This window comes from Pseudomonas sp. UBA6310, assembly GCF_002438225.1.
GTDB classification, from domain to species: domain Bacteria; phylum Pseudomonadota; class Gammaproteobacteria; order Pseudomonadales; family Pseudomonadaceae; genus Pseudomonas_O; species Pseudomonas_O kuykendallii.
The window spans coordinates 1-106,479 of the sequence record NZ_DJTK01000081.1 but is presented as its reverse complement, the minus strand read 5'-3'; the positions used below and the strand labels follow the sequence as shown (position 1 = coordinate 106,479).

The 106,479-nt window shown below is 65.0% G+C and carries 100 protein-coding genes and 2 pseudogenes; 42 read left to right on the top strand and 60 right to left on the bottom strand.

From position 1 onward, the window contains the following. Nucleotides 1-1,964 (bottom strand): DNA polymerase (locus B3E91_RS19920; protein WP_287031122.1); only part of this gene is annotated, 1,964 nt, incomplete at its 3' end. A 73-nt stretch (nt 1,965-2,037) separates the two neighbouring features. Between B3E91_RS19920 and B3E91_RS19915 the strand changes: the two genes are divergently transcribed. Together B3E91_RS19915 and B3E91_RS19910 are read left to right on the top strand one after the other, a co-directional pair. Next, nucleotides 2,038-2,319 (top strand): DUF2782 domain-containing protein, encoded by a 282-nt coding sequence (locus B3E91_RS19915; protein WP_090224468.1) that lies wholly within the window; start codon nt 2,038-2,040, stop codon nt 2,317-2,319. Between the two features lie 7 nt (nt 2,320-2,326). Continuing rightward, nucleotides 2,327-3,277: a homoserine kinase gene (locus B3E91_RS19910; protein ID WP_287031121.1), complete on the top strand. Its 951-nt coding sequence runs from the start codon at nt 2,327-2,329 to the stop codon at nt 3,275-3,277. Nucleotides 3,278-3,735: 458 nt separating this feature from the next. Here B3E91_RS19910 and B3E91_RS19905 read toward each other — a convergent pair whose 3' ends face one another. After that, nucleotides 3,736-4,635 (bottom strand): zinc ABC transporter substrate-binding protein, encoded by a 900-nt coding sequence (locus B3E91_RS19905; RefSeq protein WP_287031120.1) that lies wholly within the window; start codon nt 4,633-4,635, stop codon nt 3,736-3,738. Nucleotides 4,636-4,698: 63 nt separating this feature from the next. Here B3E91_RS19905 and zur point away from each other — a divergent pair, with 63 nt between their 5' ends. Genes zur through znuB form a run of 3 tightly spaced genes read left to right on the top strand, consistent with a single transcriptional unit; the run spans nt 4,699 to nt 6,729 of the window. Then, nucleotides 4,699-5,181 carry a zinc uptake transcriptional repressor Zur gene (gene zur, locus B3E91_RS19900; protein ID WP_273231028.1) on the top strand — a complete coding sequence of 161 codons (483 nt, stop codon included), beginning with the start codon at nt 4,699-4,701 and terminating at the stop codon, nt 5,179-5,181. Beyond that, a complete protein-coding gene (gene znuC, locus B3E91_RS19895) occupies nt 5,178-5,951 on the top strand; it encodes a zinc ABC transporter ATP-binding protein ZnuC (RefSeq protein ID WP_286785805.1) in 774 nt (257 codons plus the stop codon). The genes zur and znuC overlap by 4 nt, the downstream gene beginning before the upstream one ends. Continuing rightward, a complete protein-coding gene (znuB, locus tag B3E91_RS19890; RefSeq protein ID WP_090224476.1) occupies nt 5,944-6,729 on the top strand; it encodes a zinc ABC transporter permease subunit ZnuB in 786 nt (261 codons plus the stop codon). The genes znuC and znuB overlap by 8 nt, the downstream gene beginning before the upstream one ends. A gap of 149 nt (nt 6,730-6,878) precedes the next feature. Here znuB and B3E91_RS19885 read toward each other — a convergent pair whose 3' ends face one another. After that, complete coding sequence (locus B3E91_RS19885; protein WP_273231019.1) at nt 6,879-8,366, bottom strand: DASS family sodium-coupled anion symporter; 1,488 nt, start codon at nt 8,364-8,366, stop codon at nt 6,879-6,881. Between the two features lie 176 nt (nt 8,367-8,542). Here B3E91_RS19885 and B3E91_RS19880 point away from each other — a divergent pair, with 176 nt between their 5' ends. Next, on the top strand, nt 8,543-9,370 hold the full coding sequence (locus B3E91_RS19880) for an aldo/keto reductase (protein WP_287031119.1): 828 nt from the start codon (nt 8,543-8,545) through the stop codon (nt 9,368-9,370). Nucleotides 9,371-9,840: 470 nt separating this feature from the next. Here the strand turns inward: B3E91_RS19880 and katE are convergent, their stop codons facing one another. After that, nucleotides 9,841-11,985: a catalase HPII gene (katE, locus tag B3E91_RS19875; RefSeq protein ID WP_287031118.1), complete on the bottom strand. Its 2,145-nt coding sequence runs from the start codon at nt 11,983-11,985 to the stop codon at nt 9,841-9,843. 270 nt (nt 11,986-12,255) lie between these two features. Between katE and B3E91_RS19870 the strand changes: the two genes are divergently transcribed. The 3 genes from B3E91_RS19870 (at nt 12,256) to B3E91_RS19860 (ending at nt 14,804) form a co-directional block, all read left to right on the top strand. Next, nucleotides 12,256-13,275: a methionine ABC transporter ATP-binding protein gene (locus B3E91_RS19870; RefSeq protein ID WP_287031117.1), complete on the top strand. Its 1,020-nt coding sequence runs from the start codon at nt 12,256-12,258 to the stop codon at nt 13,273-13,275. Continuing rightward, complete coding sequence (locus B3E91_RS19865) at nt 13,275-13,949, top strand: methionine ABC transporter permease (RefSeq protein ID WP_287031116.1); 675 nt, start codon at nt 13,275-13,277, stop codon at nt 13,947-13,949. The genes B3E91_RS19870 and B3E91_RS19865 overlap by 1 nt, the downstream gene beginning before the upstream one ends. Before the next feature lie 81 nt (nt 13,950-14,030). Next, nucleotides 14,031-14,804: a MetQ/NlpA family ABC transporter substrate-binding protein gene (locus tag B3E91_RS19860; RefSeq protein WP_090224486.1), complete on the top strand. Its 774-nt coding sequence runs from the start codon at nt 14,031-14,033 to the stop codon at nt 14,802-14,804. 107 nt (nt 14,805-14,911) lie between these two features. Here B3E91_RS19860 and B3E91_RS19855 read toward each other — a convergent pair whose 3' ends face one another. The 7 genes from B3E91_RS19855 to B3E91_RS19825 form a co-directional block, all read right to left on the bottom strand. Beyond that, nucleotides 14,912-15,304, bottom strand: coding sequence for a YbaN family protein (locus B3E91_RS19855; RefSeq protein WP_287031115.1), 393 nt, complete (start codon nt 15,302-15,304; stop codon nt 14,912-14,914). Then, complete coding sequence (locus B3E91_RS19850) at nt 15,297-15,890, bottom strand: biliverdin-producing heme oxygenase (protein WP_287031114.1); 594 nt, start codon at nt 15,888-15,890, stop codon at nt 15,297-15,299. Before B3E91_RS19850 ends, B3E91_RS19855 begins: the two co-directional genes overlap by 8 nt. Nucleotides 15,891-15,978: 88 nt before the next feature. Further along, complete coding sequence (locus B3E91_RS19845) at nt 15,979-17,307, bottom strand: TolC family outer membrane protein (RefSeq protein ID WP_287031113.1); 1,329 nt, start codon at nt 17,305-17,307, stop codon at nt 15,979-15,981. Continuing rightward, nucleotides 17,304-18,635 carry an HlyD family type I secretion periplasmic adaptor subunit gene (locus B3E91_RS19840; RefSeq protein ID WP_287031112.1) on the bottom strand — a complete coding sequence of 444 codons (1,332 nt, stop codon included), beginning with the start codon at nt 18,633-18,635 and terminating at the stop codon, nt 17,304-17,306. The genes B3E91_RS19845 and B3E91_RS19840 overlap by 4 nt, the downstream gene beginning before the upstream one ends. 27 nt (nt 18,636-18,662) lie before the next feature. Continuing rightward, on the bottom strand, nt 18,663-20,423 hold the full coding sequence (locus B3E91_RS19835; RefSeq protein ID WP_287031111.1) for a type I secretion system permease/ATPase: 1,761 nt from the start codon (nt 20,421-20,423) through the stop codon (nt 18,663-18,665). A 209-nt stretch (nt 20,424-20,632) separates the two neighbouring features. Beyond that, nucleotides 20,633-21,217, bottom strand: a complete 585-nt coding sequence (locus tag B3E91_RS19830) for a heme acquisition protein HasA (RefSeq protein ID WP_090224498.1) — start codon at nt 21,215-21,217, stop codon at nt 20,633-20,635. A 115-nt stretch (nt 21,218-21,332) separates the two neighbouring features. Then, nucleotides 21,333-24,113: a TonB-dependent receptor gene (locus B3E91_RS19825; RefSeq protein ID WP_287031110.1), complete on the bottom strand. Its 2,781-nt coding sequence runs from the start codon at nt 24,111-24,113 to the stop codon at nt 21,333-21,335. Between B3E91_RS19825 and B3E91_RS19820 the strand changes: the two genes are divergently transcribed. Continuing rightward, nucleotides 24,103-24,405: a hypothetical protein gene (locus B3E91_RS19820; protein WP_287031109.1), complete on the top strand. Its 303-nt coding sequence runs from the start codon at nt 24,103-24,105 to the stop codon at nt 24,403-24,405. The two genes, B3E91_RS19825 and B3E91_RS19820, sit on opposite strands and share 11 nt — an antisense overlap. Here the strand turns inward: B3E91_RS19820 and B3E91_RS19815 are convergent. The 7 genes from B3E91_RS19815 to B3E91_RS19785 form a co-directional block, all read right to left on the bottom strand. Continuing rightward, the gene (locus B3E91_RS19815) at nt 24,399-25,367 is read right to left on the bottom strand and encodes a FecR family protein (RefSeq protein ID WP_414708313.1); all 969 of its coding nucleotides are present in this window, start codon (nt 25,365-25,367) and stop codon (nt 24,399-24,401) included. The genes B3E91_RS19820 and B3E91_RS19815 overlap by 7 nt on opposite strands. 85 nt (nt 25,368-25,452) lie before the next feature. Further along, on the bottom strand, nt 25,453-25,953 hold the full coding sequence (locus B3E91_RS19810) for an RNA polymerase sigma factor (protein ID WP_287031107.1): 501 nt from the start codon (nt 25,951-25,953) through the stop codon (nt 25,453-25,455). Between the two features lie 147 nt (nt 25,954-26,100). Further along, complete coding sequence (locus B3E91_RS19805) at nt 26,101-26,736, bottom strand: SCO family protein (RefSeq protein WP_287031106.1); 636 nt, start codon at nt 26,734-26,736, stop codon at nt 26,101-26,103. Then, entirely contained in the window at nt 26,733-27,632 is a 900-nt protein-coding gene (gene cyoE / locus B3E91_RS19800; protein WP_287031105.1) for a heme o synthase, read from the bottom strand. Before cyoE ends, B3E91_RS19805 begins: the two co-directional genes overlap by 4 nt. 109 nt (nt 27,633-27,741) lie before the next feature. Continuing rightward, nucleotides 27,742-28,797 (bottom strand): COX15/CtaA family protein, encoded by a 1,056-nt coding sequence (locus B3E91_RS19795; RefSeq protein ID WP_287031104.1) that lies wholly within the window; start codon nt 28,795-28,797, stop codon nt 27,742-27,744. A gap of 140 nt (nt 28,798-28,937) precedes the next feature. Beyond that, the gene (locus B3E91_RS19790; RefSeq protein ID WP_287031103.1) at nt 28,938-29,507 is read right to left on the bottom strand and encodes a hypothetical protein; all 570 of its coding nucleotides are present in this window, start codon (nt 29,505-29,507) and stop codon (nt 28,938-28,940) included. Continuing rightward, the gene (locus B3E91_RS19785; RefSeq protein WP_287031102.1) at nt 29,482-30,252 is read right to left on the bottom strand and encodes an SURF1 family protein; all 771 of its coding nucleotides are present in this window, start codon (nt 30,250-30,252) and stop codon (nt 29,482-29,484) included. The genes B3E91_RS19790 and B3E91_RS19785 overlap by 26 nt, the downstream gene beginning before the upstream one ends. Nucleotides 30,253-30,278: 26 nt before the next feature. Here B3E91_RS19785 and B3E91_RS19780 point away from each other — a divergent pair, with 26 nt between their 5' ends. Then, nucleotides 30,279-30,482 carry a DUF2909 domain-containing protein gene (locus B3E91_RS19780; RefSeq protein ID WP_090224513.1) on the top strand — a complete coding sequence of 68 codons (204 nt, stop codon included), beginning with the start codon at nt 30,279-30,281 and terminating at the stop codon, nt 30,480-30,482. Between the two features lie 239 nt (nt 30,483-30,721). On the opposite strand, the gene B3E91_RS19775 is transcribed toward B3E91_RS19780, so the two are convergent. The 4 genes from B3E91_RS19775 to coxB all read right to left on the bottom strand — a co-directional run bounded on the left by B3E91_RS19775 (nt 30,722) and on the right by coxB (nt 35,050). Continuing rightward, nucleotides 30,722-31,612, bottom strand: a complete 891-nt coding sequence (locus B3E91_RS19775; RefSeq protein ID WP_273230989.1) for a cytochrome c oxidase subunit 3 — start codon at nt 31,610-31,612, stop codon at nt 30,722-30,724. A 22-nt stretch (nt 31,613-31,634) separates the two neighbouring features. Then, the gene (locus B3E91_RS19770; protein WP_287031101.1) at nt 31,635-32,186 is read right to left on the bottom strand and encodes a cytochrome c oxidase assembly protein; all 552 of its coding nucleotides are present in this window, start codon (nt 32,184-32,186) and stop codon (nt 31,635-31,637) included. A gap of 76 nt (nt 32,187-32,262) precedes the next feature. Further along, the gene (gene ctaD / locus B3E91_RS19765) at nt 32,263-33,921 is read right to left on the bottom strand and encodes a cytochrome c oxidase subunit I (protein ID WP_286786647.1); all 1,659 of its coding nucleotides are present in this window, start codon (nt 33,919-33,921) and stop codon (nt 32,263-32,265) included. A 4-nt stretch (nt 33,922-33,925) separates the two neighbouring features. Continuing rightward, nucleotides 33,926-35,050 (bottom strand): cytochrome c oxidase subunit II, encoded by a 1,125-nt coding sequence (gene coxB, locus B3E91_RS19760; protein ID WP_090224519.1) that lies wholly within the window; start codon nt 35,048-35,050, stop codon nt 33,926-33,928. Nucleotides 35,051-35,726: 676 nt separating this feature from the next. On the opposite strand from coxB, the gene B3E91_RS19755 reads away from it, so the two are divergent. The 7 genes from B3E91_RS19755 (at nt 35,727) to B3E91_RS19725 (ending at nt 42,506) form a co-directional block, all read left to right on the top strand. Next, nucleotides 35,727-36,338, top strand: coding sequence for a CDP-alcohol phosphatidyltransferase family protein (locus B3E91_RS19755; protein ID WP_287031100.1), 612 nt, complete (start codon nt 35,727-35,729; stop codon nt 36,336-36,338). A 24-nt stretch (nt 36,339-36,362) separates the two neighbouring features. Continuing rightward, nucleotides 36,363-38,132, top strand: coding sequence for a bifunctional alpha/beta hydrolase/class I SAM-dependent methyltransferase (locus B3E91_RS19750; protein ID WP_287031099.1), 1,770 nt, complete (start codon nt 36,363-36,365; stop codon nt 38,130-38,132). Then, the gene (locus B3E91_RS19745) at nt 38,129-39,460 is read left to right on the top strand and encodes a phosphatase PAP2/dual specificity phosphatase family protein (protein WP_287031098.1); all 1,332 of its coding nucleotides are present in this window, start codon (nt 38,129-38,131) and stop codon (nt 39,458-39,460) included. The genes B3E91_RS19750 and B3E91_RS19745 overlap by 4 nt, the downstream gene beginning before the upstream one ends. Next, complete coding sequence (locus B3E91_RS19740) at nt 39,457-39,891, top strand: hypothetical protein (RefSeq protein WP_287031097.1); 435 nt, start codon at nt 39,457-39,459, stop codon at nt 39,889-39,891. The genes B3E91_RS19745 and B3E91_RS19740 overlap by 4 nt, the downstream gene beginning before the upstream one ends. Before the next feature lie 10 nt (nt 39,892-39,901). After that, nucleotides 39,902-40,546 (top strand): lysophospholipid acyltransferase family protein, encoded by a 645-nt coding sequence (locus B3E91_RS19735; RefSeq protein ID WP_287031096.1) that lies wholly within the window; start codon nt 39,902-39,904, stop codon nt 40,544-40,546. Between the two features lies 1 nt (nt 40,547). Beyond that, nucleotides 40,548-41,474, top strand: coding sequence for a phosphatidate cytidylyltransferase (locus B3E91_RS19730; protein ID WP_287031095.1), 927 nt, complete (start codon nt 40,548-40,550; stop codon nt 41,472-41,474). A gap of 324 nt (nt 41,475-41,798) precedes the next feature. Continuing rightward, nucleotides 41,799-42,506 (top strand): hypothetical protein, encoded by a 708-nt coding sequence (locus B3E91_RS19725; protein WP_287031094.1) that lies wholly within the window; start codon nt 41,799-41,801, stop codon nt 42,504-42,506. On the opposite strand, the pseudogene B3E91_RS19720 reads toward B3E91_RS19725, so the two are convergent. Further along, nucleotides 42,472-43,311, bottom strand: a pseudogene (locus B3E91_RS19720) (PA0069 family radical SAM protein); the annotation flags it as partial. The gene B3E91_RS19725 and the pseudogene B3E91_RS19720 sit on opposite strands and share 35 nt — an antisense overlap. A 38-nt stretch (nt 43,312-43,349) precedes the next feature. Here B3E91_RS19720 and B3E91_RS19715 point away from each other — a divergent pair. The 3 genes from B3E91_RS19715 (at nt 43,350) to B3E91_RS19705 (ending at nt 47,552) form a co-directional block, all read left to right on the top strand. Continuing rightward, nucleotides 43,350-44,951 (top strand): recombinase family protein, encoded by a 1,602-nt coding sequence (locus B3E91_RS19715; RefSeq protein ID WP_287031093.1) that lies wholly within the window; start codon nt 43,350-43,352, stop codon nt 44,949-44,951. Nucleotides 44,952-45,241: 290 nt separating this feature from the next. After that, nucleotides 45,242-45,655 (top strand): hypothetical protein, encoded by a 414-nt coding sequence (locus B3E91_RS19710; RefSeq protein ID WP_287031092.1) that lies wholly within the window; start codon nt 45,242-45,244, stop codon nt 45,653-45,655. 1 nt (nt 45,656) lies between these two features. After that, nucleotides 45,657-47,552: a relaxase/mobilization nuclease domain-containing protein gene (locus B3E91_RS19705; RefSeq protein ID WP_287031091.1), complete on the top strand. Its 1,896-nt coding sequence runs from the start codon at nt 45,657-45,659 to the stop codon at nt 47,550-47,552. A gap of 24 nt (nt 47,553-47,576) precedes the next feature. Here the strand turns inward: B3E91_RS19705 and B3E91_RS19700 are convergent, their stop codons facing one another. Together B3E91_RS19700 and B3E91_RS19695 are read right to left on the bottom strand one after the other, a co-directional pair. Continuing rightward, a complete protein-coding gene (locus B3E91_RS19700; protein WP_287031090.1) occupies nt 47,577-48,131 on the bottom strand; it encodes a hypothetical protein in 555 nt (184 codons plus the stop codon). 19 nt (nt 48,132-48,150) lie between these two features. Then, nucleotides 48,151-49,026, bottom strand: a complete 876-nt coding sequence (locus tag B3E91_RS19695) for a hypothetical protein (protein WP_133213480.1) — start codon at nt 49,024-49,026, stop codon at nt 48,151-48,153. A gap of 571 nt (nt 49,027-49,597) precedes the next feature. On the opposite strand from B3E91_RS19695, the gene B3E91_RS19690 reads away from it, so the two are divergent. Further along, nucleotides 49,598-50,221, top strand: a complete 624-nt coding sequence (locus tag B3E91_RS19690; protein ID WP_287031089.1) for a hypothetical protein — start codon at nt 49,598-49,600, stop codon at nt 50,219-50,221. Nucleotides 50,222-50,292: 71 nt separating this feature from the next. On the opposite strand, the pseudogene B3E91_RS19685 reads toward B3E91_RS19690, so the two are convergent. After that, nucleotides 50,293-50,526 (bottom strand): annotated as a pseudogene (locus B3E91_RS19685) (radical SAM protein); the annotation flags it as partial. 177 nt (nt 50,527-50,703) lie between these two features. On the opposite strand from B3E91_RS19685, the gene B3E91_RS19680 reads away from it, so the two are divergent. From B3E91_RS19680 to B3E91_RS19660, 5 genes are all read left to right on the top strand, one after another. After that, complete coding sequence (locus tag B3E91_RS19680) at nt 50,704-51,792, top strand: efflux RND transporter periplasmic adaptor subunit (RefSeq protein WP_287031088.1); 1,089 nt, start codon at nt 50,704-50,706, stop codon at nt 51,790-51,792. Then, nucleotides 51,789-52,862, top strand: a complete 1,074-nt coding sequence (locus B3E91_RS19675; protein ID WP_090224525.1) for an efflux RND transporter periplasmic adaptor subunit — start codon at nt 51,789-51,791, stop codon at nt 52,860-52,862. Before B3E91_RS19680 ends, B3E91_RS19675 begins: the two co-directional genes overlap by 4 nt. Further along, nucleotides 52,859-55,960, top strand: coding sequence for an efflux RND transporter permease subunit (locus B3E91_RS19670; RefSeq protein WP_287031087.1), 3,102 nt, complete (start codon nt 52,859-52,861; stop codon nt 55,958-55,960). The genes B3E91_RS19675 and B3E91_RS19670 overlap by 4 nt, the downstream gene beginning before the upstream one ends. 198 nt (nt 55,961-56,158) lie before the next feature. Further along, nucleotides 56,159-57,280: a mechanosensitive ion channel family protein gene (locus tag B3E91_RS19665; RefSeq protein ID WP_287031135.1), complete on the top strand. Its 1,122-nt coding sequence runs from the start codon at nt 56,159-56,161 to the stop codon at nt 57,278-57,280. Nucleotides 57,281-57,350: 70 nt separating this feature from the next. Beyond that, on the top strand, nt 57,351-57,887 hold the full coding sequence (locus B3E91_RS19660) for a DUF4946 domain-containing protein (protein WP_273230972.1): 537 nt from the start codon (nt 57,351-57,353) through the stop codon (nt 57,885-57,887). Nucleotides 57,888-58,259: 372 nt separating this feature from the next. On the opposite strand, the gene B3E91_RS19655 is transcribed toward B3E91_RS19660, so the two are convergent. Genes B3E91_RS19655 through prlC form a run of 3 tightly spaced genes read right to left on the bottom strand, consistent with a single transcriptional unit; the run spans nt 58,260 to nt 61,356 of the window. Continuing rightward, on the bottom strand, nt 58,260-59,033 hold the full coding sequence (locus B3E91_RS19655; protein WP_287031134.1) for a DUF1835 domain-containing protein: 774 nt from the start codon (nt 59,031-59,033) through the stop codon (nt 58,260-58,262). Nucleotides 59,034-59,041: 8 nt separating this feature from the next. Further along, nucleotides 59,042-59,314 carry a YheV family putative zinc ribbon protein gene (locus tag B3E91_RS19650; protein WP_287031086.1) on the bottom strand — a complete coding sequence of 91 codons (273 nt, stop codon included), beginning with the start codon at nt 59,312-59,314 and terminating at the stop codon, nt 59,042-59,044. Continuing rightward, the gene (prlC, locus tag B3E91_RS19645) at nt 59,311-61,356 is read right to left on the bottom strand and encodes an oligopeptidase A (RefSeq protein WP_287031085.1); all 2,046 of its coding nucleotides are present in this window, start codon (nt 61,354-61,356) and stop codon (nt 59,311-59,313) included. The genes B3E91_RS19650 and prlC overlap by 4 nt, the downstream gene beginning before the upstream one ends. A gap of 333 nt (nt 61,357-61,689) precedes the next feature. Here prlC and B3E91_RS19640 point away from each other — a divergent pair, with 333 nt between their 5' ends. From B3E91_RS19640 to B3E91_RS19630, 3 genes are all read left to right on the top strand, one after another. Beyond that, entirely contained in the window at nt 61,690-62,232 is a 543-nt protein-coding gene (locus B3E91_RS19640; protein WP_273230966.1) for a gamma carbonic anhydrase family protein, read from the top strand. 63 nt (nt 62,233-62,295) lie between these two features. Beyond that, complete coding sequence (locus tag B3E91_RS19635; protein WP_287031084.1) at nt 62,296-63,240, top strand: cation diffusion facilitator family transporter; 945 nt, start codon at nt 62,296-62,298, stop codon at nt 63,238-63,240. A gap of 401 nt (nt 63,241-63,641) precedes the next feature. Further along, a complete protein-coding gene (locus B3E91_RS19630) occupies nt 63,642-64,292 on the top strand; it encodes an HAD family hydrolase (RefSeq protein ID WP_287031083.1) in 651 nt (216 codons plus the stop codon). Here the strand turns inward: B3E91_RS19630 and B3E91_RS19625 are convergent. From B3E91_RS19625 to B3E91_RS19575, 11 genes are all read right to left on the bottom strand, one after another. Beyond that, entirely contained in the window at nt 64,279-65,649 is a 1,371-nt protein-coding gene (locus B3E91_RS19625) for an efflux transporter outer membrane subunit (RefSeq protein WP_287031082.1), read from the bottom strand. The two genes, B3E91_RS19630 and B3E91_RS19625, sit on opposite strands and share 14 nt — an antisense overlap. 11 nt (nt 65,650-65,660) lie before the next feature. After that, nucleotides 65,661-67,619, bottom strand: coding sequence for an ABC transporter permease (locus B3E91_RS19620; RefSeq protein WP_287031081.1), 1,959 nt, complete (start codon nt 67,617-67,619; stop codon nt 65,661-65,663). Then, a complete protein-coding gene (locus B3E91_RS19615; RefSeq protein WP_287031080.1) occupies nt 67,616-68,782 on the bottom strand; it encodes an efflux RND transporter periplasmic adaptor subunit in 1,167 nt (388 codons plus the stop codon). The genes B3E91_RS19620 and B3E91_RS19615 overlap by 4 nt, the downstream gene beginning before the upstream one ends. A 29-nt stretch (nt 68,783-68,811) precedes the next feature. After that, a complete protein-coding gene (locus tag B3E91_RS19610) occupies nt 68,812-69,138 on the bottom strand; it encodes a DUF3325 domain-containing protein (RefSeq protein WP_287031133.1) in 327 nt (108 codons plus the stop codon). Between the two features lie 14 nt (nt 69,139-69,152). Continuing rightward, nucleotides 69,153-70,796 carry a PepSY-associated TM helix domain-containing protein gene (locus B3E91_RS19605; protein ID WP_287031079.1) on the bottom strand — a complete coding sequence of 548 codons (1,644 nt, stop codon included), beginning with the start codon at nt 70,794-70,796 and terminating at the stop codon, nt 69,153-69,155. Beyond that, on the bottom strand, nt 70,793-71,077 hold the full coding sequence (locus B3E91_RS19600) for a hypothetical protein (RefSeq protein WP_273230954.1): 285 nt from the start codon (nt 71,075-71,077) through the stop codon (nt 70,793-70,795). Before B3E91_RS19600 ends, B3E91_RS19605 begins: the two co-directional genes overlap by 4 nt. 176 nt (nt 71,078-71,253) lie before the next feature. Further along, the gene (locus tag B3E91_RS19595; RefSeq protein ID WP_287031078.1) at nt 71,254-73,761 is read right to left on the bottom strand and encodes a TonB-dependent siderophore receptor; all 2,508 of its coding nucleotides are present in this window, start codon (nt 73,759-73,761) and stop codon (nt 71,254-71,256) included. Nucleotides 73,762-73,871: 110 nt separating this feature from the next. Beyond that, nucleotides 73,872-74,825 (bottom strand): FecR domain-containing protein, encoded by a 954-nt coding sequence (locus tag B3E91_RS19590; RefSeq protein ID WP_287031077.1) that lies wholly within the window; start codon nt 74,823-74,825, stop codon nt 73,872-73,874. 2 nt (nt 74,826-74,827) lie between these two features. After that, nucleotides 74,828-75,349 carry a sigma-70 family RNA polymerase sigma factor gene (locus B3E91_RS19585; protein ID WP_287031076.1) on the bottom strand — a complete coding sequence of 174 codons (522 nt, stop codon included), beginning with the start codon at nt 75,347-75,349 and terminating at the stop codon, nt 74,828-74,830. Nucleotides 75,350-75,425: 76 nt separating this feature from the next. Continuing rightward, complete coding sequence (locus B3E91_RS19580; RefSeq protein WP_090224553.1) at nt 75,426-75,656, bottom strand: DUF1161 domain-containing protein; 231 nt, start codon at nt 75,654-75,656, stop codon at nt 75,426-75,428. A gap of 40 nt (nt 75,657-75,696) precedes the next feature. Continuing rightward, entirely contained in the window at nt 75,697-76,755 is a 1,059-nt protein-coding gene (locus B3E91_RS19575) for an aminopeptidase (protein WP_287031075.1), read from the bottom strand. Nucleotides 76,756-76,829: 74 nt separating this feature from the next. Here B3E91_RS19575 and B3E91_RS19570 point away from each other — a divergent pair, with 74 nt between their 5' ends. The 4 genes from B3E91_RS19570 to B3E91_RS19555 all read left to right on the top strand — a co-directional run bounded on the left by B3E91_RS19570 (nt 76,830) and on the right by B3E91_RS19555 (nt 80,255). Further along, nucleotides 76,830-77,240, top strand: coding sequence for a hypothetical protein (locus B3E91_RS19570; protein ID WP_273230943.1), 411 nt, complete (start codon nt 76,830-76,832; stop codon nt 77,238-77,240). A 35-nt stretch (nt 77,241-77,275) separates the two neighbouring features. Further along, nucleotides 77,276-77,692 (top strand): hypothetical protein, encoded by a 417-nt coding sequence (locus tag B3E91_RS19565; RefSeq protein ID WP_287031074.1) that lies wholly within the window; start codon nt 77,276-77,278, stop codon nt 77,690-77,692. Between the two features lie 84 nt (nt 77,693-77,776). Beyond that, entirely contained in the window at nt 77,777-79,147 is a 1,371-nt protein-coding gene (locus B3E91_RS19560) for a cation:proton antiporter (protein ID WP_287031073.1), read from the top strand. A 106-nt stretch (nt 79,148-79,253) separates the two neighbouring features. After that, nucleotides 79,254-80,255 carry an LLM class flavin-dependent oxidoreductase gene (locus B3E91_RS19555; protein ID WP_287031072.1) on the top strand — a complete coding sequence of 334 codons (1,002 nt, stop codon included), beginning with the start codon at nt 79,254-79,256 and terminating at the stop codon, nt 80,253-80,255. Between the two features lie 630 nt (nt 80,256-80,885). On the opposite strand, the gene B3E91_RS19550 is transcribed toward B3E91_RS19555, so the two are convergent. From B3E91_RS19550 to B3E91_RS19530, 5 genes are all read right to left on the bottom strand, one after another. Continuing rightward, nucleotides 80,886-81,110 (bottom strand): DUF1161 domain-containing protein, encoded by a 225-nt coding sequence (locus B3E91_RS19550; RefSeq protein WP_287031071.1) that lies wholly within the window; start codon nt 81,108-81,110, stop codon nt 80,886-80,888. 49 nt (nt 81,111-81,159) lie between these two features. Beyond that, on the bottom strand, nt 81,160-81,375 hold the full coding sequence (locus B3E91_RS19545) for a dodecin (protein WP_090224565.1): 216 nt from the start codon (nt 81,373-81,375) through the stop codon (nt 81,160-81,162). Between the two features lie 123 nt (nt 81,376-81,498). Further along, nucleotides 81,499-81,717: a KTSC domain-containing protein gene (locus tag B3E91_RS19540; RefSeq protein WP_090224566.1), complete on the bottom strand. Its 219-nt coding sequence runs from the start codon at nt 81,715-81,717 to the stop codon at nt 81,499-81,501. A 3-nt stretch (nt 81,718-81,720) separates the two neighbouring features. After that, nucleotides 81,721-83,508, bottom strand: coding sequence for an ABC transporter ATP-binding protein (locus B3E91_RS19535; protein WP_287031070.1), 1,788 nt, complete (start codon nt 83,506-83,508; stop codon nt 81,721-81,723). Between the two features lie 209 nt (nt 83,509-83,717). Continuing rightward, nucleotides 83,718-84,611: a LysR family transcriptional regulator gene (locus B3E91_RS19530; protein ID WP_287031069.1), complete on the bottom strand. Its 894-nt coding sequence runs from the start codon at nt 84,609-84,611 to the stop codon at nt 83,718-83,720. 133 nt (nt 84,612-84,744) lie between these two features. On the opposite strand from B3E91_RS19530, the gene trpB reads away from it, so the two are divergent. Genes trpB through B3E91_RS19515 form a run of 3 tightly spaced genes read left to right on the top strand, consistent with a single transcriptional unit; the run spans nt 84,745 to nt 87,330 of the window. Continuing rightward, entirely contained in the window at nt 84,745-85,956 is a 1,212-nt protein-coding gene (gene trpB / locus B3E91_RS19525; protein WP_287031068.1) for a tryptophan synthase subunit beta, read from the top strand. Continuing rightward, the gene (gene trpA, locus B3E91_RS19520; RefSeq protein ID WP_287031067.1) at nt 85,953-86,762 is read left to right on the top strand and encodes a tryptophan synthase subunit alpha; all 810 of its coding nucleotides are present in this window, start codon (nt 85,953-85,955) and stop codon (nt 86,760-86,762) included. Before trpB ends, trpA begins: the two co-directional genes overlap by 4 nt. 40 nt (nt 86,763-86,802) lie before the next feature. After that, complete coding sequence (locus tag B3E91_RS19515) at nt 86,803-87,330, top strand: REP-associated tyrosine transposase (RefSeq protein WP_287031066.1); 528 nt, start codon at nt 86,803-86,805, stop codon at nt 87,328-87,330. 127 nt (nt 87,331-87,457) lie between these two features. Here B3E91_RS19515 and B3E91_RS19510 read toward each other — a convergent pair whose 3' ends face one another. From B3E91_RS19510 to glnT, 3 genes are all read right to left on the bottom strand, one after another. After that, on the bottom strand, nt 87,458-88,072 hold the full coding sequence (locus B3E91_RS19510; RefSeq protein WP_287031065.1) for a TetR family transcriptional regulator: 615 nt from the start codon (nt 88,070-88,072) through the stop codon (nt 87,458-87,460). A gap of 155 nt (nt 88,073-88,227) precedes the next feature. Beyond that, nucleotides 88,228-89,298 (bottom strand): putative urea ABC transporter substrate-binding protein, encoded by a 1,071-nt coding sequence (locus B3E91_RS19505; protein ID WP_287031064.1) that lies wholly within the window; start codon nt 89,296-89,298, stop codon nt 88,228-88,230. 29 nt (nt 89,299-89,327) lie between these two features. Further along, on the bottom strand, nt 89,328-90,686 hold the full coding sequence (gene glnT / locus B3E91_RS19500) for a type III glutamate--ammonia ligase (RefSeq protein ID WP_287031063.1): 1,359 nt from the start codon (nt 90,684-90,686) through the stop codon (nt 89,328-89,330). A 154-nt stretch (nt 90,687-90,840) separates the two neighbouring features. Between glnT and B3E91_RS19495 the strand changes: the two genes are divergently transcribed. Continuing rightward, entirely contained in the window at nt 90,841-91,836 is a 996-nt protein-coding gene (locus B3E91_RS19495) for an alpha/beta fold hydrolase (RefSeq protein ID WP_287031062.1), read from the top strand. A 36-nt stretch (nt 91,837-91,872) separates the two neighbouring features. Here the strand turns inward: B3E91_RS19495 and pbpG are convergent, their stop codons facing one another. Then, nucleotides 91,873-92,826, bottom strand: a complete 954-nt coding sequence (gene pbpG / locus B3E91_RS19490; RefSeq protein ID WP_287031061.1) for a D-alanyl-D-alanine endopeptidase — start codon at nt 92,824-92,826, stop codon at nt 91,873-91,875. Between the two features lie 195 nt (nt 92,827-93,021). Between pbpG and B3E91_RS19485 the strand changes: the two genes are divergently transcribed. Both B3E91_RS19485 and B3E91_RS19480 read left to right on the top strand, forming a co-directional pair. Next, complete coding sequence (locus B3E91_RS19485) at nt 93,022-93,339, top strand: DUF883 family protein (RefSeq protein WP_090224591.1); 318 nt, start codon at nt 93,022-93,024, stop codon at nt 93,337-93,339. Between the two features lie 4 nt (nt 93,340-93,343). Then, nucleotides 93,344-93,940 (top strand): NAD(P)-dependent oxidoreductase, encoded by a 597-nt coding sequence (locus B3E91_RS19480; protein ID WP_287031060.1) that lies wholly within the window; start codon nt 93,344-93,346, stop codon nt 93,938-93,940. Nucleotides 93,941-94,034: 94 nt separating this feature from the next. On the opposite strand, the gene B3E91_RS19475 is transcribed toward B3E91_RS19480, so the two are convergent. The 8 genes from B3E91_RS19475 to B3E91_RS19440 form a co-directional block, all read right to left on the bottom strand. Further along, nucleotides 94,035-94,490: an OsmC family protein gene (locus B3E91_RS19475; protein WP_414708308.1), complete on the bottom strand. Its 456-nt coding sequence runs from the start codon at nt 94,488-94,490 to the stop codon at nt 94,035-94,037. Between the two features lie 200 nt (nt 94,491-94,690). Then, the gene (locus tag B3E91_RS19470) at nt 94,691-96,640 is read right to left on the bottom strand and encodes a DUF4105 domain-containing protein (protein ID WP_287031058.1); all 1,950 of its coding nucleotides are present in this window, start codon (nt 96,638-96,640) and stop codon (nt 94,691-94,693) included. Between the two features lie 27 nt (nt 96,641-96,667). Next, nucleotides 96,668-96,988, bottom strand: coding sequence for a DUF2388 domain-containing protein (locus B3E91_RS19465; RefSeq protein ID WP_286786449.1), 321 nt, complete (start codon nt 96,986-96,988; stop codon nt 96,668-96,670). A gap of 173 nt (nt 96,989-97,161) precedes the next feature. Continuing rightward, nucleotides 97,162-97,467 (bottom strand): DUF2388 domain-containing protein, encoded by a 306-nt coding sequence (locus B3E91_RS19460; RefSeq protein WP_287031057.1) that lies wholly within the window; start codon nt 97,465-97,467, stop codon nt 97,162-97,164. Between the two features lie 223 nt (nt 97,468-97,690). Then, nucleotides 97,691-97,900, bottom strand: a complete 210-nt coding sequence (locus B3E91_RS19455; RefSeq protein ID WP_090224601.1) for a DUF1127 domain-containing protein — start codon at nt 97,898-97,900, stop codon at nt 97,691-97,693. Between the two features lie 507 nt (nt 97,901-98,407). After that, the gene (locus B3E91_RS19450) at nt 98,408-99,844 is read right to left on the bottom strand and encodes an NAD(P)(+) transhydrogenase (Re/Si-specific) subunit beta (RefSeq protein ID WP_273230894.1); all 1,437 of its coding nucleotides are present in this window, start codon (nt 99,842-99,844) and stop codon (nt 98,408-98,410) included. Nucleotides 99,845-99,847: 3 nt separating this feature from the next. Further along, the gene (locus B3E91_RS19445; protein WP_090224605.1) at nt 99,848-100,162 is read right to left on the bottom strand and encodes an NAD(P) transhydrogenase subunit alpha; all 315 of its coding nucleotides are present in this window, start codon (nt 100,160-100,162) and stop codon (nt 99,848-99,850) included. Nucleotides 100,163-100,281: 119 nt separating this feature from the next. Further along, nucleotides 100,282-101,403, bottom strand: coding sequence for a Re/Si-specific NAD(P)(+) transhydrogenase subunit alpha (locus tag B3E91_RS19440; RefSeq protein ID WP_287031056.1), 1,122 nt, complete (start codon nt 101,401-101,403; stop codon nt 100,282-100,284). 462 nt (nt 101,404-101,865) lie between these two features. On the opposite strand from B3E91_RS19440, the gene B3E91_RS19435 reads away from it, so the two are divergent. After that, nucleotides 101,866-103,497, top strand: a complete 1,632-nt coding sequence (locus B3E91_RS19435) for a hybrid sensor histidine kinase/response regulator (RefSeq protein ID WP_287031055.1) — start codon at nt 101,866-101,868, stop codon at nt 103,495-103,497. Here B3E91_RS19435 and B3E91_RS19430 read toward each other — a convergent pair whose 3' ends face one another. The 3 genes from B3E91_RS19430 to B3E91_RS19420 all read right to left on the bottom strand — a co-directional run bounded on the left by B3E91_RS19430 (nt 103,498) and on the right by B3E91_RS19420 (nt 105,754). Beyond that, nucleotides 103,498-104,124, bottom strand: a complete 627-nt coding sequence (locus tag B3E91_RS19430) for a response regulator (protein ID WP_287031054.1) — start codon at nt 104,122-104,124, stop codon at nt 103,498-103,500. A gap of 103 nt (nt 104,125-104,227) precedes the next feature. Next, a complete protein-coding gene (locus tag B3E91_RS19425; protein ID WP_287031053.1) occupies nt 104,228-104,701 on the bottom strand; it encodes a hypothetical protein in 474 nt (157 codons plus the stop codon). A 147-nt stretch (nt 104,702-104,848) separates the two neighbouring features. Beyond that, nucleotides 104,849-105,754, bottom strand: coding sequence for a LysR family transcriptional regulator (locus tag B3E91_RS19420; protein WP_287031052.1), 906 nt, complete (start codon nt 105,752-105,754; stop codon nt 104,849-104,851). 200 nt (nt 105,755-105,954) lie between these two features. Here B3E91_RS19420 and B3E91_RS19415 point away from each other — a divergent pair. Then, nucleotides 105,955-106,479, top strand: a 525-nt coding sequence (locus tag B3E91_RS19415; protein ID WP_287031051.1) for an acyl-CoA dehydrogenase family protein, incomplete at its 3' end; no start/stop codon positions are given.

Here is a 106,479-nt window from a genome sequence, read left to right as displayed (position 1 = left end):
CGCCCGGTACGCGGATTGATCTGTTCCGGCAGGCGGTCGGTGTAGGTGCTCTTGAGCTTGCTCAGGGTGCGGTACTGCATGATCACCTTGGGCAGCGGGTAATCCTGCTCGGCCAGTTCGGCGAGCACCGCTTCGGCGGTCGACGGCTGGCCGGTGGCGGTCTTGCTGATCACCGGCAGGCCGAGCTTTTCATAGAGGATGGTGCCGAGCTGCTTGGGCGAGCCGAGGTTGAACTCCTCGCCGGCCAGCTCGAAGGCTTCGCGTTGCAGCGCGACCATCTTCTCGCCCAGTTCCAGGCTGTGGCGGCCCAACAGGTTGGCGTCGACCAGCGCACCGTTGCGCTCGATGCGCGCCAGCACCGGCACCAGCGGCATCTCGATGTCGCGCAGCACGCCCGCCAGCGACGGCGTGGCCTGCAGCTTTCCCCAGAGTGTCTGGTGCAGGCGCAGGGCGACGTCGGCGTCCTCGGCCGCGTAGGGGCCGGCCTGCTCGAGGGAAATCTGGTCGAAGGTCAGTTGCTTGGCGCCCTTGCCGGCGATGTCCTCGAAACGGATGGTTTCGTGCTCGAGGTAGCGCTGCGCCAGGCTGTCCATGTCGTGACGGGTCGCCGTGGCGTCCAGCGCGTAGGACTCGAGCATGGTGTCGAAGGCCACGCCGCGCACCTCGATCGGCACCGTGGCGTTGGCCAGCACGTTGATGTCGTACTTGGCGTGCTGGCCGACCTTGGCCTTGTTCGGGTCTTCGAGCAGCGGTTTGAGCGCGCGCAGCACGGCGTCGCGGTCGAGCTGTGCCGGCACGCCCATGTAGGAATGCGCCAGGGGCACGTAGGCGGCCTCGAACGGCGTCACCGCGAAGGACACCCCGACCAGCTCGGCGACCTGCGCATTGATGCTGGTGGTCTCGGTGTCGAAGGCGAACAGCTCGGCGGCCTCCAGCTTCTTCAGCCAGGCGTCGAACCGCGCCTGGTCGAGAATGGTTTCGTACTGCTGCGACACTTCCGCCTGCAGGTGATCGCTGCCTGGCGGCGGCACGTCCGGCGCGTCGAACAGACCACCGCTGGCGGGCTGCTCGAGCTTCCGGGCCTTCGCTTCGCGCTGCAGGTCTTCCAGCCAGCTCTTGAATTCCAGCGCCCCGTAGAGCGCGGCGAGCGCCTCGCGATCGGGCTCGCCGGGGTGCAGCGAGTCGATCTCGATGTTCAGCGGCACGTCCAGCTTGATGGTCGCCAGCTCGTAGGAGAGGTAGGCCATCTCCTTGTGCTCTTCGAGCTTGGCGGCCAGCGACTTGGCTCCGCGCAGCGGCAGCTCGGCGACCTTTCCGAGGTTGGCGTAGATCACATCCAGCCCGCCACCGATGCCGGCCAGCAGGCCCACCGCGGTTTTTTCGCCAACGCCGGGCACGCCGGGGATGTTGTCGATCTTGTCGCCCATCAGCGCCAGGTAGTCGATGATCAGCTCGGGGCCGATACCGAACTTCTCGACCACGCCGGCCGGGTCCATCACCAGCCCGGTCATGGTGTTGACCAGGGTGACGTGCGGGCAGACCAGTTGCGCCATGTCCTTGTCGCCGGTGGAAATCACCACGTCGCGTTTTTCGCCGGCGGCCTGGCGCGCCAGCGTGCCGATCACGTCGTCGGCTTCGACGCCTTCGACGCACAGCAGCGGGAAGCCCAGCGCGCGAACGCTGGCGTGCAGCGGCTCGACCTGGTCGCGCAGGTCATCGGGCATCGGCGGCCGGTTGGCCTTGTAGTCGGCAAAGATGGCGTCGCGGAAGGTGCCGCCCTTGGCATCGAAAACCACCGCGAAGGGGCTGTCCGGATACTGTTTGCGCAGGCTCTTGAGCATGTTCAGCACGCCCTTCACCGCGCCGGTCTGCATGCCTTTGGAGGTGGCCAGCGGCGGCAGGGCGTGGAAGGCGCGGTACAGGTAGGACGAGCCGTCCACCAGGACGAGGGGGGCTTGGGACATGCGTGGGACCAACCTTTTGCATAGGGCCGGGTTAGAATGACCGGACCGTTGACGTTAAAGAAGGAAGGTTAACATGCGCGCACCCACCTACCTGCTGACTGGCCTGCTGGCTTGTCTGCCCCTGGCGGCGATCGCCCAGGAACGGCCCGATGCCGACCCCGAGGTGACCATTCGCCAGGACGGCGACAAGACCGTGCAGGAATACCGCCAGAACGGCTTTCTCTACGCGATCAAGATCACCCCCAAGCATGGCAAGCCGTACTTCCTGGTGCGCGCCGACGGCAGCGACGGCAACTTCATCCGCTCGGACCAGCCCGACATGCTGATTCCGGCCTGGGAAATCTTCAAATGGTAGGACGCTGATGTCGGTATTCACGCCGCTCGAACAGCCGCAGCTGGAAACCTTCCTCGCGCCCTACGGACTCGGGCGCCTGAAAAGTTTCCAGGGAATCGCCGCGGGTAGCGAGAACAGCAATTTCTTTGTCAGCCTGGAGCACGGCGAGTTCGTCCTCACGCTGATCGAGCGCGGTCCGTCGCAGGATCTGCCGTTCTTCATCGAACTGCTCGACGTGCTGCACGGCGCCGAGCTGCCGGTGCCCTACGCGCTGCGCAGCGCCAACGGCGACGCCCTGCGCAGCCTGGCCGGCAAGCCGGCGCTGCTGCAGCCGCGGCTGCCGGGCAAGCACGTCGCCCAGCCGAACGCGCACCACTGCGTGGAGGTCGGCACCCTGCTGGGCAAGCTGCACAAGGCGACCTGCGAGAAGCCGCTGCAGCGGCGCAGCGACCGCGGCCTGGACTGGATGCTCGGTGAGGGGCGGCGTCTCGGTACGCAACTGCCCGCCGCTGCCGCCAACCTGCTGCAGCCGGTGCTGGACGAGATCGAGGCGCAGCGCGCGGCGATCCTCGCCCTGCCGCAGGCCAACCTGCATGCCGACCTGTTTCGCGACAACGTCCTGTTCGACGGCCCGCACCTGTCCGGGGTGATCGACTTCTACAACGCCTGCAGCGGGCCGATGCTCTACGACGTGGCGATCACCCTGAACGACTGGTGCTCCAGCGCCGACGGCGCCCTCGACCTGCCCCGCGCCCGCGCGCTGCTCGGCGCCTACGCCAGCCAGCGGCGCTTCGGCCCGGCCGAGGCAGAACTCTGGCCGGTGCTGTTGCGCGTCGCCTGCGTGCGCTTCTGGCTGTCCCGGCTGATCGCCGCCGATGCCAACGCCGGGCAGGAAGTGCTGATCCACGACCCCGCCGAATTCGAGCACCGCCTGGCGCAACGCCAGCGGATCGACCTGGCCCTGCCGATCGCGCTGTAGGGCATCGGGCCGGCGCACCGCGACCGGGCCTCGCCGGTAGGCTTCCGTTCAAGGGATACGGCGAGGCGTTGGTGGGCAATCGCGGGCAATGGTGGGCTGAAGCCCACCCTACTACTGAGCTCGTTGTAGGGCGGATTAAACCCGCGATCGAGGCACATTCGAGATAGGGACACGCGCCTACGTGAAGGCGCGGCTTCGTAGGGTGGGCTTCAGCCCACGCGATACTGCACGGCCCGGTGGGCTGAAGCCCACCCTACGGGAACTTCGCGATCTGCCGGCTCAGAGCCCTTCCAGGCAGCCGGCCAGGTTGTTCGCCAGGTCGTCCAGCAGCCGCTCGTAGCCGTTCGCGTCGGCATTCGGCGTAGCGCCAGCTTCGTAGGGTGGGCTTCAGCCCACGCGATACTGCACGGCCCCGGTGGGCTGAAGCCCACCCTACGGGAACTTCGCGATCTGCCGGCTCAGAGCCCTTCCAGGCAGCCGGCCAGGTTGTTCGCCAGGTCGTCCAGCAGCCGCTCGTAGCCGTTCGCGTCGGCATTCAGCGTGGCGCCCAGCGCGTCGAGTTCGGCCATTTTCACCGGCAGCCCTTCGGCCAGGGTTTCGGTGAGCTTCGGCCGCCACGGCGGCTCGCTGAACACGCAGGCGGGGCCGGCCTGCTGCAGCTTCTCGCGCATCTCGGCGACGTGTCGCGCGCCCGGCTGCACCTCGGTCGCGGCGCTGAACACGCCGCTGTGCCGCAGGCCGTACGCCGCCTCGAAGTAGTCGAACCCCTCATGGAACACGAAGTAGGGCTTGCCGGCGACGCCGGCGACGCGCTGGCGCAGGCGCTGGTCGAGCGCACCCAGGCGGCGCTCGAAAGCTCGCAGGTTGGCCTGGTAGCGCGACGCGTTGTCCGGATCGGCCGCGCTCAGGTCGGCGGCCATGCGTGCGGCGATCACCCGCGCGTTGTCCGGCAGCAGCCAGAGGTGCGCGTCCAGCGTGCCGGGGCGATGTTCATGATCGTGCTCGCCGTCGTCGCCATGCGCTTCGCCCTCGCCGAAATGGCGCAGGTGCAGGCCGGGAAGCGTCTGCACCGTCACCGTGGGCGCACTGCGGCCCTGCAATACGCGGGGGAGGAAGGTCTCCAGATCCGGGCCGATCCAGTAGAACAGCTCGACTTCGCGCAGCTTGCGAACGTCCGACGGGCGCAGCGCATAGTTGTGCGGCGAGGCGCCCGGCGGCAGCAGCACGTCGGGCGTTCCGACGCCGTCCTGCACGGCGGCGGCGATCAGTTGCAGGGGTTTGATGCTGGTCAGCAGACGCACGTCGGCGTGTGCGGAGCCAGCCAGGAGCAGCAGCGGGAGCAGAAGAAAACGAAACACGGAAGGACACCTGGGCTTTCGAAAGTTATAGAATAACGTCTCTCCAGCCGAACGTCGCCGCCCATGAAAACGCCCCTGGCCTGCCTGCCCCACGATCACAGTCACTGCGTGCATACCGCACTGGCCGACGCCGAAGCGCTGTGCGAGCGCCAGGGCGCGCGGCTCACCGCCCTGCGCAAACGCGTGCTGGAGCTGGTCTGGCAGAGCCATAAGCCGCTCGGCGCCTACGACATCCTCGGCGTTCTGAGCGAGACCGACGGTCGCCGCGCGGCGCCGCCGACGGTCTACCGGGCGCTGGATTTCCTCCTGGAAAACGGCCTGGTGCACCGCATCGCCTCGCTCAACGCCTTCGTCGGCTGCAACCATCCCGGCGACGTGCACCAGGGCCAGTTCCTCATCTGCCGCCGTTGCCATACCGCCATCGAGCTGCAGCAACCGGCGATCGGCGCGGCGATTTCCGCCGCCGCCGAGGGCGTCGGGTTCAGCGCCGAGGGGCAGACCGTCGAGGTGGTCGGGCTCTGCGCCAGCTGCCGGGAGGCGGCATGAGCGATGAACTGATCCGCCTGAGCGGCGTGGGCGTCGAGTTCAACGCCAAGGCGGTGCTGCAGGACGTGCAACTGACCGTGAAGCCGGGCGAGATCGTCACCCTGATCGGCCCCAACGGCGCCGGCAAGACCACCCTGGTACGAATAGCCCTGGGCCTGCTCAAACCCGCGCGGGGCGAGGTCTGGCGCCTACCGAAGCTGCGCATCGGCTACATGCCGCAGAAGCTGCAGATCGAGGCGACGCTGCCGCTCAGCGTGCTGCGCTTCCTGCGCCTTGTGCCGGGGGTGACGCGTTACTCGGCGCTGGCGGCGCTGGCCGAGGTCGGCGCCGAGCAGGTCATCGACAGCCCGCTGCGGAGCATCTCCGGCGGCGAGCTGCAACGCGTGCTGCTGGCGCGCGCGCTGCTGCGCAAGCCGCAGCTGCTGGTGCTCGACGAGCCGGTGCAGGGCGTCGACGTCGCCGGCCAGGCCGAGCTGTACCGGTTGATCACCCGCCTGCGCGACCGCTACGGCTGCGGCGTGCTGATGGTCTCCCACGACCTGCACCTGGTGATGAGCACCACCGACCAGGTGGTCTGTCTGAACCATCACGTGTGCTGCTCCGGCCACCCCGAGCAGGTCAGCGGCGACCCGGCGTTCATCGAGCTTTTCGGCCAGGACGCCAAGAGCCTGGCGATCTATCACCACCGCCACGATCACGACCACGCCCTGCATGGCGGCGTGGTCAAGGCGCACGTACACGGACCGGACTGCAACCACGACCATGCCTGACTTCCTGCTCAACGCCCTGCTCTCCGGCCTCGCCCTGGCGCTGGTCGCCGGCCCGCTGGGCTCCTTCGTGGTCTGGCGGCGCATGGCCTATTTCGGCGACACCCTGTCCCACGCCGCGCTGCTCGGCGTCGCCCTGGGCTTTCTTCTCGACGTCAGCCCGACGCTGGCGGTGACCGTCGGCTGCGTGCTGCTCGCCGTGCTGTTGGTCACGCTGCAACAGCGCCAGCCGCTGGCCTCGGACACCCTGCTCGGCATCCTCGCCCACAGCACCCTGTCGCTCGGCCTGGTGGTGCTGAGTTTCATGCACGACGTGCGCATCGACCTGATGGGCTACCTGTTCGGCGACCTGCTGGCGGTCGGCCCGGCGGACCTGGCGTGGATTCTCGGCGGCAGTGCGCTGGTCCTGGCGGTGCTGGTGCCACTGTGGCGACCGCTGCTGGCGATCACCGTGCACGAGGAGCTGGCCAAGGTCGAAGGCCTGCCGGTGGCGGCGATCCGCCTGGCGCTGATGCTGCTGATCGCCATCGTCATCGCGGTGGCGATGAAGATCGTCGGCGTGCTGCTGATCACCTCGCTGCTGATCATTCCCGCGGCCGCCGCGCAACGCCACGCGCGCACCCCGGAGCAGATGGCCGGTGGCGCCAGCGCGCTGGGGCTGGTGGCGGTGTGCGCCGGGCTCAGCCTGTCCTGGTTCAAGGACACCCCGGCCGGGCCGTCCATCGTGGTCAGCGCCGCGTTGCTGTTCCTGCTCAGCTTCGCCTGGCCGAAGCGCGCCTGACGGCGCCCGCGCCCTGCGCTGCGCCGCGGGCTGCAGCGTGGCATCTGCTCGAATCCCGATGGGGGCCTCGGTGCGCATGGCGCACCCTACGAGGCCTGCGGGAACCTGGGGCGCCGGCCGTAGGGTGCGCCGCGCCCACCGTTGGGGGCTCAGATCCAGCCGAGCCAGTGCCACCAGGTGGCGGCGAACAGCAGCATGCTGAGGTAGCCGAGCACCGTCACCAGCAGGCCGACCTTGGCGAACTGGCGCGCATTGAAGGTCTCGGTGCCCAGGCAGACCATGTTCTGCGGCGCGTTGATCGGCAGGATGAAGCCGTAGCTGACGACGAAACCGAGCAGCATGCTCAGCCCCAGCCGGTTGAATTCGCCGGGCAGGTTGAGCAGCACCGCGATGAGGATCGGCAGCAGCGCCGCGGTCAGCGCGGTGGCGCTGGCGAAGCCCAGGTGAACGACGATCAGGAAGGCCCCGAGCACGGCGAAGATGGCCAGCGGGCCGAGTCCGTCGAGGCCGGTGTAGGCGACCACCTGCACCGCCAGCCACTGCCCGGCCTGGGTGGTCAGCAGCACGCTGCCGAGGCTGATGCCGACGCCGAAGACGATCACCGTGCCCCAGGGAATCCGTGCCTGCACGTCCTTCCAGGTCATCACCCCGAAGCGCGGCAACATCAGCAGCACCAGCCCGGCGTAAGTCGTGGTGGTGGTGTCGAAGGGGTGCAACTTGCCCTCGGTGGCCCAGCACAGCAGCAAAAGAACCGAGACCATCAGCAGGCGCTTCTGCGCGCCGGTCATCGGACCCAGCTCACGCAGCTCGCGGGCGACCGCCTCCTTGCCGCCGGCCACCGAATCGGTTTCCGGCGGTAGCAGCTTGATTACGATGAACAGCAGCACGACGGACATCAGCATCGCCCAGGGCGCGCCGGCGACCAGCCATTCGATCCAGCTGACCCGCGCCCCGAGCAGCTTGTCCATGAAGCCGACCAGCAGCAGGTTCTGCGCGGCGGCGGTCTGGATGCCGATGTTCCAGATGCTGGTGCCCTGGGCGACGATGATCATCATCCCGGCGGCGAAGTTGGAGCGCTTGTCGACGCCGAACGCGGCGATGATGCCCATCATGATCGGCACCACGCAGGCGCTGCGCGCCGTGGCGCTGGGCACCACCAGGCTGAGCAGGATGGTCACCAGGATGGTTCCGGCGAGGATGTGCCGGGTGCTGGTGCCGACCTTCGACAGGGTGACCAGGGCGATGCGGCGGTCGAGTCCGGTGTGGGTCATCGCGGCGGCGATGAACAGCGCACCGGCGACCAGCGCCAGCGCCGGGTTGGAAAAGCCGGCCAGGGCCATGCCGATCGCCGCCGTGCTGCCGTAAACCACCCCAGGGTTGGCCAGGGTCGGCGCGGTGCCGACCAGCACCGCCAGCAGCGCGGTGATCATGATCGCGCTGGCCTCGTAGGACACCGCCTCGGTGATCCACACGATCACCGCGAAGACCAGGATCGCCAGCACCCGGTGACCGGCCACGGGAAGGTCGGCGGAAAGGGGCAGCAGGAGCACCACGACCATCGCCAGGATGCCGGCCAGCAGGCCGATGGGCAGGGGAAAACGCGCGCGTGATTCGGGTGTCGCGGCCGGGACGTTCATGGCAGTGCTCCGCCAGTGGGTATGCCATGAGTATGCGAAATTGTCGCACCCGGGTCACTGATCTGCGTCTAGCATGGGCCTTGGCGCCCGATTGCGACGATCAGGGGAATGCCTCGGCGTCCGCCGTGGTCAGATGCCCACACCCGTTGAAACGCTCCGATGGAGGACCCTACCCCGTGAGCAGCATTCCCGATATCACCCTGAACGACGGTACGCAGATTCCCCAGTTCGGCCTCGGCACCTGGCAGATCCCCGACAACGAGGCCGCCGACGCCGTGCGCCATGCACTGGAACTGGGCTACCGCCACATCGACACCGCGGCGATCTACAAGAACGAGCGCGGCGTCGGCGCCGGCATCGCCGCTGCCGGGCTGCCGCGCGAGCAGCTCTACGTGACCACCAAGCTGTGGAACCAGGACCAGGGCTACGACTCGGCGCTGCGCGCCTGCGAGGAGAGCCTGAAGCGCCTCGGCCTGGATCACGTCAACCTCTACCTGATCCACTGGCCGTGCCCGGACCAGGGCAAGTTCCTCGACGCCTGGAAAGCCATGATCCGCCTGCGCGAGGAAGGCTTGGTGACCTCCATCGGCGTCTCCAACTTCCGCCCGGACGACGCCGAAGTGCTGATCATGGAGACCGGCGTGGTGCCGGCGGTGAACCAGATCGAGGTGCACCCGTTCTTCCAGCAGAAGGAAATGCGCGACTTCAACCGCTACAAGGGCATCGCCACCCAGGCCTGGAGCCCGCTGGCGCGCGGCGGCGACCTGCTGCCCCACCCGACGATCCAGGCGCTGGCGCAGAAGCACGGCAAGACGCCGGCCCAGGTGGTGCTGCGCTGGCACATCGAGCTGGGCATGATCGTGTTCCCGAAATCGGTGCACCCCGAACGCATCCGCGAGAACCTCGATGTGTTCGACTTCCGCCTCGACGCCGACGACCTGTTGCGCATCGCCGAACTGGAAGAAGGCCGCCGCACCGGGCCTGATCCGTCTACCTTCAGCTGAGCCTCCGAAGCACATGAAAAAGCCCGGCATTTGCCGGGCTTCTGGTTTACGTCGGCAGATCGACGGTGCGCACGGCGCACCCTACGGACGAGCCTCACGCCATCGAATCACCGTAGGGTGCGCCGCGCGCACCGAGCCACCCCGTATTCCTTCAGTCGAGTTCCGAAGCACATGAAAAAACCCGGCACTTGCCGGGCTTGCGGAACGTCGGAGGATCGACGGTGCGCACGGCGCACCCTACGGACGGGCCTCACGCCATCGAATCACCGTAGGGTGCGCCGCGCGCACCGAGCCACCCCGTATTCCTTCAGTCGAGTTCCGAAGCACATGAAAAAACCCGGCATTTGCCGGGCTTGCGGAACGTCGGAGGATCGATGGTGCGCACGGCGCACCCTACCGGCGAGCCTCGCGCCCATAGCAGCACCGTAGGGTGCGCCGCGCGCACCGGGCAGCGCGGCGTCACCCACGCATCAGGCGGGAACGGCCTTCGCCTTCGGCTCGCGTGCCCACACCCGGTGCTTGGCGATGGCGGCGATGAAGTCCTTCTGCACCGCGCCGGCATCGGCGCCGGTGAGCAGGCCTTCGTCCTCCTCGAGGTTGACGACCTTGAGCAGGTCCTTCGCTTCGCCGGCCAGGGCGATCGCCTTGAGGTGCTTGTAGGCCTCCATTAGGTAGTGCTTGGCGACGCCATCGGCCGACAACGCCTCGACGCTCTTCGCCCCGCCCGGCACGAACACCGCATCCAGCGCCACCGACGGCATGCCCTCGGCGGAACCGTCCACCGGCAGCGCGGAACCGTCCGCCGCGGTGACCGGCGCCGCGTTCGGGCCAAGCACCTTCACATGCGCGCCCTCGGCCAGCAGAGCGCTCTTGATCGCCTTGACGTCGTCGCCATTCACGCCGTCGGCCACCAGCACGGCGATCTTGGTGCCCTTGATGTTGCCGGACAGCAGGTTGAGCTGGCTGAGCGCCGGGGATTTCTCCAGCGATAGCTTCTTCGGCTTCACCGTGGGCGCACTGGGCGGCGCGACGCCGATGTTCTTCGCCACCTTCTGCGCCAGGCCCAGGTCGATGTTGGCGAGGATCTCGTTCACCTGGCGCTCGCGAATCCACTGCCGCTCGACCTTGCCCAGCTCGAAGCTGTACGCCGCGATGACGTGCTCCTGCTCGGGTGCCGAGAGGCTGTTGAAGAACAGCGTGGCCTGGGAGAAGTGATCGCCGAACGACTCGCTACGCTCGCGCACCTTGTGTGCGTCGACGCGCTCGTAATAGCTCTCGAAGCCGCCGTCCACCGGGCCGGCGGGGGTTTCCTTCGGCCAGCCGCCGTCGATGGAGTTCGGCTCGTAGGACGCACGGCCCTTGTCGATGGTGGTGCGATGCTGGGCATCGCGCTGGCCGTTGTGGTTCGGCGCCACAGGACGGTTGATCGGGATTTCATGGAAGTTGGGCCCGCCGAGGCGGCTGATCTGCGTGTCGGTGTAGGAGAACAGCCGGCCCTGCAGCAACGGGTCGTTGGAGAAGTCGATGCCCGGCACGACGTGGGACGGGCAGAAGGCGACCTGCTCGGTCTCGGCGAAGAAGTTGTCCGGGTTGCGGTTGAGCACCATCTTGCCCAGCGGCGTCACCGGCACCAGTTCCTCGGGGATGATCTTGGTCGGGTCCAGCAGGTCGAAGTCGAACTTGTGCTCGTCTTCTTCCTCGACGATCTGCACGCCCAGCTCCCACTCCGGATAGTCACCCGACTCGATGGCTTCCCAGAGGTCGCGGCGATGCGCGTCGGTGTCCTTGCCCGCCAGCTTCTGCGCCTCGTCCCAGAGCAGCGAACGCACGCCCTGGGCCGGCTTCCAGTGGAACTTGACGAAGCGCGACTTACCCTCGACGTCGATCATGCGGAAGGTATGCACGCCGAAGCCCTGAATGCTGCGCAGGTTCACCGGGATCGCCCGGTCGGTCATGGTCCAGAGCACCATGTGGGCGGACTCGGGCACCAGCGAGACGAAGTCCCAGAAGGTGTCATGGGCGCTGCCGCCGGTGGGAATCTCGTTGTGCGGCTCGGGCTTCACCGCGTGGACGAAGTCGGGAAACTTGATCGCGTCCTGGATGAAGAACACCGGCATGTTGTTGCCGACCAGGTCGAAGTTGCCCTCGTCGGTGTAAAACTTCACGGCGAAACCGCGCACGTCGCGCACCGTGTCGCCGGAGCCGCGCGGGCCCTGCACGGTGGAAAAGCGCACGAACACCGGGGTTTTCTTCGCCGGGTCCTGCAGGAAGCCGGCCTTCGACAGCTTCTTGCCCTGGGCTTCGTACACCTGGAAATAGCCGTGGGCGGCGGTGCCGCGGGCGTGCACGATGCGCTCGGGGATGCGCTCGTGGTCGAAGTGCGTGATCTTCTCACGCATGATGAAGTCTTCCAGCAGCGACGGCCCGCGCGCGCCGGCCTTCAGGGTGTTCTGGTTATCCGCGATCTTCACGCCCTGGTTGGTGCGCAGGGCGGCACCGGTAGCGTCGGAGCGGAAGTCTTCCAGTTGCTCCAGCTTGGCGTTGCTGTTGGCGCGGTCGAGGGTGTCGGTACCGGCGGCTTCGCTGGTATTCGCGGCAGGCTTTTTGGTGGCCATCGGCGGTTTATCTCCTTATCGGGTCGGTTCGGGTTGCCGCCGGTCTGCGAGTGCCGGCTCAAGGGCTTCTAGTTAGTGACCGGAACCGTGGCGCGCCCGTTCCCTCCAACCGACAAGCAGCCGCCGCGGCCCCGGGAGCCCTCCTGCTTATGCCTTTGCATGCGCTACGCTCGACAAGAAATGCTAAGCGGGCCTAAGCAAACCCGCTAAAATGCGCGCCCCCTGGCCACCCCAGGCCGATCAGGCCCACGCCCAAAAGGTTCGTTTCCCGTGATCGAGTTTCACCAGGTCCACAAGACATACCGCGTCACCGGCAGGGGCGCAGGCCGCGAAATCCCGGCTCTGCAGCCCACCGACCTGCGCATCGAGAGCGGCCAGATCTTCGGTCTGATCGGCCACTCCGGCGCCGGCAAGAGCACTCTGCTGCGCCTGATCAACCGCCTCGAAGAGCCCAGCGGCGGACGCATCCTGGTCGACGGCGAAGATGTCACCGCGCTAGACGCCGACGGCCTGCGGCAATTCCGCCAGCGCGTCGGGATGATCTTCCAGCACTTCAACCTGCTCGCCTCGAAAACCGTCGCCGACAACGTCGCGCTGCCGCTGAAACTGGCCGGCGTGCGTTCGCGTGCGCAGATCGATGCCCGCGTCGCCGAACTGCTGGCCCGCGTCGGCCTCGGCGACCACGCGAAGAAATACCCGGCGCAACTTTCCGGCGGGCAGAAACAGCGCGTCGGCATCGCCCGCGCGCTGGCCACCGGGCCGACCATCCTGCTCTGCGACGAGGCCACCAGCGCGCTCGATCCGCAGACCACCGCCTCGGTGCTGCAACTGCTGGCCCAGATCAACCGCGAGTTGCGCCTGACCATCGTCCTGATCACCCACGAGATGGACGTCATCCGCCGCGTCTGCGACCGCGTCGCGGTGATGGACGCCGGAGCGATCGTCGAACAGGGCGCGGTGGCGGACGTCTTCCTTCACCCGCAGCACCCGACCACCCGGCGCTTCGTGCTGGAGGCCGAGCAGGTCGACGAGGACGAACGCCGCGACGATTTCGCCCAGGTGCCGGGGCGCATCCTGCGCCTGACCTTCCACGGCGAGTCGACCTACGCGCCGCTGCTGGGCAAGGTCGCGCGCGAGACCGGCGTGGACTACAGCATCCTCGCCGGCCGCATCGACCGCATTCGCGAAACACCCTACGGCCAGCTCACCCTGTCGCTGGTGGGCGGCGACATCGACGCCGCGCTGGCGCAGTTCCGCGCCGCCGACGTGCACCTGGAGGTACTGCGCTGATGGAGACTATCGCCGCGCTGTTCGTCAACGTCGATTGGTACGAGATCTGGCAGGCCACCCTCGACACCCTGCTGATGCTCGGCGGTTCGCTGCTGTTCACCGTGCTGCTGGGCCTGCCGCTGGGCGTGCTGCTGTTCCTCAGCGGTCCGCGCCAGCTGTTCGATAACCGCCCGCTCTACGCGCTGCTGTCGCTGGTGGTGAACGTGCTGCGCTCGCTGCCGTTCATCATCCTGCTGATCGTGATGATTCCCTTCACCGTGCTGCTCACCGGCACTTCGCTGGGGGTCGCCGGGGCGATTCCGCCGCTGGTGGTGGGCGCCACGCCGTTCTTCGCGCGCCTGGTGGAAACCGCGCTGCGCGAGGTGGACCGCGGGATCATCGAGGCGACTCAGGCGATGGGCGCGACGACCCGCCAGATCATCCTCGACGCGCTGCTGCCGGAGGCGCGGCCGGGCATCTTCGCTGCGATCACCGTCACCGCGATCACCCTGGTGTCCTACACCGCGATGGCCGGCGTGGTCGGCGCCGGCGGTCTCGGCGACCTGGCGATCCGCTTCGGCTACCAGCGCTTCCAGACCGACGTGATGGTGGTCACCGTGATTCTCCTGCTGGTGCTGGTGCAGGTGCTGCAAAGCATCGGCGACCGTCTGGTGGTGCATTTCTCGCGCAAGTGACGCAACGCCCCGAATAACCGAAAAGCGGCGACCCGCCTGAAGCGGGACCCGCGGAAAAACCCTCCCACAAGGAACCTTACGATGAAAAAACTGCTCACTGCCCTCGCCGTCTTCGCGGCCTTCTCCGCCCAGGCCGCGGACAAGATCACCGTCGCGGCAACCGCCGTACCGCACGCGGAAATCCTCGAATTCGTCAAACCGGCGCTGGCCAAGGAAGGCGTCGAGCTGAACGTCAAGGTCTTCACCGACTACGTGCAGCCGAACGTGCAGGTCGCCGAGAAGCGTTTGGACGCCAACTTCTTCCAGCACCAGCCGTACCTGGATGAGTTCAACAAGGGCAAGGGCACCGACCTGGTGAGCGTCGCCGGCGTGCACGTCGAACCCTTCGGCGCCTACTCCAGCAAGATCAAGAACATCGACGCGCTGCCCGAAGGCGCCAACGTGGTCATCCCCAACGACGCCACCAACGGCGGCCGCGCGCTCCTGCTGCTGGCCAAGGCCGGCGTGATCACCCTGAAAGACGGCAGCGGCATCCTCGCCACGCCGAAGGACATCGCCAGCAACCCCAAGCACATCAAGGTGCGTGAGCTGGAAGCCGCGACCCTGCCGCGTGTGCTCAACCAGGTCGACCTGGCGCTGATCAACACCAACTACGCGCTGGAAGCCGGCCTCAACCCGACCAAGGACGCGCTGATCATCGAAGGCAGCGACTCGCCCTACGTGAACATCCTCGTCGCCCGCCAGGACAACAAGGACAGCCCGGCCATCCAGAAGCTGGCCAAGGCGCTGAACAGCCCCGAGGTGAAGCAGTTCATCCAGAGCAAGTACAACGGCGCCGTGGTGCCGGCGTTCTGATCACGCACTTAGCTCCCCTCTCCCATTCATGGGAGAGGGGCCGGGGGAGAGGGAACGCAACGCCGCGGCCCCTGGCGAACGAAAAAGCCCGCTCGATGCGGGCTTTTTCATGGGCGGCGTTCCGGCCGCGACCAGATCCAGATCGCGCCGCCGAGCATGCCCAGGCCAATGCCCAACAGCGACGGCCAATGCCGCAGCGTGCTCGCCGCCACGGCGAAGGCCAGCGCCATGCTCAGGCTGGCCAGCCACTTGCGCCGCCGCGCGATCACCCCGCCGTCACGCCAGTCGCGCAGCGGCGGGCCGAGCAGGCGGTGATGCTCCAGCCACTGGCTCAGACGCGGCGAGCTGCGCGAGGCGGCCCAGGCGGCGAGCAGGACGAATTCGGTGGTCGGCAGGCCGGGCAGGAACACGCCGAGCAGCGCCAGGCCGAGGGAAAGGTGCGCCAGCGCCAGCCATAGCCAGCGCAGGCGACCGGGCGCGACCAGCGCCGCTTCAGGCAAAGCAGCGTTCCAGGTGCACGGCGAAACGCTCGAACGCCTCGATCGCCGCGGCTTCCGCCTCGCGCTCCTGCTCGGCATCCAGCTCGATGCCATCGAGCACCTTGACGAAGCGCTTCCAGCCCTGCGCCCGACCGCCGGCCGGCTCGGCCAGGTGACGCGCGCCGAAGGCTTCGTCGAGCTGCAGCGCGGCGGCCTTCTTGAACAGGAACTCGGCGCCCAGCTTGGAGCCCTCGGAAACGAAGATCCAGGCCAGCGCCGCGCCGACGCCCAGGGTGCGTCCGCGAATGCTTTCATCGCCCACGGGCAGCGGCACACCGAAATCGGCCAGGTCCAGGCGCGCCGCGTCGACCCGGCAACGCGCCGGCAGGTCGTCGACCAGCTGCGCCAGGCGCGGGTCGTTGTAGAGGTTCTGCAGGTCGTACTGGAACAGGTACTGGGCGGTGACGAAACGCGCGAAGTTCTCGCGGCTGGCGAACGGCTCGTGGCTCTTGACCAGCGCCTCCAGCCGGTCGTGCGGCTGGTGGGTCAGCTGGTTGAGGCGCTGCGAGCGCAGCGGGTGGGACAGTTGGGCGTGCGATGCGGTCATTGCGGATGTCCTCGGGGTGAAGGTCGATGGCGGGCAGCCGCCCGTTGAGAATAAAGACGAGCCAGCGGCGCGGGTTCAGTAAAAAACCTCAGCCCTCGACGAAGAAACCCAGCAACGTCCGCAGATCGCCCTCATCCAGCGTGCCGGCGAGGAACCGCAGCTGCAGCCAGGCGCGCAGGTAGCCGTGGCGCGCTTCGGCGAGATCGCGGCGCGCCTGGTGGTACTGCTGCTCGGCATTGAGCACGTCGAGGTTGACCCGCTCGCCGCCGCCGACGCTCTTGCGCGTGGCCTCGATCAGCAAGCGGGCGGAATTCACCGCCAGTTCATAGGCACGCACCTTGGCCTGGCTGCTGGCGCACAGATTGAATTGGCGGCGCAGCTCGTTGAGCACGCCGTCGCGCTGCGCATCCAGCTCGAACTGCGCCTGCGCGTAGGACGCGCTGGCCTGGCGCCGCGCTGCCGAGGTCCGCCCGCCGGAGAACAGCGGCAGGCTGAACTGGATGCCGACGCTGTCGGTGTCGTAACGCTGGTCGTAGGTGCTTTCCGACTCCGACTCGGTCCGGCGCGTGGTGGCGTAGAGGCCCAGGGTCGGCAGGTGGCCGGCGCGCTGGCGTTCGATTTCCTGCTCGGCCACGTCCAGGCCGTGGCGCTGACTGGCGAGCTCGGCGTTGTTGGCCACGGCTAGGTCGCGCCAGGCCTCGAAGCGCTCGGGCACCTGCGACGCTACGCGAAATGAGTCGGTCAACGGCGCCAGCTGCGGCAATTCCACGGGCTCGCCGATGATCGCCTGCAACTCGCGCAAGGCCGCATCCAGCGCGTCGCGCGCCTCGATCTCCTGGACCACCGACAGGTCGCGCCGGGCCTGGGTTTCCAGCAGGTCGGTGCGGGTCCCTTCGCCAGCCTCGAAGCTGTGCCGGTTGAGCGCCAGCTGTTCGCGATAGGCCGTCAGCTGGGCGCGCGCCAGGTCGATCTCCTCGCCCGCCAGCAAGGCTTGGCTGTAGGCCCCGAACAGGCGCACCGCCAGTTCCTGGCTGCGTCCGCGCAGGCGCTCGTCGGCCAGTGCCGCCTTGGCCACGCCCTGCCGGTAGGCGGCCCAGGCCGCGTAGTCGAACAACGGCTGCTGCAGCGTCAGGCCGGAGCTGTAGCTGGCGTAATCGCGGTCGACCGAGGTGTCGGCGGAGCTGACCGTCGAGGTGTTCCGGGACTTGCGGTAGCTGTACGCCAGCGTGGGCAGCAGGCCCGCGCGCCCGATGGCGAGGTTCTCGCGGCCTGCCTCGTGTTCGCGGGTCGCCGCCTGGAAGGTCGGGTCGTTGCGCAGGGCCAGCGCGTAGGCGTCCATCAGGCCCAGCGCCAGCGCCGGGCCTGGCAGGCCGCAGAGCGCGGCGGCACACCCCAGCCAGAAGAGCGCGCGCCTCATTCTTCCACCAGCGCCATGTGGGTACGGTCGGCCAGGGGTTTGAACAGGTAGTTGAGCAACGAGCGCTCCCCCGTGCGCACGAAGGCTTCCACCGGCATGCCGGGACGGATGACCTGGCCCTGCAACTGCCGCAGGCCCTGATCGTCCACCTGCACGCGCAGGTTGTAGTACGGCTCGCCGGTCTTGGGGTCGAGCAACCGGTCGGCGGAAACCAGGGTCACCTTGCCGTTCACCCGTGGCGTGCGGCTCTGGCTGAACGCGGAGAACATCAGCTCCACGTCCAGCCCCGGATGCAGCTTGTCCACCAGCTCCACCGGCGCCCTGGCATCGACCAGCAGCGGTGCGTCCAGCGGGACGATTTCCATCAGCGTCTGCCCCGGGCTGACCACCCCGCCCTCGGTGAACACGTTGAGGCCGACCACGGTGCCGGTGGCCGGCGCGCGCAGCAGGGCATTGCTCAGCTCGAATTCCGCACCCTTCAGGCGAGCCGCCAGTTCCTGGGCGCTCAGGCGGCTGTCGCTGAGTTGTTCCCGGACTTCCTTGCGGTACTCCTCGCGGCGTTGCTCGCCGCGCAGCCGGAGTTCGAGGATCTGCCGCCGGGTGCGCCCGATATCGCCCAGGTCGCGGGAGATCTCGCCATTCACCTGGGCGTACAAGCGCTCGTTTTCCAGCAGCCGATTGCGCGCCACGTACCCTTCGCGCACCAGCTCGCGCAGCCCATCCAACTGCTCGCGCATCGACGCGCGCTGCTCTTCCTTGTGCTGCATCGACGCGCGCAAGCCCTGCAGCGTGGCTTCGGTTCCGGCGATGGTTTCGCCCAGGCCGGCCAGCTCCGACTCCAGGGACTGGCGGCGACTGCGCAGCAACTGCCGCTGCAGCTCCAGGGCGGTGTCGACCCAGGGATCGTTCTGCGCCTGCAGCAGGTCGGGTGCGAAGCTGATTCGCTCCAGGCCGTCGCGCTCGGCCAGCCAGCGCGCTTCGCTGGCGCGGGCGTCGATGTACTGCACGCGCAGGGCGTCACGCAGGGCGCGGGCGTCGGTTTCGTCCAGTTGCAGGAGCACCTGCCCAGCCTGCACCTGATCGCCCTCGCGAACCATCAACCGCCGGACCAGGCCGCCGGAGACGGGCTGCACCGCCTGGCGATTGCCGGCCACCACCACGCTGCCGGACACACCGACGCCCCGGTCCAGTGGCGCCAGTGCCGCCCAGAGTAGGAAGCCGCCGAAGCCGACCAGCACCAGCCAGCGGCCGAGACGCGCGTGCCCGCGCTCATCGATGTGCAACACCTGCGCGGTGGCGGGGCCGGGCGGCGTGGCGCTGTCGTGCATGGCGTATTCCGATTCGTCGTCGAAGGCTCAAGTCGTCGGCTGGGTGCCGTAACTCATGCTGATGCCGGGCGCCACTTTCAGCGCCGCCGTGGCCTGCGGGCGGGCTGCGGCGTGCAGGTCCTGCATGACCCGCGCGGCGGGGCCGAACGCCTGCATCTGGCCGGCGCGCAGGAGCAGCAGCTTGTCCGCCCCGGCGAGCAGGGCCGGTTTGTGGGTGATCAGTACCAGCGTTCGCTTGTGCTGCCTGAGCTGGTCGATGGCCGCGAGCAGCGCCTTCTCGCCCGCTTCATCGAGGTTGGCGTTGGGCTCGTCGAGCACGATCAGCGCCGGCAGCCGATACAGCGCGCGGGCCAGGCCGACACGCTGCTTCTGTCCACCGGAAAGGCCGCTGCCGTTCTCGCCGAGCAGGGTGTCGTAGCCCTGCGGCAGCGCCAGGAGCAACTCGTGCACACCGGCCATCCGCGCGGCCGCGACCACCTGTTCGGCATCCGTTTCGCCGAAGCGGGCGATGTTCTCCGCAATGCTGCCGGCGAACAGCTGCACGTCCTGCGGCAGGTAGCCGAGATGCGGGCCGAGGGCCTGCCTGTCCCACTGGTGCAGATCGGCGCCGTCCATGCGCACCTTGCCGGCCAGCAGCGGCTGCGCGGCCACCAGCACGCGCGCCAGGCTGGACTTTCCGGAACCGGAAGGGCCGAGCACGCCGAGCACCTCTCCGGGCTCGAGGGCGAAGCAGATGTTGCTCAGCACCGGCTGGCGCGTTCCCGGCGCGCAGGCGCTGACCCGCTCGAGCTGCACGGCGCCGAGCGGCGCGGGCAGCGCCATGACGGTGGGTCGGGGCGGGTTGTTGCGCAGCAATTGGGCGAGGCGCTGGTAAGCCAGGCGCGCGGATACCCATTGGCGCCACACGCCGATCAACTGGTCCAGCGGGCTGAGTACCCGCCCAACCAGAATCGAGCCGGCGATCATCATCCCCGGTGTGATTGCACCGGACACCGCCAGCCAGGCGCCCAGGCCAAGCATCAGCGACTGCAGGGCCAGGCGGGTGGTCTTCGACCAGGCGCCGATCAGCGCGCTCTTCTCGCTGGCGAGGTTCTGCTGATAGAGGAACGCCTGGTGCTCGCCGAGCCAGCGCTGGCGCAGGCTGCCCAGCATGCCCATGGCCTCGATGGTCTCGGCGTTGCGCAGGTTGGCGCTGGCCCGCTGGCTGGCGCGGATGGAAATGCGCCCGGCCTCGGCCAGCGGCGCACCGGACAGATGCTGGTTCAGCCAGGCCAGCAGCGTAAGCACGACCGCGCCCAGCGCCGCCAGCGCACCCAGCCAGGGATGGAAGAGGAAGATCACCAGCAGGTAGACCGGGAACCAGGGCGCATCGAAGAAGGCGAACAGCGAATTGCCGGTGGCGAACTGGCGCAGGCTGGTGAGATCGGCCAGCGCCTGCCCGGCCGACAGGTTGGCGCTTTTCAGGTTGGCCTCGAACGCCGCCTCATAGACCCGCTGGTTCAGGCGCATGTCCATCTGCGTGCCGAGCCGGATCACCACCTGGCTGCGCACCCATTCGAGCACGCCCATGAAGGCGAACAGGCCGAGCATCATCAGCGTCAGCATGGCCAGGGTCATTCGGTTGCCCGAGGCGAGGACGCGGTCGTAGACCTGCAGCATGTACAGCGACGGGGCGAGCATCAGCAGATTGATCACCGCGGAAAACAGGCCGACGCTCCACAGCGCGCCCTTGAACGCACGCAGCACGTCGATGATCTCATCGCCCGCCTGGCGATCCGCGCGGGTCATCGGCGCGGCTCCGGCAGGCATGCGCGGCGGGCGACTGCCGCGCACGGCGCGCGCGCAGGGATCGGGGTCATTGCGCTCATGATTGACTCGCTATCGCAGCGGGCTGGAAAATTCGCGGGCCACGCAACCGCTCTCGGCAAAAGCTCGGTTGCGTGGTTTTCCGGGCGGGTAAAAGAGCGATCTTTTATCCGCTTTTTACTGCGTGGCGATCAGGCGGCCAGCAGGTAGTCGTCGGCGGCGGATACGCCCACCAGCGACGCACTGCCGAGATCGGCCAGGGTGTCGCCGATGTCCACGCCGTAATCGGTCTCGAGCACGCTGAGGAGCTGGTCCACCGAGGCGCCCATCAGGTCGTTGATGAGCGTATGCACGTCGCCGGCGTGCCCTTCCAGCAGGGCGCTGGTGATCGGATCGTCGAAGCTGATGGTGAGGAACGGAGAGTCGACGCTGCCATCGGCATTCAGCCCACCGCCGAAGGAGATGCTTTCCAGGGTGCCGTAGAGGGTGTGCGGCGTGGCGCCCGGCACGGTCGAGCCGCTGATCGGCGGGAAGTAGTAGCTCAACTCGCCGCTGATGCTGAAGGCGTAACCGCTGCCCGTGGTGAACGCATAGGTATCGCCGCTGAAACCGGAGGCCACGCCGCCGGTGTAGAACCCGCCCGTGTTGCTCGGATGGGTCCCCGGAATACCGTCGGCGCTCCAGTTGTAGAGCACATCTTCCAGCGTGGAAGTGGAACTGTCGCCGAACGGGTAGTCGGTGCTATCCAGGCTGTAGGTAAAGCTTGCAGTTGCCATTATGCAGTCCTTCATATCACGTGGCCGCGATGGGCCGTTCATGGAAAACGCCACAGGCGCTTTGACGAGACGGTAGAGTCGATACCGCCATTCAAACGACCGACAGGGCGGTCATTTAGAATTTCACTTCAATGGCTGTCTGAACGGTGCGTCCGGGCGCATAGGTCCGGGTGAACATGTCCGAGTAGCCGCTCAGGTAGTTTTCATCGCGTATGTTTTCCACGGCCAGGTTGATGGCCACGTTCTTGACCACCTGGTACCTGGCGTAGAAGTCCCAGGTCGTATAGGAGTCCCAGAGGTTGTCGTCACCCGCCCAGTTGCTGGGCTTGGCGCCCTCGCTGCGGTTGTAGCGGATGCCCATGTCCAGCGCGTCGTTGAGCAGGCGCATGCCGAGCTGCGCTCCGTGGCGGTCCATGGGAATGGCGCGCGTGGCGCTCATGACCGTGCCGACCCCGCACATCGTCTGTGCGTCCAGCATCGCCTCGTACGAGCTGTAACCGGCGGCCACCGCCTGGTTATGTTGCGGGGTCATGGAGCCGTCTTCGTTGGGCTGGTCGTAATGGCTGATCTGGCTGCCCAGCGGGCGCAGCTTCTTGCAGAAATCATTTTCACCGCCGATGTAGCGGGTGGCATTGACGCCGCCGTAGAACAGGCCGGCGTCGTAATTGGCCTCCAGCTCGAGGCCACGAAACCGCGTCACTTCGAGGTTGTTCACGAAGAAGACGTTGCTGTCCGAATGCGTCAGCGATCCGGGCACCGCGTTGGTCAGGCCGGTGAACATGAAGTTGTCGACCCTGGTGTCGAAGTAGGCCAGTTTCAGCCCCAGCCGGTCGTCATCCTTGAGCAGGTCGCGCTGCAGGATGTTGAAACCCGCTTCCCAGCTCGTGGAGCGCTCGGAATCGAGCAGCGGGTTCGGGTACATCGTCGCCGAGGAGCCCACGGCGTGGTTGCCGCCCCACAGGGTTTCGGTCAAGGCCGGCGGGCGGTACGCCTTGCCCCAGTTGGCGAACAGCTCCAGCCAGTCCAGCGGCCTCCATGAAGCGGAAGCGAAGGGCGAGAAGCGCCCTTCGCTTCGATCGACTTCTTCTTCCCTGACCACCGACTTGTCCGTCCACGACGGCGCGAAACGCGTGGAGGTGTAGTAGTTCTCGCCGCTGGTGGAACTGACCCAGCTGGCAATCGCGTTCACATCGCCCTGCCGACCCAGCGCACAGCCGTTCCTGTTGGTCGAGGAGTTCTGGTTACGTGCGCAGAAGTAGTTGGTGAACGCCGACAGGCGACTCAGGTACTGGCTCTCCACCCCGGGGACATCGGCCTCTCCCCGCAGGTGATACCAGTCATAACGCAGGCCCACCTTCAGGGTGACCGGGCCCTTTTCAACGGTCAGCGAGGAGAACGCGCTGGCCACGTCACGCAGGCCATTGGGGTTCAGGTTGTTGCCGGCGAGGTCGTCCAGGTAGGCAGTCGTCACGCCGTTGCGCGCCGAGGCGTTGCTCGATTTCCCTTCGTCCTGGAACCACTCGATGCCGTAGTTGGCGGCCAGCTCCGCGTTCGCCGCTTCGAGGTGAAAGCGCGAGGTGTTGTCCAGTTGCAGGCCCAGGGTGTCGGTGCGGCTGATCGTCGACCGGCGCATCCCCGCCAGGCAGTAGGACTGCCAGCTCGACGACACCGTGGCGCCGGTGCAGTAGCCATTGTCCCAGGCGAAGTCGTTCAGTTCGCCGGGCCGGGGCTCGACCGTGCGGTGGTTCTCGGTGCTGACGTAGTAGAGCTTGAGCTTGAGGTCGATCAGCGGGTTGTCCGGCCTGAACACCCAGTCCATCGCATAGGAATCGGACTTCGCGCTGGCGTCGCCATAGTCTTCCCAGCCGGCGGCGGTGTTCTGGTCCCAACTGGAGGTATTGGTGTAGGAGAGGTCGGTGCCGGTATAGGTGAGCTGCAGGCTCTGGTCGTCATCGATCTTCCAGCGCGCCTTGGCCAGCCAGGAATCCTGGTGCTGATCGGAAAACGCCACTTCGTCGATCTGCTGCTGGCCCGAGGAAACCGCCGAGGTTTCCCAGGAGCGCCCGCGATTGCCGATGGCGTAGTCGCCCAGGCTCTTCTCGCTGCGTGCGAAGAGGATCTCGAAGCGCTCGTCGAAACGCTCGGCCAGCGCCGCGCTGCCCTGGAAATTGATGCCATTCGCGTAGCCGCCAATGCCCGTCCCGGCGCGCAGGCGAACCCCGTGATCCTCGCCCGGCAGGATGATGTCGTCGTAATCCAGCGTACGGAAATCCGCGCTGCCGGCAATCGCGTTGGCGCCGTGCACGCCGGCAATCGGGCCCTTCTCGATGACCACTTCGCTGAGCAGCTCGGAGTCGATGTACAGGTCGCCGTTGCGCTGCTGGTGACCACTTTCCACGTGGTTCTGGCGCATGCCGTCGATCATCATGTTGACCCGGCCGAAGTCCTGCATGCCGCGGATGTTCACCGACAGCGCGGGGTCCTGGCGGTTGACCGCACTGGTTACCCCCGGCGTGTCCACCAGCATGTCGGCGGCATGGTGCGGCGGACGCTTGTCCATTTGCTCGCGGGTGATCACGCTGACCGACGCCGGCGTCTCGTAGATCCAGTCGCTGGCTTCGTCCGCGTGCGCGCTCACGCTGAGCGTGCCCAGCTCCAGCGCACCGGCGGGATTGGCCAGGCGCTGCAGGCTGACGCGACGATAATCGCCGAACCGGTAGGTGACCGGCGTTCCAGCGAGCAGCCGGGCAAGGCCGTCCTGCGCGGTATAGCGACCTTGCACTTGGCTGCCGCGCAGGCCGTCCAGGGTGCGGCTGTCGAAGAACACCTGGAAGCCGGACTGCTCGGCGAAACTGAGCACCGCGCTGCCCAGCGCCTGCACCGGGATGTCGAACATCACCGTCGCCTCGGTCCGCGCGACGGGCGCGACGGGCGTGGTCTGCGCCGGGCTGCTCGCGGCCCAGCCGCAGGCGGCAAATCCCATGATCGCGGCGCAAGCCATCCCCCCCGGGGACCTGCGCGGTTTTCCTTCGATCCTCATCCGTTTCCCCTGGCCCTTCCTGTGTGTTATTCGCTTAATGCAAATCACTCTCAACAGGAAGACGCGCCAGGCGGAGAAACTCAGTAATACGATCAGGAATTTTTTTGCGGCTTTAACAGCGGTGGATGACGAACCGTCGACTCAGTAGAGGAGCGTCAGCCCCGGCAGGCCAACGCGGCTGGCGCCCAGCTCCCTGGCCAGGGTATCCAGCGCGCTGTCCAGGCTGTCGAGGCGGAACATGCCGCTGACTTCGCGCCGTGCGAGGTCCGCATCGGCGATCACCAGATGGCCGGGCCGGTAGCGATTGATCTGCGCGACCACCTGCTGCAGCGGCACCGCCTCGAACACCAGCATGCCGCGTCGCCAGCCGGTGGCGCGCTGCAGGTCGACCTGCAACGGCTGCACGCCGTGCTCGGCGTCGTAACCGGCACTCTGTCCCTGCTGCAACACCCGCTCGCGGGTGCCGTCGCGAGGCTCGTGCTCCAGGCTCACCCCCACGCGGTGCTCCAGCACGCCGGTCCAGGCGCCGCCGTCGCGCAGGCCGACGACGAACTGCGTACCCAGCGCACGGCTGCTGCCGCCCGCGCCCTCCACCACGAAGGGACGCGGTTCGGCGGCACTCACCGGAGCAGGGTGGAAATAGGCTTCGCCCCTGAGCAGCCGCACGCGCCGCTCGCGGTCGCTGAAGGCCAGGTCGATGGCGCTCTGCGCATCCAGCTCGACGAGGCTGCCGTCGGCCAGGCGCAGCGAGCGAATCTCGCCCGTGCCGGTGGACTCGTCGGCGAGCAAGGGTACGAGCCTCTGCGAACCCTGCTCGATGCCCAGGCCGAGCGCCAGCAGGAGGCTGGCGGCAATCGCCAGGCGGCGCAGCAGTCGTCGTGGCACGAGCCTCGCGTGCGAGGGCATGGCGAGGGGAATCGTCTCCACCGGCGCCGCGCCGAGCTGGCCGAGGGCGGACCAGGTGTCCTCGGCGAAGGCCAGCGCCAGGGCATGCCGCGGGTCCCGTTCGCGCCAGGCGCGCAGCTCCTCGGCGGCGTCGGCGGGCAACTCGCCCGCGCCGAGACGGACCACCCACAGGGCGGCCTCCTCGCGTATCTCCTGCTCGCGCATGTCCTGACTGGTCACGGTGTTCTCACGGTTTCTGGTTATATGCAGTATGACGCGCTACCGGCGGCGACTCGGTAATCGGCGCTCCTCACGGCGCTTGCAGGCGCTGCATGACGTGCGCCAGCGCCTTCGCCAGGTGCTTCTGCACCGAACTGTCGGAGATGTCCAGCTGCCGCGCCACCTCGGCGTAGGTCAGGCCTTCCAGGCGGTTGAGGCGGAAGATCTCGCGGGTTCGCGGCGGCAATTCGGCGACCGCCGCGTGCAGTTGCCGGGTGCGGCGCTCGGCGATGGTCTGCTCGTCCAGGCCCGGGCGCTCCTCGACGATATCGTCGAGGTCCTCCTGCGGCACCGAGTCGGTCCTGTGCCGGCGCTGCCGGCGCACGTGGTCGATCAGCAGGTTCTGCGCCGTCCGGTAGAGCCAGGCCTGGGTGTTGTCGATGTGCTCCTTGCCGTACCGCTCGGCCAGGCGCAGGAAGCTCTCCTGAACCAGGTCGGCAGCCAGTTGGGGATCGCTGCCCTTTCGCCGCAGATAGCGCTGCAGCGCCTCGGCATGCTGGAGAAAGAGGCTCTTGAGATCGGACTCCGACAAGCGAATTCCTGCCGCTGGGGAGGGATGAAGGAAGCGGCATCTTACGTTTTGTTGAGAATCTATTTCAATTGGGAATAGTTACACCGACGTCCTTCTCCGTCGGCACCACGCGATCCGCGCGAGGGCTCGGCGCCCATCGCGGCGAACTCACCCCTCGCTGTTGAGCAGCGCCGGCAGCTGTGCGGCGAGCTTCTGGCTGTTCAAGGGCGCGCGGATGAAACCGCGCTGGCGACCGTCGGGCCCGATGATGACCAGGTTGCCGCTGTGGTCGACGGTGTAGCCGGGTTTGCTGGTGTCGGCCGGGATGAACGGGATGCTCACGCCGTTGGCGAGGGTCTGGATGCGCTCCAGTTCCCCGGTCAGGCCGATGAAGCTGGGGTCGAAATAGCCCAGGTACTGCTTGAGCTGCTGCGGGGTATCGCGGTTCGGGTCGACGCTGACCAGCACCACGCGCAGCCGCTCGCGCGCCTCGGCCGGCAGCAGGCCCTTGACCTCGCGCATCTGCGCCAGCGTGGTCGGGCAGATGTCCGGGCAGAAGGTGTAGCCGAAGAACAGCAGGCTCCAGCGGCCCTTCAGCTCGTCCACCGCGAGCGCCTTGCCGTCCTGGTCGGTCAGGCTCAACGATGGCACCTGGCGCGACTGCGGCAGCAGGATGATGCCGGCATCCAGCAGTTGCGCCGGGTCGGCGCCCCCTCGACGGTCGAGCACCTTGTGCACGGTGAGGCCGATCACCAGGGCGATCAGCGCGACGAGAACGAAAACGGTCTTGTGGATGCGGGTCATAGGCTCACGAACAGGTAATGGTCGATCAGCAGCGCGATGAACAGCCCGAACAGATACAGGATGCTGTACTTGAAGGTCGCCATCGCGGCGTGTGGCCGGCTGTCCCGGTAGAGCATCCAGGCCCAGTACAGGAAGCGCCCGCCAAGGGCGACCGCGCAGGCCAGGTAGAGCATTCCGCTCATGCGGATGACGAAGGGCAACAGGCTGACGGCGAACAATACCAGCGTGTAGAAGAGAATGTGCAGCTTGGTGTAGTGCACACCGTGGGTCACCGGCAGCATCGGAATATCGGCCTTGGCGTACTCGGCGCGCCGGTGGATCGCCAGCGCCCAGAAGTGCGGGGGCGTCCAGGCGAAGATGATCAGCACCAGCAGCAGCGGTTCGGCGGACAGCTGCCCGGTCACCGCAACCCAGCCGAGCAACGGCGGCGCCGCCCCGGCCAGCCCGCCGATGACGATGTTCTGCGGCGTCGCGCGCTTGAGAAAACCGGTGTAGATCACCGCGTAACCGAGCAGCGAGGCCAGCGTCAGCCAGGCGGTCAGCGGGTTGGTGAAGGCCAGCAGCAGCGCCTGCCCGGCCACCGCCAGCGCCAGAGCGAAGGTCAGTGCCGCGGCGGGCGCCACCCGGCCTTCGGCCAGCGGCCGCTTGTGGGTACGCGCCATCAGCGAATCGATGCGGCGATCGACCACATGGTTCACCGCCGCCGCGCCGCCCGCGCACAGCGCGATGCCCAGGTTGCCGAACAGCAGCACGCTCCAGGCCACTCCGGCGCGGCTCGCGAGGAACATGCCGACCAGCGAGGTGATCAGCATCAGCAGCACCACCTTGGGCTTGGTCAGCTCCAGGTAGTCGCGCCAGGTGGCGGTGTTCGAGCGGGTGTTGGCTGTGGTGTTCATGGGGAACTCCTCTGTGGTCGAGGGACGTCTCCCTCACCCCGTCCCTTTCCCGCTGGAAAGGGGTTGATCGTGCAATACCTCGTTTGCTTCACGGCGTGGCCGGGACGCGCTAGATCCGCATCCCCTGCGCCGCCGGCCGGGACGCCAGCGGCACCCGCGCGCCGAGCGATACGCGATGCCGCACCCGACCAACCCGCAGCCGATGGTTCACCAGCAGCAGCACCAGCAGCAGGCAGGCGCCGCCGCCGTTGTGGGCGACCGCCACCGCCAGCGGCAGGTGCAGCAGGACGTTGCTCAGGCCGAGCCCGATCTGCAGCGCCAGCGCCGCCAGCAGCACGCCGGCGTAGCGTGCCAGTCCATGGCGGAACAGCTGCGCGGCGAGTGCCAGCAGCGCCACGCTTACCGCCAGCGCGCCGGCACGATGGGCGAGATGGATCGCCGTGCGCGCCTCGCTGTCGAGCTGGCCACCCAGGTAGTTCGGACCGATCTGCTGGCTGAGGTGAAAGCCGTTGGCGAAGTCCGCCTGCGGCCACCATTCGCCGTGGCAGGTCGGCAGGTCGACGCAGGCCACCGCGGCGTAGTTGGAACTGACCCAGCCGCCCAGGGCGATCTGCCCGATCACCAGCGCCAGCCCGGTCGCGGCCAGCCGGCGCAGGTGGACGGGCAGTTCGGGACGCGGGGCGAAGGCGCCGGACAGGCGCAACGTCAGCAGGAACAACAGCCCCAGCGTGGCGAAACCGCCGAGCAGGTGCGCCGTCACGACCTGCGGCCAGAGCTTGAGCGTGACCGTCCACATGCCGAACGTCGCCTGTGCCAGCACCACGCCGAGCAACAGCAAGGGCAGGCCCAGCGGCCGCTCGCTGTCGTCGCGGTGACGCAGCGCCTGCAGCGCCAGGGCGAACACCAGCAGCGCCAGCATCCCGGCGAAATAGCGGTGGATCATCTCGCTCCAGCCCTTCTGCGCCTCCACCGGCGCCTCCGGGAAACGCAGCTCGGCATGCGCCAGCTGCGCCTCGGTTTGCGGCACGTGGATGAAGCCGTAGCAGCCCGGCCAGTCGGGGCAGCCGAGGCCGGCGTGGGTCAGGCGCGTGTAGGCGCCGAGCAGGATCACCAGCAGGGCGAGCAGCGTGGCGAACAGGGCGAGGCGAAATCCGGGACGAGCCATGGGGGCGACTCCTGTTGTTGTTCTTATGGTCAGCGGTGCTTCGTTGTGCAGCGACTCCAGAGACTCAAGCCTCGCGAGCCAGAGCCAGCCAGGACATTTCCAACGCGGTCCGGCCGACGCGCAGCAGGCCGCGATCCGGCTCAGCCGATGCGCGAGATCTTCAGCAGCAGCCGCAGGTCGTTGAGGATCGACTTGCCGTTGGCCCCGGCGCCGTAGCGCAGCACCAGGTTGCCGTGCGGGTCGACGATCCACAGCTGCGCGGCGCCGTCGGGCTGGGCCTGTCGATAGAGCTGCGGGTCCAGCGGGTAGCGCTGCAATTGCGGGTACTCGCGGCGCAGGCGGCTGGCGTATTCCTCGTCCAGCGGCTGCGCGCTGGCCAGCGCATGGCTGCCGCGGTCGGCATCGCGACCCAGGCCGATGTTGATCTGCCGGGCCAGGTAGACCAGTTGCCGGCAGTCCTCGGCGCAGCCCTGCGGCGCGGTGACCAGCAGTTGCCAGTGGCGGTCGTCGCCCTGCACGCCGAGGCTGGCGCGGCTCTGGCCGTCACCCAGCAGCTCGCCGTGGTAGTTGCGCCCGTCGGGCACCCAGAAGCGCCACTGGTACATCGCGGTGGCGAGCACCATCGGCCCGATCACCACGAGGAGGATCAGCAGCAGTTGCAGACGGCCGCGCCGCGGCGGTGCCTCATTCAGGGCGTAGGCTGAGTGCATGGCGAGTCTCCCGCGCGTTGTGGATTCCGAGGTAGACGAACAGGGCGACGAGCGCCGCGGCCAGGGCGAACCACTGCACGGCGTAGCCGAGGTGACGCTCCGGGCCCATGCCGACGATCGGCCAGTCGACCGCATAGCTGGCCGGTCCGGGTTCCAGGCGCAGCTCGTCGGCCAGCCCGTCGATGCCCAGCTCGCGCCAGAGGCCGGCGGCGTCGACGTGGTTGACCAGGCGCGGCCAGTCGTGGCCCTGGATGTCCTTCAGCTCGAAGCTCGCGCCCGGCGGCTGGTAGAGCCAGGCAACCAGCGCCTGCGCGCCGTCCGGCGTACTGAAGCGCACCGGCTCGCGGCGGTCCGGCCAGGCCAGCCAGCCACGATTGACCAGGACCCAGCGGCCGCTGTCAGTGTCGCGGAACGGCTGCAGCAGTTCGACGCCGGCCTGCCCGGCCTGGATGCGGTTATCCAGCAGCACGCTGTGGCGTTCGTCGAAATGACCGTGCAGGCGCACGCGGCGGAAGGCCCTGTCCGGCATCGCCTGCAAACGCGCCAGTTCGAGCGGCGCGGCGTTGCGCCGGGCCTCGTGGTCGCCCAGCAGTTCGCGCTTCTGCTCGGCGCGCGACAGTTGCCAGCAGCCCAGGCCGAGCAGCACCGGCAGCAGCGCCAGCACCACCAGGCTGGGCAGCCAGCCGGGCTGGAAGCGCCGCCGGGCGCCGGCCCGGAGGCCGGAGAGCGAGTGACTATACTGCACCGCGTTGCCCCTCCTCGGAGTCCGCCATGCTCAAGGCCGCGATCCTCCTGTTGCTGCTCGCCACACTGGTCAGCCTGTTCAGCGGGCTGTTCTTCCTGGTCAAGGACCAGGGCCGGGGCCAGCGCCTGCTCGGCTCCCTCTACCTGCGCGCCACCTGCGCCGCGCTCACCCTGGCGCTGGTCGCCTGGGGTTTCTACAGCGGCCAGCTGACTTCGCAGGTGGCCTGGTAGCGCCCTCAGCGGGCCGTAGGGTGGGCTTCAGCCCACCATCGTCCAGCCGAATAGCCGTGTATCGCGTGGGCTGAAGCCCACCCTACGGCCTGAAACGGATCGCCGCGCGGCCCACCCTAGGATCCAACGCCCCGTAGGCTCACAGTTTGTAGGGTGGGCTTCAGCCCACCATCGTCCGGCCGAATAGCCGTGTATCGCGTGGGCTGAAGCCCACCCTACGGCCTGCGCCCTGCATTCCCTCAGAGCACGTAGACGAAGACGAAAAGCCCGATCCACACCACGTCGACGAAGTGCCAGTACCAGCTCGCCGCCTCGAAACCGAAATGCTGATCGGCGCTGAAATGCCCGCGCAGGATGCGCACCAGCATCACCGTGAGGATCAGTGCGCCCATGGTTACGTGGGCGCCGTGGAAGCCGGTGAGCATGAAGAAGGTGGCGCCGTAGATCCCCGATCCGAGGGTCAGACCCAGCTCGTGATACGCCTCGATGTACTCGGTGACCTGCAGGGCGATGAAGCTCGCGCCGAGCAGGATGGTCGCCGCCAGCCAGAGCTTGAGTGGCTTGCGCTGCCCCTTCTTCAGCGCGTGGTGGGCGAAGGTCACGGTGAAGCTGGAGCTGACCAGCAGCAGCGTGTTGATCAGCGGCAGCTTCCACGGGTCGATCACGCCCTTGGGCGCCGGGAAGAGCTTCGGGTCGGGGTTGTTCAGCAGCGGCCAGCTGTACTCGAAGTTAGGCCAGAGCATGTGCGCCACGCCCTTGGCGCCGTCGCCGGCCAGCCAGGGACCGGCCCAGTAGCGCACGTAGAACAGCACGCCGAAGAACGCGGCGAAGAACATCACCTCGGAAAAGATGAACCAGCCCATGCCCCAGCGGAACGAGCGGTCCATCTGCGCGCTGTAGAGCCCGGCGCGGCTCTCGCGCACGACGTTGCCGAACCAGCCGAACAGCATGTAGGCGATGAACAGCGCACCGACGAAGAAGATCAGCGGGCCGTGGGATTTCTCCCGCGCCGCCGACAGGTCGTTGAACCAGGTGCCCAGGCCGAACACCGTGATCAGCAGGCCGAGGGTGGCGATGATCGGCCATTTGCTCTGCGCCGGGACGTAATACTCTTCATGGGGTGGCGTCATTTTTCTTCTCCTTGGCCCCTGATCAACCGCCGTTGAGGGCGAAGGGCGGCTTGCGCGCGGTGATGTCGAACAGCGTGTAGGCCAGCGTCAGGTGGTGCACATCGCGCGGCAGGTCGCGGTCGACGATGAAGCGCACCGGCATCTCGATGCGCTCGCCCGGCTGCAGCATCTGCTGGGTGAAGCAGAAGCACTCGGTCTTGTGGAAATACGCCGCCGCTTCCGAGGGCGCGATGCTGGGTATCGCCTGCGCGGTCATCGGCCGGTCGCTCGGGTTGCGCGCGACGAAGAGCATCTCGCCCACCGCGCCGGGGCTGAGCACCAGTTCGTCGGCCTTGGGATGGAACTCCCAGCCCATGTCGGCCGAATTGGTGGCGAGGAACTGCACGCGCACCTGGCGCGCCTCGTCCACCACCTGGCTGCCCTGATAGGCGTTGCCGGACGGCTTGCCGTTGATGCCGAAGGCGTCGCACATCACGTCATAGAGCGGCACCAGGGCGAAGCCGAAGGCGAACATCGCCACCACCAGGACCAGCAGGCGGCCGATCAGGCGGCGGGTGGGGATAGGCTCGCTCATGGCCTGCGCACTCCGTCGCTCGGAGTGGTGCGCGCGGCGCACCCTACGTTTGCATGCGCACCGTGGCGTAGCGCACTCATGGCAGCACCTCATCGCCCGGACCCTTGCGGTGTTCGTGCACCGGGTTCATGTCCGGCGGCACCTGGAAGGTGTGGTAGGGCGCCGGCGAGGGGATCGTCCACTCCAGGCCTTCGGCGCCGTCCCAGGGTTTGGCCGGCGCCGGCTTGCCGCCGCGGATGCACTTGATGACGATGAACAGGAAGAAGATCTGCGTGGCGCCGAAGGTGAAGGCGCCGATCGAGGAGATCATGTTGAAGTCGGCGAACTGCAGGTTGTAGTCCGGAATGCGCCGCGGCATGCCGGCCAGGCCGACGAAGTGCATCGGGAAGAACGCCATGTTCATGCCGACGAAACTCAGCCAGAAATGCAGCTTGCCGAGGGTCTCGTCGTACATGTGCCCGGTCCACTTCGGCAGCCAGTAGTAGGCCGAGGCGAAGATGCCGAAGATCGCGCCGGGCACCAGCACGTAGTGGAAGTGGGCCACCACGAAGTAGGTGTCGTGGTACTGGAAATCCGCCGGGGCGATGGCCAGCATCAGCCCGGAGAAGCCGCCGATGGTGAACAGGATGACGAAGGCCACGGCGAACAGCATCGGCGTCTCGAAGCTCAGCGAGCCCTGCCACATGGTGCTCACCCAGTTGAACACCTTCACCCCGGTCGGCACGGCGATCAGCATGGTCGCGTACATGAAGAACAGCTCGCCCACCAGCGGAATGCCGACCACGAACATGTGGTGCGCCCAGACGATGAACGAGAGGAAGGCGATGGCCGCGGTGGCGTAGACCATCGAGGTGTAGCCGAACAGCGGCTTGCGCGAGAACGCTGGGATGATCGAGCTGACCGCGCCGAACGCCGGCAGGATCATGATGTACACCTCGGGATGGCCGAAGAACCAGAACACGTGCTGGAACAGCACCGGATCGCCGCCGCCGGCCGCGCTGAAGAAGCTGGTGCCGAAGTGGATGTCCATCAGCATCATGGTCACCACGCCGGCCAGCACCGGCATCACCGCGATCAGCAGGAAGGCGGTGATCAGCCAGGTCCAGACGAACAGCGGCATCTTCATCAGCGTCATGCCGGGCGCACGCAGGTTGAGGATGGTGGCGATCACGTTGATCGCGCCCATGATCGAACTGATGCCCATCAGGTGGATGGCGAAGATGAAGAAGGTCACGCTCTCCGGCGCGTAGGTGGTGGACAGCGGCGCATAGAAGGTCCAGCCGAAGTTCGGCCCGCCGCCCTCCATGAACAGCGTGCTCACCAGCAGACCGAAGGCCGCCGGCAGCAGCCAGAAGCTGAAGTTGTTCATCCGCGGCAGCGCCATGTCCGGCGCGCCGATCATCAGCGGAATCATCCAGTTGGCCAGGCCGACGAAGGCCGGCATCACCGCGCCGAAGACCATGATCAGGCCGTGCATGGTGGTCATCTGGTTGAAGAATTCCGGCTGCACGATCTGCAGCCCCGGCTGGAACAGCTCGGCGCGGATCACCATCGCCATCGAGCCGCCGAGCAGGAACGCGCAGAAGCTGAACCACAGGTACATCGAACCGATGTCCTTGTGGTTGGTGGTCAGCACCCAGCGCATCAGGCCCTTGGCCGGGCCGTGGTGGTGGTCGCCGTGGGCCTGTTCGACATGGCCCGGTTCTACGCGACCCGGTTCGATGACTGCGCTCATGTCGTCACTCCTCAGATTGTTTCAGGGCCAACACGTCTTTGGGCGTGACCATGTCGCCCTTGGCATTGCCCCAGGCATTGCGCTCGTAGGTGACCACGGCGGCGATGTCGACTTCCGAAAGCTGCTTGCCGAACGCCGCCATCGCGGTGCCGGGCTTGCCGTGGAAGACGATGCTCAGGTGCGCCTCGATCGGGCCGGTGGCGATCTTCGAGCCCTTCAGCGCCGGGAACATCGGCGGCAGGCCCTGGCCTTCGGGCTGGTGACAGGCGGCGCAGGTGGTGTGGTAGACCTTGTCGCCACGCGCCACCAGTTCTTCCAGCGTCCAGTCCTTGGCGGTGAGTTCCTTGACCTTGGCCGCCTCGGCCTTCTTGGTGCCGAGCCAGGCGTCGAAGTCTTCCTTGCTCTTCGCTTCCACCACCACCGGCATGAAGCCGTGGTCCTTGCCGCACAGCTCGGTGCACTGGCCGCGGTAGATGCCGGGCGCATCGATGCGCGTCCAGGATTCGTTGATGAAGCCGGGGATGGCGTCTTTCTTCACCGCCAGCGCCGGCACCCACCAGGAATGGATGACGTCGGCCCCGGTGATCAGGAAGCGCACCTTGGTGCCGACCGGCAGCACCAACGGCTCATCCACCTCCAGCAGGTAGTGCTCGTCCTTGGCCTGCTGGTTGTGGATCTGCTCGCGCGGTGTGGCCAGGTTGCTGAAGAACTCGACGTCCTGGCCCAGGTACTTGTAGTGCCACTTCCACTGGTAGCCAGTGATCTGCACGTCCAGTTCGGATTCGGTGGGGTCGTAGATATGGATCAGCGTGCGCGTGGCCGGCACGGCCATGACGATCAGGATCAGCAGCGGCACCACCGTCCAGAGGATTTCGACGCGGGTGTTCTCGTGGAAGTGCGCGGGCTGCTGCCCGGTGGAGCGGCGGTGGATGAGCATCGACCAGAACATCGCGCCGAAGACCAGCACGCCGATGACGACGCAGATCCAGAAGATGGTCATGTGCAGATCGAAGACCGAGCGGCTGACCTCGGTCGCGCCGGGCTGCATGTTCACCGTCCAGGCCGCCTGGGCCTGGCCGATCAGCAACCACAGCGACGTGCACATCCAGACACGTGGATGTCGCATCATTGCGGGTTCCCCTTCTTGTTCTTGTTATTTCCGCCAGCACGGCTGGTGGCCAAGGGAACGGCTGCGAGACTACGGACTTCGACGGCCGATAAACCTCGGCAGGTGCACGCCGGGCTTCTCAGGTAACGCCTTTCGAATCCGAGTATAGACGTCGACTTTGTGCTCGCAACGCAGATGTTGCGCGACGTTCGCCGTTATATCCCGGCCGTATAACTGGGATGTAATTATGCCGAACCGGTCTGATAGGGCCGGCTGGAACGACTACGTTGTCTGCTTCGTTAGCCCCCGTGAACACCTTCGCCTTCCGCGACCTGATCCAGCGCGCCCGGCGCAAAGAAGCCGGCACCGTCGACTTGGGTCGACTACGAGGGCCCTGTACCAGACTTATCCCTGGTCGATATCGCAACACGCCAATGCCCCCCGCATGACTCACTGTGGGTGCGCTGCGATTTCGCGAACGGGTCGAGGACGTGACAGTTTCCTCGCCAACTCACGCTCTGCTTGAGCCGACAACACCGGTGGTGCCGACCGAGGCGGAAATTCCCGTACCGCATGGCCTGAGGGCAACCACTTTGCTGGCAGGCAACGCCTTGTCCGGCAGCGGCCGGCCACTACAACGCGCCGTCTTTTCTGGGTAAAGTCCGTCCTGTGCCTGTCCCGCCCTATCGAGCGCTCCATGCCGTCGATCTACGACCTCAAGCCCCGCTTCCAGAACCTGCTGCGCCCATCCGTTACCCGCTTGCATGCCAGAGGCATCACGGCGAATCAGGTCACCCTGTTCGCCTGCGCTATCTCTCTATTGGTCGGTGCCGTGGTGGCGTTTTTTGCGGAACACACCTTGGTTTTTGCGCTTCTGCCGCTGTGGATGCTGCTGCGCATGGGCCTGAATGCGGTGGATGGCATGTTGGCCCGTGAGTTTGGCCAACAGTCGCGCCTGGGGGCTTACCTGAACGAAATTACCGACTTGCTGGCGGATGCCGCGTTATACCTGCCATTCGCCTGCCTGGCGGGGGTGTCGGGCGCAGCAGTGGCGGCTGTAGTGCTGCTGGCCTGGCTGAGCGAGTACGCAGGCGTGCTGGGGCTGATGGTGGGTGCATCACGCCGTTACGACGGCCCGATGGGCAAGAGTGACCGCGCTTTTGTGTTTGGCCTGCTCGGTTTCCTGCTTGCCATTGGTGTGCCGCTGCAGAGTTGGCTGACGTCAGTCATGGCAGTGCTTGCGGCCCTGTTGCTGTTCACTACCTATAACCGCGTCAAGCGCGGGCTGGCGGAGCAACCTGCCGGCTAATACAACGCAGTTGGAGTTCTACGGATGGACACTCAACGCCTGCAACACCAAGCCACGTTTCCGACCCATGACGGTGTAGAGCTGTTTTACCGCTACTGGCCCGCACTCGATACCCTCGCCCACACCCCGCGTAAAGCCATCGTGCTGCTGCACCGTGGCCACGAACACTCGGCGCGCATGGCGCACCTGGTAGACGAGTTGGCCCTGCCCGACTTCGACTTTTTCGCCTGGGACGCGCGTGGCCATGGGCACTCGCCGGGCGAGCGTGGCGACAGCCCGAGCTTTGCCGCCAGCGTGCGTGATGTCGACGATTTCATCGCCTTTATCCAACGCGAGCATGGCATCGCCATTGAAGACATCGGCGTGGTCGCACAAAGCGTAGGCGCCGTGCTGGCTTCCACCTGGGCCCACGATTACGCGCCACGTATTCGCTGCATGGTGATGGCTTCGCCGGCCTTCGACATAAACCTGTATGTGCCGCTGGCCCGCCCCGGCCTCACCTTGCTGCGAAAGCTCAAAGGCAACTTCTTTGTTAAGAGCTACGTGCGCCCGGGCATGCTCACCCATGACAAGGCCCGCGCTGACAGCTATGCCAGCGACCCGCTGATTGCCAAGGCGATTTCGGTGAACCAGTTGCTCGGCTTGTATGAGGCCGCCGACCGCGTGGTGGCCGACGCCGAGGCCATTCAGGTGCCGACCCAATTGCTGATTTCCGGCGCCGATTTTGTGGTGAAGCGCAAACCCCAGGAGCTGTTCTTCCAACGCTTGGGCACCCTGCAAAAAGAACGTCACCTGCTGCCCGGTTTCTTCCACGACACCCTGGGCGAAGCCGATCGCCATCTGGCCGTGAGCAAGGCGCGCGGCTTTATCGAGCTGCTGTTCAGCCAACCGTTCAGTCGTCCGCAACTGCTGGATGCCGACCGCATCGGCTTTACCAAGGCCGAAGCAGAAGGCCTGGCCACGCCGTTGCCGGCGCTGTCGCCAGCCAGTTTGTACTGGCGCACCACCCGCGCGTCCATGGGCCTTGGAGCAAAACTGTCGGCAGGCGTGAAACTGGGCTTCGACACCGGCTTCGACTCCGGCAGCACCCTGGATTATGTGTACTGCAACACGCCATCGGGTACCGGCGCGCTGGGGCGTCTGATCGATACCAACTACCTCAACTCCATCGGCTGGCGTGGCATCCGCCAACGCAAGGTGCATATCGAGGAGCTGCTGCGCGACGCCCTGCAACGCTTGCAGGAACAGGGCAAACCGACACGCATCGTCGATATCGCCGCCGGCCACGGCCGCTACGTATTGGAAGCCTTGCAAGGCTTGGGACAACGGCCGGACTCGATCCTGCTGCGCGACTACAGCGACCTCAACGTCAGTCAGGGCCAGGCGCTGATCAACGAAAAGGGCCTGGGTGATACTGCCCGGTTCGTCAAAGGCAATGCCTTCGACCCGGAGAGCCTGGCCAGCCTCGACCCCAAACCGACCCTGGCGATTGTCTCTGGCCTGTATGAGCTGTTCGGCGACAACGACATGGTCAGCGGCTCGTTGGGCGGCCTGGCGCAGGCGGTCCAGCCCGGTGGTTATCTGATCTACACCGGCCAGCCATGGCACCCGCAGTTGCAGCTGATTGCCCGCGCGCTCACCAGCCACCGCGATGGGCAACCCTGGGTGATGCGTCGCCGCACGCAGGCAGAAATGGATCAGTTGGTGGCCGCAGCAGGCTTTCGCAAAGTCACCCAACGCATCGACCGGTGGGGCATTTTCAGCGTCAGCCTGGCGCAGCGCGTGCAGCCATGAGCGAGGCTGACCATCCGCGGTTGAGCGTCGGTCAGCGCTTCCCTCGGGCGCTGATGTGGCTGGTGATTCTGGCCCCGCTGTTCTTCGCCACCTACAGCTTCGCCAACTGGTTTACCAGCCAGCGCGCCGGGGTGGGCAGCCTGGTGTTCGGATGGGAAAAGCACACGCCGTTCTGGGCCTGGACCATCGTGCCCTACTGGTCCATCGACCTGCTATACGGCCTGTCGCTGCTGCTGTGCACCACCCGCCATGAGCTGGATATCCATGCCCGCCGCCTGCTCACCGCGCAGGTGGTGGCGATCAGCGGCTTTCTGCTATTCCCGCTGACCTACACCTTCGCGCGCCCGGAAATGACCGGTTTCTTCGCCTGGATGTTCGAAGTGCTGATGGGCTTCGACAAGCCCTTCAACCAGGCGCCGTCGCTGCATATCGTGCTGCTGATCGTGCTCTGGGTGCGTTACGCCGACCACACCCCCAAAGGGCTGTGGCGCTGGCTGCTGCATATCTGGTTTGGCCTGATCGGACTGTCGGTACTGACGACCTACCAACACCACTTCATCGACCTGCCCAGCGGTGTACTGGCGGGATGGCTGTGCGTGTGGGCATGGCCGCTGGACCGTCCCAGCCCGCTGGCGCAGTTGCGCTGGCAGCGGCAGCCACGGGGCCGGCGTCTGGGGCTCTATTACGGCGTGAGTGGCCTGGCGCTGGGCGCTCTGGGGATGAGTGCGGGCGGGCTGGGCTGGTTTCTGTCCTGGCCGGCGCTGGCGTTACTGCTGGTGGCGCTGAACTACCTGCTGGTAGGCGCGGCGGGTTTTCAAAAACACCGCAACGGCCAATTGAGCTGGGCGGCGAATTTTCTCTTCGGCCCGTACCTGATCGGTGCCTGGCTCAACTCCCGCGCCTGGACAGCCAAACAGCCAAAACCCGTGCAAGTGGCCGACGGCGTATGGCTGGGCCGTATTCCCAACAAGGGCGAGCTGGACACCACACCGATAAAAGCGATTGTCGACCTGTGCGCCGAATTGCCCTGTGCCATCGAGGGCCGCGCCTACACCGCCCTGCCCACCCTTGACCTGCTGCCGCCCAGCCCCGAGTTGCTAAGCGCGGCGGCCGAGGCCATTGAGGGCGCCCGCGCCCATGGGCCGGTGCTGGTGTGCTGCGCGTTGGGGTATTCACGTAGCGCAGCGGCCGTGGCGGCGTGGCTGCTGAGCAGTGGGCGGGCAGCCACCCCCGAGGCAGCCCAGGCGCTATTGCAACGGGCCCGCCCCGGCGTGGTATTGCACGAGGAACACCTGCGCAACTTGGCCTCGATGAGAGCAACGGCATGAGCGACCCGCGCTTGATGAGCTGTGCCCGCCTGCTGGAGCAGGGTCGGCGGCTGGACCAGTTATCCACGGGCCTGAGCCTGGTGGCGCTGGCCGGCGCGGTGCTGGCAGTCGTCCTGGCCAAGCTGCCGCTGGTGGCCGTACTTCTGTTGCTCTCCCTGCTGGCAGGGGCGCTGGAAAAGTACTGGGCGCTGCGGGTGGGCTTTGATGCCGCGCTGTTCTCCCGCATGGCCGAGGCCACCGACCTGCACGCCGCCACCCGGCAGTTGGACGATGGCCTGCACGCCTTGGGTCTGCTGCCAACCCGCAACAAAGGCCGCGACTGGGCGCTGCGCTGCCAGGGTGCACTGGCGCTGCTGCGTAACCAGGTGCTGAGCCTCGCGGCCCAACTACTACTGGCAGCTGCCGCTGTGCTGGCTGGCGCCTATTTCTAGAGGACTGTGTATGTCACGTGTCTCCGACTACAGCTGGCGTGGCGCGTTTGTCGCCCGCCTGATCATCGGTTTCGCCGCCGCCATTACCGGTGCGCGAGCGTTGTGGGTCGGCTGCGCGCCAGACCCGAGGCCACGGGTTTACTTCGCCAACCACAACAGCCACGGCGACTTCGTGCTGCTGTGGTCCTCTCTGCCCGCCCACATGCGCGGCAGCACCCGGCCCGTGGCCGGCGCCGACTACTGGGGCAAGGCCGGTGTACGCAGCTTTCTGATCAATAAAGTGTTTCGCGGCGTGCTGATCGAGCGCACCCCCACCGCCGAAGGCCCGAACCCCATCGAGCAAATGAGCGCAGTGCTCGAGCATGGCGAGTCGCTGATCCTGTTTCCCGAAGGCACCCGGAACCTGGAGGACGGCTTGCTGCCGTTCAAAAGCGGCCTGTTCCATCTCGCCACCCGCTGTCCCGACGTGGAGCTGGTGCCGGTGTGGATCGACAACCTGAAACGGGTGATGCCCAAGGGTCGTACCCTGCCCTTGCCGCTGCTGTGCACCCTGACCTTCGGCACGCCACTGCACGTGCAGGAAGGCGAAACCAAAGCCGATTTTCTGACCCGCAGCCGCGAGGCATTGCTGGCCCTGACGCCAAAGGAAGCCTGACATGGACCGGCAAACCCTCAACGTATTTATCGCGGTAGGCCTGTTCCTGGCCCTGGCCTCGCTGGTGGGCCAACTTCTGAAATGGAAGAAGGGCGCGACTCCGGTCATCGCCAACCTCAATGCACGTATCAACGCCTGGTGGGTGATGGTGGCGGTGTTGGGGCTGGCATTTTTCTTCGGCAAAACCGGCGTGCTGGTGCTGTTTTGCCTGCTGTCGTTTTTTGCCCTGCGTGAGTTCCTGACCCTGACCCAAACCCGCGCTGGCGACTACCCGGCGCTGGTGGCGGCGTTCTACTGCGTGCTGCCGTTCCAGTACTTTCTGGTGTGCATCGAATGGTACGGGCTGTTCAGCATTTTCATCCCGGTGTTCGTGTTTCTGCTGATGCCGTTCCTGGCCTCGATTGGCGGTGATACCACGCGCTTTCTCGAACGCACGGCCAAGGTGCAATGGGGGCTGATGATCTGCGTGTTCAGCATCTCCCACGTGCCGGCGCTGCTCAACTTGAGCATCGCCGGCTATGAGGGCCGCAACCTGCTGCTGATCGCCTTCCTGGTACTGGTGGTGCAGTCGTCGGACGTGCTGCAGTACATCTGGGGCAAGCTGTTCGGCAAAACCAAGGTGGCACCCAATCTGTCGCCATCGAAAACCCTCGAAGGTCTGATTGGCGGCGTAGCCTCAGCCACCCTGCTGGGTGGTGCCCTGTTCTGGATGACGCCGTTCAGCTTCCTGCAGGCGCTGTACCTTGCCTTTGTCATCTGCCTGATGGGCTTCATTGGCGGGCTGGTGATGTCGGCGATCAAGCGCGACCGGGGCGTGAAGGATTGGGGACACATGATCGAAGGCCACGGCGGCATGCTCGATCGGCTGGACTCGGTGTGTTTTGCCGCGCCGGTGTTCTTCCACCTGGTTCGGTACAACTTCACCTGAAGGTGCGCACGGCGCACCCTACGACATCGCTGGCGCCTTGCTCGACGCGCCAACAGCTGCAGTCTGCGGTAATCGCGTGGACGGGCTGGCTGGCGACGTCGGTGATCTGGGCTTAGATGGCCGATAACCTTCGGCGGGTGCATGCCGGGCATTGCCCTTCGAACCCGGATACAGACACCACCCCGAGGCCCGCAACGCAGGCCGAGCGCGGCATCCGGCGTTATAGCCGCCTCGCATAACCGTGTTGTAATTATGACGATCCGGTCTGATGTAGCTGATCGGAACGGCTATGTTGTCTGCTTCATTCGCCATCCTGGAGCCTCCATGAACACCCTCGCCTTGCGCGATCTGATCCAGCGTGCCCAGCGCCAGGAAACCACCACCGGCGACCTCGCCCGGCAGCTCGAGGCGCGGCTGTTGCGCCTGCACCCGTCGATCCAGCTGGGCGTGCACGATCATCGCGGGGTGCTCGCGCGCTTCGTCGAGCGCTATGTCGAACAGGTTCCGGCGATGCTGGAGGCGGCCGCGCGAGTGGCGGAGGACGCCGGCCTCGAGGCGCAGGTGAAGCCGCTGCTGGCAACCGCCAACACCTTCTTCGTCGAGCCCGGCGCATCGGCGGAGCGCAATAACCTCGGCGCGCTGCTCGACGCCGCCTACCTCGCCCATCGCCTGGTCGAGGAGATCAACGACCGCTACATCGCCCACCTCGGCCGGCCGCTGACGCCGCTGGATACCACGGTGGCCAACCTGATCGCGCACCAGCTGATCGGCGAGCGCTATGCCAACGATCTGGACCGGGCGGTCGCCGGCGCGGTGGCCGGGCAACTCGGCGCCGAGGTGTTCGAGAGCGGTGCGGTGCGGGCGTACCGGCTGCAGGTGGAGCTGCAGGAAGACGGCGCCGACTGGCCCGAGCTGGCGCGGCAGCTCGGCGTCACCCTGGCGCTCGACCTGGCGGAAATCGCCGAAAACCTGCCGCGCCCGGACGACGCCGCACCGGCTACAGCAGGCTCATCTGCCTACCGGGCACACTGAACAGGCTGCAATCCAGTCCCTCGTCGCCGCTGCGCTTATCCAGCCCCAGGCGCCGGCTGGCGAGCTTGAAACGCTGCGCCAGCAGGTCGGCGAAATGCCCCTCGCCACGCATCCGCGTACCGAAGCGGCTGTCGTAGTCCTTGCCGCCGCGGGACTGGCGGATCAGGCTCATCACATGCTCGGCGCGCTCGGGAAAGTGCGCCGCCAGCCACTCCTCGAACAGCCCGGCGATCTCCAGCGGCAGACGCAGCAGGACGTAGCCGGCCGAGCGCGCCCCCGCATCGCGCGCGGCTTCCAGCATCGCCTCCAGCTCGCGGTCGTTGATCATCGGGATGATCGGCGCGGTCATCACGCTGACCGGTATGCCGTGCTCATGCAGCGTGCGCATCGCCCGCAGGCGCGCACCGGGCGAGGCGGCGCGCGGCTCCATGATGCGTTTCAACTCGTCGTCCAGGGTGGTCAGGCTAAATGCCACGCTGACCAGGCGCTGGCTGGCCAGCTCCTGCAGCAGGTCGAGGTCGCGCAGGATCAGCGAGCCCTTGGTGATGATGTGCAGCGGATGCTTGTGGCGCAGGAGGATTTCCAGCGCGCGGCGGGTCAGGCGCTGCTCGCGCTCGATCGGCTGATAGGCGTCGGTGTTGATGCCCAGGGCGATCGGCTGCGGCACGTAGCCGGGCTTGGCCAACTGCTCCTCGAGCACGTCGGCGAGGTTGGTCTTGGCGATCAGCCGGGTCTCGAAATCGATCCCCGGCGAAAGGTCCCAGTAGGCGTGGCTGGGCCTGGCGAAACAATAGATGCAGACGTGCTATGTTATTGGTTCCACTCTCCAAGATTGGTTAAAAAATGACCAAAAAGTGCTTTCCTTATGTTCGTTTCTCATCTACCCGCCAGGAAGATGGATCAACGAGAACACGCCAAAATGAGCTTATAGAGGCGTTTGTGGCCAAGCACGGCTTGGAAGTGGATCGACACCTTGAAGACGCTGGAACGTCTGCTTTTCACGGTAAACACGCTGGTTCCGATGGTGTGCTTGGTCAGTTTCTCAAAGAGGTAAGGAAAGGAGAAATTGAAAAAGGTTCTTATCTACTTATAGAGAACTTTGACCGATTATCACGGGATAAAATCGTTCGTAGTAATAAGATTTTTACTGACCTTTTATTTTCAGGCATCAAGATTGTCATTCTTGATAAGAATAAAATTTATGATGCCGATAATCTTGATTTTGGTGATTGGATTACTGCTCTTGTTGAATTTGAAAGGGCTAACGCAGAAAGTCAGCGTAAAAGCGATTTTTCAAGCAAGGCTTGGAAACTCAATAGAGATAAGATGCACAATGGTGAAATCGTCACTAAAAAAGTTCCTACTTGGCTAAAAGTAGAAAACAACACATTCATCATTGATGAAGTGAAAATTGACAGAATAAGAACACTTTTCAGGCTTTCACTTTCCAAAGGCTTACAGGAAGCAACTAAAGAATATAATTCACTTTATGGTGAAAAACTTGCTATTCATCAGGCTCAATATCTATTGAGCAATAGAAAATTGATTGGTGAGCATCAGCCCCAAAAAATTCATTACAACGAAAATGGTCGGCTCATTAGAAAAGATGAAGGAAATCCGATTCCAAATTATTACCCACAGGTAATAGATGAAGATTTGTTTTTAAAGGTTCAGTCAGTCATCACATCAAGAAAACCATTTTCAGGTAGATATTCAGCCCAAAGATATAATGTTTTCCGTGATTTAATTTTTTGCCGTTTTTGTGGCGGAACTATTCGCTATATGAACAAAGGCGAAAGAGATTATTTTATTTGCACAAACTCGATGACAGGCAAATGCGGGTTAAAAGGCCAGCAATCAATTCGTGGTAATAAAGTATTTGGCCGTTTCTTTAAATTCACTAATGGCATCAATATTGGAACTCTATTAGAAGAAAATACCAATGCCGATGAAATCAAAAATGAATTGATGAAATTGGAGAACCAAAAAACCAAAATATCTAATCGTCTTGATGGTTTTAAATCTCAAATCAAAAAGATGATTATGGAAGGTGAAACCATTCCAGAAACATACAATGAGATTATTGTTGATTTAGAAAACAGCATCATAAAATATGATGATGAAATTGAAATCAAAAACAAAGAACTCGACAAGATTATTTCTTCATTCAGGTCATTCTATGATTTACAAGGAATTGATATTGAAAAAATTATCTATGACAAATCACAAGAAGCAATTGAAAAACGAGTTCAATACAACAATGAACTAAAAAACATCATCAAGAAAATCCAGATTGATTACTTGAATGATATTTTACATGTAGAGTTTTCCAATGGTGTTAATCGCCACATTCTCAATGATGAATTGGCAAATGAATACAACAAAGATGAAATAGAAAATTCTTGGGCTAGCGTAGTTAAATCTATTGCCCAAAGAACTAATTAACCAGTTTTATTTTCAGTTATCCAAGGCCACTATTTAGTGGCCTTTTTTGTTTCCTGATATACGCCTTTTGTTTTCATTATTCCTGTTATCAATTTAAATGGCAGTCCACGCCACTTGAAAACATTAAAATATATGATACAACATTTATATGGCATTCTAATTATATGCGAGCAATAACAATGGAGTGCCACTTCGTGGACTTCCATTGTTGCTCGATTTTCTTCACTTCGTTTAGAAAATGGTAAAGCGGAAAGACTGCCACAATTAAGATAACAATTTAAGGTGATTATATGAGTGATTTATTTCCAGTTAAGGAGAAGAAAAAAGCAAACAGAAGTAAAAGTTCTACCATAACAATTAGAACAACAGAAAAGACAGCAGCAGCTTTCCAAGAATTAAAAATTAAAACCGGCTTAACCTATGAGCAGTTGATTGAAAAAATAATTACAGAAGGCTTTGGCTTGATTGTTGAAATCAATAGTGAGTCTTTAAAAAAGATATATGAGGCATTCGAAAAGAAAATATCAGAGCCATACAATAATCTTAATCAAATAGCCAAGCATCTTAATAGCAATGAATCCATCCCAGAAAAAAATTGGCAAACATTGGAGTCGATTGACACAACATTCAAAAAAATAAATACATACCTTCGTGAACAACATAGATATGTAAGGATAGAAAAGAACATCAACAACAAGGAGTAATATGATAAGAAAGAAAGCCAGCAGCCAAAAAACAAAAAGAGGAATTAAGAGAACAGCCAATTACATTCTTAAAGATAAAGGCTGCTGCCTTTATGAAGCCAGTTTTATTCATAGACCAAACATCATCAAAGACGATTTAGTAAATAGATTATCAAGTGAAATTGATGATGATGTTAATTTTTACAACAACAATAGAAAACAAGGTTCTACCCAGCAAGTAAGAACATATCACGATATAGTAAGTTTTCACACTAATGATGATATGAACCCACAAAAGGCATTACAGATTGCAAAAGAACTTTATGAAAAAACTCATAATCTCAGCAATCGCAAATACTTGATGGCTGTTCATAATGACACAGATGAAATGCACGTCCATATCATTTGGTCAGTTAGAGATAACAACGGAAAGACTTACAAGCAAAAAGATGATTATCGCATCATTGAAATTGAATGCGATAAGTTAGAAGATAAACACAAATTGATTAAGCCAAAAAATAGAAAAGCAACATCTAAAAATAAAAATGACATTGAAAAACTTCCATCTACTAATGAAAGAATGCTTGATGTTAGAGGTATAGTTTCTAATAAGCAGAAAATGAAAGACGCTTTAAAGCCTTATCTTGATAATGCTTCCAGTCCTTCCGACTTTATCAACCAAATAACCGAAAATGGCTTTAATGTTATTCATAATGGGAAATCATCTTTCTCCATTCAACTCGATGACCAAATATTCAAAGCATCAGAACTAAACCTTTCTTACAAGACCTTAAAAGCAAAACTTGGAGAAGATGAAGAGTTTGAAAATACTCTATCCAAAAAACATCAGGTAAAAAAACAAGCCGAAGATTGCTTTTTATTATCCAGTGATACAAAGCCTGATTTTATGAATAGGGTAAACCCTAAATCAGTGTTAAGCACGAAATTCAAATATGAACAACACAATGACAAGGTTGAATATTTCTACAACACATACAACAGCAAAAAGTCTTTTGAATACTATAAAGACCCTTCAAAAGTCTTATTTAATGACACATCAAGACAATCAGCAAAAGCAGGTTTACAAAGATTGCTTGCTGATTCAAACCCACCAAGCACCTTTACAGTGAGTGGCGGAAACCATTTTAAGAAGAATATATGGCTTGAATTTCAATTGATGGGATTGGAAGCCAAAGGCTTTAAATTAGAAGGTTATCAACCTAAACCAGCCGATTTAGAAGAATTGAAGAAAATCCAAGAGCAATACGCTTCAATGAATAAAAAGGTTGAACCTAAACAACCAGAAATGGCCATAGAAGCCACTAAACCAGTTTTCCCTATACCTACCCAGGAAAAACCTAAACCACTTCAAAACGCACCAGAGAAGCCACCAGTTGAAGAGGTTGACCCCGTTCGCAAGCAATTTAATGACTTGTTGAGCAGTATAACCCCTGCAATGCTTTGCGTTGCTCATAAAGCACTTACATGTAAATCTTGTTTTGGTTCTAATTTTGAGAATGCACCAGAGCAAAAGATTGAAGATTTCCGCCGTGTTAATCGTGAATTACCACAATTTAAAGAAGAATTTTCAAAAGAAATTGAAGAGAAAAAAGCCTTTCTTGAAAATCAATTCAGTTTTCAGCGTAGATATAATAACTACCAACAAGAAAAAAGAATTGAAGAAGAAAGAAATAAACCAGTTCAACCAGTTCAACCAGTTCAACCAGTTGAAAAACCTATTCAACCTGAACCAGTTAAAAAACAAAATTCAACTGAATTTGGAAATTCCAATTCTTATGATGAATTTATTAGAAGAATGGAAGAACAAGAGAAATTGAAGAGAGAAGCACAAGCAAGAAATGAACAAGAGAAAGAAAAAAAGCAGAAATCAAGGAAAACAAACAGATATACACCTTAATAACAAAAGCCCATCAGGGCTTTGTTATTTACCATCGTAAATCTTTATATCCTGATATGATTTTGCGAAACCATTTGCAGCATTACCAAAGGTTTGATTTAAACAAGCATTCCCAACCGCAGGCGTTTTAAATATCAGTTCTGTTTTAATTCCACTCAAACTTGTATCTGAAACCACGCACCCACCTGATGCTTTTGAGATGTTCATTGTGCAAACATTTGCAGTATAAACACAATCAAAGCCAGTATTGCTTAAATAATAATCCTTACCGCTTTCAAGTATTGTCTCAACAATCATCATATTCGGATATGTGTATATTTTCGATGATTTGTTCGCAGAGTAGAAACCTTTATATGTGATTACATCTTCAAAGAATGAGAGTTGACTGACAAGATTTCTTTGAGGCGTTTCAGGCTCTGGCGGAGTTGTTTCAGTGATGCCAGTAAAAACTATTGAGCGATTAGGAAGATGCCCACCACCATCTATTTCAAGTGGTATTTGAACCCTAAACGCAGCATTCGCAGAGAATGCTGTAATCATCATTGTTGCTGCTAATATTGCTTTAATTTCATTCTTCATATAGTCCTTATGTTGTTAATTAAAATGGTAATTCTTCATCACAGATAGATGATTCATCAGTATTGCTTTTAGGTTTTTCTGCAACCGTTGGTAAAAAACCTTTTCTTACTTTTTCAAACTCAACCAAATAACCAGTTAATTCCCTACCTTCCTTGATAGGCTCAACAGATTTCAAGAACTCTATTTTAATTAGTTCTTCGTGAGCTTTCTTTATATACTCATATGTTTTTGTCTTTGTTGAAAAATTGCTTTGCAATCTATCTAATATGTCGGAAATCTTAAATCTAACACTATCAGCGTAGTGATTAGTTAGATAGAACATATATAGAACCCTTGCATAATCCCCTTCAATTTCTTTGAACTTATCGAACTTAAAATTAAAGATTAGGTCAGTGTCGTGCTTGTAAAAATTCTCAAATTCTTTATTGAATGTAATGACTGTATTTTCTTTATCATTAGCATCTTCAACGATATTATTCAGCAAATGACACTTGTAAGTAATAGAGTCATATCTAAATTCAAGATAAAATTTCATCATATTCTTTAATGACTTTCTTAACTTCTCTATATACACCTTTTTATTGCTTGGGTGGACTTTATGAAATTTCATAAAGTGCTTCATATTTATTGTGAATGTGAGCTTGTCTGACTTCAATTTCTTTTGAAGAATGTAATAGAAAACATCAAAATCGAAATTCACAGACAAAGGTATAAAGTCCATTTCAACATCTTCATAAGAATAGAATTTGTCTATTTTTATAGTTACCCTTTCTTTCTTTGAGTTCTTTACAGATTGAAAAATTGGAAGATGAAGGATTGACTTTGCAAAAGTCATATACTTGTCTTGTGCATAAATACTTTTTGAAGTTTGAAATTGATTAAATATTAAATCCATAGGGCATCCTTTTGTTGATTATATACATATATCAAACCATAGATTTTATATAAGTCAATAGAACTACGCGGGGAGTATTCGAATAGCACTATAATGCTACATATTACGCGGGGAGTATTTTACATATAATGCGGGGAGTATTTACATATTACGCGGGGAGTATCTGCATATTACGCGGGGAGTATTGGTTGTTTTTTTGGCTTAAAATCAGCATAAATCAGTGCCCTTAAATACTCTTAAATACTTTTATTGAATTCGAATATGTTTTTTTGATTTCAGCAGAGCACGCCCTAACGGGCTAAAACCACTGGAATAAGCGAACGAAGTTCGCAGATTTGAGAAGCGAAGCGAAGCAAATCATAAAACGAAGTTTTTCAGTGCGTTTTGCATAATGGTTATTTACAGATAATTACATATTACGCGGGGAGTATTTAATACAAACCCTAGAAAATCCGGTGCATAGAGCCACCCATATATCTCCTGAAAATATATTTAAAAAGTTCCTCCGACTTTCTTGACATTATATATTTATATGGGAAAATATAAGTAAGAGAATAAGAAAGAGGAATATATGAGTGAAGATAATAGAAAGTTTGATAAGTATGTTGGTGAAATAAACGACCTTTTAGTTTCTTATGTCAATAAAGAAACTGCTTATGATGTTTGTAGTGTGTATTTGATTGATGATTATGACGCTTATTTGTCAATCATTGAAAAGGTAAAAGAGATTGAAAGCAAGTATTCATTTGCTAGAAAAATCTCTTTTATTGAAGTGCCTAGTAAAACCTTCGCAAAGATAAACGCAACGAATTTCCCATCATTTAAACTTATTAAGTCAAAGAAGTGCTCTGCTCTTCTTCTTAATAGTTATGTGAGTGAAAACCCTAATCTTGCAGAAATTTTCACAATGGAAAATGTGAGTGCAGGGAAAATCAAATTATATGAGAAGGTTTTCCAAGATTGTCTTTATCTCTCATATAAAGATTATGCGACTAAAGAAACAGTAATAATCAAAAGAAATATTGGAATTGGAACTGTAATTTTCTCCAATAATCATTTTGCTACTGAAAGAAAAGCAACAATGATGAGAATTGATAGAAAAGAAAATCAGCCAAATGTCATCAAATACAGGGATTGGTATTTGTTAGAAATGGACGATGACATTCAACAATTGGTCAATATGGTTGATTGCTGATACTGGTCATTTAGAACGCTTGAACGAGTTCAACCGTCCTAAAAGACCTTGATGGAACCTTTTACAGAGCATATCCAGCCGTGCTCGCACCCGCGGTAGGGGTTCACCGAGCGCTCGAAGCCTACATCCGGCGAGCGGTTGTAGCTGATCACCGTCTTCGCCCGTTCGCTGCGAACCTCCGTGGCACGGCTGGGCGGCACGTCCTCCTCGTACCAGTCGCTGGGCTCGGCCTCGCTGCGGGTCGGCGCGAAACGGTTGTGCGGATTGCTGGCGGTTCCACGACCACGCGGCGGAAGAACACTCATGCTCGGCCCCTCGATAACTGTTCATGCATACAGTATTTAAGCGGATTAGCGCAGCCGCCGCAGCTGCCGTTCGGCAGTCAATCGCCGCGAGGGGCCATCGCCGGCGACCCGGAACCCCCGACGAACGGCGCAGTCGCATATCAACGAACGCCCGTTCGATTCGTGCAAGGAATTCGCATGCCCGCCCGCCGTCCCCTCCTCCCGTTGCGTTGCCTGTACGCCCTGCTCGCGCTCGCCCTGCTGGGCGGTTGCGGCGACGACGCCCCGCGCGAGGCGCAGAAGCCGCGGGTCTACGTGCAGCAGGTGGAGGTCGTGCCGCACGAGGCCAACGCCACGCTGACCGGCGACGTACAGGCCCGCGTGCAGACGCAGCTGTCGTTCCGGGTCGGCGGCAAGATCATCGAACGGCGGGTGGAGGTCGGCGATTCGGTCACCGCCAACCAGGTGCTCGCCCGGCTCGATCCCCAGGATCAGCGCAACAACGTGAGCGCCGCCGAGGCCGCGGTGGAGGCCGAAAAAGCCCGCCTGAAGCAGGCCGAGGCCGACCTCTGGCGCCAGCAGAAGCTGCTGCCCAAGGGCTACACCAGCCGCAGCGAGTACGACTCCGCGCTCGCCGCGCAGCGCAGCGCGAAGAACTCCCTGGCCGCCGCCGAGGCGCAGTTGGCCAGCGCTCGCGAGCAGTTGTCCTACACCGACCTGGTGGCCGAGGCGAATGGCGTGATCACCGAGCGCCAGGCCGAGGTCGGCCAGGTGGTCCAGGCGACCGCGCCGATCTTCGGCCTGGCCCGCGACGGCGAGCGGGACGCGGTGTTCAACGTCTACGAATCGCTGGTCGCGCCGGAAGACGAAGTCGTCGAGGTGGCGCTGCTCGACGACCCCGGCGTGAAGGCCCGCGGACGCGTGCGCGAAGTGACGCCGACGGTGTCCGCGCAGAGCGGCACGGTGCAGGTGAAGATCGCCCTGGAGGACGTGCCGGACGGCATGCCGCTGGGGGCGGCGGTGACCGCGCGGATCACCGCCGGCGAGCAGAGCAGCGTGGTGCTGCCCTGGGCCGCCCTGACCAAGAAGGAAAGCCAGCCGGCGGTGTGGCGGGTCGGCCCCGACGACAAGGTCGATCTGCAGGCGGTGAAGGTGTCGCGCTACGCCACCGGCGAGGTGGTGATCGCCGACGGCCTGCAATCCGGCGCGCGGGTGGTGATCGCCGGCGGCCAGTTGCTGCATCCGGGCCAGCAGGTGGAGATCGCCGAACAGGAGCAGAAGCCATGAGCGCACGCCTGTTGGCCGGGCTGCTCGCCGGCCTCGCCCTCGCCGGTTGCGGCAACGACGAGCCGGCGCCGGCAGCGGTGCGCCCGGTGCTCTACAGCGAGGTCCAGGCACAGGCCGAGCAGAGCCTCGGGCGCTTCGCCGGGATTATCCAGGCGCGCTACGAAACCACGCTGGGCTTTCGCGTCGGCGGGCGCATCGCCCAGCGCCTGGTGGACGTCGGCACCGAAGTGAAGGCAGGCACCCGGCTGGCGACCCTAGACCCCACCGACCAGCAGAACGAGTTGCGCGCCAGCCAGGGCGAACTGGCGCGCAGCGAAGCGCAATGGATCAACGCCCAGGCCAACGCGCGCCGGCAGCAGGAGCTGTTCGACCGCGGCGTCGGCGCCAAGGCGACCCTCGAACAGGCGCAGACCGAGCTCAAGACCCTCGCGGCGGCGCGCGACCAGGCCGCGTCCCGCGTGCAGCAGTCCAGCGATCGCCTCGGCTACAGCACGCTGAGCAGCGACTACGACGGCGTTGTCACCGCCTGGCACGCCGAAGCCGGGCAGGTGGTGGCCGCCGGGCAGGAAGTCGTGACCCTGGCGCGCCCCGACGTGAAGGAAGCGGTGTTCGACCTGCCGGCCAACCTCGCCGACGCGTTGAGCCCCGACCTGCGCTTCGAGGTCGCCGCACAACTCGACCCGGACGCGCGCACCACCGGCACCCTGCGCGAGATCGAACCGCAGGCGGATTCCGCCACCCGCACCCGCCGCGTGCGCCTGACCCTGGCCGACACGCCGCCGGCGTTCCTGCTCGGCACCGCGGTCAGCGTGACCCTGCAGCAGAAGGTCGCGCCGCGCAGCCAGCTGCCGCTCAGCGCCCTGCAGGAAGTCGATGGCAAGACCCGCGTCTGGGTGATCGACCGGCAGAGCATGACCGTGGCGCCGCGCGAGGTGACGCTGCTCGCTCGCGACGAGCGCAGCATCACCGTGGATGGCCAGTTGCAGCCCGGCGAGCGGGTGGTGATCGCCGGCCTCAGCGAACTCAAGCCCGGACAGGCCGTGAAGATGGACGAGGGCGTACAGCCATGACGGACCGCGACGACAAGCACGACGACGCCCGCAGCGGCGGCTTCAACCTCTCGGAATGGGCGCTGCGCCACCAGTCGTTCGTCTGGTACCTGATGTTCGTCGGCCTGCTGATGGGGTTGTTCTCCTACAAGAACCTCGGCCGCGAGGAAGACCCGTCCTTCACCATCAAGACCATGGTGATCCAGACCCGCTGGCCCGGCGCCACGGTGGACGAAACGCTCAACCAGGTCACCGACCGCATCGAGAAGAAGCTCGAGGAGCTCGACTCGCTGGACTACGTGAAGAGCTACACGCGACCGGGCGAGTCCACCATCATGGTGTTCCTGCGCGATACCACCGACGCCGAGGACATCCCGCAAATCTGGTACCAGGTGCGCAAGAAGGTCGACGACATCCGCGGCGAGTTTCCCCAGGGCATCCAGGGCCCGGCGTTCAACGACGAGTTCGGCGACGTGTACGGCTCGATCTACGCCTTCACCGCCGACGGCCTGAGCTTCCGCCAGCTGCGCGACTACGTCGAACGGGTGCGCGCGGAAATCCGCAGCGTCGACAACCTCGGCAAGGTGGAGATGGTCGGCGCCCAGGACGAGGTGATCTACCTAGATTTCTCCACCCGCAAGCTGGCCGCCCTCGGCATCGACCAGGCCCAGGTGATGCAGAGCCTGCAAGCGCAGAACGCGGTGACGCCGTCCGGCGTGATCGAGGCCGGGCCGGAGCGCATTTCCGTGCGCACCAGCGGCCAGTTCGCCTCGGAGAAGGACCTGGAGCAGGTCAACCTGCGCCTCGACGACCGCTTCTACCGGCTCTCCGACATCGCGCAGATCCGCCGCGGCTACGTCGACCCGCCGCAGATGCTGTTCCGCTACGACGGCAAGCCGGCCATCGGCCTGGCCATCGCGATGAAGGACGGCGGCAACATCCAGGTGTTCGGCAAGGCGCTGCACGAGAAGATGGACGCGCTGAGCGCCGAGTTGCCACTGGGCGTCGGCGTGCACAAGGTGTCCGACCAGGCCGAGGTGGTCGAGGAAGCCGTCGGCGGCTTCACCCGCGCGCTGTTCGAGGCGGTGGTGATCGTGCTGATCGTCAGCTTCGTCAGCCTCGGCGTGCGCGCCGGGCTGGTGGTGGCCTGCTCGATCCCGCTGGTGCTGGCGATGGTCTTCGTGTTCATGGAATACAGCGGCATCACCATGCAGCGGATTTCCCTCGGTGCGCTGATCATCGCCCTCGGCCTGCTGGTGGACGATGCGATGATCACCGTGGAGATGATGGTCACGCGCCTGGAGGAAGGCGATTCGCTGAAGGACGCGGCAACCTTCGCCTACACCTCCACCGCGTTCCCGATGCTCACCGGCACCCTGGTCACCGTCGCCGGCTTCGTGCCCATCGGCCTCAACGCCAGCTCGGCCGGCGAATACACCTTCACCCTGTTCGCGGTGATCGCCGTGGCGCTGCTGGTGTCCTGGGTGGTGGCGGTGTTCTTCGCCCCGGTGATCGCGGTTCACATCCTCAAGAAGAACCTCAAGTCCACGTCGGACGAGCCCGGCCGCATCGCCCGCACCTTCGACCGCGGCCTGCTTCTCGCCATGCGCCACCGCTGGTGGACCATCGGCCTGACCCTGCTGCTGTTCGCCGCCTCGCTGTTCGGCATGCGCTTCGTGCAGAACCAGTTCTTCCCCTCCTCCGACCGCCCGGAAGTGCTGGTCGACCTCAACCTGCCGCAAGGCGCCTCGATCAACGAGACGCGCCTGCAGGTCGACCGCCTGGAAGCGACGCTCAAGGACGACCCGGACATCGCCCGCTGGAGCACCTACATCGGCCAGGGTGCATTGCGTTTCTACCTGCCGCTGGACCAGCAGTTGCAGAACCCCTTCTATGCGCAGCTGGTGATCGTCAGCAAGGACCTGGAAGCACGCGGCCGGCTGATGGAAAAACTCCGCCAGCGCCTGCGCCAGGACTTCGTCGGCATCGGCAGCTTCGTCCAGCCGCTGGAGATGGGCCCGCCGGTGGGGCGGCCGATCCAGTACCGAATCAGCGGCAAGGACATCGACCAGGTGCGCAAGCACGCCCTCGACCTCGCCGGCCTGCTCGACGCCAACCCGAACATCGGCGAGATCGTTTACGACTGGAGCGAACCGGGCAAGGTGCTACGCATCGACGTGGCTCAGGACAAGGCGCGCCAGCTCGGGCTGTCCTCCGAGGACGTGGCGAACATCATGAACGGCGTGGTCACCGGCGCCAGCGTCACCCAGGTGAAGGACGACATCTACCTGATCAACGTGATCGGCCGCGCCGAGGACGCCGAGCGCGGCTCGCCGGAAACCCTGGAAAACCTGCAGATCGTCAACGCCAGCGGCGTGTCGATTCCCCTGCGCGCCTTCGCCACCCTCAGCTACGAGCTGGAGCAGCCGCTGGTCTGGCGCCGCGACCGCAAGCCGACGATCACCATCAAGGCGGCGGTCAACGGCGAGATCCAGCCGACCGACCTGGTCACCGAGCTGAAGCCGGCGATCGACGAATTCGCCAGCAAGCTGCCCGACGGCTACCGCGTGGCCACCGGTGGCACGGTGGAAGAAAGCGGCAAGGCGCAGGGGCCGATCGCCAAGGTTCTGCCGCTGATGCTGTTCCTCATGGCGACCTTCCTGATGATCCAGCTGCACAGCGTGCAGAAGCTGTTCCTGGTGATCAGCGTGGCGCCGCTGGGGCTGATCGGCGTGGTCCTGGCGCTGGTGCCGACCGGCACGCCGCTGGGCTTCGTGGCGATCCTCGGGGTGCTGGCGCTGATCGGCATCATCATCCGCAACTCGGTGATCCTGGTGACCCAGATCGACGCCTTCGAGCGCGCCGGCTATTCGCCCTGGCGCGCGGTGATCGAGGCCACCGAGCACCGCCGCCGGCCGATCCTGCTGACCGCCGCCGCAGCCAGCCTGGGGATGATCCCGATCGCCCGCGAGGTGTTCTGGGGGCCGATGGCCTACGCCATGATCGGCGGCATCTTCAGCGCGACGCTGCTGACCCTGCTATTCCTCCCGGCGCTGTACGTCGCCTGGTACCGGATTCGCGAAGACGACGCCGACCAGGAGCCCGCGAAAACCACCTGACCTCGCGACGCCGAGCGTTCGCCCTCCTCCGGCGAACGCTCTGGCACGGCCCTCTCGCCGAACTCTGCCGGCGCAATGCCGGTCCACTCCGGGTGAACGGGCCGGGGCGGCGTTTCATTCGCGGCCGCGCCTGCGCCTGATCGGCGGCGCGATGAAGCGCCGCCAGACCCTGACGACGGAGGAACGCTGCGGATGCCGATCGACTGGAAAGACTACGTCTCCGATCCCTGGCTGCAATTGCTGATCGCCGCGCTGGTACTGATGGTCGTCGTGAGCGTCGCCGCGCGCATCGCGGTGGCCGTGCTGAAGCGGGTGGCGAAGCACTTTTCCTTCGCGCGGATTCTGCTCGATCACGTCGAGCAGCCGCTGCTCACGGTGGTGCCGTTGCTGGCGTTGCAGGGCCTGCTCGGCTCCGCCAGCGACGCGCTGCTGTGGATCAACGGGCTGCGCCACCTGACCACGCTGGCGCTGATCGCGGCGATCACCTGGTTCTTCATGGGCTGCGTGCGCGCGGTCGAGCAGAGCATCCTGATCAAGCACCCGCTGGACATCCGCGACAACCTCAACGCCCGCCGCATTCAAACCCAGACCCGCGTGCTGGTGCGCACGCTGTGGTTCCTGGTGCTGCTGTTCGGGGTCTCGGCGATGCTGATGACCTTTCCGCCGGTGCGCCAGATCGGCACCACCATCCTCGCCTCCGCCGGCCTCATCGGCCTGGCCGCCGGTCTCGCCGCCAAGCCGGTGCTGGGCAACCTGATCGCCGGCTTGCAGATCGCCGTGACCCAGCCGATCCGCATGGACGACGTGGTCATCGTCGAAGGCGAATGGGGCCGCATCGAGGAGATCACCGGCACCTACGTGGTGGTGCGCATCTGGGACGACCGGCGCATGGTGCTGCCGCTGCAGTGGTTCATCGAGAACCCGTTCCAGAACTGGACGCGCAAGGACGCCAGCATCCTCGGCTCGGTGTTTCTCTGGGTCGACTACCTGATTCCGCTGGAGCCCCTGCGCAGCGAGCTGCAGCGCCTGTGCGAGGAAATCCCGCACCTGTGGGACGGCCGGGTGAGCGTCCTGCAAGTTACCGACACCTCGGAAAAGGCCATGCAGTTGCGCATCCTGGTCAGCTCGCCGGACGCCTCGCTGAACTTCGATGCGCGCTGCTACGTGCGCGAAAAACTGATCGCCTTCATCGGCCGCGAGTTTCCGCAGTCCCTGCCGCAGCTGCGCACCGACATCCACAGCGACCTGGACCGCGGCAAGCCCACGCCCTCCCCCGAACACGCGCCGCCCACCGAGCCGGACCGGCAGCCGCCGGTCTAGGCGCCGCGCCGCGATTGTCGCGGTCCGCGTACTCAGGCAGGCTTGCCCCACTTTTGCCACGGATACCGCCATGCCGAAGCTTGTCCCCACCCTGCTCTCGCTCTGCCTGCTCGGCGGTGTGCTGTCGGCCCGCGCGGGCGGCCTGCAGGTCGTCTGGCCGGCCGGCTGGGAAGTCAACGAGATGCCGGCGCCGCGCTCGCCCTTCGAGGACGGCGTGACCGGCGAGCGCCAGCAGGCGGTGAAGTTGCAGGCCGACGGTTCGCAGGCGCTGGTGCTGGAGCTCACGCGCATGCCGCTGGCCGCCGGCGCCGCGGTGAACCTGGAAAACCTGCTGACGGAAATGCGCAAGGGGCTGCAACTGGGCTTCGCCCGGAGCGGCCTGCTGGCCAGTTGCAGCAAGCCGCAGGCGACCACCCTCGGCCACATCGCCGCCCATGAGGTGCGCTGCACCATCAGCCAGCAGGGCAACCCCGCGCTCAAGCAGACCCTGCTCGCCGCGCGCGGCAGCGACACCATCTACTCGCTGACCTACGCCATGCCGGTGGAACGCGAGAACGAAGTCGCCGGCGAAGTGCAGGCACTGCGCGACAGCCTGGATTTCAACTAGCGCACCCCGCCCCAGACTCCCGACCTCCGTAGGGTGGGCTTTAGCCCACCAAGTCCCACCAGAGCACCACGCCATCGGTGGGCTGAAGCCCACCCTACGCGCCTGGGTTTCGACTGGCGCATCCAGCCCCAGACGCCCTACCTCCGTAGGGTGGGCTTTAGCCCACCAATCCCACCGGAGACCACGCTATCGGTGGGCTGAAGCCCACCCTACGAGCCTGGGTTTCGACTAGCGCATCCAGCTCCAGATGGCCTGACCTCCGTAGGGTGGGCTTTAGCCCACCAATCCCCACCAGAGCACTGAGCCATCGGTGGGCTGAAGCCCACCCTACGCGGCGTAGCCGTTAGCAGTCGCGCAACCCGCGCAGCGCCTTCAGGCCAGCCGCACCCGCTGCTCGCTGTAGCGGCCCTTTAACGGGCCCTCGAGATGCAGCGCGCCGCGGGCCGCCAGTTCGCGGGCGCGCCAGGCGAGGAAGAAGTCGCTGGCGAAGAACCCGTCGCAGTGACGCATGGTGTCGCCCATCGGCTGGGCCAGCGGCTGCCATTCCGGCGTGCAGAAGTCCAGCAGGCTGGCGTCGATGGTGGCGAACGTCTCGCCATGGAATTCGCCGTCCGACCAGCGGCGCACATCGGCATCCTCGGCCACCGCCGCGCGCCATTGGGCGGCCAGGGCGTGGCGCCGTTCGGCGTCCATCAGGCGCGGCCGATGCAGCTCCAGCAGCTCCCGGGGGTGGCGCATGGCGACGGCCTTGCGCTGGGCGACGCGGGTATCGCCGGTGCCGCAGGCGACTTCCCACAGGGCCAGGTCCGAGCCGTCCAGCGCCGCCGCCACGCGCGCCAGCAGCAACTGCTCGGAGCAGCTGTCGCCGTGCCACAGGGTGACCTCTGCAGCCCCGCGCGCCAGCCCGGCGAGCCATTGCGCGTCGGCCGCCAGATCGGTGTCGAACGCCGGCACCGGCAGCACCTGCGCAGGCCACACGGCGCGCCAGAGGGCTGCGCGGGCGGCGCACGGCGGGTGGTCGACGTCACGCAGCGGGCCGACCGCGAGGTCGTCGCGCAGCACCCGCAGCGACTGCCGCGCCAGGGCCTCGCCGAGCACCGAGGCAACGCCCTCGGCCGCGTTGTCGCCGCACACCAGATGCCACACGGGCGCCGTCACTCGGGCTTCTTCAGCTTCGGATTGGGGAAGAACTGCACCGGGATGATCTTCGGGTCGGCCCGTTTCGGCGCCGGCTTGCTGACCCGCGTGGGCAGTTCGCTGGGCACCGAGTTGCCCTGCGCGTCCAAGGTGTCGGAGAAGCCGCAGGCGACGCACTCGCGGTGAGGAACGTCGTCGACGCTCCACATCTTGATGGTGTCGGCGGCGCTGCACGCCGGGCACACGGCGCCGGCGATGAAGCGCTTCTTGATCACGGGCGTGTCGCTCATGCCGCCTCCGCGCTCAGGCCAAGGTGGCGCAGCAGCGCATCGATGCTCGGCTCACGGCCGCGGAAGTCGACGAACAGCACCATCGGCTCCTGCGAGCCACCACGCGCGAGGATCGCCTCGCGGAACGCGCGGCCGGTTTCACCGTTGAACACGCCCTCCTCCTCGAACCGGGAGAAAGCGTCGGCGGACAGCACTTCGGCCCACTTGTAGCTGTAGTAACCGGCCGCGTAACCGCCGGCGAAGATGTGCGCGAAGCTGTTGGCGAAGCGGTTGAAGGCCGGCGGACGCAGCACCGACACCTCGTCGCGAATGCCTTCGAGCACCTCCAGCACGCTGCGCCCGTCGCCGTGGGTGGCGTGCAGCTCGAAGTCGAACAGCGAGAACTCGATCTGCCGCACCATCATCAGCCCGGACTGGAAGTTCTTCGCCGCCAGCATCTTGTCCAGCAGGGCCTGAGGCAGCGCCTCGCCGGTCTGGTAGTGGCCGGAGATCAGCGCCAGGCCCTCGGGCTCCCAGCACCAGTTCTCCATGAACTGGCTGGGCAGCTCGACCGCATCCCAGGCCACGCCGTTGATACCCGACACGCCGGCATGCTCGACGCGGGTCAGCAGGTGGTGCAGGCCGTGGCCGAATTCGTGGAACAGCGTGGTGACTTCGTCGTGGGTGAGCAGCGCCGGCTTGCCGCCGACTGCGGGGGTGAAGTTGCACACCAGGTTGGCCACCGGGCTGATCAGCTCGCCGCCGGCGGTGCGGCGCTTGTCGCGCGCGCCGTCCATCCAGGCGCCGCCGCGCTTGTTGGCGCGGGCATACAGGTCGAAGAAGAAGCGCCCGACGTGCTCGCCGTTCTCGCTGATCTCGAACAGGCGCACGTCCGGATGCCAGCTGTCGAAGCCCTTCAGCTCGGTGATCTGGATGCCGTAAAGGCGCTCGACGATGACGAACAGGCCGGAGAGCACCTTGTCGATCGGGAAGTAGGCGCGAAGGATTTCCTGGGAAATGCTGTAGCGCTGCTCGCGCAATTTCTCGCTGTAGTAGCCGACGTCCCAGCTCTGCAGGTCGTGCAGGCCCTGTTCGGCGGCGAAGGCCTTGAGTTCGGCGAGGTCCTGCTCGGCGAAGGGTTTGCCGCGCACCCCGAGGTCGCGCAGGAAGCTCAGCACCTGGTCGGTGGACTCGGCCATCTTGCTGGCCAGCGACAGCTCGGCGTAGTTGCCGAAGCCGAGCAGCCTGGCCAGTTCCTGGCGCAGGTCGAGGATCTGCTCCATCAGCGGGCCGTTGTCGTTCTGCCCGGCGTTCGGCCCCTGGTCGGAGGCGCGCGTGCAGTAGGCGGTGTAGACCTCTTCACGCAGGGCGCGGTCGTCGGCGTAGGTCATCACCGCGTAGTAGCTGGGGAATTCCAGGCTGATCAGCCAGCCTTCGACGCCCTTGGCCTCGGCCGCCTGCTTCATCTGCGCCTTGGCCGAGTCGGTCAGACCGGCCAGCTGCGCTTCGTCGTCGATCTGCTTGGTCCAGGCCTGGGTGGCGTCGAGCAACTGGTTGGAGAAGGCGCTGGTCAGCTCGGAGAGCTTCATCTGGATTTCGCCGTAGCGCTTCTGCTCGGCGGGCGGCAGGTCGATGCCGGACAGGCGGAAGTCGCGCAGCGTGTGTTCGAGGATGGTCTTCTGCGCCACGTCGAAACCGGCCGCTTCGGGGCTGTTCGCCAGCGCCTCGTAGGCCTGGAACAGCGCGCGGTTCTGGCCCATCTCGGTGTAGTACTCGGAGAGCTTGGGCAGGCAGGCCTCGTAGGCGCTGCGCAGCTCGGCGCTGTTGCACACGGCGTTGAGGTGGCTGACCGGGCTCCATGCCTGTCCGAGGCGCGCGCCCAGTTCGTCGAGGGCCAGCACCAGGCCGCTCCAGCTCGGCGTGGCCTGGGTGTCGAGCAGCGCGGCGATGGCGGCGCGGTTGTCGGCGAGGATGGCGCCCACCGCCGGCTCGACGTGCTCGGGCTTGATCGCGGAATACGGCGGCAGGTCGAAGGATTGGAGCAGGGGATTTTCGGCGGTCACGGTGTTCACCTGTAGCGGGGGTTCTTGGGACCTGTTCACGATCTCGCGGGCTGGAGCCCTGCAAGGCGCTACGTCAGTAGCAGCCTTCGGCTGGTCAAAACAGGGGAGGACCGGTCGGAGTCGCGAGCGACTTTACGAGCTGTAAATGAGCATCCGACCGGGCTGGCGATCCAGCCTGTTTTTGACGCCGTAGGACCGACGCGCAGCAGATCGTGAACAGGTTCTGATGCTGTGACCACGCGCGGCGGCAGCCTTTCCCGCGGTCATCGTTCAGCGACATGCCGACCATCTTAATTACAATCGGGGCTCACCGCAGCCAAAGAGGTTTCTATCGTGGCGATCAGAACATACAACAGCAGCACCCCGCGGCTCGGCGCGCGCGCCTTCGTCGACGCCTCGGCGGTGGTCATCGGCGACGTCGAGATCGGCGACGACAGCTCGGTCTGGCCGCTCAGCGTGATCCGCGGCGACATGCACCGCATCCGCATCGGTGCGCGCACCAGCATCCAGGACGGCAGCGTGCTGCACATCACCCACGCCGGCCCGTTCAACCCGGACGGCTTCCCGCTGATCATCGGCGACGAGGTCACCGTCGGCCACAAGGTCACCCTGCACGGCTGCACCCTGGGCAGCCGCATCCTGGTCGGCATGGGCAGCATCGTCATGGACGGCGCGGTGGTACAGGACGATGTGATCATCGGCGCCGGCAGCCTGGTGCCGCCGGGCAAGGTGCTCGAAAGCGGTTTCCTCTACGTCGGCAGCCCGGTGAAACAGGCGCGTCCGCTGAGCGACAAGGAACGCAGCTTCTTCGCCTACACCGCCGGCAACTACGTGAAGCTCAAGGACCAGCACCTGGCCGCCGGTTTCGACCACTGACGGCCGCGGCGAACTTCGCCGGCCTCGCCCCGGTCCTCTGCTCACATTCCCAAGGCGCAGCGCATGGCACACGATCATTCCCACGGCGGACACGGTAACCAGGCGAACGAGAAGGCCCTGTGGATCGCCCTGGCGCTGACCGGCGGCTTCATGCTCACCGAGCTGATCGGCGGGTTGCTCAGCCACTCGCTGGCGCTGCTCTCGGATGCCGCGCACATGGTCACCGACACCGCCGCGCTGCTCATCGCCCTGCTGGCGATCCGCGTGTCCAGGCGCCAGGCCGATGCGCGGCGGACCTTCGGCTACGCGCGCTTCGAGATCCTCGCCGCCGCCTTCAACGCCCTGCTGCTGCTCGGCGTGGCGGTGTACATCATGGTCGAGGCGGTGCGCCGCCTGATGCAGCCGCCGGAACTGCAGACCGGCACCATGCTGGTGATCGCCGTGCTCGGCCTGGTGGTGAACTTGATCTCCATGCGCGTGCTCACCGCCAGCCAGGACGACAGCCTGAACCTGCGCGGCGCTTATCTGGAAGTGCTCAGCGACATGCTCGGCTCGGTGGGCGTGATCATCGCCGCGCTGATCGTGCGCTACACCGGCTGGACCCCGGCGGACCCGATCGTCGCCGTGCTGATCGCGCTCTGGGTGGTGCCGCGCACCTGGTCGCTGCTGCGCACCAGCTCCAACGTGCTGCTCGAAGGCGTGCCCTCGGGCATCGACCCGCAGGCCGTGCGCGAAGCCCTAGCCGCGCAACCTGAAGTCGAGGACGTGCACGACCTGCACATCTGGGGCCTGACCCCACAACGCCGCCTGCTCTCGGCGCACCTGGTGATCGCCGACACTGTCACACCGGAGCACGGCGACCGCCTGATCGCACGGGTCAACGAACTCATGCACGACACCTTCGACATCAGCCACTGCACCCTGCAACTGGAACGCAGCCACTGCACCGCCCACCCCCACCTGCACGACGCCCTGCATCCCGACCATCCACACGGAGGTCAGGCATGAAGCGGCCGGCGACTGACAATGGAGCAGAGTTGGGGTTCTGAGCGGCGTACGGGGCAGTGAAGCCGCCCGCCCCCGACCAACAGATTCGGTTCTTTTCTGAGCTGCCTACGCGGCAGTGAAGTGCTACAGGACGGCGTTCCGAGGCCGCTGGCATTTCTGAGCTGCCGGATAGGCAGCTCAGAAAAGAACGCCAGCTGGCCCGCCTTGCTCGACGCCCTTCACTGCCGGATAGGCAGCTCAGAAACTTACGGAACAGACCAGATCGGGAAGCGCTGCCTTCACTGCCGCACAGGCAGCTCAACATCCTCTCCACGCGACGTAACCGATTTCCCGTTGGCGATTTGCGGCTCGGGGTGGGGTGCGGGACAATTCGGGTCCGTTCTCAGTGCGCGACAGGCCCCATGCATCAGTCCACCGTTCTCTTCGACCTCGACGGCACCCTCACCGACCCGCGCGTGGGCATCACGCGGTCGATTCAGCATGCGCTGGCGCAGCTGGGTATCGACGAGCCGGACCTGGCGAAGCTGGAGCCTTTCATCGGGCCGCCGCTGCTGCAGGCGTTCATGCAGCAGTACGGCTTCGACGAGGCGCGGGCGTGGGAGGCGGTCGGGCATTACCGCGAGCGGTTCAAGGTCACCGGGCTGTACGAGAACCGCGTGTTCGAGGGTGTGCCGGAGATGCTCGACGCGCTCAACGCCCAGGGTCGCACGCTGTACATCGCGACCTCGAAGCCGGCCGTGTTCGCCCGCGAGATCGCCCGCCACTTCGGCTTCGACCGCCACTTCAAGGTGATCTACGGCAGCGAGCTGGACGGCACGCGTACCGACAAGGTCGAACTGATCCGCCACCTGCTCGCCGAGGAAGGCCTGGACCCGGCCGACTGCCTGATGGTCGGCGACCGCAAGCACGACCTGATCGGCGCCCATCGCAATGGCCTGCAGGCCGTCGGTATCGGTTACGGCTTCGGCAGCCACGCCGAGCTGATGGCCGAGTCGCCGGCCTGGTACTTCGCCTCATTGGCCGAGCTGCAGCAGGCCTTCACTCGCCCGTAGCAGCCTGCCAGCCACCGCCGAGCGCCCGTGCCAGGGCCACGCTCGCCTGCAGGCGGGCCAGGCGCAGCTGGGCGCTCTGGTCCTCGGCGGCATACAGGGTGCGCTGGGCATCGAGCAGGTTGAGCAGGTCTTCGGCACCGGCGCGGTAGCGCCGCTCGGCCAGTTGCAGGGCGCGCTCGGCCTGGGCCTGCACCTCCTGCTGGGCCTGCCACTGGGCCTCGACGCCGGCGCCGGCGTTGAGCGCCATCTGCACGTCGGCAAAGGCCGCGACGATGCTCTGCCGGTAGTCGGCGAGCAGCTCCTCGCGGCGCGCCGCAGCGCGATCCCGTTCGGCGGCCAGGGCGCCACCATCGAAGATCGGCGCGGTCAGCGCCGCAGCCAGGGAGTAGACCGGATCGGCAAAGACCCGGTTGAGGCGGCCAGCGGAGGCGCTAGCGCCAGCCGAAAGGTTCAGTCGCGGCAGCATGGCCGCCCGCGCCGCACGCAGGTCGGCATCGGCGGCGCTCAGTTGCGCCTCGGCGCGGGCCAGGTCGGGGCGACGCAGCAGCAGCTCGCTGGGCAGGCCGGCACTCACCGAGGGCACGACCAGTGCAGTCAGCTCGACGCTCGACGGCTCGGCCGGCACTGCCTGGCCGAGCAACACGGCGAGGGCGCTGCGCACGTCGTCGGCCTGCTGGCGCAGTTCCTCGCGGGAGCGCCGCTGCTCGGCCACCAGGCCGCGCTGCTGGGCCAGTTCCAGGGGTGTGGCGGAGCCCGCCACCTGGCGCGCCTGCACGGTGGCCAGCACCCGCTCGGCGTTGGCCAGGTTGAGTTCGGCCAGGCGCAGGCGTTCGGCCAGGACCACCTGGCGCAGCCAGGTCTCACCGAGGCTGGCGCTGAGGGTCAGGCGCAGGGCGTCACGGTCGAAGCGGCTGGCGGCCAGCTCGGCCTCGGCGGCCTGGCGGTCGGCGGACAGGCGGCCCCACAGGTCGACCTCGTAGCTGGCGGCCAGGCCACCACCGTAGAGGTTACCCGCGACGTCGGCGTCGCCGCCCGGGCGGCCCTCGCGACTGGCGCCGAGATTGCCGTCCAGACGCGGCAGCAGCGGCGCACCGGCCGCGCGCGCGCTGGCTTCGGCCTGGCGCAGGCGCGCGGCGGCGGCGGCCAGATCGAAGTTGTCGGTCAAACCTTGCTCCACCAGGGCATCCAGCTCGGCACTGGCGAAGGCGCGCCACCACTGCGCATCCGGCGCCGCAGCGGCGGCAACGGCATGGTTCCACCCGATGGGCGCGGCGGGCAGCACCTGCGGCGCCTCAGGGGTGCGGGAGCAGCCGGCGAGGGCGAGCAGGGCGAGCAGGGTCAGCGGGTATCGGGACATGGAAAACTCGTTCATTCGCTGGCCAGGGCGGCGACCGGGTCGAGGGCCGCGGCAGTCTTCGCCGGCAGGTAGCCGAACAGCAGGCCGGTGCCCACCGCGCAGGCGAAGGCCAGCAGCATCGCCGACAGGGAGAAGATCAGCGGCACACCGGCCGCCAGCAGGGCGGCGCCGCCGATGAGGCCGACCAGCACGCCGATGCTGCCGCCGACCAGGGTGACCAGCACCGCCTCGCCGAGGAACTGCCGGAGGATGTCGCGCTGGCGCGCGCCGGTAGCCATGCGCACGCCGATCTCGCGGGTACGTTCGCGCACCGTCATCAGCATCACGTTCATCACCCCGATGCCGCCCACCAGCAGCGACACGGCGGCGATCAGACCGAGCATGCGGGTCATGCTGTCCTGGGTCTCGGCCTCGGCCTGGACCTTGGCCGCGGCGTTATCGACCTGAAAGTCCTCGCGACCATGGCGCGCCAGCAACAGCTCGCGGGCGGCGGTTTCGGCGGCCTGCACCTGGTCGGTGGAGGCGGCGGTGAGCGCGGCGTACTCGGGCTCGGCGATGTCCTGGTAGACCCGCGCACGCCCGGCGGCGTAGGGGATGAAAACCATCTCGTCGTAGTAGTCGGCGCCGGACTCGCGGCCCTTTTCGGCCATCACGCCGATGACCTCGAACGGCGCCTCGCCGATCAGCAGCTGCTTGCCCAGCGGGTTGGGTTCGTCGCGGAAGAGGAACGTGCGTGCCTTGTGCCCGAGCACCACCACCGGCGCCAGGTCCTGGTCCTCGGCGGCGGTGAAGAAGCGCCCCTCGGCCACCGGCCAGTGCTGGATCGCGGGCAGTTGCTCGTTGCTGGCGAACACGTAGAGGTCGCGCGAGGCGTTGCCGTACTGGACCATGCGCGGGTTGCCGATCACCGGGGTGAACAGGTCGATCTCCGGCAGACGGCCGAGGGCCTCCAGGTCGCCCTCGCTGACCACACCCCAGGGACCGCCTTCCGGCGGTTGCGCGGCGTACAGGTAGAGTGTGGTGGCGCCCATCGAGGCCATCTGCGCCAGAACCTTCTGCTTGGTGCCCAGGCCGATGGCCAGCATGACGATCACCGAGGCCACGCCGATGACGATGCCGAGCAGGGTCAGCGCGGTGCGGAAGCGGTTCAGCAGCATCACCCGCCAGGCCGAACGCAGCACCTCGCCGAGGGCGCTCCAGCCGGCACCCTGCACGCTCATGCTGTCGAAGTGCGGCGCCGGCAACGCCGCCGGATTGGGCTGCGCGCCGCCAAACGGCGCGGCGCTGTCGCCGATGATCGCGCCGTCGCGAATCTCGATGACCCGCTGGGCCTGGGCCGCCACTTCGCGGTCGTGGGTGATCAGGATCACCGTGTGCCCGGCCGCCGCCAGCTCGCGCAGCAGGGTCATGACCTCGCGGCCGCTGTGCGAATCCAGGGCGCCGGTGGGTTCGTCGGCGAGGATGATGCGCCCGCCGTTCATCAACGCGCGGGCGATCGACACCCGCTGCTGCTGACCGCCGGAAAGCTGGCCGGGGCGATAGTCGAGGCGCTCGCCCAGGCCCAGGCGGGTGAGCAGAGCGCTGGCGCGCTGGCGGCGCGCCTCGGCGGACATGCCGGCGTACAGCGCGGGCACCTCGACATTCTCGCAGGCCGACTCGGTGGCGATCAGGTGGTAGCCTTGGAACACGAAGCCGAAGGCCTCGCGGCGCAGCCAGGCCAACTGGTCGGCGTCCAGTTCGGCGACGTCGTGGCCGGCGAAGCGGTAGCTGCCGGCGCTGGGCCGGTCGAGGCAGCCGAGCAGGTTCATCAGGGTCGACTTGCCCGAGCCGGAGCTGCCGACGATGGCGACGAATTCGCCGGCGCCGATGCGCAGGTCGATGCCATGCAGCACCTCGACCTCCGGCGCGCCGTTCTGCCCGCCGTAGCGGCGGCGGATGCCGCGCAGTTCGATCAGCGGCGTGTCGCTCACCACTGGAACCTAGACGGCGCGGGCGCGCGCTCGCCGGTGACCAGCAACTCGCCCTCGCCGAGGCCCTCGATCACCTCCACCCGCTGACGGCTGCGCGCGCCTACGCGCACTTCACGCGCGGCGGCGCGACCGGAAGCCTCCAGCACGCGGGCGCTGAACAGCCCGGCCTGGCCCTCCACCGGCTGCAGCGCGGCCAGCGGCGCGGTCAGCACGTCATGCGCGGCGGCGGTAACGAAGGTCACCTGGGCGGTCATCTGCGGCATCAGCTCGCCGTCGTCGTTGGCCACGTCGAACAGCACGGTGTACTGCACCGCCTTGACCGTCTGCGGCACCGCGGCGGACTCGCCGGAGGCGCTCGGCGTCACCGGCGGCGCCGGCAGCACCTGGCGCACCTTGCCGTGCCAGCGGCGACCGTCGCCACCGAGGGTGGTGAAGTAAAGCGGCATGTCGACCCGCACGCGACGGATGTCGGCCTCGGAAACCTTGGTCCAGGCGGTCATCGCACCAAGGTCGGCCAGGCGCAGCACGGTCGGCGTCTGGTAGGTGGCATTGAGGGTCTGGCCTTGTTTGACGTCGACACCGATCACCGTGCCGGCGATGGGCGCGTAGAGACGCGTGTAGCTCAGTTGCGCCTCGTTGCCACGCAGGCGCGCGCTGGCCTCGGCGATCTGCGCACGCAGCTGGCGCAGGCGCGCCTCGGCGGAGCGCAGGGTGGCGACGGCGATCTGCACGTCCTCCTCGCGGGTCGCCTCGTCGGCGGCCAGGCGCTGCTGGCGCAGGTGCTGCTGGCGCGCCAGGTCGAGCTGCGCCTGCTGTTCGGCCAGCTGCGCGCGCAGGCCGTCGAGGGCCGCGCGGTCGGCCTCGACCGAGGCCTGGTGCAGGCTGGCATCGATCTCGGCGAGCAGCTGGCCCTTCTCCACCCGGTCACCGGGCTGCACGTGCAGGCGGGTGACCTGGCCGGACACCTGGGCGCCAACGTCCACCGACTCGCGTGGTTGCAGGGTGGCGATGGCGGTGACGCTGGCTTCGACGTCGCCGCGGCCGATGGCCACGGTGTCGTAGGCCACCGCGTCATCCCAGGACAGCCAGATCAGCACCGGCAGGCCGAGGATCACGGCGGCCGCCAGGCCACGACGCAGGAGCGGGGAGAAACGCGAGGTCATCGACTACATCTTCCTTGAACGGTGCCGGCTCAGCCGGCGCTCAACAACAGGACCGGCAGGCCGACACCGGCCGCCACGGCGGCCAGCAGCGCGGCGACACGCGGGCGATAGGGCAACAGCAGGACCAGGGTGAAGGCGCCGACGCTGAGCATGCCGCACCAGACCACGGGGCCGACGGCGGCGCCCCAGACCTGTACGCACGGCCACACGGCCAGCGCCAGTAGCAGCCAGCCGGCCAGGCGCAACAGGCGCTGACGGGTCGGCGCCTTGGCTTTCCACACCTGGGAATGATGGCGGTCCATGCTCAGGCACAGGCCAGCCATGCCGGCATAGCAGAGTGCGGCGGCGAGAATCACGGCGAGGGTCAGACTCATGATCGCGCCTGCGCCGCGGCGGCGCGCTGGCGATCAGCTGCCGGCGCCCTGCGCGGCCGGGTCAGGCGCCAGGCGCCCCACAGCGACAGCACACCGGTGCCCAGTGCCACCAGCTCGACGCCGGCACGCTCGCCGTCGCCGCGCTGCAGGTAGCTGAACAGCTGATCGCCAACGGTCAGCCAGTTGAGCAGCGGCAGCAGCAGGCACAGGGCGGCCAGCGCCAGCAGCTGTTCGACCCAGGCCCGCGCAACTGGACGCAGGCCGGCGTGGACGAAGCTCAGCAGCCAGACGGCGAAGAACACGCCGATCTCCCATTCCGGGCGGTCGGCGATACCCAGCGGCAGCAGGCGATTGCCCCAGAAGAACGCCACGCAGGCGATGGTCAGGCCGGTGAGGGTGCCGACGTTGAGCACCTCGATCACCCGGTACACGCGCGGCGTGGCACTGCCGAACTCGTTCAGCGAACGCTGGCGGCGCTTGACCATGAACAGCAGGGCGCCGGTGGCCAGCATGGCCGCGCCTGCCAGGCCGCTGACGAAGTACAGCCAGCGCACCAGGTGCCCACCGAAGGCGGCGAAGTGCAGGTTGGCCATCACTGACTGCACGTCCTGTGCGGCGCCGCCACGCAGCTCGCCGGGCATCTGCACGTCGGTCCGCTCGCCGGTCACGCCGTTGAAGAACACCCGGCCGCCGCCGTCGCCGAGCAGGCGGTACTCGCCCGGCTTCTCGATGAAGCGGCCGAACACCCGCACCGAGGCGCTGCTGTCGTTGGGGTGCTCGATGCTGACGAAACTGGCCGGGCGCTGCAGTTGCTGCTCGGCATGCAGCAGCATGCCGTCGAACGCGGCCAACGGCGCGGCGATGCCGGTGATTTCCTGGGCCGCCGGCTGGGCCAGCAGGTCGGCGAAGTAGGCCTCCTCGCTGTCGTAGTGCGCGGCGATGCCGGCCGGCATGTACAGGGCGTAGAAGGTCGCCAGGCCGGTGTAGGCGATCATCAGCTGGAACGGCAGGCTCAGCACCGACAGGGCGTTATGCGCATCCAGCCAGCTGCGCTGGCCCTTGCCCGGGCGGAAGGTGAAGAAGTCCTTGAAGATACGCTTGTGGATGACGATGCCGCTGACCAGCGCCACCAGCATGGCCATGGTGAAGGCACCGACGAACCAGATGCCGGCGGTGCCGCCGTGGAACTCGAAGTGCATGTGCACGAAGTGGTGGCCGCCTTCGCTGTCACGCTCGCGGGAGCCGTCCACCGGTTGGCCGCTGCCGGCATCGATGCGGGCGTTGTGGAAGTTCTCCTGCGGGTCCTGCCAGAACAGGCGGATCGAGGGGTCCTCGTCCGACGGCAGACCGACGCCCCAGAAATGCGCGTCGGGCTGGTTCTCCTCGAACCAGGTACGGGCCATGCGCACGGCCTGCGGCCGGTCGAAGCCATCGTCCATGCGGGTGTCGCCGGTGGCCTCGCTGGCCTGCGGCAGGTGCGGCTTCATCCAGCGGGTGATGGGCTCGTCGAACACGCCCAGGCTGCCGGTGAGGAAGATCACGAACAGCACCCAGCAGGCCCACAGGCCGCCCCAGGTATGCAGCCAGGCCATGGCCTGGCGGAAACCGCCCTCGGCCGCGCCGCTCTGCACCTTGCTCATGCGTCACCTCCCAACAGCAGGCCGGCGCCGGTCAGTGCCAGCGAGGCGATCAGCAGCACCAGCCAGATGCGCGTCAGGTTCGGCGTGGCGAACGCCCAGACGATCACCGCGGTGTACACCGCGAAGCTGGTCAGCGAGGCGGCGAGGATCGCCTGGCTCTTGGGCAGCGGCAGCACGGCGCCGAGAAAGATCACGCTGGCGCAGGTCAGCGCATAGCCGCCAAGCAAGGCAGCCAGCGTGCGCGAGAGCAGCGCGCGAGAGCGGGGAGAAATCGATTTCATCGGCGAACGACCATGGAAGCCAGAACAAGAAGGGCCGTCGGCAGCACCGGCGGCGAAGCGTGCGGGGCGCACCGACAACGCAGTGGCCCACACGTGAGGACGGATAGGCTCGGCAAAACCGGAAGCACCAGCCCGGCCAAGCTGTGACCGGATATTTCGGCGACGCAACGAGCGGTTCAGAATTCCATGCGCAGGCCGAGGGTGGCGTTGCGCGGTGCTCCGAAATAGCTGGAGCTGGAACTGGTGTAGTACTCCTCGTCCAGCAGGTTGTTGAGGTTGAGGGTGGCGCTTAGCTGCTCGGTGATGGGGTAGCGTGCCATCACATCGACCACCGCATAGTCATCCTGGGTGAAACGCTGGTCGCGCGCCGGACCGACGCCATCGCTGTAGATCTCGCTCTGCCAGTTGACCCCGCCCCCGATGGTCAGGCCGTTGCCGATGCTGCGCAGGACGTAGGTGGTGAACAGCTTGACGGTGTTCTGCGCAATGTTCGTGTTGAGCTTGTTGCCATCGGCATCCTGCACGATGTTGCGGCTGAAGCTGGCGCTGAGCTGCCAGTCGATGGCCACCTCACCCGTGACTTCCACCTCGAAACCACGGGTCTTGGTGCCGGATTCGGCGCGGTAGGCCTGGCTGCCGTCCGGAGCCAGCTGGCCATCGCCCAACGACACGGCCAGGTTGTCCTGCTCGATCTGGTACAAGGCGATCCCAAGGTTCAGGTCACCCTCGAAGAACGCCGCCTTGCTACCGATTTCGTAGCCGACGCCTTCCAGCGGATCGATATAGGCACCGGTCAGGGTCTTGTTGCTCTGCGGCTTGAAGATGCTGGTGTAGCTGCCGTACACCGACCAGATGTCGTTGAGGTCGTAGACCAGGCCGGCGAAGGGGGTGACCACGCCGGTTTCACTGCGCTTGCTACCGTCGTTCGGCGTGCCGTCGTAGTACTCGTTCTTGATCGTGTTTTCCCAGTCGATGACCCGCGCGCCGAGGATGAACGACAGGTCCTCGCTCAGGCGCAGGCGGGTACTGCCGTAGGCCGCGCCCTGCTCTTCCTCGTAGTCGATACGACCGTAGGCCTGCAGATCAGGCTTGGCCGGCACCTTGCCGTTCCAGGTGTAGATGTTGTCGATCACCGGGAAGTCGCCCGTCACGGGGTCGCGCCACCAGGTGTAGGCCGGGGTGTTGTAGTCGGTCTTCTGCCGGCTGTAGCCGACGGTAGCGTCGTGCTCCAGGCCGAACAGGTCAAAACTGCCCGCCAGATTCAGGTCGAAGCTGTTCTGTACCGGTTTGGCCTTCCAGCGGTTGGCATAGAACACGATCGAGGCTGGATCGGCTCCAGCCTCCCCGTTGTTCCCCCCGGCATAGCCACTGAGCTCATCGTATTCGCTACGACGATTGTTCAGGCTCAGCTTGGCCTTCCAGCGCTCGGTCAGGGCGTGCTCGAGGATGGCGAAAGCGGAGACGGCACTGCGCTTGGAATAGGCCCACTTGGCAGCGGCGGAGTCCGACTCGTCGTGATCGGACCGAGTACCGTCGTTGTTGAACAGCGGCAGGCCACTGCGGGCGTGGCCGTCGTAGTCGTCGGACTGCGAGTCCATGCCGAAGGTCAGCAGGGTGTCGGGGGTCAGGTCGGCCTCGACCACCCCGTAGAACACCTCCTTGCGCTCGCTGAGGCGGTCGACATAGGAGTCGTTCTCCTGATACGCGCCGACCAGGCGGCCGCGCACATTGCCACTCTCGGTCAACGAACCGCTGACGTCGGCCTCGGTGCGACGGTAATCCCAGGAGCCGCCGGTGACCGTGACGCTGCTCTTGAAGCCGGCCGTCGGGCGCTTGCGGATCATGTTCAGGGTGGCGCCGGGGGTGCCCACGCCGTTGGTCAGGCCGGTGGCGCCACGGATCACCTCGACGCGGTCGTACAGCACCATGTCGTTGCTCTGGGCAGGGCTCCCGTAGTTGCTGTCGAGCAGCTGCAGGCCATCGATCTGGTAGTTCTCGACCCTGAAGCCACGCGAGTAGATGCCGCTGCTGTCGCCACCGTTGCCGCCACTCTGGCTGAGCGTCAGGCCGGGGGTCTCGCGCACCACGTCGGTGAGCTGGGTGAGGTTCTGGTCCTTCATGCGCTGGCTGGTGATCACCGAGACCGACTGCGGCGTCTCGCGGATCGACAGCGGCAGGCCGGTGGCGGTGCTGGTCGAGCCGGTGGTGTAGGAACCGGTGTCCTCGGTGGTCTCGCCCAGGCCGGCACCGGTGATCGTGATGGCATCGAGTTGCAGCGTCGAGCCGGCTTCCGGCGCCGGCAGCAGCGAATAGTTGCCGCTGGCCTGCCGCGTTACCTGCAGGCCGCTGCCGGACAGCAGGCGCTGCAGCGCCTCATCGGCGGACAGCTGCCCCTGCACTCCCGGCGACTGCAGGCCGCGCACGGTCTCCGGGGAATAGGACAGGCTGACGCCGGTGGTGGCGGCGAAACTGTTCAGCACCGACTCCAGCGAACCCGCGGCAATCGCGAAGTCGTGCTGCGCTACCACGCTCTGCGCCCAGGCGGGCTGCACCTGCACCAGGCCGGCAACCGGCAGCGCCAGCACCGCGCCGAGCAACGCGCGATTGATGGCCACACCCAGCGGGCTGAGGCAGGGGGAGCTACGAAGCAACGACGTACTGCGCGGAGCGATGTGGCGCGACATGAGAGGTTCCTGGGAGGGTTGGCAGGGAGCGCACTATGGGCGCTTTCCTAACCAAGTCGAATGAGAAACGAAATCAACAACAGCCCAGGAAAAAATATTTCTTCGTCGGTTCAGGCCGGCTCGATCCGCACCCAGTAACGCGTCAGGCGACGCACGCGCAGCGGCAGGGTGCTGCGCAGGTTGTCCAGCACCGCGTCGCTGTCGGCTAGCTGGAAGGCGCCGGAGATGCGCAGCCCGGCCAGCGCCGGGTCGCAGGACAGCAGGCCCGGGCGATAGCGCGCCAACTCGTCGATGAAACGCGGCAGCGCCCAATCGCTGACCACCAGCATGCCGCGCAGCCAGGCATCGGCATGCGCCTCCAGCGGCTCGATGGCGCCGCAGGCCGTGGCGCCGTACCACAGCTGCTGGCCAGCCTCGACGCGCAGTGGCCGGTCCGGCGCGTCCAGCGGGCGTACCTCCACCGCGTGCTGCAGCACGCGCACCTGGGTGCGCTCGCCGTCCTGGCGCACCAGGAATCGGGTGCCCAGAGCGCGGATGCTGCCCTGTTCGGTGTGCACCACGAAGGGCCGGTCCTCAGTGTCCTTGGCGGTCTGCACATGGATCTCGCCACGACGCAGGTGCAGTTCGCGCAGGCGCTTGCCGTAGCGGATGTCGAGGGCAGTGTCGCTGTTCAGGCGCACCTGGCCGCCATCCTCGAGACGCAGGCTGCGGCGCTCGCCAACGGCGGTGTACTCATCGGCGCGCACGCTGCGCAGGGGCGCGGACTGCCAGCCAAGGCCGGCCGCACTCCCACCGATCAGCAGTAGCCCAAGCAGCTTGAGGCTGGCACGGCGGCGACCGTCGACCCCACGCAGCGCGGCCGGGGCGATACCGTTCGGCAGGCCGCCCAGCTTGCCCTGCAGGCGCTCCATGCGACTCCAGGCCTGACGGTGCGTGGGGTCGGCCTCCAGCCAGCGCCGATGCGCCTCGCCCGTGGCGGCGCAGTGCGGCGCGGCCTGCAGGTCCAGGTACCAATTGGCGGCGGCCTGCAATACGGCCAGCGACGGTTGCGCGATGCTGGCCATGCCTAGTCGCCCATCAGCAGCAGACACTGGGTCAGGCCGCGCACCACGTACTTGCGCACCGTGTTGGTCGATACGCCCAGGCGCCGGCCGATCTCCACATGGCTGAGACCGTCGAGCTGGGCGAGCAGGAATATCTCGCGGCAGCGCGGGCCGAGGCCGTCGAGCAGGCGGTCGATCTCCAATAGGGTCTCGATGATCAGCGCACGCGCTTCTGGCGAGATGTCCAACGGCTCGGGCAAGGCGGCGAGGGCATCGAGGTAGGACTGCTCGAGGGCGCGGCGGCGGAAACCGTCGATCATCAGGCTACGGGCGATGCTGCTCAGATAGGCGCGCGGCTCCCGCACGTCGAACGCCTTTCGGCTGGAAAGCACGCGGACGAAGGTGTCCTGGGCCAGGTCGGCAGCGTTCTCCCCGCAGGGCAGACGCCTGCGCAGCCAATGCCGCAGCCAGTCGTGGTGCTCGCGATAGAGCACCTGCACGGCTTGCTGGGTGGCGATGTCGACGGCCTGATCGGGAGAGCGCAAGGACAGAACCTAAATGATAATTCCTATCATTTATTCTCTTATGAAAACGCCCTCTCTCGCAAGCCGCGCGGCGCCGTCAGTCGTTCTTCTGGTAGATGATCTTCTTGCTGCCACCCTCGCAGCTGCCGACCACCATGTTGGCGTCCTCGACGTCGGCGACCGGCACGATCTCCAGCGTGTAGCTGGTGACATTGGCGGCCTGGATCTTCACCTCGATCTCCTGCTTCAGCTCCTCACAGGATTTGGGCGCGGCGAGCGCCGTGTGACACAGCAGCGTGGCCATGGCGGCCACTGTCCAGCGCTTCATGTGGGTCTCCTCGGGGCTCGATCAGGCTGTTCCAGCTGGGTTAGAGCAAGGACGCCAGCGCCTGTTCCCGCGCCGCCGCCGGCAACCGGCCGATTTCCGCGGCGCGCCGATAGAACTCGCGCCAGTCGCCATTCGCCCGCCGGAACAGCGCGGCGAAGGCCTCCACCCACTGGTCGTAAAGACCGAACGGCAGTAGCCGGGCATTGTTCAGCGGCTGCGCCATCCAGGCGTCGTAGCGCGTGTCACCGCCCCACTGCCCGTCACGCAGGGTGCGATATTCGGCACGCAGTCGCTCGAACTCGGCGGTCTTTCCGGCACTTTTCTGCGCCGCGTCGAGCGGTTCGGCGTAGAGGGCTTGCAGGCGTTCCCGGCTGGCCAGGATCAGCCCGGTGAACTGTCGACGCTGCCGCTCCTGACGCGCATCCGGCGCCGGCAGGCCGCGGGCGGCGCGCCACTCGCGAAGGCCCTGCTGCTCGACGAAGCTGGCGAAGGACTCGTTGAACGCGGTGTCGTCGGCCACGTAAAGCTGCTGGTGCGCCAGCTCGTGGAAGATCGTCGCGGCGAGGCGGTCGTCGTCCCAGCGCAGCATGCTGCTGAGCAGCGGATCGTCGAACCAGCCGAGGGTCGAGTAGGCCTCGACGCCGCCGACGTAGGTGTCCAGCCCCTCCTCGCTCAGCAGCGCCGCGGCGCCACGCGCCCGGCCCTGCTGGTAATAGCCGCGATAGGCCACGCAGCCGGCGATGGGGAAGCAGTGCTCCACCGGCGCCAGCGAGTAGCGCGGCGTGGCGAAGACGTTCCACACCACGAACGGCCGCCCGATGTCGGCGTAGACGCGGTAGCTGCGGTTGTCCGGCAGGTGCAGGGCGGCGCTGGCGAAGCGCCGCGCCTGCTGCGCCAGCGCCAGCCGCTGGCGCAGGTGCGGGTCGCGCGCGGGGTCAGCGAGCACCGCGTCGATGGGTTCGCGCTGGCGCAGCACCTGCAGTTGGCCCTGCAGCAACTGCCCGTAATAGCTGGAGCAACCGCTCAGCGCGAGGCACAGCAGCAGGGGAACCCAACGCAGGGCGCGGTTGTCGAGTAACGGGATATTTGGCGGCGACATGCCGGCGACCCTATCCCATCGCGGCAGTGCGCTCCAGCGCCGCCGCGCTTCGATTCCCCCGACTGGAGACGCCGATGCGTGCCGCCCTTCTCTGCCTCAGCCTGCTGACCCTTCACGGATGCTCGCTGTGGATGCCCAGGCCCGACCCGAACCAGGCCTGGGTCGACCTCGATGCCAAGGGCGCACCGCCGCTGGCGCTGGAAGTGGACGACAAGCCGCTGGAGGACGATCGCTACTTTCAGGTCGAACCGGGTAGCCACGCGCTGACGGTGCGTTATCGCTTCGAGGTCAGCGCGGCGAATACCGGCCACGACCAGCCGCTGCAGCGCGACTGCCGGCTGACGCTCAAGTACGACGACTTCGATGCCGGCGGTCGCTATCGCCTGGAGGCCGGCGAATGGGGCTTCCGCCCGTGGGTCAAACTCTACGACCAGCAGAACCAACTGCTCGGCCGTGGCCAGGAACAACGCTGCGGTGGCGTATAGCGGTTATTCTGCGGTCCCCAGACGAGGACTCCGCGATGCGTAACCTGGCCGTTTTCCTGATGTTGCCCCTGCTGCACGCCTGCGCGGCGCCGCTTCCCAAACCCGATCCGAACCTCGCCTGGGTCGACGTGCGGGCGGTGCCGGTCGGCGACATCTCGGCCGATCGGCTGGACGGCAAGCGCCTCGACGATGCGCGCTACTTCCAGGTCGGTCCCGGCGCCCACGAACTGGACGTGCGCTATCAGTACGAGGTCAACCGCGGCGGCGGCGTCGATTCCAGCGGCCCGTCCCAGGTCACCTGCTACCTGCGCGTGCGCTACGACGGCTTCGTCCCCGGCCAGCGCTACCGCCTGGAAGCGCGGCCACTGGTGCTCAAGGCCCAGGGTTGGCTGTATGGCGAGGGGCGCGAGCCGCTGGCGAGTGCCAAGCTGCTGCGCTGCGGCCCCTACTGACAGCCGGCGGAACCTGAACCGCCGCCCGGGCATCGAAAAACCGTGGGCCTACTCCGGGCTCGATGAGCGGGCTACTCGTTTCCCATGAATTTCACCCAATGGATGGCCGTGCTCGGCCTCCTGTTGCTGGCGCTGGCCCTGGCCTCGGCATTCCTGCGCTGGCTGCCGGTCACCACCTCGATCCTCTACCTGGCCTTCGGCGTTCTCATCGGCCAGTTCGGCATCGGCCTCTGGCATGCCGATTTCGACCAGATCTCTGTCTGGCTGGAGCACCTCGCCGAAGTCGCCGTACTGGTCTCGCTGTTCGCCAGCGGGATCAAGCTGCGCCTGCCGTTCCGCGACCCAGCCTGGCTCAGCGCCTACCTGCTGGTCGGCCCGGTGATGCTGCTGTGCATCGGCGGCGTGGCGCTGCTCGGGCATTACGGCTTCGGCCTGAGCTGGGGCGTCGCGGTGCTGATCGGCGCGATCCTCGCCCCCACCGATCCGGTGCTCGCCAGCCTGGTGCAGGTCAACCACGCCAGCGACTGCGACCGCGTGCGCTACGGTCTCACCGGCGAGGCCGGCTTCAACGACGGCGTGGCCTTCCCCTTCGTGGTCTTCGGCCTGCTGCTGATCGAATACGGCGGCGGCTCCTGGGCGTGGGTCGACGACTGGTTCTGGCAGCGCCTGCTGTGGGCGGTGCCGGCCGGGCTGGCGAGCGGTTTCGTGCTCGGCAAACTGGTCGGCCGGCTGGCGATCTACCTGCGCGCGCGGCACGCCGAAACCGGCATCTCGCCCAACGATTTCCTCGCCCTGGCGCTGATCGCGCTGTCCTACGTGATCGCCGAATCCATCGGCGCCTGGGGCTTCCTGGCCACCTTCGCCGCCGGTGTCGGCCTGCGTCACGCGGAGATATCCTCCAGCGGCCATGACGCCGAGCCGGCCGAGCACATCACGCGCAAGGTGCTGCCGCGCCTGGCGGGGGAAATCCCGCAGCGGCTCGACGTCGACGGCATGCGCATCGACGAGCCGAAGATCGCCGCTGGCGTGCTGATGAGCGACATCCTCAGCTTCGGCAACCTGCTCGAACGCAGCCTGGAAGTGCTGCTGGTGACCATCCTCGGCGTGGTGCTGACGGCGCACTGGGACTGGCGCGCGGTGCCGCTGGGCCTGGCGCTGTTCGCGGTGATCCGGCCGCTATCGGTGTGGCTGGTGTTCCCGCGCAGCCTGGTCACCCGGCCGCAGCGGCGCCTGCTCGGCTGGTTCGGCATTCGCGGCATCGGCAGCCTGTACTACCTGTGCTACGCGCTAAACCATCACCTGCAGGAGTCGGCGCGGGTGGACGTCACCGACCTGACGCTGTCGGTGGTCGCGCTGAGCATCTTCATCCACGGCCTGACCACCCAGCCTCTGCTGAGCCGCTACGAGAAACGCTACGCCGCGCAGATTTCCTGCGCGCAGCCCGACAAGGGCTGACGTGCGAGCGCGAGCGCCAGCGCCGCGTCCGTCGGGATTGCGGCGTGCGGGCTTGTCTTCGGCATGCCGAGCCCGCATCTAACCCTCATACAACGAGGTGAACGACATGTCCCGACTCGCCAATACCCGTATTTCCACCCTCGACCTGGTGCCGATCCGCGACGATGGCAACGCCGCTCAGGCGCTGCGCAATTCGCTGTCGCTGGCGCGCCACGTCGAGAAGCTCGGCTTCACTCGCTTCTGGGTCGCCGAGCACCACAACATGGACGGCATCGCCAGCTCCGCCACCGCCGTGCTGCTCGGCTACCTGGCCGGCGGCACGTCGAGCATCCGCGTCGGTGCCGGCGGGATCATGCTGCCGAACCACGCGCCGCTGGTGATCGCCGAACAGTTCGGCACCCTGGAGGCGCTGTACCCGGGACGCATCGACCTCGGCCTGGGCCGCGCGCCCGGCGCCGACCAGTTCACCGCCCACGCGCTGCGCCGCGACCGCATGGGCAGCGCCGACGATTTCCCGCGCGACGTGGAGGAGCTGGAACGGCTGCTCGGCCCGCGCCAGCCGAACCAGCGCGTGGTGGCGATGCCGGGCGCCGACAGCAACCTGCCGATCTGGCTGCTCGGATCGAGCCTGTTCAGCGCGCAACTGGCGGCCGCCAAGGGCCTGCCCTACGCCTTCGCTTCGCACTTCGCGCCGCGTTACGTGCACGAGGCGATCCGCCTGTACCGGGAGAATTTCCGGCCCTCGGCGGTGCTCGACAAACCCTACGTGATGCTCGGCGTTCCGCTGATCGCCGCGGACGACGACGAGCAGGCCGAATTCCTCGCCACCACCGCGTTCCAGCGCATCCTCGCGCTGCTGCGCGGCGAAAGCCTGGTGCTGCGCCCGCCGGTGGAAAGCATGCGCGGTCGCTGGCTGCCACACGAGCAGGACGCGGTGGGGAATTTCTTCGGCATGGCGGTGATCGGCGGGCCGGAAAAGGTACGCGCGCGGCTGGAAATACTCCTCGAGCAGACCCAGGCCGACGAGCTGATCTTCACCTGCGACCTCTACGAACACGCCTCGCGGTTGCGCTCCTACGAAATCCTCGGGCAACTGCACGGCGCCTGATGTCCTGGTTCGTAGGGTGGGCTTCAGCCCACCGCCAGGGTATCGCGGCGAGCATTGGTGGGCTGAAGCCCACCCTACGGTCTGGCACGGCAATTTGCGGCGTGTGTTCCTAACGGAACATCGCCTCCGCACAAAAAAAACGGCCCGATTTGGGCCGTTTCTGTACCTCGTGCACGAGGAAATCAGGTCGTAGGGTGGGCTTCAGCCCACCGCCATCCGCCCCACCGCCATCCGCCGGGGTATCGGCGGCGAGCATTGGTGGGCTGAAGCCCACCCTAGGGTCTGGCGCGGGGCAATTTGCGGAGTGTGTTTCCAATGGAACGTCGCTCGCGGGTCTCACCCGCCCTCCGCGCAAAAAAAACGGCCCGATTCGGGCCGTTTTTGTACCTCGTGCGCGAGGAAATCAGGTCGTAGGGTGGGCTTCAGCCCACCGCCATCCGCCCCATCGCCCCACCGCCCCACCGCCCCACCGCCCTTCGCCAGGGTATCGGCGGCGAGCATTGGTGGGCTGAAGCCCACCCTACGGTCTGGCGCGGGGCAACCTGCGGCGTGTGTTTCTAACGGAACATCGCCTCCGCGCAAAAAAAACGGCCCGATTCGGGCCGTTTTCGTACCTCGTGCGCGAGGAAATCAGCCTTTGCGATAGACGATTTCCTTGCTGCCAGCTTCACAGCTGCCGACCACCTTGCCATCCGCCGCCGCGCCTTTGTCGACCACCTCGAGGGTGAAGCCCGACGCGCCCTTGGCCTCGATCTTCGCCGCGATTTCCGCCTTCAGTTCCTCACAGGGCTTGGCGGCGGCGAATGCCGAGGAAGCCAGCACGCTCATGCCCACAGCCATCAGTACTCTTTTCATCTTCGTTCCCTCGTTGGTTTACGACCCTGGTTTCCCTGTCTTCAGCGCCTTAGCTGTGTTCGACACGGAACCCGACTTTGATGGTGACCTGGTAATGCGCGACCGCACCGTTCTCGATGTGGCCACGGGTTTCCACGACTTCGAACCACTCCATCAGCTTGACGCTCTTCGACGCCTCGGCGAGTGCGTTGCTAATGGCATCTTCGATGGTAGTCGTGGATGAGCCAACCAGCTCGACCAGCTTGTAGGTGTGATGATCCGACATGCCTTTCTCCCCTTGGGATGAGTGATTGAAGCGCCGCGGGCTGGCCCGCCTACTTAATCAGGCCGGAGATGCACGGAAAAAGTTCGATGGCATGAACGAGGCGGCGTTTTCCGGCGCGACGCGCTAGTCCGCGAGTCGCTCGTAGGCGAAGCCGAAGGCCTTGAACTCCCGGTTGAACCAGGTGCCCTTGGATGGCGCGGCGAGCAGCGCCCGATGGACTTCCGGCGGCACCCCGGCGTAGCGATAGCAGGCGCCACTGGCGAACTCGACCTCCAGCTCGGCGCTGTCCTCGCGGTAACCGACGCTGCGCAGGCTGCTCGAGTCCACCGCTTCGCGCCGCATGGCTCAGCCGCGGTCCGACTGTTCGTGCCTGAAGCCGGCCGCCTGGATAGTCCACAGCGACTGGAACAGCCCGCCCTGGCGGCGCAGCTCGTCGGGCGGGCCGTCCTCAACGATGGCGCCCCTCTGCAGTACGACGATGCGGTCGAAACTGGCCAGCGTGGACAGCCGGTGGGCCACGGCCACCACGGTGCGACCCTGCATCAGGTCGGCCAGGGCGGCCTGGATTTCCGCTTCGGAATGGGTATCCAGGGCCGAGGTCGCCTCGTCGAGGATCAGGATCGGCGAATCCTTGAGGAACGCGCGGGCGATGCCCAGGCGCTGGCGCTGGCCGCCAGAGAGCATCACCCCGCGCTCCCCCACCAGGGTGTCATAGCCCTGCGGCAACTCGCGGATGAAGGCGTCGCAGAAGGCATTCTTCGCGGCCATCACCACATCCTCGTCGGTGGCGTCCGGACGGCCGTAGCGGATGTTCTCGCGGATCGTCCGGTTGAAAAGCGCGGCTTCCTGCGGCACCACCGCCAGACGCTCGCGCAGGCTGTCCTGGCTGACTTCGCTGATGTCCTGGCCGTCGATCATCACCGCCCCGGCCTGCGGGTCGTCGAGGCGCTGAATCAGGCTGATCAGGGTCGACTTCCCGGCCCCCGAAGAGCCGACGATGCCGACTTTCTGCCCCGCCGGGATGCTCAGCTCGAAATGCTCGAACACGCGACGGCCGTCGGGGTAGCGGAAGGTCACGTCGCGGAACTCGATCTGCCCCTGCGACAGCGCCAGGTTGGCTTCCGGGTCGTCCAGCGCGTGCGGTTGCACGATGATCTTCAGGGTGTCGGCGATGGCGCCGAGCTGCTGCGTGGTGTCGACCAGCGCCAGCGCCAGCTCGCGCGAGCCGTGCAGGATGCGGAAGGTCAGGGTGCTGACCATGACCACGTCGCCGGCGCTGATGTTGCCGGTGCGCCACAGGCTGATCGCCCAGATCAGCATGCCGCCGGCCATCACCGACAGGCAGATGTCGTGGATCACCCGGGCCTTTTCCAGGTACATCCAGCTGCGCCGGTGCGCCAGCGCCTCGACGCCGATCTCCTCGGCCAGGCGGCGGCTTTCGCGTTCGCGGGCGGAGAACGCCTTGATCGTCCAAACGTTGCTGACCACGTCCACCAGCTCGCCGCCGACCCGTGCGGCCTGGGCAGCGAAGCGCTGGTGCTTGGAGCGCCCGAGGATGCCGAACCCGGTGATCAGCGCCGCCACCAGCAGCACGAAGCCGATCAGCGTCACCGCCATGCGCACGTCGACGGTCAGCAGCACCAGCACCGCGCCGGCGAAATCCACGCAGGGCGGCATGATGCGCCAGGCCAGCCCGCCGAAGATGGAGCCCGCCGCGGTGCCGGTGGCGGTGATGCGGTTGCCCAGCGCGCCGGCGAAGTGTTCGCTGAAGTAGCGCATCGGGTGGCCGGTGAGGTAGCGGAACAGGTCGACGCGCACGTCGACGCAACTCGACACCACGGTGCGGCAGCCGAGCCAGCCGCCGGCGCGCCAGAACGCGTTCTCCAGCACGATCAGGCCGATGAACACCGCGAGAGGCGGCCATACCGCGGCGTTGACGCGGTCGTCGGTGGCCATCGCGTCCACCAGCAGCTTCATCCCGTACTGCACCGCCACGCCGCAGCCAGAAGCGCCGACGATGAGCAGGAACATGCCGCCGAAGTGCCAGGGCCGCTGACGCACGTAATGCATCAGGAAGGCCACCGGACGACTCGGCAGTACCGGCGTCGCCAGACGCGGGCTGGGGACGGTCATGGGCGCTGCACTCCAAAAAAGGCTACTGGCGTTCGACGGGCCAGGCCTGCTGCGGTTCAACGCGAATTCGCCGCCAGGGCGCGATGCCGCGCGCCGAAAGTTGGCGGAGCCAGACTTTCCCAGCGTCCGTTACGACTACGGGAAGCTGTTTACGATCCCGGCCGCCGGCCATGCCGCGGCGCAATGCCCCGACGGGCCGCGGCAGCCGGTCAACGGACAGCCCACAGCTCCCCGCGCAACCACTCGGCGAGGCGTTCGGCGCGGCGGTCGTTGCGCCGGGTGGGCACCCAGAGCGCCAGCCGCGCCGGCGTTTCGACGAAGCCCCAGGGCGCGGCCAGGCGCCCGGCGGCGAGGTCGTCGGCCACCAGTTGCTGCGGCGCGATGGCCACGCCGAGGCCGGCCACCGCCGCTTCCAGCAGGTAATAGAGATGCTCGAAACCCTGCCCCAGGCGCAATGACTGCTCGTCCAGCCCCTGCGCGCGCGCCCATTCCGGCCAGGCCTGCGGACGCGAGGCCGTGTGCAGCAACGCCTCATCCAGCAAACGCGCCGGAGCAGCCGCCTGCAGGTCGGCGAAGCGCGCATAGCGCGGGCTGAGCACCGGTCCGATGCATTCGCGGGCCAGCTCGTGCACCTGCATGTCCGCCGGCCAGGGAGGCTCGGCGAACAACAGGGTGGCGTCGACGTTGGGGCTGCGCGGGTCCAGCTCGCCCTGGCTGGTAGACAACTGCAGGCGCAGCTCCGGTAGCTCGCGGTTGAGCCGGTCGAGACGCGGAATGAACCAGCGCACCAGCAGGCTGCCCGGACAGCCGAGCACGAACGGCCGGTCCACCGCCGCCTGCCGCAGTTCGGCGCAGACGCCGCGCAGGCGCTCGAAGGCGTCGGAGGCGGCATCGCGCAGACGAACGCCCGCTTCGGTGAGTTTTACGCCGCGCCCTTCACGCACGAACAGCACCAGATCCAGGTGCTCCTCGAGCGCGCGGATCTGCCGGCTGACCGCCCCATGGGTGACGTGCAGCTCCTCCGCGGCCTGGCTTACGCTCTCCAGGCGGGCAGCGGCCTCGAAGGCGCGCAGGGCATTCAGCGGAGGAAGATCGCGGCTCATATTCGTGAGTTTTCCTGACAGGTTGAGGCGATCTTATCGCTTTTCATCCTGGCTCACAGCGGTAGCATGTGAGTCACCCTCTCCCCCAGCCCCTTTCTCGCACGAGAAAGGGGGCGCCAAACAGGAGCTCCCCATGACCTCATTCCGCAACGGCCCCGATGCCAAAGGCCTGTTCGGTTCGTTCGGCGGGCAGTACGTCGCCGAGACGCTGATGCCGCTGATCCACGACCTCGCCGCCGAATACGAGAAGGCCAAGCAGGACCCGGCCTTCGCCAAGGAGCTGGCCTACTTCCAGCGCGACTACGTGGGCCGGCCGAGCCCGCTGTATTTCGCCGAACGCCTGACCGAGTTCTGCGGCGGCGCCAAGATCTACCTCAAGCGTGAAGAGCTGAACCACACCGGCGCGCACAAGATCAACAACTGCATCGGGCAGATTCTCCTGGCCCGGCGCATGGGCAAGAAACGCATCATCGCCGAGACCGGCGCCGGCATGCACGGCGTGGCCACCGCCACCGTGGCCGCGCGTTTCGGCCTGCAGTGCGTGATCTACATGGGCACCACCGACATTGATCGGCAGCAGGCCAACGTGTTCCGCATGAAGCTGCTGGGCGCCGAGGTGATCCCGGTCACCGCCGGCACCGGCACGCTGAAGGACGCGATGAACGAAGCCCTGCGCGACTGGGTGACCAACGTCGACTCCACCTTCTACCTGATCGGCACCGTGGCCGGCCCGCACCCGTACCCGGCGATGGTCCGCGACTTCCAGGCGGTGATCGGCAGCGAAACCCGTGACCAGATGCAGGCCCAGGAAGGCCGCCTGCCGGACTCGCTGGTCGCCTGCATCGGCGGCGGCTCCAACGCCATGGGCCTGTTCCACCCGTTCCTCGACGACCAATCGGTGCAGATCATCGGCGTCGAAGCGGCCGGCCACGGCATCGCGACCGGCCAGCACGCGGCCAGCCTGAACGGCGGCGTGCCCGGCGTGCTGCACGGCAACCGCACCTTCCTGCTGCAGAACGACGACGGCCAGATCATCGACGCGCACTCGATTTCCGCCGGCCTCGACTACCCCGGCATCGGCCCCGAGCACGCCTGGCTGCACGACATCGGGCGCGTCGAGTACACCTCGATCACCGACAAGGAAGCGCTCGCCGCCTTCCACAAATGCTGCCGCCTGGAAGGCATCATCCCGGCCCTGGAAAGCGCCCACGCGCTGGCCGAAGTGTTCAAGCGCGCCCCCGGCCTGCCGAAGGATCACCTGATGGTGGTCAACCTCTCCGGCCGCGGCGACAAGGACATGCAAACCGTCATGCACCACTACGACGAACAGGAAGAACATATATGAGCCGCCTGCAGACGCGCTTCGCCGAGCTGAAGCAACAGAACCGCGCCGCCCTGGTCACCTTCGTCACCGCCGGCGACCCGGACTACGCCACCTCGCTGGCGATCCTCAAGGGCCTGCCCAAGGCCGGCGCTGACGTGATCGAGCTGGGCATGCCCTTCACCGACCCGATGGCCGACGGCCCGGCGATCCAGCTGGCCAACATCCGCGCCCTGGCGGCGAAACAGGACTTGGCGAAGACGCTGCAGATGGTCCGCGAATTCCGCGTCGAGGACACGACCACGCCGCTGGTGCTGATGGGCTACTTCAACCCGATCCACAAGATGGGCGTCGAGCGCTTCATCGGCGAGGCGCTGGAAGCCGGCGTCGACGGCCTGATCGTCGTCGACCTGCCGCCGGAACATAACGAAGACCTCTGCGACCCGGCGCAGGCTGCGGGCATCGACTTCATCCGCCTGACCACCCCGACCACCGACGACAAGCGCCTGCCGACCGTGCTCAACGGCAGCTCCGGCTTCGTCTACTACGTCTCGGTGGCCGGCGTCACCGGTGCCGGCTCGGCGACCCTGGAACACGTCGAGCAGGCCGTCGCCCGCCTGCGCCGCCACACCGACCTGCCGATCGCCATCGGCTTCGGCATCCGCACCCCGGACCAGGCGGCTGCCATCGCGCGCCTGGCTGACGGCGTGGTGGTCGGCTCGGCGCTGATCGACCGGATCGCCCAGGCGGAAACCCCGCAGCAGGCGGTGGACGGCGTGCTCGGCCTCTGCGCGGAGCTGGCGCAAGGCGTGCGCGGCGCGCGCGGGTAATTCGCGCCACACCTAACGTCACCAGGCAAAGGATTGCCGCATGCCCAACTACCGTCGCGAACGGGTGCCGGGCGGCACCTATTTCTTCACCGTCACCCTCGCCGATCGCCGCTCCACCCTGCTGGTCGGCGCCATCCACGACCTGCGCCAGGCCTACGCCACCGCGATGAAGCGAACGCCGTTCGACACCCTGGCCATCTGCATCCTCCCCGATCACCTGCCCGCGCTCTGGGCGTTGCCGCCGGGCGATCACGCCTACTCGCCGCGCTGGAGCCTGATCAAGGCCGGCTTCTCGATGCGCTTACCGGCGGCGGAGAAGCTAGCCGCCAGCAAGCAGCGCAAACGCGAGAAAGGGCTCTGGCAACGAAGGTTCTGGGAGCACCGCATTCGCGATGAGGAAGACCTCGCGCGGCATGTCGATTACATCCACTACAACCCGGTCAGGCATGGCCTGGTGAAGCACGTCGGGGATTGGCCGCATTCGAGTTTTCATCGGTATGTGGAGAAAGGAATGTTGGCGGCGGATTGGGGCGGCGGCGCAGGGATCGAGGGGGTGTTTGGGGAGTGACCTGGCGTGTGACCGTGGTTGGAGATCGGTCGATGGATCGGTGGGCTGAAGCCCACCCTACCCTCACCGAACCCGTAGGGTGGGCTTCAGCCCACCAAACAATCCACAAGACCGCAGCTGTCGAAGATCAGCCCTTCGTCGGCAACAGCTGCATCAGGTTGGCGGTGAAGAAGGCGGCGTTCTTTTTCAGGCTGAACAGCTTGGGGTCGGCCAGCCAGGTCTGGGTGATGCCCATCAGCGCGCTGTAGAGCAGCGCCGCGCAGTCCTCCGCGGGTTGTTCGCCGCCCAGTTCGCCGCGCTCGCGGGCGAGGCTGATGTGGCTGGCCAGGCAGTGGACGATGGCGCGCGTCAGCTTGCGCTCGCGGCGCATGGTGCCGGCGACCTCGGAGGTGAGTTCGGTCTTGTTCAGCAGGATCTCGAAGGACTGGCGGTGCCAGCGGTTCTCGATCAGCAGGCTGAACCAGTGGGCGATCAGGTAGCGAATCGCTTCCAGCGGCGTGTCGGCCAGCGCCGTGCTCTGCGCCACCAGGTGCTCCAGCGGTTCCTGGGAGTAGTGCAGGACGGCCTCGTAGAGTTCGTCCTTGTTCTTGAAATGCCAGTAGATGGGGCCGCGGCTGAAGCCGGCGGCGTCGGCGATCATCGCCAGGGTGGTGCGTGAGTAGCCGGTCTTGCTGAACTGTTCGAGCGCCGCCTCGATGACTTTCAGGCGGGTTTTCTCGGCGTCTTCTTTGGTACGGCGCATAACGGATTCGTAGGTGATGGAAGGCCCCGGGAAAGAGGCCTCCCTGGTTCAGACGTCAGGATGCTCAGCGTCCCTTGCGGGAGGCGGATGCGACCTCGGAACCGGTCAACGGTGGCGCGCGCCGGAGGGCCGGTGCGCAGGTCGCAGACAGGTTCTCAGAGTTTGCCATCGGCAGCCATCTGCATATAGGTCGTATCGAAACGCAGCTTGGTGTTGCCGGCATCACCGAGCAGCTTGCCGTTGGGCATGCTGATGCCGATGAAGTCGACGCTGGAGGCGCCCTCGCCCAGCAGGCCGTGGTCGAAGGAGAAGTGGCGGACGCTGTCCATCGCCTTGTAGGCCTCTTCGCTCTTGACGAAGCTCAGCGAGTCGGTCGGTTTCCAGAACATCTTCATGCCCTTGAGCTGCGACTCGTAGCCTGCCTGGTCGGTGCCCGAGGCCTTGCCGAGGAACGCGCGGGCGTCGGCGCCTTCCTTGGTGTCGCTGGCGATGATGCCCATCACTTCGTACCAGGCACCGACCACGGCCTTGCCGAAGGCCGGGTTGTCCGCCAGGGTCTTGGTGTTCGCCAGGGTCAGGTCCTTGATGTGGCCGGGGATCTTGCTCGAGTCGAAGACCAGCTTGGCGCCGGGGGTTTTCTCGACTTCATCGAGCAGCGGGTTCCAGGTCACCACGTTGCGCACGTCCTTGCTGGCGAAGGCGCCGACGATGTCCGCGTCCGAGGTGTTGACCACCTGCACGTCGCGCTCGCTCAGGCCGACGCTTTCCAGCGCATGGGCCAGCAGGTAATGCGAGACCGACAGTTCGACCAGGTTGACCTTCTGCCCCTTGATGCTCTTCAGGTCGCCATCCTTCATGACCATGCCGTCGTTGCCGTTGGAGTAGTCGCCGACGATCAGCGCGGTGCTGTCGACGCCACCGGCGGCGGGAATCGACAGGGCGTCCATGCTGGTCAGCACCACGGCGTCGAACTGGCCGGCGGTGAACTGGTTGATCGATTCGACGTAGTCGTTGATCTGGGTGATCTTCACCTCGATCCCGTACTTGTCCGCCCATTTCTTCATGATCCCGGACTCTTCCGCGTACTTCCACGGCATCCAGCCGGCGTAGATGGTCCAGGCCAGGTTGAACTGTTGCTTCTGTTCGGCGTGCGCGGCCATCGGCAGCAGGCTGGCGCAGGCCAGGCCGGTGGCGCAGAGCAGGGTTTTCAGCGTCTTGAACGACATGTGCAGCTCCTTGTTCGGTCGAAGAATGGTCAGAAGAATTTCAGGTAACGCTGGATTTCCCAGTCGGATACGTGGGTGTGATAGGCATTCCATTCGTCACGCTTGAAGTCGACGAAGGCTTGGAAAAGGCTGTCGCCGAAGACTTCACGGCTCAGCGGATCCTCCTCGAAGGCATCGATGGCCTCGCTCAAGGTCCGTGGCAGGCACTCGATGTTCATCTCGGCGACCTGCTTCTCGGTGTAGTTGTACATGTTTTCGCGGTGCGGCAAACCCGGTTCGAGCTGTTCGCGAACACCTTCCAGGCCGGCGGCGAGGATCATCGCGGCGCCCAGGTACGGGTTGCAGGAGATGTCCGCGGCGCGGCACTCGACGCGGCCGCCCTGCGACGGGATGCGCAGCATGTTGGTGCGGTTGTTGTTGCCGTAGCAGACGAACACCGGCGCCCAGGTGGAGCCGGACATGCTGCCCTTGCGCACCAGACGTTTGTAGCTGTTCACGGTCGGCGCGATCACCGCGCAGATGGCCTGGGCATGCTTGAGCACGCCGGCGATGAAGTGGTAGCCGAGCTTGCTCACGCCGCAGTCGTGCAGGTCGTCGCCGTCGGGCTCGAACAGGTTGCGCCCGGTCTCGCGGTCGGCCAGCGACATGTTGTAGTGCGCGCCGCTGCCGGTGCGCTTGGCCGAAGGCTTGGGCATGAAGCTGGCGAAGGCGCCGTGCTTGCGGGCGATCTCGTTGGCGAGCATGCGGAAGAACACGAAACGGTCGGCCATGGTCATGGCGTCGGCGTACTTGAAGTCGGTCTCGAACTGGCCGTTGGCGTCTTCGTGGTCGAAGGAATAGACGTCCATGCCGATCTCGTTCAGTGCCTCGACCAGCTCGCCGATGATGTGCATGTTGTCCATCAGCCCGCGCGGGTCGTAGCAGGGCTTGGCCAGGTCGTCGCGCACGCTGATCGGCTCGAAGCCGCCGTCGGCGCTGTCCTTGTAGATGAAGAATTCGGTCTCGATGCCCAGGTTGAAGGTGTAACCCATGGCCGCGGCGGCATCGGTCTGGCGCTTCAGTGCGCCGCGCGAGCAGGCGGCGAACGGTTTGCCGTCCAGGTACAGGTCGCTGGCGAACCAGGCGAGGTCCTTGTTCCAGGCGCACTGGATGGCGCTGGCCGGGTCGGGCATGGCCGCCACTTCGTTGTCGCTGATGTCCTGCGGCACGCCATCCAGCGCGGCGCCGGTGTACAGCTCGGAGCCGCCGAGCATCTGCCCGAGGTGGGACAGGGGCACGAACTTGCCCTTGATCACGCCGTGGATGTCCACGTAGCTGGCCATGGCGTACTTCACGCCTTTGGCTTGCAGGCTGTTCTTCAGGTTTTCCGCTTCGGGATGACGACTCATTGCAGTGCTCCAACAGGAAAAGGGTTCAGCGCCCAGCGGGCGGTGGCACGATTCCTTCATTCAACATACATGCCATCGTGTATATATAAAGGCGATAGCGGAGGTTCGCGAGCACCTCGCCCAGCCGCCGATTCGCCACGGGAGCGAACTGCAATTGACTGATATGAAAAGAGAAAAGCACTTCTTCGAGCTGGGTGATCTGGCCCTGGAAAGCGGCGCCGCGCTGCGTCAGGCGCGCCTTTGCTACCAGGTTGTTGGCCAACCGAACGCCACGCGCGACAACATCGTGCTGATTCCCAGCTACTACGGCGGCTCACATTGGGGCAGCCTGCCCCTGCTTGGCGCAGGCAGCCCGCTGAGCGGCGGCGACTACTGCGTGGTGCTGACCAACCTGCTCGGCTCGGGCTGGTCGACGTCGCCGAGCAATGCCGCCGAGGGCCAGCGCGGCGCCGACTTTCCGCGCGTGTCGCTGGGCGACAACGTCGAGGCGCAGCGGCGCCTGCTCGATGCGCTGTTCGGCGACTGGCAGCTGGCGCTGGTGTGCGGCTGGTCGATGGGCGGCATGCAGGCCTTCGCCTGGGCCATGCGCCGCCCGGAAAAGGTCGAACGCATCCTGCCGTTCTGCGCCACCGCGCGCTGCTGGCCGCACAACCGGGTGTTCCTCGCCGGCGTGGCGGCCGCGTTGCGCGCCGACGCCACCTGGCAGGAGGGCCGCTACGAGGCGCCGCCGGAGCGCGGCTTGCGCGCCTTCGGCCGGATCTATGCCGGCTGGGCCTATTCGCAGACCTTCTATAGAGAGGCGCTGTATCGCCAGTTGGGCTTCGCCGATGTCGAGGCGCTACTGGCATTCTGGGAAGAGGATCACCTGGAGCAGGACGCCAACGACCTGCTCTGCGTGCTCGACAGCTGGCAGAGCAGCCAGCCCCCCGAGCCCGCGCTGGTGGCCATCCGCGCCCGCGCGATCATCATGCCGAGCAGCAGCGACCTGTACTTCACCGTGACCGATGCGCGGCACGAGGCCAGCCTGATCCCCGGCGCCGAACTGCGCGTGCTGGAATCGGACTGGGGACACTGCGCCGGCGGGCCGGGCCGCGAGGCGCAGGCGATGCGGCAGGTGTTCGCCGCGATGGACGAGCTGCTGCGCCGTTGAACAGGAGGGCCGGGGCTCGACGCCCCGGCAGGACCGCTACTTCGAGGCCTGCATCTTCGCCGCAGGCTGCGCGGCCTTCTCCCGCGCGGCGAGGTTCTTCTGCTGCTTGTAGCTCTTCGCCGCCAGCGGAATCGTGGTGACCTTGCCGGTTTCCAGCCAGTTGCGCAGGCGGGTGGCGTCGGCCATGTGGGTGTACTTGCCGAACGCATCGAGCACCACGAAGGCCACCGGCTTGCCGGCCATGGTGGTGCGCATCACCAGGCAGTGCCCTGCCTCGTCGGTGAAGCCGGTCTTGGTCAGCTGGATGTTCCAGTTGGCCTTGTAGATCAGGTGGTTGGTGTTGCGGAACCCCAGGGTGTAGTTGGGTTTGCGGAACGCCACGGTGCGCTCCTTGGTGGTGCTCATCTCGCCGAGCAGCGGGTACTGGCGGCTGGCCTTGAGCAGCAGCACCAGGTCACGCGCGGTGGAGACGTTGTCCAGCGACAGCCCGGTGGGCTCGACGTAGCGCGTGTGGCTCATGCCCAGCGCGCGCGCCTTGGCATTCATTGCAGCGATGAACGCTTTCTGCCCGCCCGGATAGTGGTGCGCCAGACTGGCCGCGGCACGGTTTTCCGAGGACATCAGCGCCAGCTGCAGCATCTCGCGGCGGCTGATTTCACTGCCGATGCGCACGCGGGAGAACACGCCCTTCATTTCCTTGGTGTCGGCGATGTCGATCGGCAGCACCTCTTCCAGCGGCAGCTTGGCGTCGAGGGTGACCATCGCCGTCATCAGTTTGGTCACCGAGGCGATCGGCACGACCACGTCCGGGTTGCTGGAATAGAGCACCTTGTCGCTGTTCAGATCGACCAGCAGGGCGCTGCCGGAGGCGAGCTCCTGCATCGGCGGGAGAGCCGCAGCGCCTTTGTCGGCCGCATGCAGGGAAGCACTGAGAGCACTGCCGCAAAGCAGCAGGAGCAACGGGCGAAATATCTTCACGGGGCACGTCATGGGCAGGTGGACTGAGGCCTGGCGGGAGCCTGGCCGCGGCAGTATAAGAAAATTTCGGCGCGGCGCGAGGGGCTTTCGGCACGGCGCCCGGCACGCCTCGCCGCCAGCGAAGCGGCGATCGCGCGCAAAACGCAGTGCACCTCTGCGCGAAGCGGCGGTCCAACGCAGCACATTCCCCCTGAAGGAGCATTCGCCATGAGCCTCTTTTCCCGCACTCCGACCACCAAAGAGCAGATCCAGGACGAAATCGACAACCTGATGAACGCCCTGCACGACCTGCAACAGAGCGCCAGCCGCGACTCGCGGCGCAGCATCCACGACCTCAGCGACCGTGCCGAGCGCCTGTGGAACATCTCGCGCGAAACCTTCGGCGACACCTACGGCGACCTCTCGCGCAAGACCCTCAAGGCCAGCCGAGCCGCCGGCGAATGCGCACGCCAGCATCCGCTGTCCACCGCGCTGGTGGGCGTTGGCGCCCTGGCCCTGATCGGCTGGCTGATCTCGCGCCGCTGACGCCATGCGCAATGCCGAAACGCCGGTCCTGAAGTTCGCCCTGTACGGCGCGCACTCGAGCCTCGGCAGCGCGTTGCTGAGCGAACTGCTGAGCCGCCAGCATGAGACGGTGGCGGTGGTCGGCGACCTCAACGCCGTCGACGTGCACCCCGGCCTGCGCGCCAAGCTGGGCGATCTGTACGATGCCGCGAGCGTCGGCGAAAGCGTCGCCGGGATGGACGCGGTGATCGTGTTCGCCAACGCGCCGCGCCTGCCCGTGGGGGCCGACGACCTGCCGCCGGGCCGGCAGGGCGACCTGCTGGAGGCGCTGCGCGCGCTGGACACCGGCATGCCGAAAGCGAAGGTGCAGCGGCTTCTGTTGATCGTCGACCCGGCCTGGCTGGACGACGCCTGCAGCGCGCTGCTGCTGGACGGCACGCTGGACTGGACGCTGGTGGCCGCGCCGGAAATCACCGGCGACTTCGTCCTCGACGACTTCCGCCGCGCAGATGAAAACGACGGCAACGTCCCGCTGCAGTCGCTGCGCCGAATCGCGGCGGGCCTGGTGGACGAACTGGAAAATCCGCAGCATCGCCGCGAGATGATGAACTTCGTGCTCTGAGCCGGCGCACTGCGCAGCGCCATACCGCCCGTCCCGGAATCACGAATTCCCCACGCCAGGGAGCGACCCGCAGGCCGCTCCGGCGTCTCCTGCCTCAGCCCTCCAGCGTGGCGCTCAGGCTGATCTTTGCATTCAGCACTTTCGATACCGGGCAGCCTTCCTTCGCCTTGTTGGCGATCTCCTGGAAGGTGGCATCGTCGGTGCCCGGGATGCGTGCCTTCAGGGTCAGCGCGATGGCGGTGATCTCGAAGCCCTCGCCGACCTTGTCCAGGGTCACTTCGGCGGTTGTGTCGATGCGCTCGGGCGTCAGCCCCGATTGGCCGAGCATCATCGACAGCGCCATCGAGAAGCAGCCCGCGTGCGCGGCGCCGATCAGCTCTTCGGGGTTGGTCCCCGGCGCGCCTTCGAAGCGGGTGTTGAAGCCGTACGGGTTGTCCTTCAGCGCGCCGCTCTGGGTGCTGATGGTGCCTTTGCCTTCCTTGAGGTTGCCCTGCCAGACGGCGGATGCGGTCTTCTTCATGACGAATACTCCGATGGATTGAGTCTTCATCAGAGGCGGTGGGCGGGAAACAGTTCGTTCGAGCGTCCGATCGGCCCCGGGCGGAGCGAGACAACGATGCCTTGTGGTGACGGCGGACTGAAGCGGACCGCCACCCAGCCGCGATCTCGTAGGGTGGGCTTCAGCCCACCAAGACCGCGACCGTTCCGTAGGGGCCCTCAGCCCACCAAGTCCATCGTCAGCCCACCGCCTCAGGGCAGCTTAAGCCCGCCGGCCTGCTGGTGCAGCGCGCGCAGGTGCTCGCCGACCTGCTTCAGGTTCGCCTCGCTGTCCTCCAGTTCGCGCCGTCGCTCAGGCAGCAGGAGCTCGCGCAGGTCCTTGTCGAGGTCGTCGCTGAGATTGCGCAGGGTCTGCTGGCGATCGGCGGTCTGTTGTTCCAGGCGCGCCCACTCGCTCGGCTGCGGCAGGCCATAACCGCCCTCGAGCAGCTCGGCGGGACGACTGAGGAAACCGCTGTTGAGCAGCATCCGGCCGATGGTGTCGCCGGCCTTGTTCAGCGTCGGGTCGCTGGCGGCGTTGGCGCCCATGTAGCGTTGCTTGAGCTCATCCTGGGCCAGCAGCAGCTGCTGGCGGAACGCGGCCTGCTCGAGCAGCAGCAGCGCGGCGCTGGCCTGCAGGTCGGCGCGCTCCAGCCAGGGCCGGCGTTGCGCGGCCGGCTGCCTCAGCCAGTCGTCCACCTTCGCCTGCGGCACCGCCAGACGCTGCTTTATCACCGCGAACATCGCCTGATAGCGGTCGCGGAACGAGTCGAAGCGATAACCCAGGCGCAGCGCTTCCTTCGGATCGGCCAGCACGCTGCGGTCGGCCAGGCCGCGCCCGGCCAGCGAGTCGAGCAGCCCGTTGGGCATGATGCTGTCGAGGCCTTCCAACTCGGCGCGCCCGGTTCCGCTGCGCAGCAGCTTGAGGGTTTCCACCGCGCAGTTGTTGGAAAGGAAGTAGTAGTTGCCGTCGTAGCTCCAGTGCAGCTCGGCGGCGCGGCGCACCAGCGCGTCCTGCTGCTCGCGCGGCAGGCGCAACGGGATCGAGGCCAGGCTGCGCAGCTCGACCTTGGTGTATTCGTCGATCACCTGCGCCAGCGGCAGGATGAACAGCCGCGACGGATACACGCCGGTCAGGCCGTCCCAGCTGGACAGCTGGATGTCGCCGACGAAGGCGCGGAAGGACAGCACCAGGTGCTGGTCCAGATCCAGCCGGCAGGCCGGACCGCGCGGCCGACCGGGCGCGCAGACCACCAGGCGAAGCATGCTGTGACCCCAGCGGCTGACCCAGTTGTCGTTGGCCTCGGCGAACAGGTAGTCGACCTCGTAGACGCGCGCAGGATCGAGCTTGCCCAGCGGCGCCTTCTGGTAGTCGCTGCTGGCGTTGAGGTAGGCGAACTCGGCCGGGCAGGCCTGTGCGCGCGCCGGCGCCCAGCCGAAATGCTCGCTGAAATAGCGCTGCAGCGAGGGACGTCGGCAGGCGTATTCCGGATCGAGCAGGAAGTACTCCATGTTCACCGCGACGAACTCGCGCGGGTTGCTCAGCTCGTAGCCGTCCGCACTGCGCGCGACCATGCCGTTGCGCCCTTCGCGTGCGCCGCGCTGGCCGACCGCCTGCTGCCAGCCGGCCAGGTCGAGCAGGCGCGGATCATCGGAAAGGGTGAAGCGGCGCTGCACGTCGCCGCGGCAGGCATCGCGCTGGCCGACCAGGCCCTGGCTCTGCGCTTCGCGCCGGCAGCGCTGCAGGCGCGCGCGCTCCTCGGGCGACCACAGGCGGGCGCGATCGTAGAGGTGGGTGAGTTCGTGAAGCACGGTGGCGAGCAGCTCGGCGCGCACGGTGCCGTGGGGACGCCCGGTCTGCTCGCGGGCGGCGCTGCCGTCCACCAGGCCGTGCAGCAGCTGGGCGTTCAGCGACAGCGCGTCGAGGCGGGTGATGCGCCCGTAACCGTTATCCGGCAGGTCGTGCGACCAGTGCACGGTGACCTGCCGGTCCAGCGCCTGGATGAAGCGCGGCGGCAGCTTGGCGAAGGCTTCGTCGATCAGGGCCTGGCTGGCTTGAATCTGCGCCGCATCCAGGCCCTTCTCGTCCAGTCGCAGCCGCAGGTCGGCATGACTGGCACAGGCGAACAGCAGCAGGAAAGCGCCGAGCAGTCGCGGAAACATCGGGTGGGCGGCCCTCGGCGCGTGCGGTCAGAGCGCCAGGATGGCGCTGGCCAGTTCCTGGTCGTCGGCGGCAGCGGCCTGCGGATAACGGGCGCGCAGAGCACCGAAGGCGGCTTCCAGCCGGGCGCCACGAATCTCGCCGTGGCTGGCGACGAAGCTCGCTGCGTCGTCGCGGGCCTGGACCACGACCTTCATGTCGCGCACCGAGGTGGTGGTGTCGGAGGTGAAATCGATGCTGCGCCCCAGGGCGCGGACGACGATGTTGCTGGTGGCTTCCAGGGTGTGGGCCTGAGCGGCGTCGACGGTGAACAGCAGGATCGCCGAGGCGGCGAGCAACGAGGTACGCATGGTGGGTCTCCCTGAATGAGTCGCCATTGGACGGGCAACAGGCTCGCCAGTTCAACGAAGCGGCAAGAGGTCGAACGACGGGCTGTGTGGGCGAAGGCGCCAGCCGCGCTGCAAGCCGGTGGCGCCGGGCGCGGCAAGGCTAACGGATGCGTCGCGGCAGTGCCAGTGTGGGCTCAGCGCGCGAGGATCGCCTCGGCCAGCTGCATGTCGCTGGCGCCGGGCTGCACCCCTTCTTCACGCAGGTAACGCAGCGCCGCTTCCAGCCGCGCGCCGCGGATTTCGCCCTGGCTGGCGACGAAACTGGCCGCGTCCGCGCGCGCCGGCACCAGCTTGGAGTCGGTGACGGAGGAAATGAGATCGCTGGTGCCGTCGACGGTGGCGGACAAGGCATCGCCGATCTGGTCGAGGGTCGCGACGAAGCTGGAGGCGAAGGTCGGCGTGGTGATGAGCAGCGAGCAAAGGAGGATGAGGCGGCGCATGGCGATGTCCCGGAAAGCGGCGATGCGAAGGATCGCCCGGCAGCTTCAGACTAGCGCAAACGAGGCGGGTTCCGGCGCGGCGTGGCGCGGGTTGCGTTTCAGAGCATTGCGGGGTCTCGCCCTGGATTTCGAGTGCGCAGATACAAAAAACCCGTCGGCGATGTCGGCGACGGGTTTTCTGTTCGGCACGCTTTCGCGTGTCACGCGCTTACGCGGCATCCACTCAGCGCCAGAACGGCTTGTTCAGCTCGGAGAAGCGCTGTGCTTCGCTGATACCGGCGTCGGCGAGCAGGCGGGAATCCAGGCGCGCCAACTGATGACGACTTGCCATGCGGCGCTGCCATTGCAGGAGGTTGGCCAGCAGGCGAAGCGGCATTGCCGATTTCGAGGAGACTTGTTGGGTGTTCAGTTCGGAACTCAGGGTGCGTTCCATGATGACTTCCTTCCGCATTCGGCGGGTTTGGTTAATTTCTGAGATAAATGATGCGCCCTGGGAAGAGAACCCTGTAGTCACAGTTACCCGAAATTGTGCTGGTTTTAACGGTTTCACCCCGAAACTGTTATGTTACCGAATGCCGCAACTGTTCCGGTAATGCTCGCTGTTGGTGCGATATTTCTACCCAAACAGCTCGCTCTGCACGTTTAAGTGACACGCGACCAGTACAGTTTCATCGATCTTTTAGAGCACAGTTCTGAATGAAGCTCTTTTACCAGAGTTTTCTACTGCCTTAACCGAAAAGGCCAGTGGTATACCCTAAAAATCAGAAAACGGTGTTTCTAGTGCCTAGAGCCGGCACAGTACAGCCGGTATTTCTCCCGCGGACGCACCTGCCAGCCATAGCGATCACTACGCGCTAAGCCCTCCCATGACCTGCTCCTCCGACCGAACAAAAAACGCCCCGCGGGCGCGAGCCGGCGGGGCGTCTGGTAACGCGGGGGTTTAGTCCACCGCTTTGACCATGTCCTCGATGACCTTCTTGGCGTCGCCGAAGACCATCATGGTCTTGTCCAGGTAGAACAGTTCGTTATCCAGGCCGGCATAACCGCTGGCCATCGAGCGCTTGTTGACGATGATCGTCTTGGCCTTGAAGGCCTCGAGGATCGGCATCCCGGCGATCGGCGATTTCGGATCGTTCTTCGCCGCCGGGTTGACCACGTCGTTGGCGCCGAGCACCAGCACCACGTCGGTCTGACCGAACTCGGCGTTGATGTCTTCCATCTCGAAGACCTGCTCGTAAGGCACCTCGGCCTCCGCCAGCAGCACGTTCATGTGTCCTGGCATGCGCCCGGCCACCGGGTGGATCGCGTACTTCACGGTGACGCCGTTGTGGGTCAGCTTCTCCACCAGCTCCATCAGCGCGTGCTGCGCGCGGGCCACCGCCAGGCCGTAGCCAGGGACGATGATCACGCTGTCGGCATTCGACAGCAGGAACGCGGCATCGTCGGCCGAGCCGGATTTCACCGGGCGCTGCTCGCTGCTGCCCGCGGCCGGACCGGCGTCGGCCGAGGAGCCGAAGCCGCCGAGGATGACGTTGAAGAACGAGCGGTTCATCGCCCGACACATGATGTAGGAGAGGATCGCGCCGCTCGAGCCCACCAGCGAACCGGCGATGATCAACATCGAGTTGTTCAGCGAAAAGCCGATACCCGCAGCCGCCCAGCCGGAATAGCTGTTGAGCATCGACACCACCACCGGCATGTCCGCGCCACCGATGGGGATGATGATCAGCACGCCGATGACGAAGGCGAAGATCAGCATCAGGCTGAACGCCACCAGGTTGCCGGTGAACATGTAGGTCACGCCGAGCACCAGGATGGCGATGCCGATCACCAGGTTGATCATGTGCTGACCGGGGAACTGCACCGGCGCGCCCTGGAACAGGCGGAACTTGTACTTGCCCGAGAGCTTGCCGAAGGCGATCACCGAACCGGAGAAGGTGATCGCACCGATGGCGGCGCCGAGGAACAGCTCCAGGCGGTTGCCGACCGGAATCGGGTCGCTGATGCTGGCGACGATGCCCAGTGACTGCGGCTCGACCACGGCGGCGACGGCGATGAACACCGCGGCCAGGCCGATCATGCTGTGCATGAAGGCGACCAGCTCGGGCATCTTGGTCATTTCGACGCGCTTGGCCATGATCGAGCCGGCGCTACCGCCGACCAGCAGGCCGACGATGACGTAGCCGATGCCGGCAGTCGCCAGCTCGGCACCGAGCTTGTAGATCAGCGCCACGGTGGTGAGTACCGCCAGGCCCATGCCGAGCATGCCGAACAAGTTGCCGCGCCGCGACGTGGTCGGGTGCGAAAGACCCTTGAGGGCCTGGATGAAGCAGATCGAAGCGATCAGGTAGAGAACGGTGATCAGGTTCATGCTCATGGTTCAGTGCTTCCCTGCTTCGGCTTTCGGGGCCTTTTTCTTGAACATTTCCAACATCCGCCGGGTGACCAGGAAGCCACCGAAGACGTTGACCGCGGCCAGGGCCACGGCCAGGGTGCCCATCGTCTTGCCCAGCGGGGTGACGGTCAGCGCGGCGGCGAGCATGGCGCCGACGATGACGATGGCGGAAATCGCGTTGGTCACCGCCATCAGCGGGGTGTGCAGCGCGGGAGTGACGTTCCAAACCACGTGGTAGCCGACGTAGATCGCCAGCACGAAGATGATCAGGTTGTAGATGCCGTCGGAAATCAGGTCCATCGGGGTGATCCTTTTCTGAGTTTGCTCATCCCCTCCATTAAGGAGGGGCCAGGGCCGGGGAACCTGTGCAGGCCCTCGGCCGCCCTTCGGGCACCCTCTCCCGCAGGAGAGGGCCTTGATCATTTATTGATGCGCACCGCTTCGCCGCCCTTGCACATGAGGCAGGCCGCGACGATGTCGTCTTCCAGGTTGATGTGGAACTGGCCGTCCTTGTCGAGGACCAGCTTGAGGAAGTCGAGCAGGTTGCGCGAATACAGCGCCGAGGCGTCCGCCGGCACCTGGGTCGCCAGGTTGGCATAGCCGATCAGCGTCACGCCGTGCTTGACCACCACCTGATCGAGCTCGGTCAGCGGGCAGTTGCCGCCTTGCGAGGCCGCCAGGTCGATGATCACCGAGCCGGGCTTCATCTCCTGCACGGTGGCTTCCTGCAGCAGAGTCGGCGCCTGGCGGCCGGGAATCAGCGCGGTGGTGATGATGATGTCGGCCTGCTTGGCGCGCTCGTGCACGGCCTGCGCCTGGCGCTGCATCCACGAGGCCGGCATCGGCCGCGCGTAGCCGCCGACACCCTGGGCGCACTCGCGCTCTTCGTCGGTCTCGAAGGGCACGTCGACGAACTTGGCGCCGAGGGACTCGATCTGCTCCTTCACCGCCGGACGCACGTCCGAGGCCTCGATCACCGCACCCAGGCGGCGCGCGGTGGCGATCGCCTGCAGACCGGCGACACCGGCGCCGAGGATCAGCACGCGCGCGGCCTTCACCGTACCGGCGGCGGTCATCAGCATCGGCATGAAGCGCGGATAATGATTGGCGCCGAGCATCACCGCCTTGTAGCCGGCGATATTGGCCTGCGACGACAGCACGTCGAGGCTCTGCGCGCGCGAGGTACGCGGCGCGGCTTCCAGGGCGAAGGCGGTCAGCCCGCGCGCTGCCATCTTGCCGATGGTCTCGTTGCTGAACGGATTGAGCATGCCGATCACCACGCCGTTGGCGGCGAACATCGGCAGCTCGTCGTCGCTGGGTGCCAGCACCTTGAGCACGATGTCCGCGGCGAAGGCCTCGGCGGCCGTGCCAATGCTTGCACCCACCGCCTCGTAGGCGGCGTCCGGCAGGCTGGCGGCGACGCCGGCGCCGCTCTGGATAGTCACCCGATGGCCCTGGCCGATCAGCTTCTTGACGGTTTCCGGAGTCGCCGCGACGCGGGTTTCTCCAGCATGGGTTTCGAGGGGAACACCGATATGCACTGACCAATCTCCTGCGATCATTGTTATGACAGGCGCTGTTTACCGCCGAACCGGACCGGCAGCACATCCCGTGCCGCAAGCGAAACGGCGGGGCGCGGCATTTTGCAACTGAACCGCGACACCCATCAAGAAGTTATGAAGGGCTGTCGCGGCAATAACTACAAGTCACGGTTTGACCCGGCATTTCCCTTTCAGGCCACAGCCCACGGGCCATGCAGCCTGTAGCGGGGAAACGGTTTCGTTCACGGGAGCGGCCCATGGGCGAATCGAATGCTCTGCCATCAGTCGGTTTTTCGTCTTAACCGCCACGAGGTCCGCCACACCTGCGACACAGCGTCGCCGGGACCATGTAGCAAAGACGACAGAACGCTACATGGTCAGCTGTTCCATACCAGACACACCTGCCCGGGTGACGAGCGCAACTTGCTACCCTTGCCGGACGCTACGAGGGAAACCCCGACGATGATCCGCCCTGCCCCTTCGACACGTGATACGGAACGCTCGCAGGCCCTGGTGCGCCTGGTGCTGTCCAGCATCGCGACGCTCTACGTGATGCTGCTTTACCTCACTGGCTATCTGGTCGAGGCGCAGCTGCGCAGCATCCTGATCTACAACGCCGCCTTTCTCGTGGCGTCCTTCGCCCTGATCGCCTGGATCGTGCGCAAGCCGGGCGTCAAACCGGTGCGACGGCTGCTGGCGATGGTTCACGACTACGCCGCGATCACCTTCGCGATGATCATCGGCGGCGAGGCGATGCTGCCGGTCTACGGTGCGCTGCTCTGGGTCACGGTGGGCAACGGCATGCGCTACGGCACGCGCTACCTGACACTGGCGACGGGCCTGGCGCTGCTGTCGATCGGCGTGATGGCGCTGCTGTCGCCGTACCTCTGGCAAAACCCCTTCGTGCCGCTGACGCTGCTGGTGACCACCTTCATGGTGCCGGCCTACGCGCACGTTCTGCTGACCCGCACGCGCCAGGCGTCGGAGCAGGCGCAGACGGCGAGCCTGGCCAAATCGCGCCTGCTCGCCCAGGCCAGTCACGACCTGCGCCAGCCGATCCACTCCATCAGCCTGTTCACCGCCTGCCTGCGCGACGCCCGGCTGGGCGACGAGGAACGCCGCATGGTGGACAACATCGACCGCTCGCTGCTGAGCGTGGAACAGCTGTTCCGCTCGATCCTCGACGTCTACACCCTGGACAACGGCCAGGTGGTGCCGAGCGCCGAGGTGCTGGCGATGGACGAGGTGCTCGCCGGGCTGGTCCGGCAGAACACCGAGGCCGCGCGCTGGGCCGGTGTAACGATCAAGGTCCGCCCGAGCCGCTGCCACGTGCGCTGCGACCCTGCGCTGCTCGGCACGCTGCTGCAGAACGTGCTTTCCAACGCGCTGAAGTACGCGCCGGGCAAGGCGCTGCTGATTGGCTGCCGGCACCGCGACGGCGGCCTCGCCATAGAAATCCACGACCGCGGTCCGGGCATCGATGCGCAGGACCTGCCGCACCTGTTCGACGAGTTCTACCGCGTCCGCCGCTCGCGCGACCATGACGTGGAGGGCGTCGGCCTCGGCCTCTCGATCGTCAAGCGCATCGCCGAAATGCTCGGCCTCGGCGTGCGTATCCGCTCGCGGCCGGGACATGGCACCAGCGTCGCCATCGAGGGCCTGCCGCTGAGCCGCGCGGACCAGTACCGACCGGCGCAGCACGAGGGCTCCAACCGGCGCCTGCTCACCGGCCTGCGCGTGCTGCTGATCGAGGACGACCGCGACGTGCTGCTGGCCACCGCCACGCTGCTGCAGAAATGGGGGTGCGAGGTGCACAGCGCCACCTCGGCGCTGGACACCACGGCGGACTTCGATCTGGTGATCACCGATTTCGATCTCGGCCGCAGCATGTCCGGCGCCGACTGCATCGACTACCTCAACCGCCTGCACGGTCGCCGCGTGCCGGCGATCGTGATCACCGGGCACGACGTGCGAAAGGCGCAGCAGGCGTTGAACGACACCCAGGTGCCGGTGCTGGCGAAGCCGGTGCGGCCTGCCGAGCTGCGTTCGATGCTGCTGGCGCTGAAGCTCGACCTGCAGGCGCGGTCGGCCTGATCAGCGCCGCACGAGCAGCCCGGCACTGGCGCCGAGCGCCGCGGCGGCGCTACGGCTGGCGACGCCGAGCGACTGCAGCAACGAGGAGACGTGCAGGCGCGCGGTGAAGGGCGATATGTCCAGCTCGCGGGCGATTTCCTTGTTCGACAGGCCGGCGGTGAGCAGCCGCAGCACCTCCTGCTGGCGCGGCGTCAGGCCTTGAACACGCGCCCGCTCCGGGCTCTGTCCGAGAATCCCGCCGCGGACGTAGCGAACCACGAACTCGCCCGCGCGGATCGCCAGGATCGCGTCGCCGATCTCGTCCGGTGGCAGCGACTTGCCGACGAAGCCGTCGGCACCGGCCGCCATCACCTGATCGATCTGCGCCTCATCGTCGATCATGGAAACGATGATGATCGAGGAGCGATTGAATTCCTGACGCAGCGAGCGGATCGACGCGGGCACGCTCAGGCCGGGAAACATCAGATCGAGGATCAGCACTTCCGGCGGCGCCTGGCGGGCCAGCGCGTGCACGGCGTCGAGGTTGGCGGCCTCCTCGATGTGCACCGCCGGCATCATCCGGCGGACGATGCGCGACAGCCCTTCGCGGAAAATCGGATGGTCGTCGGCGACGATGATGCGTTCCATGCGACGGGTTCCTGCTGGGAATCGGCGCCCCGCTGGGCTCGGTGCGGCCATGGTAGCCGCGTCGCGGCCGCGCTGGACAGCGGTGCGACGCGTGGCCGGAGGGTCAGTAGTCGAAGCGCGAGACGACGTCCTTGCGCAGGTAGATGGTCAGCGAATCGACCTGCGGCGAAGGCGCGGCGCTGCCATTGTTGGCGACTGCATTGACCAGGCCATCACCCTCGCCGCTGAGCAGCGAGTCGGCCATGCCGAGCACGTCGGAACCGTATTCGCTCTTCGCCGCGGTGTTGTTCAGGCGGCGCTTGAGACTCGCCGGCAGCGAATCCATCAGACTGCCGGATGAGCCGGCGCTGGCCTGCCGACGGTAGGTCCAGCGTTCTTCGCCGGTGCCCGACACGCTGCGCGAATCCGGGGCGCCGAAGCGGCTGATCACGTCGCTGGAGCTGGTCTTGCCGGAAACCAGGTTCTGATTGATGTAGGTGGCGTCGAATTTCTGCGAAGCCTGGGTGGCCTGTTGCTGGCCGGGCGCGGCGCAGCCGGTCAGTGCGAGACCTAGGGCGACGAGAGCGAAGGCTTTCATGTTCTCCTCCTGGGGACGGATGATTGTCGTTATGCGCCCACGAGCAGCGCCTGACGCCCCGAGGCGGCAGACGTGCGGGCTGTGTGGAACGCTAGTTCTGGGGAGGGGATGAACCAATAGTACGGATGTACAGGCGGCCTTTGGCCATCAGCGCGACGGCGTCTCGCGGTAATCGCGGGCCTGCTCCAGCAGCCAGTCGCGGAAGGCGATCAACGCGGCGGACTCCACCTTGCGCTCGGGAATCATCAGGTAATAGGCCTTGTCGCTGAGGCAGGCGTGTTCCTTAGCGATCACCAGGCGGCCCTCGGCCAGCTCACGCTGGATCAGGAACGGTGGGATCAGGGCCACACCCATCGCATGCTCGGCGGCCTGGGCGAGCATGGAGAACAACTCGTAGCGCGGCCCGCCGAGGTCCCCCGCGATGTTCATGCCCAGCGACCCGAACCACTGGCGCCAGGCATAGGGCCGGGTGGTCTGCTGCAGCAGCGGCAGGCGGGCGATCTGCGCCGCGCTCAGTTCGCCACGGCCTTCGAGCAGTTCCGGGCTGCACACCGGCAGCGAGTTCTCCGGCATCAGGTAATGCGACTGGGTGCCCGACCAGTTGGCGTCGCCGAAGTAGATCGCCGCGTCGAAGGCGGTGTCGGCGAAGAGGAACGGTCGCGTGCGGTTGGTCAGATGCACGGTGACTTCCGGGTGCAGGCGCTGGAAGGCCTTCAGCCGCGGCAGCAGCCACTGCGTGCCGAAGGTCGGCACCAGCGCCAGCTCCACCGCCTGGTTGCCCTGCTGGCCCATCACCGCCAGGGTGTCGCGCTCCACCGCATCGAGCTGCGCCGCCACCCGCCGGGAGTAGGCGAGCCCGGCCTCGGTGAGCCTGACCCCCCGTCGCGAGCGGCGAAACAGCGCGACGCCGAGGAACTGTTCCAGCGTGCCGATCTGCCGGCAGACCGCCCCCTGGGTCAGCGACAGTTCCTCGGCGGCGCGGGTGAAACTCTCGTGGCGGGCCGAGGCCTCGAACGCGATCAACGCCGCGGTGCTGGGAATCTTCCGGCGCATCTATGCGAAGCCCTCACTGATCAGGCGCTTAATGGCCGGCTGAAACTATCTCGAAGTGAGGTATTCGCACAATGACCTGCGAAATCCTCGTTTGTCAGTCCGCCCTGGCCTGCCTAGGCTAGAAGCATGACGGTCTGCGTGGGCGGTGGCTGAAACCCTCCACGCGCAGGCCACCTTCACTCCCGCACGAGGACGTCTTCATGGCCGGCAAGGCAAGCTTCAACTGGATCGACCCGCTGCTGCTCGATCAGCAACTCAGCGAAGAAGAACGCATGGTCCGCGACAGCGCCCAGCAGTTCGCCCAGGACAAACTGGCGCCGCGCGTGCTGGAAGCCTTCCGCCACGAAAAGACCGACCCGGCGATCTTCCGCGAGATGGGCGATACCGGCCTGCTCGGCGCCACCATCCCGGAAGCTTACGGCGGCAGCGGGCTGAACTACGTCTGCTACGGGCTGATCGCCCGCGAAGTGGAGCGCATCGACTCGGGCTACCGCTCGATGATGAGCGTGCAGTCCTCGCTGGTGATGGTACCGATATTCGAATTCGGCAACGAGGCGACCCGGCAGAAATACCTGCCCAAGCTGGCCAGCGGCGAGTACATCGGCTGCTTCGGCCTGACCGAGCCGAACCACGGCTCCGAACCCGGCTCGATGATCACCCGGGCGAAGAAGGTCGAGGGCGGCTATCGCCTGGCCGGCAGCAAGATGTGGGTCACCAACAGCCCG

What these genes read in the sequence shown, in the direction of transcription:
- B3E91_RS19505 (WP_287031064.1), bottom strand. Translation starts at nt 89,298, where the DNA reads ATGTCGTTCAAGACGCTGAAAACCCTGCTCTGCGCCACCGGCCTGGCC.
- B3E91_RS19605 (WP_287031079.1), bottom strand. Translation starts at nt 70,796, where the DNA reads ATGAGCAAGGTGCAGAGCGGCGCGGCCGAGGGCGGTTTCCGCCAGGCC.
- B3E91_RS19710 (WP_287031092.1), top strand. Translation starts at nt 45,242, where the DNA reads ATGAGTGATTTATTTCCAGTTAAGGAGAAGAAAAAAGCAAACAGAAGT.
- B3E91_RS19695 (WP_133213480.1), bottom strand. Translation starts at nt 49,026, where the DNA reads ATGGATTTAATATTTAATCAATTTCAAACTTCAAAAAGTATTTATGCA.
- B3E91_RS19555 (WP_287031072.1), top strand. Translation starts at nt 79,254, where the DNA reads ATGTCCCGACTCGCCAATACCCGTATTTCCACCCTCGACCTGGTGCCG.
- ctaD (WP_286786647.1), bottom strand. Translation starts at nt 33,921, where the DNA reads ATGAGCGCAGTCATCGAACCGGGTCGCGTAGAACCGGGCCATGTCGAA.
- glnT (WP_287031063.1), bottom strand. Translation starts at nt 90,686, where the DNA reads ATGAGTCGTCATCCCGAAGCGGAAAACCTGAAGAACAGCCTGCAAGCC.
- B3E91_RS19700 (WP_287031090.1), bottom strand. Translation starts at nt 48,131, where the DNA reads ATGAAGAATGAAATTAAAGCAATATTAGCAGCAACAATGATGATTACA.
- B3E91_RS19470 (WP_287031058.1), bottom strand. Translation starts at nt 96,640, where the DNA reads ATGTTTCCGCGACTGCTCGGCGCTTTCCTGCTGCTGTTCGCCTGTGCC.
- B3E91_RS19715 (WP_287031093.1), top strand. Translation starts at nt 43,350, where the DNA reads ATGACCAAAAAGTGCTTTCCTTATGTTCGTTTCTCATCTACCCGCCAG.
- B3E91_RS19445 (WP_090224605.1), bottom strand. Translation starts at nt 100,162, where the DNA reads ATGGACCTGATTTCCGACGGCATCTACAACCTGATCATCTTCGTGCTG.
- zur (WP_273231028.1), top strand. Translation starts at nt 4,699, where the DNA reads ATGAAAACGCCCCTGGCCTGCCTGCCCCACGATCACAGTCACTGCGTG.
- B3E91_RS19770 (WP_287031101.1), bottom strand. Translation starts at nt 32,186, where the DNA reads ATGAGCGAGCCTATCCCCACCCGCCGCCTGATCGGCCGCCTGCTGGTC.
- B3E91_RS19840 (WP_287031112.1), bottom strand. Translation starts at nt 18,635, where the DNA reads ATGCACGACAGCGCCACGCCGCCCGGCCCCGCCACCGCGCAGGTGTTG.
- B3E91_RS19790 (WP_287031103.1), bottom strand. Translation starts at nt 29,507, where the DNA reads ATGCACTCAGCCTACGCCCTGAATGAGGCACCGCCGCGGCGCGGCCGT.
- B3E91_RS19825 (WP_287031110.1), bottom strand. Translation starts at nt 24,113, where the DNA reads ATGTTCGACATCCCGGTGCAGGCGCTGGGCAGCGCGGTGCTCAGTTTC.
- B3E91_RS19595 (WP_287031078.1), bottom strand. Translation starts at nt 73,761, where the DNA reads ATGTCGCGCCACATCGCTCCGCGCAGTACGTCGTTGCTTCGTAGCTCC.
- B3E91_RS19565 (WP_287031074.1), top strand. Translation starts at nt 77,276, where the DNA reads ATGCGTAACCTGGCCGTTTTCCTGATGTTGCCCCTGCTGCACGCCTGC.
- B3E91_RS19650 (WP_287031086.1), bottom strand. Translation starts at nt 59,314, where the DNA reads ATGAGCGACACGCCCGTGATCAAGAAGCGCTTCATCGCCGGCGCCGTG.
- B3E91_RS19550 (WP_287031071.1), bottom strand. Translation starts at nt 81,110, where the DNA reads ATGAAAAGAGTACTGATGGCTGTGGGCATGAGCGTGCTGGCTTCCTCG.
- B3E91_RS19805 (WP_287031106.1), bottom strand. Translation starts at nt 26,736, where the DNA reads ATGACCCGCATCCACAAGACCGTTTTCGTTCTCGTCGCGCTGATCGCC.
- B3E91_RS19860 (WP_090224486.1), top strand. Translation starts at nt 14,031, where the DNA reads ATGAAAAAACTGCTCACTGCCCTCGCCGTCTTCGCGGCCTTCTCCGCC.
- B3E91_RS19515 (WP_287031066.1), top strand. Translation starts at nt 86,803, where the DNA reads ATGCCCAACTACCGTCGCGAACGGGTGCCGGGCGGCACCTATTTCTTC.
- B3E91_RS19485 (WP_090224591.1), top strand. Translation starts at nt 93,022, where the DNA reads ATGAGCCTCTTTTCCCGCACTCCGACCACCAAAGAGCAGATCCAGGAC.
- coxB (WP_090224519.1), bottom strand. Translation starts at nt 35,050, where the DNA reads ATGATGCGACATCCACGTGTCTGGATGTGCACGTCGCTGTGGTTGCTG.
- B3E91_RS19730 (WP_287031095.1), top strand. Translation starts at nt 40,548, where the DNA reads ATGGACCGGCAAACCCTCAACGTATTTATCGCGGTAGGCCTGTTCCTG.
- B3E91_RS19885 (WP_273231019.1), bottom strand. Translation starts at nt 8,366, where the DNA reads ATGAACGTCCCGGCCGCGACACCCGAATCACGCGCGCGTTTTCCCCTG.
- katE (WP_287031118.1), bottom strand. Translation starts at nt 11,985, where the DNA reads ATGGCCACCAAAAAGCCTGCCGCGAATACCAGCGAAGCCGCCGGTACC.
- B3E91_RS19780 (WP_090224513.1), top strand. Translation starts at nt 30,279, where the DNA reads ATGCTCAAGGCCGCGATCCTCCTGTTGCTGCTCGCCACACTGGTCAGC.
- B3E91_RS19510 (WP_287031065.1), bottom strand. Translation starts at nt 88,072, where the DNA reads ATGCGCCGTACCAAAGAAGACGCCGAGAAAACCCGCCTGAAAGTCATC.
- trpB (WP_287031068.1), top strand. Translation starts at nt 84,745, where the DNA reads ATGACCTCATTCCGCAACGGCCCCGATGCCAAAGGCCTGTTCGGTTCG.
- B3E91_RS19635 (WP_287031084.1), top strand. Translation starts at nt 62,296, where the DNA reads ATGGCACACGATCATTCCCACGGCGGACACGGTAACCAGGCGAACGAG.
- B3E91_RS19835 (WP_287031111.1), bottom strand. Translation starts at nt 20,423, where the DNA reads ATGACCCGCGCGGATCGCCAGGCGGGCGATGAGATCATCGACGTGCTG.
- B3E91_RS19535 (WP_287031070.1), bottom strand. Translation starts at nt 83,508, where the DNA reads ATGACCGTCCCCAGCCCGCGTCTGGCGACGCCGGTACTGCCGAGTCGT.
- B3E91_RS19630 (WP_287031083.1), top strand. Translation starts at nt 63,642, where the DNA reads ATGCATCAGTCCACCGTTCTCTTCGACCTCGACGGCACCCTCACCGAC.
- B3E91_RS19600 (WP_273230954.1), bottom strand. Translation starts at nt 71,077, where the DNA reads ATGAAATCGATTTCTCCCCGCTCTCGCGCGCTGCTCTCGCGCACGCTG.
- B3E91_RS19590 (WP_287031077.1), bottom strand. Translation starts at nt 74,825, where the DNA reads ATGGCCAGCATCGCGCAACCGTCGCTGGCCGTATTGCAGGCCGCCGCC.
- B3E91_RS19795 (WP_287031104.1), bottom strand. Translation starts at nt 28,797, where the DNA reads ATGGCTCGTCCCGGATTTCGCCTCGCCCTGTTCGCCACGCTGCTCGCC.
- B3E91_RS19460 (WP_287031057.1), bottom strand. Translation starts at nt 97,467, where the DNA reads ATGCGCCGCCTCATCCTCCTTTGCTCGCTGCTCATCACCACGCCGACC.
- B3E91_RS19435 (WP_287031055.1), top strand. Translation starts at nt 101,866, where the DNA reads ATGATCCGCCCTGCCCCTTCGACACGTGATACGGAACGCTCGCAGGCC.
- B3E91_RS19820 (WP_287031109.1), top strand. Translation starts at nt 24,103, where the DNA reads ATGTCGAACATCACCGTCGCCTCGGTCCGCGCGACGGGCGCGACGGGC.
- B3E91_RS19845 (WP_287031113.1), bottom strand. Translation starts at nt 17,307, where the DNA reads ATGAGGCGCGCGCTCTTCTGGCTGGGGTGTGCCGCCGCGCTCTGCGGC.
- B3E91_RS19430 (WP_287031054.1), bottom strand. Translation starts at nt 104,124, where the DNA reads ATGGAACGCATCATCGTCGCCGACGACCATCCGATTTTCCGCGAAGGG.
- B3E91_RS19735 (WP_287031096.1), top strand. Translation starts at nt 39,902, where the DNA reads ATGTCACGTGTCTCCGACTACAGCTGGCGTGGCGCGTTTGTCGCCCGC.
- B3E91_RS19660 (WP_273230972.1), top strand. Translation starts at nt 57,351, where the DNA reads ATGCCGAAGCTTGTCCCCACCCTGCTCTCGCTCTGCCTGCTCGGCGGT.
- B3E91_RS19455 (WP_090224601.1), bottom strand. Translation starts at nt 97,900, where the DNA reads ATGGAACGCACCCTGAGTTCCGAACTGAACACCCAACAAGTCTCCTCG.
- B3E91_RS19865 (WP_287031116.1), top strand. Translation starts at nt 13,275, where the DNA reads ATGGAGACTATCGCCGCGCTGTTCGTCAACGTCGATTGGTACGAGATC.
- B3E91_RS19675 (WP_090224525.1), top strand. Translation starts at nt 51,789, where the DNA reads ATGAGCGCACGCCTGTTGGCCGGGCTGCTCGCCGGCCTCGCCCTCGCC.
- B3E91_RS19680 (WP_287031088.1), top strand. Translation starts at nt 50,704, where the DNA reads ATGCCCGCCCGCCGTCCCCTCCTCCCGTTGCGTTGCCTGTACGCCCTG.
- B3E91_RS19775 (WP_273230989.1), bottom strand. Translation starts at nt 31,612, where the DNA reads ATGACGCCACCCCATGAAGAGTATTACGTCCCGGCGCAGAGCAAATGG.
- B3E91_RS19580 (WP_090224553.1), bottom strand. Translation starts at nt 75,656, where the DNA reads ATGAAGCGCTGGACAGTGGCCGCCATGGCCACGCTGCTGTGTCACACG.
- B3E91_RS19625 (WP_287031082.1), bottom strand. Translation starts at nt 65,649, where the DNA reads ATGTCCCGATACCCGCTGACCCTGCTCGCCCTGCTCGCCCTCGCCGGC.
- B3E91_RS19420 (WP_287031052.1), bottom strand. Translation starts at nt 105,754, where the DNA reads ATGCGCCGGAAGATTCCCAGCACCGCGGCGTTGATCGCGTTCGAGGCC.
- B3E91_RS19850 (WP_287031114.1), bottom strand. Translation starts at nt 15,890, where the DNA reads ATGACCGCATCGCACGCCCAACTGTCCCACCCGCTGCGCTCGCAGCGC.
- B3E91_RS19815 (WP_414708313.1), bottom strand. Translation starts at nt 25,367, where the DNA reads ATGCGCGAGCAGGAGATACGCGAGGAGGCCGCCCTGTGGGTGGTCCGT.
- B3E91_RS19915 (WP_090224468.1), top strand. Translation starts at nt 2,038, where the DNA reads ATGCGCGCACCCACCTACCTGCTGACTGGCCTGCTGGCTTGTCTGCCC.
- B3E91_RS19670 (WP_287031087.1), top strand. Translation starts at nt 52,859, where the DNA reads ATGACGGACCGCGACGACAAGCACGACGACGCCCGCAGCGGCGGCTTC.
- trpA (WP_287031067.1), top strand. Translation starts at nt 85,953, where the DNA reads ATGAGCCGCCTGCAGACGCGCTTCGCCGAGCTGAAGCAACAGAACCGC.
- B3E91_RS19450 (WP_273230894.1), bottom strand. Translation starts at nt 99,844, where the DNA reads ATGAGCATGAACCTGATCACCGTTCTCTACCTGATCGCTTCGATCTGC.
- B3E91_RS19530 (WP_287031069.1), bottom strand. Translation starts at nt 84,611, where the DNA reads ATGAGCCGCGATCTTCCTCCGCTGAATGCCCTGCGCGCCTTCGAGGCC.
- cyoE (WP_287031105.1), bottom strand. Translation starts at nt 27,632, where the DNA reads ATGAACACCACAGCCAACACCCGCTCGAACACCGCCACCTGGCGCGAC.
- B3E91_RS19705 (WP_287031091.1), top strand. Translation starts at nt 45,657, where the DNA reads ATGATAAGAAAGAAAGCCAGCAGCCAAAAAACAAAAAGAGGAATTAAG.
- B3E91_RS19740 (WP_287031097.1), top strand. Translation starts at nt 39,457, where the DNA reads ATGAGCGACCCGCGCTTGATGAGCTGTGCCCGCCTGCTGGAGCAGGGT.
- B3E91_RS19545 (WP_090224565.1), bottom strand. Translation starts at nt 81,375, where the DNA reads ATGTCGGATCATCACACCTACAAGCTGGTCGAGCTGGTTGGCTCATCC.
- B3E91_RS19575 (WP_287031075.1), bottom strand. Translation starts at nt 76,755, where the DNA reads ATGTCGCCGCCAAATATCCCGTTACTCGACAACCGCGCCCTGCGTTGG.
- B3E91_RS19615 (WP_287031080.1), bottom strand. Translation starts at nt 68,782, where the DNA reads ATGACCTCGCGTTTCTCCCCGCTCCTGCGTCGTGGCCTGGCGGCCGCC.
- B3E91_RS19830 (WP_090224498.1), bottom strand. Translation starts at nt 21,217, where the DNA reads ATGGCAACTGCAAGCTTTACCTACAGCCTGGATAGCACCGACTACCCG.
- B3E91_RS19750 (WP_287031099.1), top strand. Translation starts at nt 36,363, where the DNA reads ATGGACACTCAACGCCTGCAACACCAAGCCACGTTTCCGACCCATGAC.
- B3E91_RS19425 (WP_287031053.1), bottom strand. Translation starts at nt 104,701, where the DNA reads ATGAAAGCCTTCGCTCTCGTCGCCCTAGGTCTCGCACTGACCGGCTGC.
- znuC (WP_286785805.1), top strand. Translation starts at nt 5,178, where the DNA reads ATGAGCGATGAACTGATCCGCCTGAGCGGCGTGGGCGTCGAGTTCAAC.
- B3E91_RS19480 (WP_287031060.1), top strand. Translation starts at nt 93,344, where the DNA reads ATGCGCAATGCCGAAACGCCGGTCCTGAAGTTCGCCCTGTACGGCGCG.
- B3E91_RS19745 (WP_287031098.1), top strand. Translation starts at nt 38,129, where the DNA reads ATGAGCGAGGCTGACCATCCGCGGTTGAGCGTCGGTCAGCGCTTCCCT.
- B3E91_RS19570 (WP_273230943.1), top strand. Translation starts at nt 76,830, where the DNA reads ATGCGTGCCGCCCTTCTCTGCCTCAGCCTGCTGACCCTTCACGGATGC.
- B3E91_RS19465 (WP_286786449.1), bottom strand. Translation starts at nt 96,988, where the DNA reads ATGCGTACCTCGTTGCTCGCCGCCTCGGCGATCCTGCTGTTCACCGTC.
- B3E91_RS19560 (WP_287031073.1), top strand. Translation starts at nt 77,777, where the DNA reads ATGAATTTCACCCAATGGATGGCCGTGCTCGGCCTCCTGTTGCTGGCG.
- B3E91_RS19690 (WP_287031089.1), top strand. Translation starts at nt 49,598, where the DNA reads ATGAGTGAAGATAATAGAAAGTTTGATAAGTATGTTGGTGAAATAAAC.
- znuB (WP_090224476.1), top strand. Translation starts at nt 5,944, where the DNA reads ATGCCTGACTTCCTGCTCAACGCCCTGCTCTCCGGCCTCGCCCTGGCG.
- B3E91_RS19540 (WP_090224566.1), bottom strand. Translation starts at nt 81,717, where the DNA reads ATGCGGCGCGAAGCGGTGGACTCGAGCAGCCTGCGCAGCGTCGGTTAC.
- pbpG (WP_287031061.1), bottom strand. Translation starts at nt 92,826, where the DNA reads ATGACGTGCCCCGTGAAGATATTTCGCCCGTTGCTCCTGCTGCTTTGC.
- B3E91_RS19755 (WP_287031100.1), top strand. Translation starts at nt 35,727, where the DNA reads ATGCCGTCGATCTACGACCTCAAGCCCCGCTTCCAGAACCTGCTGCGC.
- B3E91_RS19475 (WP_414708308.1), bottom strand. Translation starts at nt 94,490, where the DNA reads ATGAAGACTCAATCCATCGGAGTATTCGTCATGAAGAAGACCGCATCC.
- B3E91_RS19910 (WP_287031121.1), top strand. Translation starts at nt 2,327, where the DNA reads ATGTCGGTATTCACGCCGCTCGAACAGCCGCAGCTGGAAACCTTCCTC.
- B3E91_RS19725 (WP_287031094.1), top strand. Translation starts at nt 41,799, where the DNA reads ATGAACACCCTCGCCTTGCGCGATCTGATCCAGCGTGCCCAGCGCCAG.